The following is a 115,343-nucleotide window of genomic DNA, read 5'->3' as shown; positions in this document are numbered from 1 at the left end:
GCATATTTCCAAATTCAAAGTTTATACACATCGTTCGTGATGGAAGAGATACGGTGCGATCGCTTGTGACAATGAATTGGACTGATCTCGATGGAAATCCGATCGAGTATGTTCAAAATGTTGAAAATGCAGCTAAGTACTGGGTAAATGTTGTTTCTCAGGGACTAGACGACGCTAATTTACTGATACTTAGAAATCGGGTTAAGTTGGTGAAGTATGAAGACCTCATATATAGCCCTAGAGAAACGATGGCGGATATCCTTACTTTCCTCGGTGAAGAATGGTCAGAATCTGTCTTACAGCATGCCAAAGCTCCAAGAAGATTTGAGCCTTTGGAATCCAGCACAATGCAAGTCGAAAAGCCACTTTATAGCAGTTCAATAAATCGATGGGCAACAGAATTCACCCAAGAAGAGAAGACGCTTTTTAAGGAGATCGCGGGCGAACTGCTTATTCATTTGGGCTACGAGGAGTCCATGGATTGGTGATTATAAGGTAAGCCCAAGCGCCTCTGGTTGTCCGACAAATTTCGCCCGGAGTTTTTGCAAAAAGTCGTGGTAGTAGATATTGTCGCTTGACACTCATGTGAGATATTTCATGTCTGCATCTTGCATGAGTAAGGGCCAAGGAACACTTGAAATGGACGTCGTGAAAAAGAACATCTTCACCAAGCGCGTTGCTTCTGCCAACCAGCGAATCGTATCCACCGGAATAAATTTTCAGATTTTTGCAGAACCTTTTATAACAAATTCCGATGAGACGAGGAGATTTCTGTGCACAGACATTTGCGTTGGTATATTGCTGTCCTGATTGGGATCGGAACGATTATCAATTATTTTGATCGGGCAAATATGTCTGTTGCGACGGATCCGATGTCTAAGCAATTTGGGCTCTCGCTTTCCCAGATGGGTATTGTGCTTTCTGCGTTTTCTTGGTCCTATACGCTTATCCAAATTCCCATCGGCGCTTTGCTCGATAGAATTGGTGTCAAGTGGCTGACTCGCGTGGGCACGATACTCTGGACAATTGCCACGGTCATCACAGCCGTGGCAGGCGGACTTGGATTGGTGATTCTTTCGCGCATTCTGTTGGGTGTAGCTGAAGCGCCGGTGTTTCCAGGGAATTCGAAGGCGACTGGATATTGGTTTCCCGTCAGGGAACGCGGACTGGCCACAGCCTCGTTCGATGCGGCCGCGAAGTTCTCGAATGTGATTGGGGTGCCGCTGATTGCCTGGGCCATCACTGTTTGGGGCTGGCGCGGCGGTTTTTGGCTGACAGCTGTGTTGAGCGTGCTCTTTGCGATTGCGTATTGGATTTGGTATCGGGATCCAAAGGAAAAGAAGAGCCTCTCACGTGAGGAATACGATTATATTGTCGCGGGTGGGGCGCAGACGGGTGAAGCGGAAGGACAAATCTGGGCCAATCTGGGGTTCGCGCTCAAGCAGCGGAAAATTTGGGGACTGGGTATTGGCTTTGCGGCGTACAATTACTCATTTTATCTGTTTCTCACCTGGTTGCCAGGTTACCTTGAAAAGCAAATGCACATGACGGTGCTCAAGAGTGGCTGGTACACGGTGATGCCGTGGCTGATTGCCACCATCACGGACGTTTTTGTCGGTGGCTGGTTGGTCGATACGCTCATTAAACAAGGAAGGGATCCCACGCGCGTTCGGAAAACGGTGCTCGTCATTGGCATGTTGCTGGGGTTGGCGGTCATCGGTGCGGCGTTCACCCAAAATCCAAATTGGGCCGTTGTGTGGATTTCCATCTCCTTGGGCGGCTTGGCGTTTGCTGCAACCATCTGCTGGAGTATCCCGTCGCTCATTGCGCCACGGGGGACTGTCGGCAGCGTGGGCAGTGTCATGAATTTTTTAGGGAATATCAGCGGCATCATTGCGCCAATCGTCACGGGTTTTATCGCCGATGCGACTGGTCAATTCTCCGTCGCGTTTGCCGTGGCCGCTGCTGTGCTCGTTGTCGGCATCATCAGCTTCGTATTTCTGTTGGGCACCATTGAGCCGATTCGAACCAGTCAGCGCCAACCGTTGCCCTGAATGTGAGCGCGGCAGAAGGGCGCAGCGCTAGCAAACGCAACAAAGCTGCATGTTACGAAGGGAGATCACCATACTCGTGTTTCGAGAAGGTGATCTTTTTTCGATCGCAACAATGCCTCCGTGTCAAAGCGCTGACTCGCTCTGTTCCATCTGTTCGACCATATGTGTCTCAAATTGCGTTTCATAGAGCTGGCGGTACAACGGGTTTGTCTCCACCAATGTCTGGTGGGGGCCGATGGCGGCAATGCGGCCCTTTTCCAGTACGACAATTTTGTCGGCTGACAAAACGGTCGACAAACGGTGCGCGATGACGATGGCGGTTCGACCTTGTAGCAAAACGGCAAGCGCGTCTTGAATTTTTCGCTCAACCACCGTATCCAATGCGCTGGTGGCCTCATCCAAGAGGACGATGCGCGGACTTTGCAGCAATACGCGCGCGATGGCCAAGCGCTGACGTTCTCCACCGGAGAGGCGATATCCGCGCTCGCCCACAGTGGTTTGATACCCTTGCGGCAAAGCGGCGATGGTGTCATGAATCTGTGCGGCCTGACAAGCAGCTTCCATGTCTTCCTGTGTCGCGGATGGATTGGCTAAAAGCAGGTTGTTGTATATCGTATCGTGAAAAAAGAACGGATCTTGTGGGACAAGGCCCATTTGCGATCTCAATGACCTTAAAGACAGCGCTTTCGTATCCGTGCCATCTAGCAACAAACGGCCAGATAACGGATCGGAAAAGCGGGGGATCAAGTTGAGCAATGTCGTTTTGCCTGCGCCGCTGGGGCCGACGAGGGCAACGGTTTCGCCAGGTTCCACCATGAGGTTGATTTCCCGCAAGGCCATGTCTTTTTCCTCTGTATCCGCGTTTTCATCCGCATTGGCGCGGTAGGAAAAGGATACGTCTTCCAACGCGATTTGGCCTTGCACTTCCCCTTTTGGAATGGTAAGCGCGCCGTCTTTACCTCCGGTTCAATATCCATGATGGCGTAGATGCGCCGAAACAAGGCGATGGAGGACAGGATGCTGACATGCAATTGCGCCAATTGGCTAAGCGGGCCATAGAGGCGGGAAAGCAACGTGGTAAATGCGACAATGACCCCGAGTTCCATGCGGTGGTGAATGACCAGCCATCCGCCGTACCCCCACAACAAAGCGGGACCGATGGAAGAAAACATCCCCAACCACATGAACAACCAGCGTCCAATCAACGATTGGCGGACTTGCAAGTCGCGCAGTTTGTGGTTTGCCTCGGAGAATTTTTTCTCTTCCTCGGGCTCGCGATTGAAGATGCGAATCAACAATGCGCCGCTGACGCCAAGCGTCTCGCTCAATTGAACGGTCATGTTGGAAAGCCATTGTTGAATTTCGCCTTGCACGCGCTGGCGCACTCTGCCGACGCGTTGGGTCGGAATGACAAAGCCTGGCACCACGACCATGGCGAGGATGGACATCTGCCAGTTCATTTCGAACATCAGCACCAATGTAACGACGATGGTGAGCAAATTGCTGATAAATCCGACCAAAGTTGTGGTGATGACGCTCTGAATGGCGGTGACATCATTCATGACGCGCGATACGAGATCTCCCGACTGGCGCGAGGCAAAGAAATTGACGGTCTGCCGCTGCAAATGCCGGAACAGCGACATGCGGTAATCGGCCATAACGTTTTGGGCGATGACATTGCTGAGCCAGTTTTGCAACACGCCGAGCAGCCCAGTGACAATGGCTGTGAAAATTAAGGTGAGCGTCAGCCAAAGGACAGTGGTAAAGTGCCCTTTTTCAATGCCGTTGTCGATGATTCTCTGCGTCAACCAAGCGGGAATAACGCCGCCGATGGCAGTCGCGAAGATGATGAACGTCACGAAAATCGCTTGCGGCCAATAAGTGGTAAAGGCGCTCAGCGCACGTTTGATGATGGCCCAATCGAAATGTTCCTGTTTGGCCAATTCGCGCATGCGCCAGCGATTCCCGCCTCCGCCTCCACCTGGCCCGCCTCCAGCGCCCATTCCTAAGCCTCGGAATCCTGCATCCACATTCAAACACCCTCTCATCAATTCAAATTGAGCACAGCGAAATCACAGGTGCAACTCATCACTTGTCTTCTGCAACGTTTTCGTCTGCAGGGTGCGACAATGCAGAGGACAGTCGTTCCAGGCTGGCAATCAAATGCCGCTGTTCATCTGGCGAGAGGCAATTCAACCCGTCCGTCAGCCGTTTGGTCGAGGCAGAATGCACACTTTCAATCAGTGACCGACCACTATCCGTCAACCGAACGACCTTGACGCGGGCATCCTCGTCACTAGAAACCCGATAGACCAAGCCAGCTTTTTCGAGACGATCCGCCATTTGGGACACAGTGCTGGGGCTGACGCCGAATTTTTTTGCCAAATCGCCCATTGTGCAATTTTTTGTTTTATGGACATTGCGCAATAGCGTCCACTGCAAGCGAGTGATTTTTTGCGCCCCCACCTGGAGCGTGCCTTTGCGCAAGTGCCGGTTGATGGATTGCCAGTGAACGAAAAACTGGTCGATCAGTCCATTGTCAATCATGTCGTTGCTCCTCTCAGTATATTATTTAGTTAACTAAAACAATTCGTAATCGTCAAGCGTGGTGAAATTTTCGACAAAATAAGGATGATGCATTGACAACTAGATTCACTCTATTACTATATCAAGTATACCGTATGGATTTAATCGGTTTTATGGTGTACGCTTACTGTGTCAATTTTCAGGCAAATGCCTAGAATGTGAATGATGGAGGGGTACCTGTGAAAAATGTCGATAACATTCTCGATTTAATCGGCCAAACACCAGTGGTCAAATTGAACCATCTGACTGGTCCGAGCGATGCGGATGTGTATGTCAAGCTCGAATGGTTCAATCCAGGCGGGAGTGTCAAAGACCGGATCGCCAAATCCATGGTGGAAGCCGCAGAACGGGAAGGCCATTTGAAGCCGGGCGATACCATCGTGGAACCGACCAGTGGGAACACAGGCATCGGGTTGGCGTTGGTCGCTGCCGCGAAAGGCTATCGGGCCGTCTTTGTCATGCCGGACACCATGAGTTCAGAACGACGCAGCCTGCTGCGCGCATACGGCGCTGAGCTGGTGTTGACACCAGGCAGTGAAGGGATGCAAGGCGCAGTCGACAAAGCCGCTGAACTCGCGAAGGAACACGGCTACTTTATGCCGCAACAGTTTGACAATGCAGCAAATCCATTGGTGCACGAACTGACCACCGGCCCGGAAATTGTGGAACAGTTTGGCGGCAAATTGGATGCGTTTGTCGCAGGTATCGGCACAGGCGGAACCATTTCCGGCGTTGGGCGCGTATTGCGCAAGGAAATCCCCTCCTGCAAAGTCATCGCTGTCGAACCGGCTGGTTCTCCTATCCTCTCAGGCGGTAAGCCAGGTCCGCACAAGATCCAAGGAATTGGCGCCAATTTTGTACCGTCTATTCTAGATCGCGATGTTTATAACGAAGTGCGCACTGTCGAGAATGAGGCTGCATTTGAAACGGCGCGCCGCTTGGCGAAAGAGGAAGGCTTGTTGGTTGGTATTTCCTCTGGCGCAAACGTATTTGTCGCTTTGCAAGTGGCAAAGGAATTGGGCAAAGGCAAACGCGTTGTGACCGTGTCTCCATCCAACGGCGAACGCTACCTGTCCACAGCGTTGTATCAATTCGATTGATTTCGCCTGTCTATCGTTGTTTTCCATGTCATCGCAGTTCTGTGTTGGTTGCCTGCAGCCGACTTAGGACTGCGATTTCAACTTACACGGTGGTTTGCAGATGCCATTTGTTTGATGGTACTGTTAGTGTCAGTGTTTTGCGTTGCGTGCCATGTCTTTGCGAAGGTTAGATTGTAGGGAGGATATTATGAGTAAAGTACTGATTTTTGGCCACAAAAATCCGGATACGGATACGATTTGTTCAGCTATTGCGTACGCTGAATTAAAAAGCAAATTAGGCGCTTCCGTCGAAGCCGTGCGCTTGGGCAACGTGAATGCGGAAACGCAATTTGCCTTGGATTATTTTAAAGTGGCAGCGCCACGTTTGGTGGAGACTGTCGCCAATGAAGCACAAGAAGTGATTCTGGTCGATCACAATGAGCGCCAACAAAGCGCGAATGATGTGGATCAGGTGCAGGTTGTCGAAGTGATCGACCATCATCGGATCGCAAATTTCGAGACCAGCAATCCTCTGTATTACCGCGCTGAGCCGGTTGGCTGTACAGCGACCATTTTGAATAAGCTGTACAAGGAAAATGGGGTTGAGATTTCCAAAGAAGTGGCTGGTCTGATGGTATCCGCCATCATTTCGGACACGCTGCTCCTCAAATCGCCGACTTGTACGGACCAAGACGTGGCCGCCATTCGGGAATTGGCTGCGATTGCTGGCGTGAACATCGAGGAATATGGCTTGCAAATGCTCAAAGCAGGCGCGGATTTGAGCGACAAATCCATCGACGAGTTGATCTCGCTGGACGCGAAAGAATTCCAAATGGGCGACTACAAGGTGGAAATCGCGCAAGTGAACGCTGTGGACACGAATGATGTGCTGGCTCGTCAGGCGGAAGTGGAAGCCAAGCTGTCCCAAGTGATTGCAGACAAAGAGCTGGATTTGTTTGTTTTTGTGGTCACCGACATCTTGAACAACGACTCCGTCGCCTTGGCGCTCGGACGTGTCGCAGATGCGGTTGAAAAAGCTTACAATGTCACATTAGTGGACAACAAAGCGACCCTCAAAGGGGTTGTATCGCGTAAAAAGCAGATTGTGCCTATTTTGACCGAAACGCTGGCGAAGTAAGCGGAAACGCACGACGCTACATATGACAATCGCATCTGAATACCTGACATTTGCTGATGTATGTCATCGTCGAATGATGCGAAGCGAACGGCCCCGTTGCCACTTATCGAATTGAGTGGCGAGGGGCCGTTCCTGTGTGGCTCGGCAGCAGATTTGGTCATCAGCTTCGCGCGAGGTCAATCGTCAGGTGTCACAGATGCTTGTCCTAAGCGAGTGCGCTGTGCCGCGTTGTCCGCAGCACTATGAGCCTGCCGCGATACGCATTTCTGCTGGCAGCGGGCAGACAAACCGCATTGGCTGCGCCCCTTTGGCCAGGCCAGGCGGGTAGAAAAAGAGTGCCAGTCCCGGCATGGGTTCGGGCAGTTGCGCAGGATTGTTCGGATGAATCAGGTGTGGCAGGGTTTCCAACACTGTGTGTTTTTCCAGTTCTGCTTTCGTCAATCCAAGTTTCATAAACGCCGGTCCAAACAGGTCAGGATGCTCCCCAATGAACTGCGCCACATGGGTTCGATCCGCCCGGTTCAAGCTGCGATTCCACCAAACCTTGTGCGGGCGTATGCGATGTTGCAGCAGGAAGTCATAGATCATATAAGATCTGGCTGACGCCTGTTGCGATGACGAACACGTTTTTTGCAGAAACTGCTCCAGACGCAAGAACAAATCTTCCAACTGATGGCCAATGCGGTTCCACCCCTGTGTCTCCCACTCATCCCCAAACGACTGGAAGAAATCGAATGGACTTGCGAACACATGACGGGTCAGATACTGCACAGTGTGCCGCAGTTTCCCCTCGTTCCAATACTTCTCCAGCACATCTTCCACCTGCTTGATGCGCAGGACGTCGTCATACGGCAATACGTGATTGGAAAATATCTCATAGGGCGCGTGATCCATATAGGTGTAACCAAATTCTTGCGCGCGCAGGCGCATGCCGGTTCCGCGGAGCATCTTTAAAAAGCCCAGTTGCAATTCATCCGGCTCGAACGAAAACACGTCGTTGAACGTCTTTTTGAACGACGAATAGTTTTCTTCCGGCAAACCGGCAATCAGATCTAAATGTTGGACGATATTCCCGCTCTCTTTGATGGCCAGGATGGTTTGGCTCAAGCGTTCGAAATTTTGGCGCCGCTGCACCAATGAATTGGTGAGTTCATTGGTAGATTGCACGCCAAGTTCAAAGCGAAACAGCCCTTTTGGCGCATTGGCTTTGAGAAAATCGACAATTTCCTTATGCAGGATGTCGCCGGTGATTTCAAATTGGAAGACCGTATCGCCCCGGTTTTCAATCAGAAATTGGAACAGCTCCAATGCGTAACGTCGATGTAAATTGAATGTCCTGTCCACGAACTTGATGGTGCGGATGCCTGCGTCTATCAATGTCTTCAGTTCCCTCTTGACGCGTTCTATCGGAAAATAGCGCACGCCGGTTTCAATCGAGGAGAGGCAGAATTGGCAGGAAAACGGACAGCCGCGACTCGTTTCAAAGTAGACCACGCGGTTGCGCAGTGCTTGCATGTCTGCTTCGTTTTGATAGGGGCTGGGGATTTGCTCAAGCGGGATTTTCGCCGCTGGCGGATTGATATGAACCCGATTCTCTTGCCGATAGGCGAGCCCGTTGATTTCATTTGCGGCGCCACCGGATGCCAAAGACTGCAAGAGGTGGTGGAATGTCGCTTCCCCTTCTCCTTGTACGATGAAATCCACTTCTGGAATGCGATTCATCCATTGGCGGGTATCATAGGACACCTCTGGGCCGCCCATTATCAGAACGACGTTTGGCAACACCTTCTTGAGCATCGCCAACAGCGGGATGGTTTCCTCCACATTCCATATATAGACGGAAAACGCCACGATGTCCGGTTTGCGACGATATAAATCCGCGACAATCTGCGTCAAAGGTTCTTTTATCGTATATTCACAGATTTCCGTTTGCGGGAAGTCGTGTTGGACGTACGCGTGAAGATAGCGCAACGCCAAGGAGCTGTGGATATACTTCGCATTCAGTGTGGCCAGTACAACCTTCATTGTGATCTCCCATTCTGAAAATAAAGTGGATACGTCGATTCACGCCATTCATGGTACCCCTCACATTTCTATTGTGCCCGAGAAAGCGAGTTTCGCATACTTTTACTTTTGGTTTCACAAGATTTACCGTAAAATTTGGTATAGATGGTACTTTGATGACGGTATTCATTGCAGGGAGGTATTATGGAAAACAGAATTGAGCAAATCGTAAATTTTCTAACTGTTCTGGATGGATTCAAAACGATAGCGCGAAGAACCATTGTCGGTAATACCACACGACATGAAAATGATGCGGAACATACTTGGCACATGTGTATGTTTGCACTTTTGTTGCATCGCGAAATGGAGCATGAAGTCAATTTGGAGCGCGCTTTGCAGCTCATCTTGATTCACGATCTCGTCGAGATTTATGCGGGAGATACGTTTGCCTACGATACACAGGCGCGAATTGGCAAAAAGGAACGCGAAGAACTGGCGGCAAAACGATTATTTGGGCAACTTCCACCGGATCTCACAGCACAATTCCACGCGCTTTGGGACGAATTTGAAGCCGGTTTAAGCGCCGAAGCGCAGTTCGCCAACGCCATCGACAGCATACAGGCGTTTGCCCAAAACGTAAATACCAAAGGGCATGTATGGAAGACACATCGCATACCAGCGAGTCGTGTGATGGAGAAGAACAAGTCCTGGATTCAGCAGTCGAAAGCATTTTCCACCCTGTATGACTACCTGTGGCAAAAGGCAGAGCAAGAAAGTTCATTCTATCGGGAAGAATGAAGATTATGATATTGCAGCATGACAGATGAAATTTTAGTAGGAAGGGGATGTTGTTTGGTGTCTCACAGTTGGTCGCAGGGTTCGATGTTCAAAGTTGGGTATATGGATGAATTGCAACCAATCGATAGAGCCATTGCTGAGTTGCTCGCAAAGCGCGAGCAGTGCGCGCAAGGCAAGATGTTTGTCCCTCCGCGCAGCCTCGTTGAGGGGTGGGCAAAGGAGTTCGGCATGGATCCGGCGTTGCTGTTTTGGACTTTCCGCCACTTTACACCTCGGCGGCGGGTGAACGGACCAGTAGATCTTGGCGAACTGCAGGGCATTGTTCCCTTGATGCAGCGAAAAACGGTAAATGGATGCACGTACACTTTGACGCATGTCGAGCAATTTTTGAATGGAAGCATCGTCAATCTCATCGCGAGCTTAGAGACACCTGAAGCGGCACAAGTGTCGCGTTTGGAGCTTCACTTGACGTTGGCCATCAAAACGGAAGGGTATCAAGTGATGCCGCATGGAACACAGGGAGGCGGTGCACAATTGACCGCTCGTTTTTTGGTCACGCCACCTCTGCCAACGGATATGGGGAAAGTGGAATTTGCGTTAGTACCAGATGCAGGTGCAGGGGGCAGACCGCCGATGATTGTGCGCGAATTGGATGATCCCGTCGTGTTTTGAGGATGGAGATCAATATACCAACCAGCTACACAACGATAACTCAATCATACATGTCAGAATATTTGACATATATGATTGAGTTTTTTGTTTGAAATACGTAACATAAGTTTACTTAGTCAATGGAGGATTGCCTGTGAGTCAAACTACCCTGATTGGGCTGGCGATGTTGGCGGTCGTACTTGGATTTCGGCACGGGATAGATTGGGATCACATTGCAGCCATTACAGATTTAGTCGGCGGAGAGACCGACAAGCGACGGGGATTCATGCTCGCGCTTTGGTATGCGATTGGACACGAGGTGGTCATCGTCGTGTTCGGCGCTTTGGCTGTCTTGCTGGGCTGGACGTTGCCACATTGGGTGGATGGTATGATGGAGCGCTTCGTCGGCGTGACCTTGCTGATTTTGGCCGTCTTTTTCATCATTTCGCTCATTCGGAATCGCCAGGAATTCGTGTTTGTCAGCCGTTGGCGGCTGCTACTCATCAGCTTTTACAGCATTTTTGCATGGGTCGACGCTCGCTTCGGCAACAGATACCGCAAGCAGACAGCGGCAAAACCCCAGATCCGCGTGACGTTCGCCGGTGCTTTTTCCATTGGGATTGTGCATGGAGTCGGTGCGGAGACCCCGACGCAGCTGCTCTTGTTCGCGACGGCGTCTGGTTTGGCGTCGCCTGTGAAGGGATTCTCGGTCGTCATGCTGTTTGTACTGGGGCTTCTGTGTTCGCACTTGATGATCACGTGCGTCAGCCTGGCTGGCTTCATGAGCGCGCTGCGCCATCGGTTGTTGGTGAGAACGGTCGGGATCGCAACGGCGACGTACAGTCTCTTGATGGGTGTCATTTTCACGATGGGCTATGCTGGATGGCTGCCGACTTTGTTGTAGGAGGGGACAAATTGTGCATTTGACCATGCAAGAACGAGACAAGCTGCTGATTTTTGTGGCAGCTGAGCTGGCCAGAAAGCGCCTTGAGCGTGGGTTGAAGCTGAATTATCCCGAGGCGGTCGCTTTGTTGTCTTCCTACATCGCCGAAGAGGCGAGGGCTGGCAAGACGGTCGCTGAACTGATGGAAGCGGCAAGGCATGTGTTGTCCGCAGATGATGTCATGCCGGGGGTTGCGGCGATGATTCACGAAGTGCAGGTGGAAGCGACGTTTCCAGATGGCACCAAACTCGTGACGGTGCACACGCCCATCCGCAGCGGCGTATCTGAATGGACACCAGGTGAGACGCTGCTTGATGAAAGCGATACCCAGGGCATTGCTTTGGTGCCAAAGCGGGATCGAACCGTGCGGCTTGTCCGGAATACTGGCGACAGGCCGATTCAGGTCGGGTCCCACTACCATTTCTATGAGGTGAATCACGCGTTGGCGTTTAAGCGAGAGGGGACAAAAGGATATCGGTTGGATGTGCCGTCCGGCACGGCGATTCGCTTCGAACCGGGCGTCGAATTGGAAGTCAGTCTTGTGAAATTTGGCGGTGAGCAGCAGATTTACGGGTTCCGCGGCGAAGTCAACGGGGGGATGGGCGATGCAGAGGATTGATCGGGCTGCCTACGCGGGGATGTACGGGCCGACGACGGGCGACAGGGTCCGATTGGCGGATACGGAGCTCTTGATTGAAATTGAGCGAGATTACACGGTTTATGGTGATGAAGCCAAGTTTGGCGGCGGCAAAACCATTCGCGATGGCATGGGGCAGCATCCGTATGCGACGAGAGCCGAAGATGTGCTGGATTTGGTCATCACGAACGCCATCATTCTCGACAGTTGGGGCATTGTCAAAGCGGACATCGGCATCAAGGATGGGTATATCGTCGGCATCGGCAAGTCTGGCAATCCATTGACGATGGACGGTGTCACGCCGGGGATGGTCATTGGCGCGAGCACAGAAGTGGTTGCGGCGGAAAATCGGATTGTCACGGCGGGTGGCATCGACAGCCACATTCACTTTATCAGTCCGCAACAGGTGGAGGTGGCCTTGCAAAGCGGCGTCACGACGATGTTGGGCGGCGGTACGGGGCCGGCGACGGGCACGCTGGCGACTACGTGTACACCGGGGGCGTGGCATTTGCGGCGGATGTTGGAGGCGGCGGAGGCGTTGCCGGTGAATGTCGGCTTTCTCGGCAAAGGCAATGCATCTGGCTATCGGGCCATCGCGGAACAGATTGAAGCAGGGGCCATCGGCTTGAAATTGCATGAGGACTGGGGCAGCACACCACATGCGATTGACACCTGCCTGGGCGTGGCGGATGACTACGATGTCCAAGTCGCCATCCACACGGACACACTCAATGAAGGTGGGTTTGTGCAGGACACCATTGCGGCCATCGGTGGCCGGACCATTCACACCTACCATACGGAGGGCGCCGGCGGCGGGCATGCGCCGGACATCATCCGCATCGCGTCCATGGAAAACGTGCTGCCGTCGTCGACGAATCCGACGCGACCGTACACGAAAAATACAGTGGATGAACATTTGGACATGTTGATGGTTTGTCACCACCTCGACCCGAATATTCCGGAAGACATCGCTTTTGCCGATTCCCGCATCCGGCCAGAAACCATTGGCGCAGAAGACATCCTGCATGATCTCGGCGTCTTCAGCATGATGAGCTCCGATTCCCAGGCGATGGGGCGGGTCGGCGAAGTCATCATTCGCACGTGGCAGACCGCAGATAAAATGAAACGGCAGCGCGGCGCGCTCGTTGGCGATGGTCCAGCAGACAATGCCCGTGTCAAGCGATATGTCGCCAAGTACACCATCAATCCAGCCATCACGCACGGCATTGCCCAGCACGTCGGCTCTGTGGAAGTGGGCAAATTTGCCGATCTCGTCTTGTGGTCGCCAGCCTTTTTTGGTGTGAAGCCCGAGTTGGTGTTGAAAGGCGGGACCATCGCGCTGGCGAACATGGGTGATCCCAACGCTTCCATTCCCACACCACAACCGATGTTTTATCGGCCGATGTTCGGGCAAATGGGGAAAGCGCGCTTTGCCACGTCGTTGACCTTTGTCTCGCAGGCGTCGTTGCAATTGGGCATTGTCCAGGAGTATGGGCTCTCTAAGCCGTTGATCCCGGTTGCGCATTGCCGTGACATCGGCAAGCAGTCGATGGTACACAACGCCGCGCGACCTGTGATTGAGGTGGATCCTCTTTCGTATCGCGTCACTGCAGACGGAGAGTGGTTGACCTGTGAACCAGCGGAAGTTCTGCCGATGGCCCAGCGGTACTTTTTGTTTTAAGCCAGTGATGCGCTCGACGGCTCACAGCTGTACAAGAGCAGAGCGCAGATGTGTGGATATGCGTCTGGGAGGTTGGTTGCAATGAAAATCACAGCTGTGTTAGGCTGCGAGGCGCATTTTCAGGGGTACACATTTGATGAACTGATGTTGACAAGCGACGAACTCGCCAAAAGAGTCTTTCGCAAGAAAACTGTATCTGGACGTGAAATCAAGGCATCCTTGCCGCGGAATACGCTGTTGAAGCCCGGCGATGTGCTGTTGGCTGAAGCGCGCTGTGCCGTGGTTGTGCGCGTCATCCCAGAATGGGTGCTGGTCATTCGACCGACAAGTTTTGCGCAGATTGCCGAGGTTGGTCATCAATTGGGGAATCGGCATATGCCCATTCAGATTGAGGAAAACGAGATAGTAGTGGCCTATCACCCGCTTTTGGAAACGCTGTTTCAGGGGATGGATATCGCTTGCGAACGCGTGTTGCGGACGCTGGAGCGCCCCTTTTTACACATTTTTGCGCCGCACATGCACTAAGAGACTTGTGAACAGCGCCCGAGCCATCAATCCGATTGATTTTCACCAGTCCTTAGAGGAGGCGCTCATGAATCCTGCACAGTTTTCGTTTATGCTCCAGATGGGTGACGGCAATTTTCCGAATGGCGCATTCTCGCACTCCTTTGGCTTGGAGACGCTGATTGAAGCGGGGCTGGTCGTGGACGCGGCGACGTTCGAACAGGCGCTTGCGGATTGGTTTCACCTGCAACTCGTTCCCTTTGATGGCCTTGCTGCTCATATTGCTTGGGCGTTGACCAAAGCTGGGGATATGGAAGGGCTCCTCGCCCTCGCCGAGCTTGTCTCAGCTTCGCTGCTTGCCGAACAATCGAAGCGCGGCGCGCTGTTGATTGGCAAACGGTCATTGCAAGTATTGCATGATCTCGTCCCCCATGGTGGCGCAACACAGTGGTACTGGGAGAAGGTCGCAGCAGGCGAAGCGTGCGCGACACACGCGTTGGCGTTGGCGGTCGCAAGTGCGGAGATGGGTATTGGTCAGGATTTTACGCGCACGGCGGTATTGTACAGCGCGTTGTCGAGCCTCATTGCCGCCGCAGTGCGCGCTGTGCCGATTGGCCAGTCGGCAGGACAACAATTGCTGGCGACTGGTCGCTCGTGGATTGAAAGTGCGCCGAGCATGGCTGGGTATCAGATGGCAGACATCTCGTCGACCGCCGCGATGTGGGAAATTGCGCAGATGAACCACAAAGCGTTGAACGGTCGGCTGTTCATGTCCTAATGCGCCATGTGTGCTGGGGGCTAGGCCCTGCCATGTTTCGATATGATTGGATTTTATAATTTTGCCGAGCGGGGCGCATCTCGCATGACGTCTTCAGTAGTGAACGGAGGAGTACAAATGAGCGCGATTCGGATTGGCATTGGCGGCCCGGTTGGGGCTGGCAAGACGGCGCTTGTGGAGCGACTGACAAGAACATTATACGGTCGCTACCAAATGGCGGTGGTGACGAATGATATTTTCACGCGTGAGGACGCAGAGTTTCTCGTGAAACATGGGATATTGGAAGCAGCGCGAATTGTCGGTGTCGAGACAGGCGGCTGCCCACACACCGCCATCCGCGAGGATGCCACGATGAATCTGCAAGCCATTGAGGCGTTGGAAACCCGCTTTGCAGATTTGGAGATCATCTTCGTCGAAAGCGGGGGAGACAATCTGGCGGCCACATTCAGCCCGGAACTGGCCGACTTCACCATTTATATCATCGATGTGGCGCAAGGAGAAAAAATTCCTCGCAAGGGCGGCCCGGGGATTTGCAAATCCGATTTGCTCATCATCAACAAAAAGGACTTGGCGCCGCACGTGGGGGCGAGTTTGGACGTGATGGCGCGCGACGCCAAAAGCATGCGCGGCGAGCGACCATTTCTCTTCACCAACTTGTTGGTGAACGAAGGGTTGGACGAGGTGGTGGCGTGGCTTGAGTACAATGCGCTCCTTGTCGATGCCTGATGTCGTCACGGGCACAGTCGCCCTGACATTTCGCCAGGAAGCGGGCGTCACGCTTGTGGCGGGTCAACAGAGCACGGGGTTGCTGCGCGCGAGTCGCCCTGTTTACAGAGGGACAGGACGACGCCCTGAAATACAGTTGATTCACCTGGGGCCAGGCAGTATGAACGGAGATGGCTATGCGCAGCGCATCACGCTTCACGAGCAAGCCGAGGCCGTCGTCGGTTTTCAGTCGTATACAAAGGTGCTGCCCGGCATGGCAGGTTCCAGCCAGCAAACGGACATCACACTTGGCGCGTCCAGTCGATTGACGATGAAGCCAAACGTGGTGCTGCCCTATCCAGATGCTGTGTATACTGCTCATACAGATGTCCAATTGGGGCTAGGGGCTATCGCGTCTATCTCTGAGATCCTCGTCGGCGGACAAACGCCAGATGTCGAATCGCTCGCCTTTGAAAAGTTGTCTTCGACACTCCAAGTGTTTCGCGGCGACAAACTTATCTTGCGGGATGCGATACAGGCTGGTCGGCGGTCACTTGGGCGAGGCCGCATCTGGGCAGATGGGTTTCCGGTGCTCGGCAGTGTGTATCTCATCGGGGATTTTCCGGAGCAACTCGAACAAAATTTACGCGAGCATGGCGCTGCGCTCCAGTCGGCAGAGGTTCGTGTGGGGGTATCGTATCTCGCAGATGCCGGGTTCGTGCTGCGAATTTTAGGGACAAGGATTCAACTGGTCGAGCGCGTGATTGAGCGGGCGTACGGCGTGATCGACCCATATAAAGGATGAGGTGCGTCCCTCATGCCTGTTGTCTGGCACAAGGGACTGATTGACTCACTTTGGTAACACACCTTATGTGTTCAATGGCCCACTTGCCAAGGGCGCGCTGGCCCGTGGTGGTGATGCAGGCTGCGCAAAGGGGTTCCCTTTAACGCTTCTTTTGCCATGACCTTGGGTTGGCCGCTGTTGTCCAGACGCCGATGAATGGTTCGATCCGTCGTGACAAACCCGATACGCGCATAGACGCGGGAAGCGAGTGCCTGACATTGGGGACAGGCGGTTGTTGAACGGGCATCTGCCATGTTCATCTCCAGGCTGAACGGTCCGCAGCGATGACAAGCAAATTCGTATTGAGGCATGAGCTTTCTCCTCCATCCAGTTTATCTGGGGACGATATCCTGTTCGAAGATGCTGGTGGGAATGGCTAGCGTGCAACACGCGTTGGGAACATCCACAATGCCGCTGATCCGCCCTTCAACAGGCGCTGTGCCAAGAATCATGTAGGCCTGTTCACCAGTGAAGCCAAAACCCTTTAGATATTCGATGGCGTTTAAGCATGCGCGGCGATAGGCGACGTGAGCATCCAGATATCGCTGTTCGCCAGTGAATTCATCCACAGAAATCCCCTCGAAGACGATATATTCCGAGAATTTTGGTTCGACAGGGCCAGGCTTAAACACGGGGTTTTCGCCGATACTGTATTTCGCCATGCCGCCTTTGATGAGGTCGACGTGGAGATCGATCCAGCCGTTCATTTCAATGGCGCCACAAAATGTGATCTCGCCATCCCCTTGCGAAAAATGAATGTCCCCCATGGATAATTTTGCGCCATCGACAAAGACCGGGAAGTAGATTTTGCTTCCTTTTGACAGGTTTTTGATGTCGCAGTTGCCGCCGTTTTCACGCGGTGGAACTGTGCGGGCCGCTGCTTTTGCCACACTGTCAAAAGCAGCGCCGGTCAACGTCCCCAGCACAGCGCCATCTGGTTCCGGCAGATTGGCCAAAGCGGGGATGCGGTTGGGGTTCGTGTCCACCAGTTTCTTTTCACGGCTGTTCCAAGTATCCAGAAGTTTGTGCGATGGCGCAACGCCGATAAGTCCAGGGTGAATGATACCGGGAAATCTGACACCAGGCACATGACGTGAAGTCGTGTAGATGCCATGGAAGTCCCAAATCGATTTGCATGCTTCTGGATAGTGATCGACCAAAAAACTACCGCCGTTTTCCTTGGCAAAAATGCCGTTGTATCCCCACTCGGAATTTGGCAGCGCGCCGATATCCAAGATCTCCACGACGAGGAGATCTCCCGGCTCGGCGCCGTTGATGTAGATGGGGCCGCTGAGGACATGCACGCGGTTTAAATCGACGTCGCGAATGTCTGCTGCATCGTCATTGTTGCCAATCTGGCCATCGGTCCAATCCTTGCATTCAATACGAAATTGTTCACCTGGATTGACAGAGACGACAGCAGGAATATCCGGATGCCAGCGATTGTGGCCTGGGAGTTCCTGTTCACCGATGGGTTTTGTCAAATCGACACGGAATAGAACGTCAGGCATGATACCATCCTTCCAACGAACGGAATATACGTCATCCAGCGGATCGACGGATTGATCAGCAAACCCTCAAATTAACTTTCGAATCGAATCTTGCTCCTCTCCTTGTGGTATGAATCTTAACTTAATATTTTCGATTTTCGCGTGATTTGTCAATTGATATTGTTAGATATATTTACACAAAACGCTGATTTCCGCTTGTTTCGAGATGAAAAACAATTTATATGTTAAATAAGTTTACAAATAACGTTGCGTATGAGCTTGCATAGATGCTACCTTAAGTGAAAATTCAGTCTAATCATTGGGAGGAGATGAAAAGAAATGTCGGTTATCAAAGAACAGGAACGTCCGCTAAAGCCCAAGCGATCCTTCAATAAACTGGTGAACAATCCAGTGTTGGAGGACTACGCGCTGCGCTATGCGCCAAAGTCCTTTCGAAAATGGACAGAATTCACGGTCATGAACTCTGCGCTCGGCGGGATCGCCTATATGGCTGACTTTGCCATCGGGGGTTCTGTCGCTTTGAGTTACGGTTTCATGAACGCATTGGTCGCCATTCTGGTGGTCGCCGCAATCATTTTTCTCACAGGCATTCCCATTGCCTACTATTCAGCCAAATACAATATTGACATGGATTTGCTGACGCGAGGCGCGGGCTTCGGCTACTACGGCTCGACTCTGACCTCGCTTGTTTACGCATCCTTCACCTTTATCTACTTCTCCCTAGAAGGCTCCGTAATGGCGCAGGCGCTGCAGATGTATTTTCACATTCCGCTTGCCGTCGGATATCTGATTTGTTCACTCGTCGTCATCCCGTTGGTGATGTTCGGCATGACGGCGCTCTCCAAAATGCAAGTCGCCACACAGCCAGTGTGGCTGATCATGATGCTCGGTCCGTTTGTCGCGATTGCGTTCAAGGATCCGATGGCGTTTGTGCACTGGTTCCATTTTGCCGGATCGTCAAAATCGGGCGCGCACTTCAATGCGCTTGAATTTGGCTTGGCAGCAGGTGTGACGCTGTCGCTCATCGCCCAGATTGGCGAACAGGTCGATTACCTGCGCTTTATGCCCAACAAGACGAAGGCCAATCGCTCCAAGTGGATGTGGGCAGTGATTTTGGCTGGACCTGGTTGGGTCATCCTGGGGGCCATCAAGCAGCTTGGCGGATCTCTGTTGGCGTCGTACATTGAACCTGCGCTGGGCGCGGTGCAGGCGGATGAGCCAATCAACATGTACACGCAAGCTTTTCACACGGTGGTGCCTGGTGCTTTTGCGGCCTTGTCCGTCGCGACGTTTTTCGTGCTCCTCTCCCAAATCAAAATCAACACGACAAACGCGTACTCAGGCTCATTGTCTTGGTCCAATTTCTTCTCGCGGATTTTTCACTTCCATCCTGGCCGAGTCGTCTGGCTGTTTTTGAACGTGGGTATCGCGCTGGCCTTGATGGAAGGCGGCGTGTTCGGATTCCTCAATACGGTGCTGGGCTTCTATGCCAATGTGGCCGTCGCTTGGATTGGGGCGTTGGTCAGTGACTTGGTGATTAACAAGTCACTCTTGAAAATCAGTCCGTCGTATATCGAATACAAGCGCGGGCACCTGTACAATTTCAATCCGGTTGGCTTTGGTTCCATGATCATTGCGTCGGGCATCTCCATCGCAGCCTTTTTTAACGCGTTTGGCCCGACGATGCAGGCATTCTCGCCGTTTGTCTCCATTGTCTTGGCGTTCGTCTTGGCGCCCATCATCGCCTTGGTGACGCGGGGGAAATATTACATCGCGCGTGAAAACACAACTCGCCAGGCAACTTTGCTGGAATTGCCGCTGCACAGTGTGGAACATGAAGCTGATGTTGAACCAAGTACGACACTTTGTGCCAACTGTGGCTATGAATACGAGCAGGAAGATATGCTCGATTGTCCGTTTCACAAAGGCTCCATCTGTTCACTCTGTTGCAGCTTGGAGAAAAACTGCCATGATATGTGCAAGAAGAACTCCGCGACTGCAGGGCATCAACATAGCCATTCGTTAAAGGCGTAAGGGAAATAGGTAGCCTCGCTTGCGGATGGTGGATTGGCAAAAAGGAAGGTTGTTGCAAACCGTCTCGCTGTTGTTGTCTTGCGCTTCTGTCAAAAACGTCGTCTGGCCAAACAAGGCCACACGGCGTTTTTGACGTTATGCGTTTGTCCATGTGTGCATCGATGGGAGGATGGAAACGAGGGATGGAGAAATGAGGATAAGACATATTGCGAGGGAGTGATTTGATGAGCCTGACATTGCCCAAGGGACTGTTGTTGGACTTAGATGATACGATTTTGGCGTTCGACGCTGTCGCGGATAGCAGTTGGATAGAGACATTAAACACGTACACAAAGTCGCTCCATCCCGTAGATGCCCAAGCGTTGCATCAATCCATCAAAGCAACTGCCGCGCATTTTTGGGGCGATCTCGACCGTCATCGGATCGGGCGATTGAATTTAAAAGATACACGAAAGCAGATCGTTTTCGATGCGATGAAGGCGCTAAACCTGGATGATGCTGGTCTTGCCTCGCACATCGCCGATACATATAACATCATTCGAACACAGCAGATTCACCCCGTAAAAGGAGCCATCGAGACACTTCAGTATCTTCGGGAACGTGAAATTCCTTTAGTTTTGGTGACCAACGGTGATGCCAAAGGGCAGCGGGAGAAGATTGAACGCTTCCATTTGCAGCAGTTTTTCACAGCCATTTTGATTGAAGGAGAGTGTGGTTTTGGCAAACCGGACGAGCGTGTTTACCTACGGGCACTCGATGAACTTGGCCTACCGCCAGAAGATGTCTGGATGATTGGGGACAATCTGGAATGGGAAATCGTCGTTCCGCAGCAATTGGGTATCCGGGGTATTTGGGTCGATTATCGAGGAAGAGGATTGCCAGTGGATTGTGCGACCACGCCTTACAGGACCATTTCAACCCTATCAGATATTCTTGAACCAAGCTGGTGCTGATTGCGAGGAGGGGCTCATATGCAGTTTGATGATGTGATCCATGGCGTCATTCAGATTGAGCACGCTGATTTGCAGGATTTGATTCACACTGCCGCGTTTCAACGGCTGCAAAAATTAAAGCAGCAGGGAAACACATACAGACGATGCGCCACAGCTACACATCATCGCTTCGCCCATTCCATCGGGGTCTACAACAACATGCGTAAACTGCTGACACACATGCAAGCATCAGGCCAGTACATATTCACAGACTACGAACGGACGCTCGCGCTTACAGCCGCGCTGCTGCACGATATTGGGCACGGGCCATTCTCTCACTGTTTTGAACAGATCACAGACATCCATCACGAAGTGTGGACGACCAGAATCATCAACGAAGATACAGACATTCGCCTCATCCTGGACAGGACACCGGGATTGCGGCAAGACGTGATCGACATCATGCGCCGGCAAGGAAAGTTCCCTGTGGTGGAAACCTTGTTGTTTTCACCAGTGGGCGCCGATAAACTCGATTACCTGAATCGGGATTTGTATCATTCCAATCTTGACAACCCTTTGCTTGACTTGGATACACTCATCGCAGGATTGCAGTTGATGGATGGGCAGTTGCTCGTGAAGGCGGATAGGCTCTCGGCAATCGAGAAGCTCGTGCAAATAAAGCGGGACCTCTTCGAAACCGTGTTCGGCCATCCAGCTGTGGTCAGCTATGATTTGCTGCTAAAAATGATTTTTAAGCGGGCGATGTCTTTAAGTCAACATGGTCAGTTGACTTACATGCCCGCCGTCCTCTCTGCTTTCTTGCAAGGGGACAAAACGTGGCCAGTCGAGGATTATGAGGCGCTGACCGATGACGTCGTGATGGATTTGCTGCTTCACTGGCAGCAAGAGAAAGATTCACTGCTCGCAGAGTTGGCAACACGGTTTACGACCTCATCGGATCATCCGCCGCTGCGCTGGATCGACATACAAGACGAGACTTTGTTCAACACCGTCGACCATGATGCGGATGGGTATCAAGTGATGTTGTATGCGTCTGACGTGAAATATGGTCTTTATCAGGGCGGGATACTCATCGAAATAGAAACTGGCGCGAAAGATGTCATCGATATATCTACGACCATCCAATCATTGTCGATCTCGTCATATCCCACGCATTTTTTGTTCTATCGGGAAAAAGCGCCTGGTATATAGTAAGGTTGAGGATTGGTTTGTCTCGGGAAACAGGCGTAAAATTGAATGAGGTTCGTGAAATCTCGCAAATGAATTCTAAACGTTGAAATGGAGGTTTACAGTTGAAGAAACGGACATTAGGTAAAAACGGTTTAGAAGTTTCGGCGCTCGGATTGGGTTGTATGGGTATGTCCGACTTTTACAGCGGTCGGGATGAAGACGAGGCCATACGCACAATTCATCGCGCTTTGGAGCTTGGCGTGATCCATTTGGACACAGCAGATATGTACGGTGTCGGGAAGAATGAGGAACTGGTAGGCAAGGCTTTGAAAGGCCGTCGCAATGAGGTGATATTGGCGACGAAATTTGGCAATGTCCGCAGTGAAGATGGAAAATTTCTCGGTGTCAACGGTCGTCCAGCGTATGTCAAAGCCGCTTGTGACGCCAGTCTGCGTCGTCTCGGCGTCGATCACATCGACCTTTACTACCAGCACAGAGTAGATCCGAACACGCCCATTGAAGAAACGGTTGGCGCAATGGCCGATTTGGTGCAGGCGGGCAAGGTGCGTTTTCTCGGGCTGTCGGAGGCCGCAGCCCCGACCATTCGCCGCGCTTACAGCGTCCATCCGATAACCGCGCTGCAGACAGAGTACTCACTTTGGAGCCGCGATGTGGAGGACGAGATTCTGCCGGTCTGTCGCGAGCTGGGGATTGGCTTTGTGGCTTACAGTCCGCTCGGACGTGGGTTTCTCACAGGGCAAATCCAGAAGTTCGAGGATCTGGCGGAAGATGATTTTCGTCGTTCCTCTCCTCGATTGCAAGGCGACAATTTCAACAAGAATCTCGATCTCGTCCAACGAATTCAGGAAATTTCCAGCGAGAAACAATGTAAACCATCGCAGTTGGCGTTGGCCTGGCTCCTGGCCCAAGGGGACGACATCGCGCCGATTCCGGGCACAAAACGCAGAACCTATTTAGAGGAGAACGTGGGCGCTTTGGATGTTGAACTGACGCAGGAGGACTTGGCGCGAATTGACGAGGCGGCACCAAAGGGCGCAGCATTTGGCGCGCGCTATCCGGAAGCTTCAATGCGGAGCATCAATTTGTAAGGTTTCAGTGTATATGGGGTTCCTAGCTTCAAGATGAAGGGTGACAAACGGGAGTAGAGGGTACAGATTGCACGTGTTGAACCTGTACTCCTGTTTGCTCAGTCCAAGTATATAAACTGTCCAAAAACGTGTTCACAGAACCTCAAGTGTACGGCAACGATGAATCCGTTATTTAGAAATGAACTTGCGTGATATATTCGGTTAGATGTTCAATCATCCATTGGAGTGTGTGAAAGATATGGACAAGCTTCGGTATCCGATTGGCAAGGTATACGAAATTCAGGACAAAGTCACGCCCGAACAAAAAGAACGCTGGATAGGAGATATCGCCGCATCACCGTCTAAGCTCCGCCAGGCGATAAACGGATTGTCACCGGAGCAACTTGATACGCCCTATCGCCCGGATGGTTGGACGGTTCGACAAGTGGTCCACCATTTAGCGGAGGGCCAGATGGTGGCATATACCCGATTCAAATTTGCCCTCACAGAAAATAACCCGGTGGTCGCCATACAGCAAGAGGATTTATGGGCTGGTCTGCCAGATTATCAGGATGTTCCAATCGAGGATGCGCTTGCGTTATTCCAACTCATCCAAGGGCGTTTGGTGACGTTGCTGCAGGGTTTAAAGCCAGAGGATTTCCAGCGTGCGTATGTACATCCAGTCAGTGGCACATGGACGTTGGAGAATGCTGTCGGTCTGATTGCTTGGCACGGTAGGCATCATACAGCGCAGATCACCTCATTGCGAGAACGCATGGGATGGTGAAAATGGATAGATAAAATCTGCAAAGATGAGCTGAATATATTTGCTTTTGTTCCACACAATATCCTCCAATAGAATTTTGGAGGTTTATCTATGAATCACTTCGTCAGTAGAGCAATCAGAGGATTTGTGGCGTGTTCACTCGTGTTTATCATCTGTATACAAGAGAGTCTGGCATCAACGACAGTGACATGCCGAACGGAACAACATGTTTTAAATGAAATTCAGCTAGCGAAACGATACCAAGTGCTACACGTCGTTGTTCACAGTCCATATGCCTACATCTTGTCGATCTCACCGGATAAGGAGTTGTGCCTTCACTTGGCATTTATGAATAAAGAGGGCAAGTGGCGTTGGATGGGCAGTGATGCAATGCCGATGACTGACAACAGACCGTGGAGGCTGTTTCGCAGTAAGTATTATCTAAAATATTCTTCATCTCGTGCGAGCGGTTACCGTTACGATATGGATTATCAGTTTGATTGGTGTTTAAGCGGTTACACAACAGATGCAAAGGTGACTCGTTTTCGCATCAAAACGAAAACGGGATACATTCCCTTGGAATCAATACATGGTCGATATTTTATGCGCGTTTTGACAGAGGAAGAGCATGCAAGTTTTGTTGAAGTGCAGGGTTTGAACGCCAAAGGAGATGTGATTCAACGAGATAACGGAGAACTGGAAGGAAAACCGCGGCAATGGTCTCCACAGCACAGTGAGTTGTATTAAAGAGGATTTTCATTTCCTTGATAAATGGGCATACATATACCTGGTCAGGCATGTATCACAGTCGAATGTGCCTACATACAGTCGCGGTTTGCCTTGGGGCACATCTATCGTCGAGGGCGCTGATTTGCATGTCACTCAACGGAGCGTACAAAATTTCAACTGTCGGTTGACGAGCTAAAGCACATCTCCATACCCACACCCTCCCGAATCCTCTATCCTGTAAATAATCCCGTACCTTTGCGTGCGCCATCCGCGATGCCTTGATTGACTGACATTTTCATGATTCTGCTGGTGCGGGACGCATCACGCATGTCGCCGAAGAGGAAGTGCACTCAAACGGAGGTGGCTAAGATATGACTGACGCCCAGGCTCTTGGAGAAAGAATCAGCCGACTTCGTCATCACAAGCACATGACGCAAGAACAGCTGGGGCAGTTGCTTCACGTATCTGCTCAAGCTGTTTCGAAATGGGAAAACGGCGAATCTTCACCGGACATCTCTCTTGTCGTAAGGATAGCAAATATTCTAGGATGCACCACAGATTTCATGCTTGGTAATGTGTGCACTTTGGCGGCAATGTTGCCCCAAATCAAAGTAGAGTTGAGAAAAATGACGCCTGAACATCAAAGCGATTTCTTGGGCGAGATCATCGATACGATCGGGCAACCCATATCCGCTGACGATCACGCTCTAGCTCTGGAGAATTCGGCGCTGCCTGCAATCCACCTTGGACCAACTGGATTAGGTGTATGGATGGGCCAGAGGGAAGTTTGCTTGCTTTGCGACAACAGCGTTTTTAACGGCAGCGAATGATGCAGCACGAGATCACCCGGAATTCCCTATGAATATTCTCCCACAAGACATGTTGAAAATTTTACTCGAATTGCTGCCTGACAACACAAGTCTACAACCTGAATTTACGGTAGCAGAAACCGTGTTGCGTGCCCGCCTGCCGGGTATCAATTTTGACGAGGTGATCATTTCGTGTATTGAAATGGGGTTTGTCGACAGGGTTCGCGGAGGATATCGGCTGAATGTGAAAGCAGATTTAGCGCTGCGCCTGTTTGCAGTCGTGCATCGCGTAGTCAGCAAGCCTGGATGCACATCGTCTTTATATGCCGGAAGTGACGGTTAGCGCCGTGAACGCCGCTTCTATGCAATGATAGAACGGTTCTTTCGACACGACCACGGCAAGTGAACTTGCATCCCCTAGCGGTTGCTTTAATATGGTGAAGAGAAGTAGAAAGCGATTTCTGCAATAGACTGGCGAACAATTGTGTGCAATAGGCCAAGAGTAGATTATGATTTCTGTCGATTTCAAAATGAAGCCGCAATTTGCTATGTATTTCTACACATAAGGAGAGAAGATTAGCATGGTCACTTTATCCGCGTTTGCAGATGAAATTTCCTCCGATTTGACAGAACAGATGGACGTACTCGAATCCGTAGGGATCAAGCACATTGAATTTCGGGGCGTTTGGCATAAAAACGTGCTTGATTTGACCGATGCTGAGTTGACGCAAGTAAGGGATGCGCTCAAAGCGAGAGGGTTCAAGCTATCGGCTATCGGTTCACCGATTGGGAAGATTTCCATCACGGATGATTTTGAGCAACATCTGGCCAGATTTGAGCGGGCCATTCACGCAGCTCATTTTTTTGATACGAAATATATCCGGATTTTTTCGTTTTTTATCCCTAAAGGAGAGAATCCCGCAGATTATCGCGATGAAGTGATTTCCCGCATGCAGGAATTGGTTCGCAGGGCCAGCGCTGCTGGTGTCACTTTACTGCATGAGAACGAAAAAGATATTTATGGCGACATCACAGAACGTTGTCTTGATATTTTAGAAACATGCGCTTCTTCGAACTTGCGCTGCGCGTTTGATCCCGCCAATTTCGTCCAATGTGGCGTAAAACCGTTCACGCAAGCATTTGCGCCGCTTGAACCGTATTGCGAGTATATCCATATCAAAGACGCTTTGTTTGCGGGAAATAAAGTTGTTCCTGTAGGCAAAGGTGACGGGGAAGTCAAAGCAGTTTTAAGCGCGATGTTTGCGAAGGGATACGATGGATTTTTATCTATCGAGCCGCATTTGGCAAGTGCAGGCACTTATGCGGGATTTAGTGGTCCGGATTTATTTCGAGTCGCCGCCAACGCACTGAAAGATATGCTTAATGAACTTGGTCAGTCATGGGAATGAGTAGGGTCTTTAGGCAGTCGATTACAGTGTAAAGCGGTAGTTTGATATATCGGTACATGGTTTTGGCTGACATCAGCAATACATACGTGATGCCACACTGTGTTTCTGCGACACACCGTGGGGCATCACGTATGGCGTTCTAAACGTTTAATTGCGCGATGTTGCCACGCGGTTACGTGAATTTCCTAGGGAAGACTTTGCGCGTTTCTTGGCATCGCCGCTGCGGATAAACAACGCTTTTGCTACGTTTGCCACGAGTAATCCGACGAGCAAATACGTCAGTCCGCCAAAGGCAATGTATATCGCGGTGCTGACGACGGCTGTCAAAGCGCCAAAGACCACCTGATGGCCATACTTCGCAGGTGAAGTGGGCGGATCCGTGAGCATGAAGAACGCCATGAACAATGCAGAATTAACAATCGGATCACGCAGGGCATCACCTGGCGAATAGGCCGCGTTGCCGATGTGCAAAAGTGCCGCTGTCAGCAACAACCCGAAGTACACGGCCAAAAATGAAAACACAAGCGGGAATTTGTTGATGCGTGAGACGATGATGTACCCACAGGCCAATAGCAACAAGGCGAACCATCCGGATAGATCAGCCAGGTCTCCCCACCAGCTCTCACCGATGTGGAAAATATAAACGGCGACGAGCAATCCGAAGGCGGCTGGATTCAAAATCGGTTTTCGTCCGACTTTGAGAAAGTGTTTTGACAAGACGGCAATGCCCGTTACAAGAGTAATCATTGGCCACGCGGCCGCCGAATCCAAAATCAATCCGACAATCAACCCTGTCACCAAGCCGCCGTCCGAAAAATAGCGCTTGTATCCTTGAATAAGGGCGACGAGCAGGTCGATGAGAAGCGCCGTGACGACAGCGATGCCTACATTTACAATCCCGTGTGCATCAGTTTTGTGAATTGACGCGACGAACATCAACAGCAAGAGCGCACAAAACACATAACCTTTTGGCGTCGTTAGAAAACGCATTACAGGTCCACGCTTGTTTGGCAGCTTTCGTCCTGAATTCTGCGATGATGTGGCGTTTTGCAATGGGTCATGTGATGCGCCATTCGCCTTTTGACGAGGATTTGTCATCTAAGAATTCCTCCATTTGTCCCGTTAAGTGTATCTCTTTATCATTCGTGATGATGAGACTAGAAAGATGTTCGCTGTCGAACAAATCGATACTGGCTGGTATATCGAGCAGCATGCCGACGGTGGAAAAGGCGTCTGCCAACATTGCAAATGGCGCCAGCACTGTACAACTTGCCACATCGACCGGCGAGCGGTTGGTGTGTGGGTAAATAATGTGATGTGCCTGCTTATCCACTGTGCTTCTGCGTTCGTACCCACCAGATGTGCATACGGCCATATCGTGCACTTCGAGCGTACAAATGGTTTGGGTGTTCACGAAGGGATCTCGTATACCGACCAGCCAGGGCGCGCCTTCATCGTTTGTTCCCGAAACATATAAATCGCCACCGGCATCAATGATAAATCCTTCGTATCGCCTTAATTCCTGTGCGGCCAAATCCACCGCGAATCCCTTTGCCACTGCGCCCAAATCCAGTGTGAGTGGATTGTGTAGGCAAATCGCCTGTTTTTCGGTTGATATTTCTACGTCTTGATAACTTGCTTCCTGGTGCGCATTTGGCCCATCAACCGTTTGGACGGACTGGCGCGTCAGATAGTGTTGATGAAATCCCAATTTGGCCAGTCGTCTGCCGACCGTAGGATCAAATAATCCATTTGTGCGATGTGCAACAGCAAGGGCGAACTGTACGGTTTGAAACAGAATTTCACTGACAGGAACGAACGCGCCAACCGTTCGGGTCAAGCGCATCAATTCACTAGTGGGATCGAATCGGCTACAAACGGCCTCAACTGCGCGAAATGCCGCAAAAGCTCGTTCCAGTGATTGCAGCACGGCCTGCTCGTCCTCGGATGAACTGACTTGTATTGTGACGATGGTACCCATCAATAGTCTCGCTTGCGTCCAACGCTTTCGACGACGACTTGCCACTTTTTACTCTCCTTTGGGGGAGTATTTTGGATTCTGCGCTTGGGACAACGCTTCATAGACAGCCGTTTCGAAATCCTCGGTGCTCTTCGTCGCCCCAGAAACGACGTTGACATTCGGGCTTTGGGTCGCAACCACTTCCTGTGGCAATTGCGGATCGATAAATGATTCAGGGTAATGGGTATCACACGAAGTAATTTGAACATCGGCGATTTTTCCATTCTTGATCACGACAGCAACCTCAACCGAGCCGATATCGTTGGAACCAGATCCTGTGTATGTGCCATCCAAATACTGATTGGTCGATGTGGCACTATTGGACGAGTTGCTGGATGTCTGTTTGGTTAATCCGGATTTCTTGCTGTTCGAAGTGCTGTCAGGTTCATTTGTCGAATGGTTGGCAATGGTCGAAGTTTTGGCTGGAACATTGCTTATCCGATGTGAATCGACAGTGTGTAGATTTTGCGTTGACTGCGTGGACTGATGGCTCGTCATCAAGTATCCAGCCCCATAGACTGCGCCGACAGCCAATGTGCACAGTGCAACCAGTCCATTCCCAAATTTTTTCGGTGCCATGGTGTGAAAGCCTCCACTCATATGCGAAAAAACCATTCGCACGTTCATTCTCGCGACCATACCGACAGGGCTGATGCGTGTGTGCGGTATGGTATCAGCTTAGCGCCCGAACTTCGAAATTGAATTTGAGTGGATGTCAGCGTGTGGAATGCTTGATGGGTAAAGCAATATGGATGGATGTTCCCTGACCTGGTTGGCTTTCGGCCTGGATGCGGCCGTGGTGTTGCTGGACAATCCAAGCAGCAATCGACAACCCAAGGCCTGTCCCCTGCTGTTCCCGAGATCTCGCTTTGTCCGCTCTGAAGAATCGTTCAAAAATATGCGGCAAATCTGCTTTGTCTATCCCAATGCCAGTGTCCGTGACGATGATGTGAACCTGATTGCCAGTTGCACTCCAAGTCACTTCAACCCGTCCGTTATCGCCCGTATATTTGATGGCGTTGTCCATGATAATGGTGATTAACTGTCTGATGCGTTCTTCGTCCGCTTCGATTTCAACCGTCTCATCGCTGTTGAGCGTGAGTGTCACGTTTTGGGCTTCGGCGATATAGCTAAATTGCGAAGCGACATCCCCGATGACCTCGTCTATGGATACATGTGTCACCACGATTTGTTGTTGGTTGGAGTCTGCCCGCGCCAGCGTCAACAAATCGCCCACCAATCTCCGCATTCGGCCGGCTTCTCTGAGCGCGATGGAGATGTTCTCGCTCTCTTCCTCAATGGTTTGATCTGGATGATGCAACAACCGTTCCAAATGAAGCTGCATCACCGACAAAGGGGTCCGCAACTCGTGGGACGCATCAGCGACAAACTGTTGTTGTCTGCGCCATGACTTTTGAATGGGAACCAACGCGCGCCCAGCCAGAAACAATCCCGCAAACGAAACAATCACAATACTCAAGACGACGCATATTTCCATGATGGAACGCAGGCTGTCGAGCAAATGTTGCTGATCTTGCAAATTGTAAAGCGCTTCTATTCGCCGCACATCGTGGCCATCTTTCTGAAACGAGCCGGCAGGAATAGAGACTTCCTCAACCCGATATGGAACATTTTCGATTCTCAACGTATATGGCCGACTGGAATTTGGATTGAAATGTGGCAGCGTACGAGCGGGGGGAAGCGCTCTATTTGTCGGCGCACATCCGATCACGTCGCCGTCGCCATCATATAAGATATAGACGATATCGTTGTTCATGCCGTGATCATGGTCAGCATCGTTGTCGTGGTCATGATCTGGGTCATCCTGCATCATCTCAAAATGCCCATGTTGCATACTGTGCTGCACGGATGAGAGAGACTCGTCCACCTCTTGATTCAACCGATACTGTGTGAAGCCATAGACGGTAATGCCGAAGCAGATGAGGATGGACAAAAAAATGATTGAATTCCATAGCACCAAACGTAAACGAACCTGACGAAACATCTTCAATCTCCTCTAAGTGAATAGCCGACACCTCGGACAGTGCGGATATGTTTATCGATGCCACTTGCCAGCAGCTTTTTACGCAGATAATGGATGTAAAGATCAACCACGGCGGCATTTGCCTCGGCGTCGATGCCCCACACCCGGTTTAAAATTTGCTCTCGCGTCAGTATGCGGCCTTTGTTCAACACTAAATACTCCAGAAGGCGATATTCGTTTTCCGTCAAATCGAGTGGACAATCGTCGATAAACGAATCGTGACTGGCCGTCTGAAGCCGAATCGGGCCATATGTCAATACCATCTCCTGGCTCACTTGACGTTTTCTGCGCAGGAGTGCGCGCACACGCGCCAACAGTTCTTCAATGGCAAACGGCTTGACCAAATAGTCATCTCCGCCTGCATTTAGCCCGATCACGCGAGATTCCACGCTGTCCTTTGCCGTCAGGAAAAGGATGGGGACATCCATGTGTTGTCCGCGCAGGCTTTTTGCGATTTGAATGCCATCCAATCCCGGCAGCATGATGTCGACGATCAAAACGTCATACACGCCAGTTTCCGCTGCGATCAACGCCTCTTCTCCATTGCCTACCTCATCGACGACATAAGAAGCCTCGGCAAGGATTTTGACAATGGCATCACGAAGCGGCACATCGTCTTCTATGAGCAACACGCGCACAAGACACACCCCCTATACAATATTTCCATTTTCAAACGCAATCACATCGTGATCGAAGAATGTATGCTGACAGGTCAGTAGCTTGATTAGTGAACGCCAAACCCGTATTGATAGACCATTGTCCCACCGAGGTGACCGGCCATCGATACACATACCGTCGAAGCGATGCTGAGCAAAAATGCCCAAAAAGAGACACGCATGGAACGAGTGCGCCACCAGGAGAAAGATTGAACGGCGATGGCGATGACTTGAAATAACCCAGTCAGCATAGCGTATGTTTTATGATCATGGAAGACAGGTTCGATCCCGCTGGGCCGCGTGGAAATATACGACTCACTGATGACGCCAGCTGCACCTGCGGCGATTGTCGACAGGATGCCCAGTGCGAGCAGAAGGAAAAACAGCTTGCCCCAAAAGTGATCCTTTCGCCAAATCAGACCTACGAGTCCGCCCAAAGTGCACAAATAGTTCACAGCGATGGTGAAATGAACCACCATCGGGTGGATGGTACTAGGAAAAAGATGATATAAGCTCGTCACTGTGGTTCCTCCAGTCAAGATAGTAAAGCAAAAAGAACAAAATTGCCCATTCTGCACGATGTACAGTCTAAACTGTCAATTCTCAAAAGATCATTTGGTTGATGTCCAGACGTTTTTTGCCAACCTTCCTCGACGGGGGGATGCAGGGGCACACCCGGCATTCAGCGTGCTTTTCCGCGCTGTTTTCATTGTTGGGTGTCTAGCATTTGTGGCATTTTTGGCAGGGGGATTGCCCGTATTCTTTCTCTCTGTGAAACAAGTCGTGAAGGAAAGACAAAGAAAATTGATGGTCCCACTTTGCGGGGCAGTCTCCTGTCTGTTTTTGTTCGTGGTTTCGACCACCATCCTCGCGAACTGGCAGCGTATGGTGCATACCAAAGCGCACCTGATTGTGATGGTCATCTGCTATTTCATCGTGATCGCCATGCTTTTGGTGGCAGGCACCATCTTCATATCCATGCTCATCGTTCGAACTGAATTTCAATGGTCGAAGTTGAGGTTCGTATTCATTCCTGAAATGATCATTTTATTTGGTATGATTGTGTCAGTTGTACTATCCATCATGCTCGTTGTGTTCGTTACCGTTGATGCGCCGCAGTTGTTTGTGACACAGGATGTGAATCGCACAATGTTTATCGTCGGCATTACCTGCATGTCTGTTGGCACCATATTTACGGCCATCGGGGTTCGTGTTGGTGCGGTTCGGCAGATTCAAGTCAACGAAGTATGAGGCGCCATGCGCCTCTTCCTTCATACATAAACCCATCGGAAAGTGCGCGGATACCGGACGATGGCCCTTTCAGTGAATGGAGTGGTATTGATGGCGAAAACGGATTCAATCAATCCAGTCTCTCCTGCCCGCCCAAATGTCCTATGGATTTTTGGTGATCAACACAGGGCACAGGCTACTGGATATGCGCTCGATCCCAACGCAAACACGCCCAACATCGATAACTTGGCAGCTTCAGGCATGAATTTTGCCCGCGCAATCTCCGGATTCCCTTTGTGTTGTCCAGCCAGAGGTTCACTTTTGACTGGCCGCTATCCACATCACGTCGTGCCAGGTCACGAGCATAGATTGCCGCCTGAACAATCGACCATCGCAAATGTCTTTAACGACGAGGGCTACCATACAGCATACTTTGGCAAGTGGCATTTGGATGGATTTCATGAGCGTAATGGTCGTGCAGCCATGCATATTGTTCCTCCTGGGAGAAGAGGCGGCTTTCAGGAATGGATTGGATACGAGAACAACAACAGCCAATGGGATTGTTGGGTGCACGGTGGGCAAGACGATACTGCGTTTCAATATCGGCTTCCCGGATTTGAGACGGATGAGCTGACAAATCTACTGATACAATACATCAGAAACCGCGCCGATCAGCCGAATGGGGAGCAGCAACAGCCGTTCTTCTCGGTGCTATCGGTTCAACCGCCGCATGATCCTTATATCGCCCCTAGCACACAGCGGGGCCGCTATAAGCCCGCGGACATCATCTTGCGGGAGAATGTGCCGCACATTCCACGCATCGTGAATCAAGCGCGAGTGGATTTAGCGGGCTACTATACCATGATTGAAAATCTTGATTACAATGTAGGGCGCATTATGGATACTTTGAGACAAACCGGCTTGCTTGAGAATACACATGTCATTTTCTTTAGTGATCACGGCGACATGCATGGTTCGCACGGACAATTCCGAAAGATGAACCCGTATGAGGAAGCCATCAGAGTTCCGTTTATTGTGAGCGGTGAAAAGTCGTTTTATGATGGACGCAAAACTGGCAGGACGGATGCGCTCCTAAATCACGTCGATGTGGCGCCAACTACACTTGGATTGTGCGGAATCACGAAACCTTCGTGGATGGAGGGCACAGACTATTCTGCGCATCGGCTAGCATCGCATCCCACGCATCCAGAACCGGATTCCGCTTATCTTCAAAGCGTGATCCCGACCAAACACGGGAACAGCGTTGACCGACCTTGGCGGGGGATTGTCACACGAGATGGATGGAAGTATGTCGTCTTCGAAGGCGTTCCTTGGTTGATGTTCAATCTGAACGAGGATCCCTATGAACAAGTCAATCTGGCGCATAACACGATATATTTGGACATGAAAAAGAAGTTGAATGACAGATTGCGTCAATGGATTCACGATACGAATGACGTGTTTCAAGTGCCAGAGGTGTAAACTGTGGTATGGTGAACTGGGAGATATTTTATCTGGAGGGATTCTCATGAAGATCCTGGTTACGGGCGGGGCAGGTTTTATTGGTTCAAATGTGGTGGACGCTTACATTGCAGCGGGACACGAAGTCGTCGTTGTCGATCACGCTGGATGCAAGACAGAAAACGTCCATCCGAAAGCAAAACTTTACCTGGTGGACATCCGTTCTGCAGAATTGGAACATGTTTTTGCCATTGAACGCCCTGACATTGTCAATCATCACGCAGCGCAGAAATCTGTGCCAAGATCAGTCGAGGATCCCAAATTGGACGCGGACATCAACATCTTGGGCTTGCTCAATTTGTTGGAAAACAGTGTTCGTCACGACGTGCAAAAGGTCATTTTCGTCTCGTCGGGGGGCGCATTGGCCGGAGATGCAGCAGTCATTCCAACGCCGGAGAATATCGAGCCAGTCATGATATCGCCTTATGCCATCAGCAAGTATGTGAGTGAAAAATACTTATATTTTTACTTTGTCACCCATGGCATCCGCTATACTTCCCTCCGGTATGCCAATGTCTATGGTCCAAGGCAAGTGCCCGAGGGAGAGTCTGGTGTCATCCCTATCTTTATGAACAATCTCTTGCAAAGGCGAGAATCCACACTGTTCGCATACCCAGATATGCCGAAAGGCACCACGCGCGATTACGTCTATGTCGAAGATGTCGCACATGCGAATGTTTTGGCGCTTACGGGCGGTGACAATCAGATCTTGAACATTGGCTCGGGGATCGAGCTCTATATCGAGGATATCTATCACCAGATGGAAGACGTGGTCGACATCCATATTCCGTTAAAACATGCAAGTGAGCGGGTAGGGGACGTGCGGCGCAGCGTGCTCGACTGCCGGCTTGCGCGTGAAGTGCTCGGTTGGGAACCGCGGGTTGATTTAAAAGAAGGATTGCGGCGAACTTACGAATATTATCAAGTTCATGCGTTTTGAACGGCTTATCAAAGTGCCACGCGCGCACAAAACGTGCGGCGTGGCACGAATGGTCAATGTTTGTGTTCTTTCGTATTCTTCATCATGAATTTCAGGCCGTCTTCGGTGTCTTTGGACTGGTTGTCGTCATACCGTTTGTCTTTTTGCACTTCGTCGGATAATTCCCCCAATGGAATGGTCATATCCAGGCCTTGGTTGCGGCTGTGGTTCTTTTTTTCCGTCATGATTTCACACTCCTTCACAAAATTTATCTTTCCCTCGAATCCAACCGTGATGCGTATGCAGCAATTGCATCATCGGGATCGACTGCATCGAGTTCATGTTTGGAGTTCCCCTGCGTCATTGACTGGATGCCATTGGCCGTTAATCGTAAAACCGCCGGACGCAATGATGTCTTGCATGAAGGCGTGGTGGTCTGTTTTGATTTTATTCAGCACGTCGTAGTCGATGGTGTATGAATCAGATGTGCCAAAACTGCCATAACCGAAGTCTTTGCGTTTGTCGTTATAGACGATGTATCCCCGCAGCGTCGGCGTGTCCTCTGATTGTTTTCCCTGATAATCCGATTGGATGAAGGCCTCAAATTCAAATTGCACGGTGTGGCCATTGTCGATCCCGCTTGCATTCACAGAAATTCCCCCTTTGTCGGTCAGTGTCAAAATCCGGGTTGATCTCCCGTTACGCCAGTCGCATGTGTGTCCAAATATGTCGTCAGTTGATTGCGAATGGCCCGGACTGTGTTATCGTCATCTGCGGTAATTTTATAATGTAGCTCATCCTGAAACCCGTTTAGCTCTGTTGTAAATCCATCGATATTCGCCCGCTCCAGAAACGCTTTGATGTCGTCGGCCGATTCGGCTTGTTTTAAGAGTGTTTTGTGTCCGACATATTGTTGATTGACATAGACGTCGTATCGCTCGTGCGCCCTTTGGAGCTGGAGTTGATCCCCGCCGGATCGCGCAAATGGAAGGGAGAATGAGCTTCCATCGCGTAGTTCATCCATTATTTTGCCTCCTTCATCATATGGCTTTTAAATTCTCCGAACGGACGTGAAACATGTATACGATGTAGGCAAGGCTTGGCCTGTTCATGCGCGCGAAATATCTTGTGAAAGGGCTTGGCCTGGGCGCGAACAAGGAGGAAGCCGAACTGCGTGATGCGTCCAAATTTCATTTCATACGTTTTTCGTTGTCACATTGTTGGCTGTCACTCCGTCTCAGCACTTGAAAGCGCGGTTACCTGCCTCAAAATGATGATCGACCGCCATCAAGTATTGAAAGGATGACTGTCATGAAGAGAAAGGCGACCTTGATTGGAATCATCTCCGCCGGCATCGTTTCTGCGCAGTTGGCGATGCCCGTGATGGCGCACGCGGCAACAGCAAATGCTGCGAAGATTGAAATACGCACCTACGACCATTTCGGCCTCGGGCGCATATCTGGCCTATCCGGAACATGTGGTGGCGCATGACCCTTGGTCAGGGGATGCAACTAGTTGGGTGCCCTTGTACTATTTGCAAAAGTCACTGACGAGTTTGGGTGTCAAAACGTCGTGGAATGGAAGCACGCTCAATGTGACGTCAGCGCCGAGCGCCTGGAAATTAAAAACGGGGAACCCGCCGTATACCAGCAATCCGCCATCCGGGGAAATGCAATTTGCCATAGACGGCGCCAAGGACGGTTATGTGCGCGCGCCGAAACTGGTGGCCAAGGACCCAGCAAGTGGTGAATACACCGCATATGTGCCCGTGTATTATGCAGACTTGTTTTTACACAGTTATCTCTCCATGGGCGCGTCGTGGAATGGCGATACATGGGTGCTGTCGCCCCAAGCCACCGGGTCCATCACGCAAACAACCTACGCCAGTTGGGCGGCAGCCAGCAAACAGGTTGAATCGGTTCGCGGCTATCTCGATTTCCCACAGGGCGATCCCACTGTAAATCTCGGCTATGGCATCACCGCGAGAACGGATGCGGCGATGATGCACGCAGGTTATGCATGGAACGAAGGTCGATGGAAAGTCGAGGTACTGTACTATACGAAAAACCAAGGGGCAAAACAGTTGGCGGAGAATGTCGTCGCCTATCTTCATGATCACATGCTGCCTGCGCCGAACAATCAGGGCGTCATCTTGATTCAAAGCACGACATCGCCAAGCTCAACGGCCATCAATCCCAAAACAACAGTTGCTTGGCAGGAAGGGAATACGGTTTATCGCTATGCATCAACCGCTTCGCCCACACAGGCACTGCAGACGGTGGTCGACAGCAATCACGGGTGATTGGATGTTTATATATGTGGAAGATTGATTGAAGTGTATGAACAAACGAATGCCACGCAGAGGAGAACGTCGCTGTGTGGTATTCGTTTACTGGTCTCGTCGCAGACTTGCGTCTGCATACAAACTATCCGTCTACGGGAGGGAAGATAACTTTCTTCCCCTATCCCTCAAATTTTGGCGGAAACCGATGTTCTAAAGTTGTTTGTTTTCTCGTCTCTCCTCAACTGCCTTCTGATATTAAGATTTCTCCGGTTTTACCTCGCGGTCTAGTACATAAAAAAAATCCATGATGTTGGTGTGACTGGTTCCGAGATCGCCAGGTAAACTACGCAATGACGATGATACATCAATGGCGGAGCGTATTGGAGAGATCTCATATATTGAGATGACAATGTCACTCTTGCCAACCAACTGACGTTTTTCAACAATGATTTCTCCACGCGTGGAATCAACATAAGTGATTTTCCAACTCGAAAGCTTCGATTTAATTATCTGCTGGGCGTTCTCCATCATTTTCTCCCTGCGCTCTCGATAATAGCGAGTGCGAAACTTAGGGTTTCTGTGCTTTTCACTTGTCTCTTCACCATTTCTCAATAAACGAGTAATGACTTGAACCAACGACATGTATGAAACTCCTTTCATCTGCAATGCCTTTCTTATAGTGTACACAGTCCAAGTCCAATCGTTCTACCAATTGTGCAAGTATACATTCGATTTGAATTGATTTTTACAATACTTACCCAGCGTTTTCTATGCTATGTTTGGCTCTGAAATGGGGAAGGACATCTTATCACCATCACACTGAAAGAATTAGACAATGCAACAACAATCGTCGAAGTGACCGAAGAAGGTTTCAATGAAAATGATCCTCAATTCATCAGTCAAGTGTTGGACAACAAAGAAAGTTTGGGTCTATATGTTGACCTGTCTCAAGGGATATTTAGAGTTTGGCGTCAATCAATTAAGAGCCTCATTATCAAAATAGAATACATTTTTTTTAAGAACAGCATGGACTTTTTTCTGAAATTCATCCTCAACTAGCCGCTGCTCATAAATCATGCAGTTATAGAATTTAGCACGCTTGCTCACATGGGCAGCTTAGTACAGAAATGATAGTAAACCCTATATCGCTTTTGTTCGTAGCTTTACACAAGTTTAACATACTGTCACTTTTTCCTTCACAACTTGCAGTTATACTCGTGAAGGAGGTGGTGTTCGTGGATGAAGGCAAACTATACAAAAGGGTGTTCACCCCTGTACTTATTTTTCTGCTAGCCTATGAGTGGCTTGTCTCAGGTTTCGACAAATTGCTGAGCGGTAACTTTGTACCGCAACTGATGAGACAATTGTCGTCGTCACTGTCAGGTATGCAATACCATTTTTATGAGAACATCCTCAAAAATGACATTATTCCTCATGCTGTGGTATTTGGCGTTCTTGTTGAGGTTGGTGAGATTTGTGTCGGTGTTGCATTTGTTCTTTTAGGAGTCGCACTCATTAGAGATCGAATTAATACAGCTATTATCCAACTAGGTATTTGGACAAGTATTATTGCGGCGTTCATGGCATTGAATTTTTTCTTATGGCAAGGTGGCTCGATGTTCCTGAATCTTGGAGACCCTTTTGATGAGGGAATTACGATTGATTTCATGCTTGTACTCATTCAGTTATGGATGGCTGTATTCTTTTTCTCGATTCGACGCAGATATTCACTCCTCGCAAACAGACACATGCGACAGAGCGAAAGGTTAAATCCATTTACCTAATTTATACACGAGTGACAGTCCTTTGGGGCTGTCACTTTTCTTTTTTTACGGACCACTCAAACCAATAAGGGTCCGTTGCCATCCTTCTTGAACGATTGGGCAATTATACCCCATAAGGCCTCTCCCAAAATACTTGATGCACTTATTGTGTCTTGGATGAGGAACCAAATCAAACATGAATGCCGCCCTGCTATGATGGGACTCATTCCTGCGAGTATGGACGGACTCACGGTCCTAGATGCAGGATGTGCAGCTGGTTGGTACACACAACAGTTGTTCAAACTGAACGGCAGGGGAACGGCTGTTGATTGGTCGTGATAAAAACCCCGAATCCATAAATTCTGAGTCTGTCTTGACTAAGGGTATCTGTTTAGGATTATCATCATATTAACAATGTTTCTAAAAGCGTTTAAATCAGTTTTCAGAAGGAGATACGATAATGAAATCATTAACCGATTGTTATCAGTTGTCCAATGGTGTGGAAATCCCCTGCATAGGCTTTGGTACATGGCAAACGCCAAATGGTGATGTAGCTGTTTCTTCTGTACTCAGTGCTCTTCAGGCGGGCTATCGCCATATTGATACGGCGCAGGGATATGGCAATGAGGAAAGCGTTGGAACCGCTGTGAAGAAAAGTGGGATTGATCGCAAAGAGATTTTTATTACCTCAAAGCTGAACAATAGTGAGCACGGTTATCAAAAGACGCTCGATGCCTTTGAAGAAACGATGAAAAAGCTAGGAATGGATTACATAGATCTTTTCCTAATTCACTGGCCAAATCCCATTGCGTTCCGCGATCATTGGCAAGAAGCGAACGCCGGAACCTGGAAGGCTTTTGAGGAATTGTACAACGCAGGTCGCATCCGCAGCATCGGCATAAGCAATTTCCACCCGCATCATATCGAAGAATTGATGAAAACCGCTACAATTGCCCCAATGGTGAATCAAATCCGATTGTGCCCTGGGGACACGCAGGACGAGGTAGTCGATTACTGCCGCTCCCGGAATATTCTACTGGAAGCGTATAGTCCGCTTGGTGTCGGTAAAATATTTGATGTGCCGGAAATGCAGGCGTTGGCGGAGAAATACGGGAAATCCATCGCGCAGATTTGCATACGTTGGAGTTTACAACGTGGGTACTTGCCTTTGCCCAAGTCGGTCACGCCTGCCCGCATTAAGGAGAACGCAGAGGTGTTTGATTTTGAACTGTCAGCGGATGATGTTCAGCGCATCGCCGACCTGAAAGGCGTCGTCGGTTATTCAGCCGACCCTGATACAACGACATTCTAATCATCTGAACACGGGTCTCACGAATCGTCGATTTAGAATTTATTTTAAATTAGAAGTGAAATTGGTGCAGGAGCGAAAAGAGCGACCGCTTATGGTCGCTCTTTTCGCTCCTGCGCCAAGCATGGCGAATTAACTAGGTGGTGACAGTCCACTGTGGGGGGAGTTACCAACCACTAGCCAAGGGCAAGGATGCCCATCGCGAGGTGTCCTATTCCAACAGGAGGGATGGCTTATCGCTTCGGTGCAATCCGTGGGTGGCACTCTGCTGCAAGTTAATTCGCATCATGCTCGCTAAAATGATAAATGTTTTTTAAAATGCTATAACAACATAATAAAAAACAACATTAATTTATTGTAAAACGATAAATGATGAGTTAAAGTCGTTTTATCATTAAATTAGTGAGGTGATTTTTATGAAACAAGTTTCGACGCTCTATTTAAAGTTAGCTGTTATTTTTATCGGAATTCCAGTTCTTTCCTTGTGCATATTTTGGTACCTAAGATCGGAAATTTTGCAGGGGAACTGTATCCAAATATTGCTTATATGAAATCGCTTGTTTTAATCGATATGTTCGCGGCAGCGATACCTTTTTACTTTGCTCTGTATCAAGCTTTTAAACTTTTAAGCTATATTGATAAGAACCAAGCGTTCTCGGAATTATCGGTGAAGGCTTTAAAGCATATAAAATACTGTGCCATCACGATCAGCACCTTGTACCTGCTAGGCATGCCACTCTACTATCTCATGGGGGAAAGAATTGACCCTCCAAGTTTCATGCCAATGGGATCGTTCATTATTTTCGCCTCTATGGTGATCGCCGTTTTTTCTGCTGTTCTCCAACGGCTTCTACAAGAAGCGATGAATATAAAATCAGAAAATGATTTGACGGTCTGAGGTGGAGGATATGGCCATTATTATTAATATTGATGTGATGTTAGCAAAGCGAAAAATGAGCGTAACGGAGCTTTCGGAGAGGGTTGGAATAACGATGGCGAACCTTTCTATTCTGAAAAATGGGAAAGCAAAATCGGTTCGTTTTGCAACATTAGAGGCGATATGTAAGGCTTTGGATTGTCAGCCAGGTGATATTTTGGAGTACAAAAGTGACGAAGACACTCAATAAGCACAGTCAACAATTTTCTGCAAACGGTTGCATACCAGAAAAAACAGCCAACCTAATTACTGATCAGCTGGCTGCATCATATGAATTTGAGATTGGTCGTTTAATCGGATCATTATCCTCAAATTTCTTACTGATTTTGAATAGTTTCATAAACTTGTTTGCAATCTAGGCAGCATCTGGATCGTAAAACCTTAGAGATACGCTTCGACGACGGCTTGCATTCTGTCTAATCCTTTCCACATGTCTCCTGGTCCTCCATAAACTAGTGCTATAGCCCCATTAAACCCGCTGGCGGGTAAGAGATCTAGGCACTTACGGAATTCATCTGCATTCGGGTGGCCGTTGTCATCATACAGGGCATGGGCGTGTACAGACTCGCTAAAGGGTAAAATTGCAGCTAGTTCATCATATTTGCGCTCTCCATGGTGTTTAAAGTTCCCAAAGTCCGTGATGAGACCAATATCCGACTCTCCGGATTGAATGAGACGAAGACAATTCGCTGCGGTTAACGCTAATGGTCGAAAATTCTCAGTAATTACTTGAACGCCCTTTGGTTTTGCGTAATCATACAGATTTTTCAGTTGTTCGATTGACCTATCAAGGGCTTCTTGATCTTCCGCCGGCGATTCCCCTGCTACAATTCGGATCCTTTCGGCACCCGCCTCAGCAGCTATGTCAATCCACGAACGAATGAACGCAACATCAGCTTTTACGCGTACCTCATCAGCTGATGAGATATCACCGTAGTCAACAAGCAGGGTATGGAAGCGAATATCATGACGAGTGCAGGCTTCTTTCAATTGTTGCAAATACTGTCTATCGGTTGTGGGGAAGTGAAAGTGACAGATGTCAACCGCTTGATAGCCTCTGGCTGCAAGCTCTCTAGGAAGGTCAAGTAAATGAGTGGTCTCTGGTTGAGGATCTTCTCGAACGACAATTTGTTGGGTTTTGGCATCCCAGACAGACCAGCGAAGCGGACCTAAATGTCGACGCAGCGCCCATGAGTTTACGGATAGATATGGCATAGTGAACCCTCCTTATATCATCTATCTCTGTATTCTCTATTATGTAAGCGCATTCCTGTTTGAGATACCCCGTTAAGCAATGATTTACGTCCCTTTCACTAACGTCCGAACCGACGTTTATGTTTCATGCGAATCCAAAACATCAATCGCACAAAAACGGTGAAATCCTCTGTGATACAAGGAGGGTGATCCGGTTTCACCGTTTTCACGGTGCAACACAATTCATTTTATTGCTTTAACACATCACTTCAGCGTATCACAGAATAGGCTTTCTACAGCAATGCTCCATCTGCTTCAACAGCAAATCTTTCTTGGAATTGCCTATGGAACAAGGCCTTCTTATCGAACAGTTCTCTCGACACATCAAAGTTAAGCGACTGTCTTGAATCCTTGTTGTAGGACAGAAATTCATCACTATTCCAAAGCGCCAGAGCATCAAATGCAGTTTCGTTTTCATAAGCGCTGTACATGAATTTTAGCCATATTTCCATACTTCCAAAATGGTCAAGCACATCAGCATCTTGCACAATCTTTATGTGCGTAGGAATGTTCGATATCATTCTTTCATTGTGTTTCTGTACAACTTCAGAAATTGCGCTTATGTCATCTTCAGTACAAGCATCTTTGAGTATTTCCCTAACCAAAACTGCTCCACGTTCGTTGTGCGGTTCGATACCCTTGGCAACATCATGGAATAACGCTCCAACATAAATTACGTCATCCAAAGTTGAATCATCGGGAATGATAATCTTTCTTCAATTCAAGTACATCTTTGCCACTCTCTGGCAGTGGTAAAACACATATCCTTTTTCACGATGTGAATGGGCCTTCCGTTTGGCCATGTTCTTATGGGCTAATTCAGTTATTAAATTCAGATCCATATCAATCACTTCCTTCATAAATAGACACCAAATAGACATTGGACCTCTTGTTTTTTATATTTACCTATGTATGGTAAATGGGAATCTATAAACAATCCTTTACCGTTTTTGATAAATTACATATACAAGCAGAACGACGAACGCAATTGCGGAAAAAACTGCGCTGATGGCGTGCGCGTCATCCCAGTGATTGCGATATGTCGCCCAATCTGGAGGTAATGTCGCAGGAGTCCACGATGCGACTTTTGCGTTAATTGGTCGGTTCCCAAACCAATAGGACAGCAGTGTGCCGAGAAAGCACAACGAAGCCGTAAGATATACAATGAGCGCTCTGCGATGCTTAATAATGAGTAGCACAGAAACGACGCAAATAATCAATCCTAAAATTTCGCAGATGGCGCCTACGATAGCAAATCCTCCGTAGAAAGTGCGCTGAACAGTAAGCCACTCTGCACCATTAAGTTGCCGCTTTCCTGGTATTTCAAGTACGTGAGTGAGGGTGAGTCCTAGCGTAAGCGATGCGCATAGGATCCCTATGAAAGTGAGTGTCTTGGGGAATCCCGATGATTGGCGCGAAAGATCGCTATTTTGTACAGCCACTGTGCTAACCTCCTGTCTTCCCGCTTACTTTGAACACGCTTTTTATATCGTCTGCCATCGGGTTTTACGTCGACTGATTGAGTTAACACTGTCAATCGTTTTCAAGAACGACAACACGGCCGATTATACATCGAGCTTTTTGGATCGCTATTTTCGTGGTTCCTCCGCGAAAAACGCTGATATCTTATCTCTGATTGCGTCCCTCACTTTTCCAAACTTCGCTTGAATCTCTTCTTCAGTTCCAGTTGCCTTGGCAGGGTCTTCGAATCCCCAATGCAGGCGTGTAACGTGGGGTGGTGTCATTGGACACTTATCATTCGCATCGCCACAAAGTGTGATTACAAAGTCCGCTCTGTTTAGCAAGCTCATGTCGATGAGCTTGGATTCATGGCGTGATATATCTACACCCACCTCACGCATCGTTGCAACGGCACGGAGATGGAGACCATGCGTTTCAACACCTGCGCTATGCACCTCGAACCGATCTCCACCTAAATGCCGTGCCCACCCTTCGGCGATTTGACTACGACAAGAATTGCCTGTGCACAGAAAATAAATTAGCTTTTTAGTCATGTTTATGCCTCCTGATTATTTTATCACTACGCTCCACACATAAAGCCCAAATAAAGTCACGAACAGCGTCGGCGTGGTCAATACGATCCCTGTTCGTAAATAGCGCCCCCATGAAATCGAAATGCCTCTCTTCCCGAGAACGTGAAGCCAAAGCAGCGTTGCTAACGATCCAATAGGTGTAATTTTCGGTCCCAAATCACAGCCGATAACGTTCGCATAAGCAAGCATATGTTGCATCACGCCTGTCGCAGTTGTTGAGTGGATTGCAAGTGCGTCAATCATGACCGTTGGCATGTTGTTCATGGTGCTCGACAAGATTGCCGCAATAAAGCCCATCGCCATTGTTCCAGCAAATAATCCACCATGCGTTGCTCCTTGAATCGCGTGACCAAGCAGCGTTGTTAATCCTGCGTTCCGAAGTCCGTAGACAACCACGTACATGCCAATGGAGAACACCACTATGGCCCACGGAGCTTCTTTGATCACTTTCCAAGGTTGAATCACTTTAGTACTGCCTCCAGCTACGAGGAACACAATCGCGATGACACCTGCCACTGATGACACAGGAATGTGCAGTAGCTCGGTCAAAATGTAACCAATCAGAAGTATCGAGAGTATCACCCACGAAGCCTTAAACATACCTTGATGTGCAATCGCACTGGATGGATCGGATAGATCACTCGGATTGTATCCCTTTGGAATGTCCTTACGAAAAAACAGATACAAGGCGAGGATACTAGCGCCGAGTGAAAAGAGATCAGGAACAACCATGTGTGCCAAGTAAGTGAGGAAACCAATGTGGAAGTAGTCCGCCGACACGATGTTTACGAGGTTGCTCACGATAAGCGGCAACGACGTTGTATCGGCGATGAACCCAGATGCCATGATGAATGGAATCATTTTCTTCATATCAAACTTCAATAGTTTGACCTTTTCCAGAACAATCGGTGTCAAAATTAAAGCCGCACCGTCATTCGCGAAGAAGGCAGAAACCATTGCCCCCAACAAAATGACGTACAGAAATACCTTTCGTCCGTCTCCGTTCGCCGCTCGCGCCATCTTCAAAGCTGCCCACTCGAAGAACCCTATCTTGTCGAGAATCGTTGAAGTAATGATGATCGCTACGAATGCGAATGTCGCGTCCCAGACAATCTTTGTGACGGAAATGACATCTTGAAACGAGACAACGTGGAAAATCAGAGCCAATATCGCGCCACCCAGCGCGCTCCAACCAATCGATAAGCCCTTAGGTTGCCAAATGACAAATATGAATGTCACGATGAACAACGCTACAGCCAAGTAAACCATTCAGTCGCTCCTTCAACAAGGCAAGGGCGTCAGGAAGCCCAACGCCCGCCGTTCTAACTAGCACAACAACCTTTCACAGGTTCGGTATATTTACCCTTGGAAGTTGGATCACTATCTGTCTCTTGATCAAGCACGACGAACACTTCCCAGCGATTGCCGTCCGGGTCAGTGGCCCAGATTTTGTCCTGGCGGGCATAGCAGCAGTTTGTATTCATTTCGTCGAAGGTGGCCAAACCGGCAGACATCAGTCGTCCCTTTGCCGCCAGAACGTCATCCGTCGTGCTGACTTGCAGGCCAAGGTGGTTCAGCGCACCAAGACCACCGTACTCGCGTTGATTGAGCGTGAAGTTTAGCGGTGGTTGTTCTACATCGAATTTGGCGTAACCTTCGCGTACACGAACAGGCTCTAATCCAAAGAAATTGCGATAGAACAGCAATGACTTCTCGAAGTCATTTACATTGATAGCAACATGCGGTTTTAGCGCAGTCATGGACAACATCCTCCTTGAATATTGGCGTTACAGTCTGCCGCAGGGTACAACTCTGCTTTAAACCATGTGACCACTTCTTCAATGGCTCCTGGGTTCGGGAAGTAGCAGGCCCACGGTCCTCGCATTTCTTTGCGAACCAGTCCCACCTTTTCTAGTGTCTTTAGATGATGAGAGACAGTCGGTTGCGACAAACCAGTCATGGTTACAACATCGGCGACACAACACCCATTCTCATAAGCTTCGATGCGGTCACAGCAGGTTCCAATCGCCCCTTTCGCCATAATCTGCAGGATATTAAAGCGACTCTTATCGGCCAGTGCACTTAGCCTGGTGAATAGGATTTCGGCGTTCATATTGACCTCCATCGATATCGATGAACACATCATATTGATGACCATGAATATTGTCAATGATTTTTTGAAAGACGGGCAACATGACTGGCAGCCAATCCGATGAAGCAGTAACAGTCCTGAACTGTATGCTTATGTATTCGACGAGCCCAAGTTCTCAAACATTTGACCCGCGACAATGCTCAGGCTAACTCACGGACTTTTGCTAACCACCAATCATTGTTATGTACCGATAAATTTGGGCGATGCACACTCATAATGGCGTGACATCCACAATATTTCCAAGCCCTGTATAAACGTAATCAACCATTAACCGAAAGGGCTTGACTGCCCATCATCCCGCGTTGATTAATTTGAACCTTGGTTGGAACATCAAGCCTGTTGACCAGGTGGTCAATTGTCGAAGAGACGTTTTCCTGTCATAGACCAAAATTCCATGAGTCATTACCTTGAGTTGAGAAATGGGCTCCTCCGAACAAGATGGCAGCCAAAATGATAATGCGAAACGCCTGCCAATACGTGATTTTTGGTAGACGAAACACATCAGGACAAGTAATATTCCACAACCACTGGAAAATTGCTGGAACTACGAAAATAACAACAATAATCAACAGTAAGAAAACAGACAAATGATCACCTCTTTTTGATCTCTATTGGATACATACCCCTCGCTTCCATGGTATTCCATTATATCTTCCGTATTCCTGCTGCTACTTTTATTTGTGGAAAAAGAAAATTGAAGTCATGAAATTGATTCTTCGCGGAAGCAATTTGCGTGATTTACTGTCTAATTGTCAGCCTATGATGATGTAAATAAGATACTGAATTATTTCTTGATGAACATTCAAAGCATTGCAGAAGAACATTCTCTATCGTCTGACGTAATCAGGCATACCCTGCCGTGTTTACTGCGCAATCAGGCATTTGTAAACCGCGGCAGAGAGAACATTCGCAAAATTTCCCTTGATCCCATTCCACATTTTTCTGTATGATGATTTCAAACACAAGTCAAAGGAGGTGAAGGATTTGCTTCGTGCATCGATCGGTTTTGTTGCGTGGTATCTGGTGAAACGCCACGCTATGTTTGGCGCTGAAATGGGGAACGGGATTCGTCTGTCCATTTTTAGTCAAACAAAAATCGGGATCGAGACGTGAGCAAATCCTTCAGATTACCTCTTTCGAGCGGTAGAGGCTGTTGGCAGATTGCTTGCCAGCAGCCTCTTTGTTTGCGTCCCGATGCACAAGGAGAGGGACACATGTTGTACTGTTCCGCAAATCAGATCGGGATTGCAGTCCATGATGATTGGCTGTTTCGGAATATATCGCTAGAGGTGCACGAGCGGGATCGTCTGGCCATCATTGGCCCAAACGGCGCAGGCAAGACGACACTGTTGCGGCTCATCAGTCGAACCATACAACCAGATGAAGGGCAGGTAGCCGTCAAGCGGCATCTGCGCCTTGGCTTTCTTGAGCAACTTCCGGTGTATAGCGAGGATACGACGTGTCGCGAGATCCTGTTCGGCGCCTTTGAGCAGGTGATTGAGCTTGAGGCGCGGCTCCGCCAATTGGAGAATGATATGGCGTCCGCAGCCAATGCGCATGAACTTGATCGCATTCTCAAGCAGTATGCAGAGGCGCAGGAGCAATTTGAGCGCCTTGGTGGCTATGCCATTGAATCGAATATCCGCACGGTCATGAACGGCCTGAAGATTCCTGAAGTGTTTCTCCATCAGACCCTTGCGTCGTTGAGCGGCGGCGAGCAGACGAAGGTGTTTTTCGCGCGCATGTTGCTGCAGCCGTCGGATTTGTTGCTGCTTGACGAGCCGACCAACCACTTGGATCTGGAGGCCATTGAGTGGCTTGAAGGGTTCCTGAAAAATTACGAGGGCGCAGTCGTGATGGTGTCCCACGACCGTACTTTTCTCGATCACGCCGCAACCTGTGTCCTTGAACTGGATAGCGGTGAGGCTGTGCTCTATCATGGCGGGTACACGGCTGCCATGCAACAGCGGGAAGCGCGGTTGTTGCTGGAATTTCAGGCCTACCAGGAGCAGCAAAGGAAGATTGAACAGATGCAGGCGGCCATCAAGCGGCTGCGCGATTGGGCGAACCGGGCCAGTCCGCCAAATGCGGGCTTGCACCGTCGGGCCAGAAACATGGAACGGATCCTTGAGCGAATGGAGAAACGCAAACGCCCGGTGTTGGAGCGACGGCGTATGGCGCTCTCCTTTGATGTGGAAGGGCGCAGTGGCACCGACGTCGTCGTGGTGAAGGAATTGGTAAAGCAGTTTGAGGCGCGGACCATTCTCAACGGCTGCTCACTGCATATTCGCTATGGTGAACGCGTCGCCATCGTCGGCGCCAACGGGTGCGGAAAATCCACCCTCTTGAACATCATTCTTGGGGATATGCAGCCGGATAAAGGGAGCGCGAGCCTCGGTAAGTCGGTTCAGGTGGGCTACCTGCAGCAACAGGGGCTGATCGGCTACGCGGATCAAACCGTGCTCCAGGCGTTTCGCGACTGTGTGCCTGTCACAGAAGGGGAGGCGCGCAAATTGCTTGCCAGGTTTCTGTTTTATGGGGAAGCCGTCTTCAAGCAAGTGCAGTCGTTGAGCGGTGGTGAGCAGATGCGCTTGCGAATGGCGCAATTGATGTACCAAGGTGTGAATTTGTTGGTGCTCGACGAACCAACTAACCATCTGGACATCGAGTCCAGAGAGGTTCTGGAAGAAGCGCTTGAGGAGTTTGCGGGTACCATTGTCGCCGTGTCCCACGATCGCCACTTCATGAACCGTTTGTTTCAGCGCATCGTCTGGTTGGAAAACGGAACATTGACGGAGTACCTAGGAACCTATGAAGCGGCTCGCAGCCGACGCCTGGCAGATGTGTAGTTTTGAAGCAGCGCAAATCGCAAACACGCACGATGTGCTAAAGAATCCCGCTACCTACTAAATTATCGGATAACCACTTCCGTCAGGAGTAAGCACTCTTGACAGAAGTGGTTATCTTGATATTTGGTCAATGGGGTCAATTTAGATATTTAGGATTTTGAACCAGAGAGCCAATAACCTGTTTGGCCAGCGAAATGGGACTTTCAATTCTATAACACATTCCATTACTTGTAAATTGGTATCCCGTATAGGACTTAGTCTTGCCAGCGGGTATTTCCATTGTGACTGAAGTCTCGTCAACATTAATCGTCTTCAAAAATTGTGGTGCATCCATCGACGGCATTGACCACGTTGGATTAGGACGAGGATACTCTTGTACTTTAATATCTTTTTCTTCATTCCCATTTGAGAGCGTGAACCAAACTTGCTGTGGAACATCCCCAGTTGTCTGTAGCAATTTCATTTGCATGCTGTAGCCTTGGGGGATTTCAGGAACTACTACATGAAACTTCGCGAATTTTTTCACACTACTTGCTCCATTTGTGAAGGTGACCTTTGGTGGTGAATAAGGTTTATTGGAAACTTTACTAACAGTATTGGATGTTGCAGTAGCTACATGACTAGTATGAGATGGTGTGACACTTTGCTGATGTATTCCATAACCAATACATCCAACTACTGCTATTCCTGCAACTGCTGCCGCTATATTCGTTAACATAGTCGGCATTCTCCTTTTTGACCTTATCGGTATCATTGTTTGCATTTCTCGTTCAATGTTGTTCCATATTTCTTTCTGTCTCACAGTTGGCATCTTAATTTCACGGGCGGTTGAAATTTCCTCAAACATCTTATCGTCTAAACGCATTCTTGGTGTCCACCTCCTCGGAATTGGGACTTAAAAATTCCCGAAGTTTTGCAATTGCTCGACGGGCTGTTGTGCGAACTTTAGCTTCAGTCCAATTTAAAATTTGGGCGGTTTCTTGCGTAGAGTAATTTTCAATATGCCGTAATATCACAACTTGCCGATACGTGTCTTTTAATCGAGAAAGTGCAATCTCAATTTCTAAACTCATTTCACTCGACTCTGGAATTGCGACCTCAATGATTTCAGATAAAAAAATATGACTTTTTTCTGTTCGTTTTTTCCTAAAGACATCAAACATATAATTTCTCGCTATGGACATCAGCCATGTTTTGGAATTTGAAGTTTGTCGATAACTATCCCAGGAACGGAAGGCTCTTAAAAACACTTCTTGAACCACATCGCATGCGTCATTTGAATCTCTAAGAGTGAGCCTTGCGTATCGATATATATCGTCTGAATACAACTCATAAAGTGAACGAATTGACTCCTGAGCTGCCAATTGATTGTCCACGTGGTCTTAATCACCTCACTCTTTACATTTCATTAGACGTAAGACATGACGTATTTGTAACAGTTAACTCCCAAATTTAATATTCCATCTTTGATCTTTGGCATGGATTCTTCGATGATTTCAAATACAAGTCATAGGAGATGAAGGATTTGCTTCGCGCATCGACCAGTCATGTTGCGTGTTATCTGGTGAAACGCCATGCTATGTTTGGCGCTGAAATGGGGAACGGGATTCGTCTGTCCATTTTTAGTCAAACAAAAATCGGGATCGATACATCAATCATTCGTATATTGAATTTTCAGGTATTATGTTGATGGGACATATGTGTTACGGTGAAATAGACCATGAGAAAGAAGTACATCACTTTGTACAGATACATGATACATAAAATCCAAGGAGCGAATTTATGGAGATACTGAAACATGACGATCCGCTGGTCATATCGTTCGTACGAGCAGTTCAAACGGGTAACTTGGATGCATTGCGACGTCTGCTAAACGAGATTCCGGGCTTGGCCTCAAAAAGAGCCATAGACCGCAAAGGGGGGACTCGCACTACTTTACATGTGGTTACAGATTGGCCTGGATATTTCCCCAATGGCCCCATGATTGCAAAGATGCTGATGGACGCAGGCGCAGATCCGAATGCGAAAGCGACAGGAGGAACCTTTTCGGAGACCCCATTACACTGGGCCGCCAGCAGTGACGATGCGGAGGTTGCAGCTGTGTTAATCGATTGTGGGGCCGACATTGAAGTGCTTGGCGGCTCCATCGCAGGTGGTACTCCTTTGGATAATGCCGTAGGTTATGGATGTTGGAACGTTGCGCGGTTATTGGTGCAACGGGGCGCGCGAGTGGACAAGCTTTGGCACGCAGCCGCTCTGGGGATGATGTCTCTCGTAGAGGAACTGATGACCACCAATCCGGCGCCTACTGTGCGTGACATGACCGAGGCCTTCTGGCAAGCGTGCCATGGGGGACAACGTCGTGTGGCCGAGTACCTTCTTTCCTATGGAGCTGATATCAACGGTATGCCGGATTACACAGATCAGACGCCACTTGACGCAGCACGTAGCTTAGATACGCGGAGGGATACCTTATCTTCTTGGTTGGAAAGCAAGGGGGGAAAATCGTCAAGGCAGAGTTGAACGTACGGGAAAAGGGATACGAATAACCTGTGGGGAGTGAACCGGCCCACAGGTTATTTTTGTGACGCGTTTATTGTACTGACTAAATGTCTTAGCGTGTGTTTCTGTGAACATGTCGGCACTATCCCATTCACTACATACCTGAGCCGCTCATAGACATAGACTTCGGCATAGACTTCGAATGGGTGGTTTTACTCACAATAAAGTTTGTCATCAAACCTTGCATAGGGTCTACATTATCATCTGGATTGATGGTATGGTCGAGAATATGGCAGTGGAACATCCAAGTGCCTGGGTTGTTCGCGATGAATTCAAAGTCGGCTGTCTCTTCCGGTGCCAGCGTTAACACGTTCATTGCAATCGGTTTAGCCAGATGGTGACCATCCTCCGCTACCAGCTTAAACGTATAACCGTGTAAATGCATTGCGTGATACGATTCAGCACTGCTGTTGACGAGACGGATGATGACATGCTGCCCAAGTTTGACTGGAAGTTGGGGCGCGTTTGGATATGGTTTTCCATTTAGCGCAAAGGCGTTTTCAGTCGGACTCGCATCAACTTTGAATGCGCCAATGTCAAATAGTGCGTCGACATTTGCATCTGGGTATTCTTTCCCTTTAGAAGGGTCCACGATGAAGGCGCCGTGTAGTCCGTAGTCAATCTGGTTGTCCATATCTGTCCCGCTAAAGTAAGCGTGTGTCCCAACCATATCTGGCGTTACCGTGAACTGATAGACTCGGGACTGGCCTGGCGCAACAGATTTTTGCGAAACACCTGTGATGTCGGAGATATTGCCCTCCATCGGAGCTATTGGGATACCTTGCAAATGCAAACTTGTGGGAACTTGTAAGTGATTTTTAAGGATAATCCGGACGTGATCGCCAACTTTAAAGCGCATAAGTGGTCCGGAAATTTGTCCGTTGTAACCCCAGGCCTTTACGTTTTTCTTTAGGTAGAGATTCCACACAATCGGTTCAGCGGTCAGTGTGTATACTTTGGTCCCATCTGATGAGATCTTCGGTTTCATCGCTTGCTCGTTCATGATGTTGGCTGCTCGTTTGTTCTGTTGCTGAATCTGCGCAGCCGTTAGCGCATTTGTACCCGCATCTAAAACGCCAGGCAGGCCTCCATTCGTAGCAAGTTGGGTCAATGGTTGTGTTGTTGTCACTGATTTTGCAGGAGCAGTTGACGCAAGCACATGATGATGTGCCACTTTGATAGACACAATGATTCCGGCTAAAAGAAATACCCCAAGTCCATAGAAGCGTCTTAATCTGAGTTTCACAAGCCGTCCTCCTTATTTGACATGGATAACGGTCATCATACCGCCAACCGCATCTTTTGCATCATCTGGATTGGACAACTCGTCTGCAATGGTGCTATAAAAAACCCAGTTCCCGGGTTTATCTGCTGTAAATTCGACATCCATCGTCGAACTCGGAGCGATCGAGACAACACTGACTTTTTGTGGAGATGGCAATGCCTGTCCGTCTTGCGCGACAATGGTCAACGTGTAGCCAGTGAGGGTCACTGCATGATAATCTTCTGCACTGGCATTTACCAAGCGCAGCAAAACGCGTTGCCCACTTTGAACCGTCAACTGGGGTGTGTATGGATAGGACTCGCCGTTTATTGTGAAAACATTCTCATTATCTTCCCCATCTACTTTGAAAGTTCCCAGTGTAAATAACTTATCCACGTTGTAATCTTTTTGCACCGATGACTTTGGGTCCACAATGATTACTCCATACATTCCAGCATCTACTTGAAAATCATCGTCATAGTGGCTGTGGTACCAGTGTGTGCCTATCATCTGTTTTGTCACTGTAAACGTATAGTCAAACGTCCCATTAGGTTGGATCGCTGGTTCTGGCATATTCGGTACACCGTCCATCGCGTTGGGAACAGCTAGACCATGCCAGTGAATGGTCGTGGGCTCAGACAATAAATTGTGTGTAACGATCTCAATTTTGTCTCCTACTTGCACACGAATCAGTGGGCCTGGAATGGTGTTGTTAAAACCCCAACCTTGGATCACTTTCCCGGTATATGGCGACCAAGCGAATTCGGATGCAGTCAAGTTAAACTGTTTTGTCCCGTCCGGTAAGATCGTCGGGGTTAAAGCCTGCTCGTTCATCATATTGACCGCATCTTGTCGTTGTTGTGCAATCTGCGATGAGGTCAAATTCAAACTAGGCGCGATTCCCGCTTGTGATGGTTCATTTTGGGAAACTTGAGAGGCAGCTGTATTTGCACTTACGGTAGGGACATTCCGCCCGATGTATAGCCCTGATATCGCACCTAAGCCAGCTAGACACGCGGTGTAACAAATCCATTTGGAATAGGAAGCTCTTTTTTGTTTCGCCATTTTTCACCTCTAGCGTTTGTATTCAGTTTCTAAGGTTAGGGAGGCGTAGGATGATTCGCTAAGTTCATGACCCACCTAAAAAGTGATTAGGCAAGTATCGGACGAGGCCGAATGCCTGCCTATCAGTTTTTCAACGAAAATCAAATAGATGTTACTTTACAGAACTCGGAACCGCTTTACCTGCATCTTTGTATAGTGATGTCAGGTATTGAACGCTCTGTTTCTGCGCGGTATTCTCGGATTCAGACTCACCAGTGCTTGGGTTGAGGAACAGCGGCGCATTTTTAGCCTTGTTTGCGAAATCAAACATATTGTCCAGTGACCCAGCTTTTGCATCCATGGATTGATCACCGATCTGACCAAGATTCCAGTTGTCTTCGATGAACTTCAATATCGAAGTTTGATCTGTCAATGTGTTATCGACGAAGTTTTGTCTTGCGTAAGGAGACACAACCAACAGTGGCAAACGCGGACCGTAACCAGCTCTATCTAAGTATGAACCTGAACTGGTTTGACCGGCATCGCCCGAACCGTCGAGTACGTCGTATTGTGGGTCGTCCGATCCGTTAACAATGGGTGACATGACATGGTCATACCAACCGTCAGAGTCGTCGTAGCTAATGATGACTGCTGTGTCCTTCCAGGATGGAAGTTGTTCAAGTCGGTTAATGGTGTTCGTCAAAAAAGTCTGCTCGTCGAGCGGGTCAGAATAACTAGCATGACCATCTTGATAAGCGGGAGCTTTTAAGAAACTTACCGCAGGCAAGTTGTTTGCATCTGCGGCGGACCAGAAATCGGTTAAGTCGTATTGGTGGTTTGCTTGGTCCTGTTTGCCAATCATACTTGTCGATGTTGGCGGCAAATGGTTTGGATTCGCGGTTGATTTATAATATTGGAACGGTTCGTGATGTGGTATGTAGTCGGTTGAAGCACCACCCGCTACGTTTGTGTGTTGTTCGCTCGCATTGTCAAAACCGCCTTCAAACCAGCCCCAGGTCACCTTTTTAGCATTCAAAAGGTCACCGACATTTTTCCCAGTCATCGCAACAGTTTCGCCTTGAGACGTTTTATCATAGTAAGGGTCAATATCGTTGTGCAATGTACCATTGTCAACCGTCCCAGAAATGGAGCCACCGCTAATTGCCGTACCATTCTGCGTCACATTTGCTGTATATGGCACTGCACCATGTGTCTGACCAGAAACCAGATTAATCGCGCCAGGTGAAGATGGACCAAACGTCGTACCAAACGAGTTATCGTTCAGTGCGTAATGTTGCGCGTAGTTCCATAATCCCGTCACAGTGTTTCCATCGTAGTAGTCCATGACCACTGAAGAACCCTTACCAGTTCCCTTGACGAAGTTGTCCATGAGACCCCCGTCAAACGCCTTTTGCTCATCCGTGTAATTGTGATCCATGTCTGCCGTTACAGCTTGGCTGCGATCAAGCCGTTGAGGATTCACGCCATTGGGATTATTAGTTAACAGGGAACTGCTCAATCCATTCACGGTTGGTGTATTGGAGGCAGCGTGGAATGCCGGTTCACCTTTCGGATTGGTCGCATTTGGATAAGTGCCAAAATAGTGATCAAACGATACGTTCTCGTCGAAAATCACGACGACATGCTTGATGGGAGTGGTCGTTTTCTCTGACGCTGCCGGGGTCGTATCTTGACCTTGTGCAACATGTTTACCCTGACCATTGCTAGCCCACGCCTTAGTTAAACCACCGGCGACTAGCGTACCAACTGCTGCAATACTCGCTAGGACCGCGAAAGGTTTTTGGATTCGCTTGTTCATTCACATGCCTCCCATATTTCTTGGATAGATTGATAACTCCGAGCCTGAGTTTATCAGTATAGTTTGAATATTTGACGAAAATGCTGTGCTTTTTCCGTAAACTGTTATTTCGAGTTTCGTTATTGGGTGAGCTGACAGAGCGGGCGGGGGGCTAGGAATTGGTAGGTATGTTAACAGTCATGAACGTGGGGATTCCGTAGTGAACAGCCAGCCGAATCGAAATTCATCTTTCGTTAATTGAAGTATCCGCGATATTGCATACTATTTAGTGGGGTCGAAGGCTTTCTTTGTTCGGCCCACTTCAAAGAAGAGGTATTCTGTGAAGTGATTGTTTACAGGGGAGATTCGACCGATTATTCTCACTCCCTGCGTGTAAAAATGAAGGAGCGCATTGTGAGCCTGCCTAGACCTGTCCCAAATGAGTTTTCTTGGAATTGTCCTGATATTTCAATCCAAATCCCAACGAGCGATCAATCGCTATGTGCGCAGTCCATATCAGTCCAAGCATACAATGTTCTCATCTTATCATCACGATCATTCCAGTTCACCTGAGCACTGTACAGCTTGCATTTTCATATGAAGTCCCAGGAGAAATGTGTCGATGAGAAAACGATAGCTATCATCCACATTGATGGGCATCTTGAACCCCTCATTCTGTTCTAATGAGATGAATCCGTGCACCAAGCTGCGAAAACTGCGTACGGCATGAATGGAGGTATAGTCATCCAATCCGTAATGCTGAAACACTTGAACGACAGTCTCGACTAACCTTCCTGCTGCTTGCTGCCATTGCTCTTCCTGTGGGTCGGAGACGCGCTGAACCGCATCATATAGCCCAGGATGGATTCGAGCGAACGCCAGATACTCTTCTGCTAGAGCATAGACTGCATTGTCTCCGGATTTTCCAATCGCTGCCCGCGTTATTACGGAATTCAGCAGATTACATCCGTGTATGGCGAGTTCAATGCGCAGCCCAGCAAGTCCTTCGATATGATTGTACAGAGAAGGCGGACGGATCCCCAGCTTCTGAGCGAGAGTCACCAAGCCGAGGGATTCGAGACCTTGAGAATCGACAATTTCGGTAGCAGCTTTCAGGATAGTGGGCAAATCAATTCTTGTTCGTTGCGACATGTCGATTCCTCCATATTAAAGTGCAAGAGCCTTATCAATGAGCTCCACTGGATGAGCTATCATATTTCCATGCCCAACGGCGAGCAATTCGGGTTGATATTCACGTATTTTTCGGGCACTTTTCATACCTAACTCTTTGTTCCAAGTAGCCATAGCAGGAAAAGGAAACAAGGGCCTCAGTTGTCCTGTCACAGCAAAACCTCCTCTCGTTTGAAATGCATCCCCAGCAACCAGAAACTGCGTTCGCGTATCGAGGAACGACATAGAACCCGGGGTATGTCCAGGTGTCCAAATGGCAAGCAGCGATCCAATCCTGCTTCCATCATCCAAAAGTACGTCTGGCGCGGTTTTGATGGTATTCGGCTTGGGGACGCCTCCTTTAATCGGGTTACTTGGTTCGCTTGCATCAAGCGTACGATCACCGGTCAATAAACGAGCGTCACGACGGGAGATATAGACGGGAACGTTCGGGAACATTTGTTTTAAATGATCTAGTGCCCCGATGTGATCGGAGTGAGCATGGGTGAGAACGATGCGGCGAATTGCTTTTCCCACCTTCTTCGCGGCAGTGGCAATTCCATCTGCACTGTTCGGCAGCGCGGCATCGATCAGTGTCAATCCATCCTCTTCCTCCACAAAATAACAATTCACGGGGAAAACACCAGGAAGAAACGTCATTTGATACAAATGACCCTGCTTAATCATTCGCATTACACATACACCTCTGTCTTTTTAAAAGGTTTAACCAAAACTAAATGTGTTCATAATTTAACTAATGAAATTAGTTTTGTCAAGCGTGTTTGTAGTCTGAATGTCAATACTTTTGACTACTAAAAATTCCCCGATTCGTTTCCTTCGGTATCTACAGGTGACAAACTACGTTCGGATATATCCTCTAGGGCTTTTCCCTTAGATTCTACATTTATGACGACGATGACTATAAAGATGATGATAAGCCCTGCACCAATCCCTGATATATATAGTAACTTTAAAGATTGCGATAAAATAAGCGCGATGATATATGAAGACACGAAACCGCTCAGTCGATTTGCAGAGCTATTCACTCCCATAGCGAAGCCTCTAATGGTAGTGGGGAACAATTCTGAGGCCCAGGTCCACGTAACACTAGCACCGAATGCCCCCAGAAACTCCATACAGATCCACAAAACAAAAAACAGGCCTGGTGGCACTGCAAAAACAAGGAGAGTCACCAAAATCAACGTCATGACGCCAAAAGCGATCACTCCTATGGGCCTTCTGCCTATTTTGTCGATTAATAGACCTCCCACAATGAAACCAATAATATTAAATACCCAAACAAATGCTGAACCTAGAAGTGATATATTGAGGCTACCGGTCAGTCCTACAGTTGTAAGCACCTCTGGTGTATATAAATTAATCGGTGCGGTCAAGAAGAAGGCCAAAAATGTGGAGATAAAGACACCGACCACTAAACGCATCAATTTTCCGCTAAACAAAGCGGACCACTTGTACTGGTTTGTACTTGAATGAACTGCGGTCAACATCTCAGTAGATATGCCGCTGTCGGAATTTTTGATGATTTTTTCTGCTTCTTCGATATTGCCTTTCGAAGCTAACCACCTTGGTGACTCCGGTATAGACCTCCTGATCACTAAGACGACGATTGCGGGGATAAGTCCGACCAGGAATGCGGCTCGCCATGCCTCTGATCCTAGAAACAAGAACGCATCGACTACTAGGAATGATACCAAGGCACCGATGCCCCAAAGAATAAACTGTAAGGATAACAAAAAACCACGCCGTTCTTTTGGCGCGAACTCTGCGACAAGGGTCCAACTGACCGCCAAATCTACTCCGATCGCTAAACCAGTCAAGAATCTACCCACAAAAAGCATTGGCACGTTTACAGCCAGAGAGGCGATCAAAGTCCCTCCTACAAACAGAAACAGGTCCAAGACGAACATCATCTTCCGCCCATATGTGTCAACAAGCCTGCTGAGCAAGATAGAGCCAAAAAAACCACCTAGGAAAGCCATGCCAATCATTAATCCCGTCACTTGAGAAGAAGTGGTCGAAAACGTTTTTCCAACTAAAGATATAGCGCCCGAAATGACAATTAGATCATATCCGTCAAGAAACCCTCCCATCCCTGCTAGAATCGCTACCTTTGACGATAATCGCATGTATGATTCCTCCTTTTGGTTGTCGCCAGGCGATATTAAAGCATATCTTGAACATATGCCCGTGTCTCTTCCCCACATTCATCATCGAAGGATCAAGGTCAAATATCTAAGTCCAGTTCTACATAGGGTCTCTTTCTCGTTATCCGTTCTTTTCGACCTTGCATGAAATCTTTTGCCCATCCAGAAATGGAATCAATGTTGCCGTTACACGAGCGCCAGATTTTAATGTATCGACCAATTTCACGATGTCTAATGAAAGCAGGAATGTGTTTGAACCATTCGCTCCCTAAGGTGTTTTCCCCTCTGTATCCCTGCATAAAGTGCTTCAAAAACTGATTTCCACGCGACGCTCCGGCCTCAGCATTGAGATAAAGCGGAATCGCATAAAATACTGCAACGGCGATATCGTTGATAAACCACGAATATCTACATGCATCGAAGTCAAACATTGTGATTTTCATTCCATCAAAAAATAGATTGTTCTGGTGGAAATCCATATGCACTAAACCGTACACTTCGCCGGACACCGGCAGTTGCGACAAATACTGATTCAATTGAACGTACTCTTGGATAACTTCATTCTCAGACTCTGGCAGGTCAATGGAAGCGATACTGTTTGCGTCTTCATACCAATGGGGCCTCTGGGCATCATGGCTCCGGGGGGCATAGCCTTTCGTAGCAACATGCATTTGCCCCATGAGTCTTCCCATTTCACGAATGTGATCGCCAGACTTCAATAAATCATCATCAGTCGGCGGCCTTCCTTCTGCCTTTACAAAAGACACTACTGTTACATAGTCGTCGATCTCGATTTTCTCCACCAGTTGCCCTCTTACAGATGGAACTGGAATGGATACCGAGATACTTTTTTCAGAAAGGTAATTAATCCAATCAACCTCGCCCATCACTGCTCGAAAGGGTCGATGGGATTCTTTCGTGATTCGCAAAATGAACTCATTACCTCCGCGACCGTATGATCCTACAAAGTTATGCTGGGTCTGGGATAGTGTTGTTAGTTCGTCTACTGTAATGCCATATCTCGAGCAAGCTTCAGTAAGCGTTCTTTCCACGTCAATACGTCCTTTTGCCGATTACATCATAATGGATTTGTGATGGGTGTGAATTATATCAACATATAGAGAAGAATGATAGACCCACTATTGCGACGATTTTTTACGGGGCATTGCTAAGCAGGCGTAAAGTGCTATGAAGTCGATATGGACGCCAGAAGGATGACCTACACGAGCGGACGCGATTCCTTTAATTAAAAACAAGTGGCGAGGAGTAACCTCCCTCAGTATTGTGTCAATCTCTCTTACGGTAACGGCGACATCCGCAACTTCTGTAATGCCCAGCTCGCAAAGCCGTTCCTGATACGTATGTAGTTTGACCACAGGTGCAAAGGCATTCCCAGAGATATGTACCCCAAGGATTTCTTTTTTCACTCAATTTGATGACAGTCAACTCTCCAAAATTCTGACCAGTGATATCGATCCGCTTTGGCAAAGTTTTCACCTCATGCACTAACTTTTTCGATCAATTCTCATCAAAAACAGCCATCTGTGCTTCTCATAATCATGATTCTTTCTGGCCACAGACTCGTATACCTGGTGTTTTGAAATATTCTTTCAATTATGCTGAATATGGTTATATAATAATAACGATTCCACGTTAAATCCATGCTTAATACGACTATATATATGTTCTATTCTGCTATTTATAGAGTTGTAGCCAGTTTGGTAACGTTTGTTTTTTTATTACAATCTTCAAATCAATCCTGGAGTGGATGGTGAGGATATGGACGTCGAACTTTGGTCATGTGGGTACGCTTACCATACAAAGCCATTTAGACAGCGCATAGAACAACTGCCGTATTTTCTTTTTCGCCTACAGACAGAAGGATTCTCACGTGCTCTTGTCAATGGTAAGATGCAAAGTCTTGAGCCTGGTGATTTATTGCTTTTTCAGCCCGGAGAGCAATATGACCTTAGGGTAAACCTTGAGGAAAGTGAAGGAGAAGGGAGCGGGGATTACTTTCTGTTTTGTCAAGGATCTTGGGTGAAGCAGTGGTGGGGCCGCTCGGAGAAACCCCAGTGCGTCAGGATTGACCTCGATGAGCGGATCTTATTTCTCTGGCGACAGCTCCACTTGGAAAAACACAGAGTACAGGAAGTTGAACCCGAACTACTCACGTATTTAGTTGGAGCGTTGTGCGTTTCTTTGGAGCGCGCTGTTGTAGGAACTGCATCTCTGCATCGTCAGTCCGACTTACATGCAAAGTTTACAAGCGACAGAATGAAGCGATACATCGAGACACACGCAATGGAGGATTTGAGGGTCGAAGATGTAGCGAACCATGTACAGCGAAGCGTCTCGCGTGCGGCTCATCTATTTAAGGAGACTTTTGGGTTAACCATCGTACAATATGCTCTGGAAATCAAGCTATCACACGCGGTGGACCGAATACGATACACAAACATGAACCTCGAACAAGTTGCTGAGAGCTGCGGTTTTGGGAGCTATTCATATTTTCATAAAGTTTTCAAAAAGAAATATGGTATGTCCCCAAACGACTTCCGTCAATCGCCAATGGACTACCTGGGAGTCTATGAAGAGGCTGGCAACCGACACCTAGCAGATGTGTAGAGGCAGCTTGAAGCAGCAACGCCCCGTGGAAACCAGTATCGCCAGTGCTTCCTGGCTCTCTTTACCGCTCCCTCCCGCCTTCATCCGCGTTTGATCCCGCTCCAAGAGTCGATGCATTGCAAAAATCGCGTCGGCTCATCCGTCGCGAACCAGCGTATGTCCAGCGCCAAAAGCGCATGAATAACCGCTTCATCAAACGTAAACGGAAAGACTTCCAAATCAATGTCGACCGCGCGGGTCGCTGCCAACGCATGTTGTAAAAAGGAGTTGTCGATTTCGTAAGGCCATGCAGACTGGGCTTCTTGGCTTTGATTGAGGTGAATTTGCACTTGGTCCAATCCGCTAAACCCCGACTGAAGCGCTGCTGAAAATGTCTGTTTGATCTCATCTGTCCGTCCGCCTATCCACAGCATGGTCCTGACATCGGGGCAAACACGTTTCATCTCTTTGCATCGCGCTTGGCTGGAGTGGGCAAAAATGACCTGCTGATTGACCTGATACTGATCTATCACCGCCCCTAACTGCGCCAAATCAACGGACTTTAAGTCGAGATAGATGTGCCGCGCTGGGTTACCCTGCATCGCGGTGAATACTTCGTACAGAGAGGGGACCTTTTCTCCGGCAAAGCGTTTGTCAAACTTGATGCCAGCGTCCCATGCGCGTATTTCGGAAAAGGAGAAGTGCGAGATGGGCAAATTCTGCACAGCCGCTGGCGCGGTGGTCGTTCGCGCAGGAGTTTCATCGTGCAAGCAAATCAGCACACCATCTTTGGTTGTGCGGATGTCCGCTTCGGGAATGCCGCCCAATGCCCACGTATAGATGTTGGCAGCCATCGTGTTATCTGGCGCTTCATGCGCACCGCCGCCCCTATGCGCCTGCCAGTGTATATGACATGCGTGATTGTTCACTCTGGACACCTCACCTTGGGATGAGACTCTATTGTGGTGCTTGGCTGCAAACAGGACATTGGTCAAAATTTATGCACAGTAACAGCCAGCGAACTTGGCTACAATGAATGTAAGGTGTATCTACATATACGACAGCGTATAAGTCGGTGCCGGGGTACGTGAAAATTCATCAGATTGAATGACTCCATTGAAGACTTTTCACATGTCCCCTTGGTGCCGCCTCTTTCGCCATGCCCTCCTCGCTGACAGGCATTTTTATGCAGCGAGTGGGGGATGGAGCGCGTGTCGTGGTCATTCTCTGACCATTTTATGAGGATGATATACTATTTATATCATGTGAGTGGGGTGAATCTTTTGGCAACACCGTTGTATGAACAGTTGTATACATACATTATAGAACAGATCCGGGATGGAAAACTTCAAAAAGGCGACAGAGTGCCTTCAGAAAAAGAATTTGCCGAGCAATTTAGCGTAAGTCGCATCACATCAAAAAAAGCGCTGGAGATGCTCGCACAGGCGAACGTGATCGAACGGGTGAGAGGCAAGGGATCGTTTGTGTCACTGGACACAGATCGCTCTGCGCCAATTAACCTACCCAACGCTGTTGAGGATAACAGTTCAGAAAACAAGCATTCGTGGGTGCTAGGTGTCATTTTTCCCGATTGCTCTGATTCATTTGGCACTAGAATGCTGCGGGCGATCGAAGAGCAATGCGCAAAATCAAATTGCCATATGATACTCAAATTTACCTATGACAGTCAAACGATTGAGGAACAAGCCGTCCAATCCCTGGTGAGGTATGGGGTGGACGGATTGATCATCTTGCCGGTGCACGGGGAGATGTACAATGCGGAACTGTTGCGGCTTTCGCTGGATAACTTTCCAATGATTCTTGTGGATAGGCATCTCAAAGGGATTCCGGTGCAATCAGTTCACACGGATAACGCGAAAGCGGCAGAGGAACTCACTGATTTTTTGCTGGATAGAGGCCACCAGCATATTGGCTTTTTGTCACCGCCGCCCGAGCATACCACGGTTATCGAAGAGCGCGTACAAGGCTTTATAACAGCGTTTTCGAAACGTGGGTTAAACATCAATTTGGGGTATTTAGAGAGAAGGCTGATGAGCACTTTGCCCAGCCGCCAAACCATGCCTGAAGAAGTGAACGCGGACAAGCGGTTGCTCACGCAATTCATTCAGGAGCATGAAAATATCACGGCATTCGTCGCGTGTGAGTACAATATCGCGCTGTTGTTGTCGAAAGTCCTTGCTTCCATGCAAAAAAAAATTCCTCGCGATGTCGAAGTCGTCTGCTTTGACTCATTGGACCGTCCTTTTGATAGTCCATTTTTTACGCATATTCGCCAGAATGAAGAGGCCATCGGCAAAACAGCGGTCAACAAGCTGCTGAAACAACTGGAGGGAAAGCAGACGTCCATCAACTGTACGATTGGCTACGAACTTATTATGGGCGAATCAACACATATCAACCTTGGTTGAGTACGGTCTTTTTTTGAAAAAATATATTGACATATCATGTTCGGGTAAATAGTATATTTATCTATAGAGGGGGATGTATTGAACTGTAAAAAAAGCGCCAATGGAGGTGAAACGCGCATAAATGAAATTCTGATAAAAGACTGCTGATCATGCCACATGAAATGTGGTATGTCTCCCTCTCGATTGAAAGCGCAATCAATTGCGTTAGAAAGATTATATTCCAAAATATATAATTTCTGACGATCTCAAATGGTGCGTACGCTTTGACCTGATTTTATTTTCATTCCCCATTTCGGGCGGCACATGTTCGCAATGACTTTACTAAAATTCGAGCCAACCTAAATTACTTTTTATTCATTTTATTCATGTGTTCGAGAACGATAGCAAACAGGATTACATACACGGGATTTTGTCCGGAAGTGAAATCTAAATATTCTAATTTGTGTTCGTGCTTACCACCTTAAAGACAGGTGACCTTATCAGGGAATTTGCTTGTGTTCACATTGCAATAAATCACATATCGGTATTGTCCTTTCATTAAGAAATTCAGAAAGAGAATGGTTGGAGGTGGAGATGATTGAAAGTTGCAAAACATTCGGGTTTCAGTATGAAGCGGCGTGATGGAATCGCCGGATATTTATTTATTGCGCCTGGGATCATCGGTTTTTTGGTCTTTGTCTTATATCCACTCATCTCGTCTGTGTATTTTGCGCTGACGGATTGGAGCGGTTGGAACTCGCCGACGTTTGTCGGTCTGCACAATTTTATCTACATGTTCACGGTCGATCCGTCGTTTTGGCCATCTCTGCGCGCAACTGCAATCTATGTGTTTCTAAGCGTCCCGACAGGCTTGGCGCTGGGATTGTTCCTTGCCGTTTTGCTCAATCGCAAACTACCAGGTATACGAATTTTTCGAACGATGTATTACTTGCCAGTTGTGCTGCCCTCTGTGGCGACGTTGACGCTGTGGAAATTCATTTTGGATCCACAGTACGGCCTGGCCAATCAGTTGTTGAGAACGCTGCATTTGCCCACAAGTTCCTGGCTGCAAAGCAATGTGATGGCGATGCCCTCCATTGTGATCATCGGATTATGGGGTGTAGGTGGGTCCATGATCATTTTTCTGGCCGGGCTGCAAACCGTTTCCTCGGAGTTGTACGAAGCAGCGCAGGTGGACGGCGCATCTGTCTGGCGCAGTTTCTGGAGTGTGACGCTGCCGATGATCACGCCGATTGTCTTCCTTCAGTTGATCACGGGCATCATCGGCGCTTTTCAAGCGTTTAATCAGGCGCAGATCCTCACGCAAGGTGGTCCGAATTATAGTACAAATCTTTTGAACTATAGCATCTATGACAACGCCTTCAACGGACATGAGTTTGGCTATGCTTCCGCACAAATGTGGGTGCTGTTCGTGATTATTATGATTTTCACCTTTATCACCTTCAAATTCTCGAATCAGTGGGTGTATTACGAGGCGGATGAAAGCAGATAGGGGGGAGAGAGATAGATGGAAAGAGCAACGAGCAATGAACAGCTTTTGCCTACAAATGCAACGATGAAGGCGAAAAGAAAGAAATCACCAGGGCGTTTGCGCAATTTTATTCTCTTGGACACCGTTCGTTTTGTTGTGCTGTGTCTCGGGGCTGTGTCCATGGTGCTGCCATTGTTGTGGATGATCACGGTTGCCTTAAAGAGCAACAGCGAGGTCTTTACGATCCCGCCGACGTGGATTCCGCATCAATTCCATTGGTCGAATTTCGTGACAGGCACCACGCAGATCAATTTTTGGGCAGTATTTCTCAACTCGGTCATTATTGCTGTGATCAGCACGATAGGCCAAGTCTTAAGTTCCATCGCAATCGGCTATGGCATCGCCCGCATCCATTTTCCGGGACGTCGCATGTGGTTCTACTTGTTTATCGGCAGCATGATGCTGCCTAGTGTTGTCGGGATGATTCCGATGTTTCATCTGTACAGCAGCTTAGGTTGGTACAACACTTGGCTGCCGTTGATTGTCCCCGCATTTTTTGGGAACCCGTTTTTCGTCTTCTTGGCGCGACAATACTTCAATGGCATCTCGCAGTCGTTCGATGAGGCGGCAAAAATGGATGGCGCGAGCCATTTGCAGGTTTTGTGGCATGTGCTGATGCCCATGTCGCGGCCGATTATTGTCACCATGATTATCTTTGCGTTCCAAGGCGCTTGGAATGACTACCAACAGCCTTTGATTTATTTAGTCAATCCAAAACTGTGGACATTGTCCCTGGCCATGGCGACGTACACCAGCCAGTACGCAACTTCTTGGAACCTGTTTATGGCGGCCAATCTCATCTATATCTTGCCGATGGTCATCCTGTTCTTCGTAGCCCAAAAGTATTTTATGCAAGGTCTGGGCTCATTGAATTCCTCTGGTCTGAAGTAACCGTGCTTGCGAAGAAGGGGGGGATTTTTGGCGAAGGTGCATGGGCAGAATTGTTTTGCAAAATATGATCAATGGGGGACTTATTTGTGAAAAAGAGAGGTAAAATATTGAGCTCCGTTTCTGTACTGGCCGTGATGGGCGGAACCTTGACAGGATGTGCAAGCAATTCAGGCAACACCTCGAACAGCGGGGGTGGCACCGATTCCTCTAAACCAGTGACGGTGACCATCATGTCCTGGGAAACAGCGGCGATGAATAAGCTCATTACGCAGTCATTTAAGAGCTTTGAGGCGCAAAATCCGACCATCAAAGTGAAGATTGTGCCAGCGCCGCTCACGAACTATGGCACCAAATTGAACGGTATGATTGCAGCCCACCAAGCGCCAGATATTTTTGAACTTGGCAACGATATGGAACAACAGATGGGCGAGCAAGGGCAGCTATATGATTGGTACTCGACGGCAAAAGGTCAGTCCAATTTCTTGAACAACTTCTTTCCAGGCGTCTTGACCAACTGGGAGGAAGACGGGAAATTATACGGCTTGCCTGGTTTGTTGAATGTCTATGGATATTTTTATAACAAGACTTTATTTGATGAAGCAAAAATACCATATCCAAAGACCGGCTGGACGTATCAGGAAATGTTCCAGGATGCACAGAAGTTGCAAAAAACAGTCGACGGTGTGCATGAGTATGGATTGTACGCGCCATATGACGATCCGTTCGAAATGGGTCTCTACTCCGTCTCGGCCGGAGGCGCGCCATTCGCGAACTCCATTACGAATGCAACCAAAATTCAAGCGAGCCCGCAGTTTATACAGGGCCTGCAGTTGTATCAACAAAATATTAAAAATGGCGCAGTTACACCGCCTACATTTGACGCTACAAACATTGTGAGCATGTTTGAGCAAGGCAAAGTGCCCATCATGGCGTATGGACAATGGGCAGCGGACCAATTGATTCGCGAAGCGCCCAAATCATTGAAGTGGGGCTATGTGGCGAATCCGATTGTCAAATCACAAGACAGCATTTACGACTGCGTCGGTTGGGCAAGCCCTGCAAATGTGCCGGATCCATCTGCGACGTTTAAAGTGTTGAAATATCTGGACACCGTCACGTACGAGAAGGTTCTGCCAAAGACGCCCGTCGCGCCGCCTGCATACACACCGGCTGCAAAGCCTTACTACAATGTCTTGAAAAAAGACGGATATGCTGACATGGTCACAAATCTTGACTATATGCTCAATTCACCGAACAAGCAGCCTATTCGTTTCTTGGAGACCTGGAGTACCAAAGCGAATCAGTTCATCACTGCAGATTGGAACAACTTGCTGGAAGACAAAACGCCAATTTCGACCGTGAACAGCATGGTCGACAAAATCAACCAATCCACTTCTAGTCCGTGACGGCTACGTATGTAGATGGAAGATGAGCACCCTTATCGATGAGAGATGTCCCAAAGCGATGTTTGCAAAAGGGGCGTCTCTTTATTTTGTCCACAGGTCTGTGGATATCCTTGTGGAAAACACCACATGACTGTGCATAACTTTGTGGATTATCTGGATAACAACCAAATGTGCGGATTTGTAGTGTGGATAAGTGCAATGTGAATTGGTGGACCGCTGTGGCTGTGCAGTCGAATGTGTATCGCGATTGCGTCTGTGAGAGCTGGATGCGAGGCGGCGTGATCGAAATAAAAAAAGGAACCATCACAAGGTCTGTGAAGGTTCCTTCGCAAAGCGTCAAAATACGCTTAAGCCAAATTTCTGCACCAGATCTTGCTTGGGGCGAAGGCCGACGAGTTGATCCACCACTTGGCCATTTTGCAAAACAAGTATGGTCGGAATGCTCATAATGCCGTATTGGCTCGTGATTTCTGGATTCAAGTCGGTGTCCAGCTTGCCAACGGCAATCTGGTCGCGATATTCGTCCGCGATCTCTTCAAGCAGTGGGGATAACCGCTTGCAGGGCTGGCACCAGGTTGCGTAAAAGTCGACAATCACTGGTTTCTCGCTTTGTAGAAAAGCGTTGAATGATGTATCTGTAAGTTCATGCACCATGTGGATAACCTCCTGTGGACTTGTCAGTTGGCAAAAGCGCGCCTCAAATTGGCTGAGCGTGGTGTGAGGGCGTTTTGTGTGACGTCTTGTATACATAAAACATACGCTTGAATTGAACATTAATCAAATTAATGTTTTTGATGTAGTATATAAGTTATTACTAATTCAAAGCGGGTGGATGAAGTGACACTGTTGCAATTGGAGGTATTTCTGGCCGTCTGTCAGGCGCGCAGTTTTACACAAGCTGGCGAGCGATTAAATATGACGCAATCGGCGGTTTCACAGGCGGTTGCGAATCTGGAACGCGAACTTGGCGTCTCATTGCTTCACCGTAGTCGGCAGGGCATCACCATCACACACATTGGTGAACGGATGTTGGCGCACGTGCGGGAGATTGCGCGCCACACGAACTGTATGCAACAGGAGGCTGCTGCGGCCGCAGGGGCGGAAACAGGCACATTGCGTATCGCGTCCATTCCCAGCGTGTCGGCAAAATTGCTGCCTGGGATGCTGGCTTCATTTAAATCCAGTTTTCCGCTTGTGCAAACGGTGATGTTTGAGGGGGGATATGAGGAAGTCCACAGTTGGTTGACCAATCATGTCGTCGACGTCGGCATTGTGACACTGCCAGTCAGCGGACTGGATGTGGTTGAACTGGTACAGGATCAACTGCTGCTTTTTCTGCCTGAAACACATGCACTGATCCGCGAGACGGCTGTTTCTCTGGCGCAAATTGCGCAAGCGCCGTTTATCCAACCAACAGCGGATAGTGAGCATGTGATTCGCGAAGCGTTTAAAAATGCAGGATTGACACCAAACATACAGTTCGAAGTACGGGATACGGCGACCATTTTGGCGATGGTTCAGGAGGGCATCGGTGTGACCATCTTGCCGGAGATGGCCATTTCAACCAGCCTGCCACATGTCAGAAGTGTGCCGCTTCATCCGCCTGTCACGCGGCGTGTCGGTTTGGCGGTGCGCCATCTGGAGGAGGTTTCGCCCATTTGTGCGGACTTTCTTTTACATGCCAGAGCGTATGTTCAGCACACTTGCCCAGGCTGTATCGGTGTGGCTGATGTTTGCAAAGCTTGTGTTGATGGTGGATGATCAAGCGAATTGGATTGGATCAGAGGTGTGTGATATGCAACCGCGCGTGGCCATTCTTGGGGCGGGGATTGCTGGCCTGGCAGCCGCCGCCGCTTGCGAAATTCGACATATATCGTACCAATTGTTTGATCCAAGTGAGGCGCCTTTGGTGGGGGGCGCAGCGCTGACCCTGTGGCCCAATGCGCTCATTGCCTTGGCGCAATTGGGAGTGCTTTCGCAACCGCCTGACTGGATGCATTTCATACAGCAGGGGGATGTGCGGACAGATGAGGATGCTTCATTATACGCGCTGCCACTTGCCTGGTTGGAGCGGCGATATGGCTACAAGCCCACATGCGTCCGGCGCGTGGACCTGGCGCATTGGCTGTGGAAATCCATTGGCAAGCCGTCCATCTGTCGGGATGGCTGTACGGCCATTACTTCTCGTCCAGACGGTGTCATTGTTCAGTTTGCGTCTGGGGAGCGTGAGCGGTTTGACGGCGTCATTGCCGCAGATGGCATTCATTCCGTGGCGCGGCGCCAGTTGTCCGGAAGAACAGAGCGCGGCGCGCATTACACGGCCTGGCGGGGGATCGCAACGACAACAGAAATAGAGGCAGCGACGATGCGGGAGTATTGGGGGCCTGGTGTTCGTTTCGGCTATGCTTCCATCCATCCCGTTGCTGTATATTGGTTTGCCACGTTGAACAACCACATGTTGCCGATGGACGAACAGCAGTGGTGGCCTAAGGTTGTCGAACGGTTGGGCGCCTTCCCGCGCGAGGTTCAAACTTGCCTTGGCGCGACACCAGCAGCAGAAATCTTGCGGCATGCAGTGCGTGATGTTACGCCCGGCGGGCCGCTCATGCGCGACAATCTGGTTTTGGTGGGCGATGCGGCGCACGCCATTACGCCCAATTTGGGGCTGGGGGCATGCCTCGCATTGGAGGACGCAGCAGCATTGGCCGTTTGTATCGATGGAGAGAAGCCACTCAAAGTCGCTTTTCAGCAATATGCAGTCAGGCGGCGACGACGGGTTGCACGCATTGCCCATCTGACACGCGGTTTGGGTACAGTGACACAGTGGGAGAACGCACAGCTCTCTGCCGCGCGGAATCGCGCCATCCGCACCGTGCCATCGGGGATGACACATTTGGCCTGGCGGATTCTGTTGGACAATGAATCTACTTTTTAGCAAGAGCAGCGCGTGAAATGGATAGCGAGTTGCCACCTAGATCCAGAGGGAACCCGCCAAGCCAACAGACAATTATTTTTCGAAGAGGTCAACCAACCTATCAGCAAATTCTCTGGGGAAAGTGGTGTAGCCAGTATGATCTCCTGGAAACTCCACCATCGTCGTTCCCAACTGCTCTGCGAGTGCAACCGTAGAGCGGTAAGGGAGAAACGGGCGTGACATGCGACCGCCAGCGGGAAGTACTCGCGTAGACGCGCTCTGCAAGCGATTGCTCAATGAAGCGCCATCCACCAACGTGTAGCTGCTGATACCCAATGCTTCGTGTGCCGCAAAATATTCCATGTTTCTGTGAATCAGCTCCATTTGTGCTGCAGCAATTTGGTGATGGGCTGATCCAGCGCCATCCAACGCCACGCCTCCGCCAAGCGAAGTTGACGAGAATTTCATGACCGCCGGAATGGCGCCTTCTTTTCGATGATTCTCTTGTAGCTCCACCATGATTTGCTGTACCTCAACCTGTTCTTCACCTGAAAGTAGTTGCACAAGCGGCGGCTCATGAGGGATGAACATGCGCACCTGTTCGGGATGGCGAAGCGCAAAATCAAGTCCGATGACAGCTCCGGCACTGCTGCCGAACACATATGCCGGCTTGTCGGTCAATTCGGCAAGTAGACGGTGAACATCATCGCTGTGTGTTTCCACGCGATAATCTTCATCTGGCCCAAAGAGTTGGCTGCGCGAGTAACCGCGGCGGTCATAGGTGACCACCGTGAACCGGTCAACAAGATGATCTACCACTTCAAAAAAGAGATTGCCGCCCGCTCCGTGGATCATCAAAAGCATAGGACCAGAGCCGCGCACCTCATAGTAAAGATTTGCTCCAGGTACAGATAGCGTATCGTTGCGCACGATGGCCATAGCACTTCCTCCTTTGTGTTCCAATCACAGCAACCAGGATAAGCGGCGTATATGAACTGAGTATGAACGGACAAGTGATGTGCCTAAGCCAGTCTTCTTTGTAATACAATTGACTCAAATGCTGCTTTGGTTCAGACAAACTGTATGGATGACGACATCAACTGGATAAACGACGGAAATCAGGGATGGGAGACAGTTTGACATGCATATTGATTTGAATGGAAAAGTCGCAATTGTGACTGGTGGCGCTCGTGGAATCGGGCAGTGCATCGCGATGGCCTTGGCGAGTGAAGGGGTCAAGACGGTCGTGATCGACATCAACGAAGCGGATTTGCAGGAATCAAAACAGAAATTTGACGAACTTGGTTATCGCGGGCTGCATTTGTGTTGTGATATACGGGATGCTGCGCAGATTGATGAGGTGGTCAAGCAAGCGGTGGACGAGTACGGCCGGATTGATATTCTAGTCAACAATGCGGGCGTCGCACGGGGAAAGCCTGTGGATGAGTTGACAGATGAAGTGTGGCAACAAAATATCGATATCAATCTCACCGGAACGTTTCGCATGTGCAGGGCAGTGATTCCACAGATGAAGCTGCAGCAAGCAGGTCGGATTATCAATGCGGCGTCCTTTGCCGCGGTGATACCTAGCTACGGCGGCGCCGCATATGCCTCGTCCAAGGCGGGCGTACATTATCTGACCCGGACACTTGCGGGGGAATTGGGCCCTTGGAATATTACCGTCAACAGCTACGCGCCCGGCATGATCCCGACGGATATGAATCATTTCGCGGACAGAACGCCAGAGGAACAAGCGCAGATGTTGGATATGCTGTCACTCCGGCGCTGGGGAAAGAAGGAGGATATCGCGAACTTGATTGTCTTCCTCTCCTCCGACCAGGCTGATTACATCACGGGCGCGCTGATTGAGATCAGCGGCGGCAAGTACGCCATTCAGCGGCCCGGCGTAGCCTACCAACACTATGTCGCGCAGACGACCGGGAGCGAATGAAGCGCGATGTAAGTGATGATTTATGCTGTGTGATGACGATGTCATATGCAACCATCACAATCATTTTGGAGGGGGTCCTATGCCAGCCGATCTAACGCGAAAAGTCGCGATTGTCACGGGCGGCGGTCAGGGAATTGGCGCGTCCATTGTGCGCATGATGGCCAAAGCGGGCGCTGCAGTCGTCATTGCCGACGTATCAGCGGAGAGTGAGCGCCTGGCTGCCCTTTTGCAACAGGAAGGGCTGTCCACTTGTTTTGAACAGACGGATGTCCGAATCCCGGCAGATGCGCAGAAGATGGTCAAGCGGGCGCAAACGGAATATGGCGGCTTGGACATTCTCGTGAATTGCGCGGGTATCTACCCGATTGGGTCTCTGTTGGATACGACGCCAGAACTGTGGGATCGCGTTTTGGCCGTGAATCTGAAGGGCGCGTTTCTATGCGCGCAAGCAGCCGTGCCGCTACTGGTGCAAAGAGGCGGCGGATCGATCATCAACATTGGCTCTCTGCATGCGAATGTAGGGTCGCCAGATAGAGTCGCATACGCCGTGTCGAAAGGGGGCGTTGTCACCTTGACCAAAAACTTGGCAAATGCGTTGGCGGGGGATCAGATTCGCGTCAATTGTGTGAATCCCGGCTGGGTGGCGACTGAAGGAGAAATCGCGTTGCGGCAGTCACAGGGTCATTCAGAGGCATGGTTGGAGAGTGCAGGCAAGAATCTGCCGATGGGTCGCTTGCAAACAGGGGATGACATCGCAGCCATGGTGTTGTTTTTTGCATCCGACGCGGCAAATCAAGTGACAGGTCAGGTCATTTCGGTCGCGGGTAGACCATAGTACAGCACTGTCGATCCCGCCGGTTCTTAAACGAGCGGCAGGCGAGATCACGGGCGGCAGGCGAGATCACGGGCGGCAGGCGAGATCACGGGCGGCAAGCGGCGCGTCCGTGATCTCGCCAATGGTCGCCTTCAGTTTAAATCTCTATCCATTGCTGGTGTTTTTCAAACAATACATGCGGGCCGCCTAAATGCATCAGGTATTTCGCCTTTGTGCCATTTTTGAGAATGAGCGCGGTCAATCCCTTGGCTGTATGATGACCGACCTCTGCAACACCGTATTTCGGGCCGAGTGACGCGACCATGCCGCGGTTGTGGAAGACAAACGGCTCTGGTTCCTCATTGCGCAGCTGACGCAGCAAATTGTTGCTCAAGTGATGGCCCATCTGTTCTGCAACCTGTCCGGTAGGCGGCAGTGATTCTCCCGATGATTCCGTAAACAGCGAGTTGTCACCGACAATGTAGACGTCTGGGTCATCCACCGATTGAAGAAATTCATTCACTTTTGCGCGGCCTCGGTTGTCCACCGTAAAGCCTGCTTGCGTGAGCACCGGATTTGCTTCGACACCGCCAGTCCAAATGAGTGTCTGGGCGCGGAGCGTGGCGCCGCTCTGCAAGACAATTTCCTGTGGCCCGGCGCTGACAATCCGTTCGTTGAGAACGAGTCGGACACCGCGCTCCTGCAATTTATCCGCTGCTAAATGGCGTAAGCGTTCGTCGACGCCAGGCAGAATCTCAGATCTGGAGTGCACCAGCATCAGTTCGAAATCATCAGCGGGAATGTCGTGTGAAGCCAAAAAGTGCGGCAGATAGTCTGCCAATTCACCGATGAGTTCGACGCCAGTCAGACCTGCTCCGCCAATCACAACGCGAAGCGCTTCAGGGTTTGGCGTTGTCTTGTAGGATAGGAAGGTCTCTTCAATGTGTGTGCGGATTTGTTTCGCATTTTCCAAAGAGTTCAAAACGAAACTGTTCTCTTTGAGCCCTGGTACGTGAAAATAGGCAGTTTGGCTACCAAGCGCGATGATGAGTGTGTCATATGTGTAGGTTCCATGTTCTGTATCGACCTGTTTTCCTGCGATATCAATCGATTTCACCGCGTCCTTGACGGCGTGAGAGGTATCTTTGGTCAGGATATCGTCGAGCGCGATGGCATACGTTTGCAGAGATCTGCGTCCGCCTGCTGCCTCGTGTAACAAGGTTTTAAAATAGTGGTAATTATGCTTATTAATCAGCGTAAATGGCACGTGATGCTTCTGCAATTGGACCGCTGCAGCCATACCTGCGTATCCCGCGCCAAGGATGAGAATTTTCCTGTGCTCCATCGAATCATCTCCTGAACCATTCAGTTGCTTCCCGGCATTTGTCGCGATAGTGAGTTCCCTTCATGGAAACGGTTGTCCATCTGCGACGGATCATCAGCGAGGATTTGATGCAAATCTGTCGCTGTCTCTCTTTTTATCATTATAATCATTTTTTGAGGAACCGACAGAAACGCGCCGCCTTGCGCTCCAGTTGCGCGCAGGCTGTTAGCGAGCTACCAAATCACGGAAGAATCTTAAACGTCACTTTGGTCCCAGTATCCGGCGAGCTTTCGATATGCAGTTCTGTATTGTATAGATACTTGAGCCGTCTGTTGATATTTTGTAATCCGACGCCGTGACGTGACGTTTCGGAAAACGCGCTGATCAGCACTTCATCTAGTCGTTTTTTCGTCATCCCGACCCCATTGTCCTCAATTTCAAAGAGGATGTACTCCGCTTGCTGGTATCCTCTGATATACACAGTTCCGCCTTCCATCCGGTTTGTGATGCCATGTCGTATCGCATTCTCGACCAGTGGTTGAATCAGAAGTGGAGGGATCATCACGTCAAACGCATCAGGTGAAATCTCATATTCCACGTGAATGCGGTCTTTGAAACGTATTTTTTCAATTTCCACATAGGATTGAATCAATGAGAATTCGTGGTTGAAGCGCACTTTGCTTTGCACATTGCCAAATGAGAAGCTGCCGCGCAAATATTGGGATAGATCCGCCGTCAACTTTCGCGACTGCTCCGTATTGGTGTAGCTCAGCGCCATGATGGTATTGAGCACATTGAACAAAAAGTGTGGCTTGATCTGCGATTGCAGGAATGCGACCTCCATATTCGTCGCTTTTTTTGCCGATTCTTTCATCACGAGCAGACTGTTGATACGGGCACGCAACTCGGCCATATCGAATGGCTTGGGCAAATAATCGTTTGCACCCGAGGCAAATGCGGCGATTTTGTCCTCGGGTTGAATCGATGCTGTAACCATCACCACAGGCAATTCCAGCAGGCTGTACTTTGTTCGAATCGCCTGGCATACATCGAATCCAGAGATGCCCGGCATCATCAAATCCAAGATCACCAAGTCTATTTCGCCTTGATTTTCCAAATACCACAGCGCCTCTTCGCCGCTCTTGACAGCAACGACGGTATAATCCAGTTTCTCCAGCGCGTCGATGAGGATTTTTAGGTTGGAAAAGCGGTCGTCCACAGCCAGAATGGTATCGCTGCCTTTGTGTGGACTCACATATGGCGTGACGAACGAATAATCAGGAAAAGCGGTCGTATTCACCCAATTTTTTTCACGTTTGGCGGCACGATATTCACTGTTTCGCTCTGGATCCGCAATCGGCAAACTGAACGTGAATTGGCTTCCCTGCCCTTTTGTCGAGGCGACCCACACGCGACCTTGTTGGAGTTCTACCAACTGTTTGACGATGGAGAGCCCAAGACCAAAGCTTTCATCTGTATTTTTATTGAGCGAAGTGAATGGCTCGAAGATGATGGCAAGATCTTTTTCGTCGATCCCTGCTCCAGAATCGACCACGGAAATTTCGACCATGTCTTGCTTTTCTATCGCTGTAATCTGAATCACACCGGAATCGGTGTGTTTTAAAGCATTGTCCAACAAGTTGCCGAGAATTTGCCGGAACCTATCTTCGTCCGCCAGCGCAGTTGGTAGGTTTTTGGGCACTAGGTTAACCAATTGGACGTGCTCTCTAGCAATGAACGAGTAGATTTTGAGGATGGCATCGACAGATGCACACACGTCGACCGGAGCAAGCGCCACTTTCAATTCTCCTTGTTGGAGATTTGTGAAATCTAAAATATCGTAGACCAGATGAGAGAGACGCTTGGCCATCGTCGACAAAAGACCGACGTTTCCCTGTTGCACATCGGTCAGGGGCGCAGCATTGTCGTCGAGCATCGATTCTGCAATGGAAATCATACCGTGCAGCGGCGTCTTGAACTCGTGCGCGGTTTTGGAGAGAAACTCATCCTTGATCCTGTCCGTCTGTATGAGTTGCGCCGACATCAGCTCATTTTGTTTAAACGCATTGGTAAAGCGCAGAGATATCAGCAAAGCAAACATGAGGACCAGTAAAAAAGAGCCAATGGGCGGGATTGTATATACAGGAATACCGAAATATATGCTCATGTTGCTGCTCATCGTGTAAAAACAGAGACCCACCGCAGCCAGCAACGTATAAAGACCCCCCTCTTCCTTTGCGAGCGCGGCTAAGACCAGTACGCTCGTTGAATAACACAGGGTGATCAACACGTATAACGAAATGATGCCCGCTCCGATGGTCGTCCATGTATTATGAAACAGTGTGAGTTCCCCAATAGCCAGCAACGCTTCGCAAATAAGGAGTAAGCGTATCAGTCTCTTTGAACAATATTGGCGAAAGGCAAAGTAGACATAGAGCAATGTGACGAGTGAGCCGCCAATTGCGCTTAGTACTTGCACATGTAAGATAATCCAGTCCGGGATGGTCCACGGAATCATATCGTAGATGATTTTTTCGCCGCTGAAAGCAGAGTAACCCCCCATAATTAGACACAGCAATCCAAAGAACAAAACTGAATAATCTTTTCGTCTTTGACGATACAGTCCCACAAAATATAATCCCATCACCACACAGAGTGTGATGGTGATAAAGTCATACGCCATGGCTTTATCTTGAAGTGAGGTGATTTGGTCGGCGTATCCCAGATACAGAGGTTGATTCATGCCGCCGCTCGACGGCAAATCATAGTTTGCAACTTGAACGACGATATCGTTAAAACCAGGGCGCATCTTGAAAAAGGTGACGAACGGTTTATTTTTCCCAACATACGCAGCGCCTTTCGCGGGGGTGCCGCTGGAGCCGATTTCTACGCCATTTAAGTAGATCCGGGATGCCATCTGAAGGGATTGCATCTTGAGTCCGTAGATGGCGTGTGTATTGCTGACTTTGAGTTCCAATCTATAGGTTGCGACGCCAAACGCAGGCATTTTGTGCGTCCAAGAATCCGGAACCGCAATTGTAGCTGCTGTTTTCAGCTTCGTGTTTGTAGCGGGAATTTTGGGATTGAGCAATTGATTCGGGTAAAATGCCCAGTCTCCGCTCAGCCGTACGGTGCCTCTTTTGGCAAAGTTCCAATGCGTCAAATCGAGTTGGCCATGCTTTGCGGTGGGCGCACCAGCATCCACGTGATTTATCACCGTGACCATCACGCCATAAGTTCCCACCATGATGGCCAGTGTAATCAATAAAGCAAGTAATTTTCTTATCATGTGAAGCTCCTCAAGATTCTGACTCTAGTTGCTGGATGATACGATATGGTCGTGCAGCAGGATCGTTTCGGGCTCCATATCTGCACCTAAGTGGATATTGACCGCTTGCTCCAGTTGGCGATACACGCCGATGGCTTCATTGCGATCCCCATTGGCCATGTATAGTTTCATCAATTCGCGTCCATCTCTCTCGGAGTCAGGGCAGAGCTTCAATAAACGTTCCAGGCATTCGATAGAAGAGGGCAGATTGTCATTTTGCTTATAGAATTCTGCGGTGCGGCGCAGGACGAGGACATATCTGCGGGATAATTCCGCCTGTCTCTGCAGCGCCCACGGGTAAGCACAATCCTTCATATAATCGTCTTTATATAACTTCGACATGTCATTCAACAGCGACTTATCGATATCACTTGGCTTTTCTAAACAGCGCTCCAATTCCAACCAATCGCACGAGACCCCGTCGAATTTGAGCGCATATCCGTTTCCGATTTTATGTACATCGATTGGCACATCGTATTCACGAAAGTGTTTGCGCAACAGTGATACACATGTATAAAGGTACGATCTCGCTTTCTCAAATGCGGCATCTGGCCATAGCGTATCCATAATGACGCCTTGTTCCACTTCAACTCCCCCATGGTGAGCCAAAAACGCGCATAGTTCTTTTTCTTTGCTCGTTCGCCACGCAAGGCGACCATCCTTTGCCGATGGGATTTGAATGGAGAATCCGCCCATACAGACAATTTTGGTAGATGGTTGATTATCCGGAGTGTCGACAGGGCTTATCATGGTTTCTTCGATGCGTTGAACGGAATGTCGCAATCTGTCGAGCGTGATAGGTTTCAATAGATAATCCAAGGATCTGATGGAAAATGCCTCAACTGCATATTCTGAATAAGCTGTCGAAAAAATGATTTGCGTATGTGGACTGGACTGACGGATGAGTTTGGCTGCGTCCATGCCGTTCATGCCAGGCATGTGAATGTCAAAAAACACGGCATCAGGGCTTTTTTCATTGATTTCTTGAATGGCGATATATGGATTCATGTGTTTTCCGATAATGGAGATATTGCCGATTTGAGTGAGCAGTATATCCAGCATATCAAGCGCGTTTTCCTCATCGTCCACGAGCATCACGCGAATCATAACCATTCCCCCCAATCATTGCACTTGCCGCTCATCGAGACATGTTATATGTTCGATACCAAATTGTTCAGATCCTGTTAAGCCGTTCAGGATATAATTGTGATGCGATTTATCAGATGCGTCGTAAAACCCCCTTGCTTTAGCTATGGGGATATAAAAGGCGCTCGCCGTTAGGCGAAATGTCTTTTAACGATCAACTAAACGTTAGATATACTGCTTATCATTTAATTGAAGGGATAAGGACGCACGTGGCTGTTACAATTTCACTTTGTTTCATCTGCAAAAATGAAGAAAAGACCTTGGGAAAATGTCTTGACACAGTTGGACATCTGGTTGACGAGGTGATCGTAGTTGACACCGGATCGACAGATGATACGAAACGAATTGCGGCGACATATGGCTGTAAAATATACGATTTTGAGTGGATAGACGATTTTGCAGCGGCGCGCAACTACGCATTTAGCAAAGCGACGAGCGATTATATCTTTTGGTTGGATGCGGATGATGTGTTGTTGGAAGCAGACAGGGAGAAATTCAGCAAACTGAAAGAAACGTTAGATACATCGGTGGACGCTGTATCGATGGCGTATGCTTTGACATCCGATGTGTCTGGGCGGCGGAATCGCTTAGTCAATCGGAAAAGGGGATTCCGCTGGATTGGCGCGGTGCATGAGTATTTGGAAGTATGGGGGAATATTATCGCGAGTGATGTCGTGGTGACACACAACCGGGTTCACAAAATTTCGGACAGGAATTTAAACATTTTCGAACAACGTTGGTCTGTCGGTCTTCCATTTTCGCCGAGAGATTTGTATTACTTTGCCAATGAATTGTCAGACAACAAACAATATGCCAGGGCAAGGGAATTTTATCAACGCTTTCTGGATACTTCCGCAGGATGGGTTGAAGATGTGATTGCAGCTTGTGGGCGCATGTCGGAGTGTTACGCCGCGGAAGGTGATATGGGTCAAGCGGTTGAATGGGCGTTGCGTTCGTTTCGCTACGATACGCCACGCGCAGAACAATGTTGTCGTTTAGGATATTATTTTTTAGAACAAAATCGCTTGAAAGATGCTGTGTACTGGTACACGGTGGCATCGCAATTGAAAATACCGAAGGATCATATGGCCATCTTATTGCAGCAGTGCTGGACTTGGCTGCCACATCTCCAACTCGCTGTCTGTTTTGACAGGATGGGAGATTATCAATCAGCGTATCATCACAATGAAATTGCCCTCTCATTTTGTCCAAATGACGAGCGGATGCTGGCCAATCGAACATATTTCTTACAACAGCGACAGGTAAAGCAAAGTTGATAATTGAAGTGTTGGCGCAACCAAGCTGTCTTAGCGTGCATGTCTGGGACAGCTTTCTTTATATCGGCAATACACCTCTGTTCGTTTTGAGTATAACCCCAAAAAACCTATTATTCATCTGATATTCCACTTCCTACTGTTCAGATTTTGTTAAGACCTAAGGAATATAATTCTATTTAAGGCTGGTAAGGAGAGTCTGGATGATTCTGGACGCATGCAAAATCCTGACTCAAATTTCGATTTTCGTTGACAGGTTATTCAACGAAGACCAAAGTTTCTCAACCTTTCATGTCTTTACAACTTCCTACTAGCTTTAAAATCATGCGTACATCGCTTCTATGTGCTGAAGTCCACTTGAAATTTCAACCATGGGGGAATGCCATGTCAAGCCATGTGTAAATTTGGTCGAATCGTGTCGCTTTGAGTCGGTTCATAGTTTTTCTGAGAGAGGGTTATAGCAGCGTGAAAAGAAAAAAATGGGCAAATGTAATCAACTTGACAACCATGGTGTCGAGTCTTGTTGCAAGTGCCGTGATGGACGTAAATACCACATTTGCTGCGACGAGTTCCAATACGAGCAATTACCAGGTCTCGTCTTCAGTCAATGGTCACTCATTGGGGAAGACCCAAGCATTTACGCTACATAAAACGACTTATTACTCCACAGATGAAGTTATGACATTGCTGGGATCCGTCGGCTTGAAGCCACAATGGACTGAGAAAAACGGAAAATTTTCGCTGAAGCTGACCAGTTCGACGAAACTTGCTGGGAAAGTGAAAATGCTCAATGGCAAAACGGGAAACGTGAACGTGTATGTGAACGGGAAACTCGTGGCCAAACATATTGACAGTGTTGTCCGGCAGAGTGGCGGAGAACAAGTGAGATATCTGCCGCTGTGGGACATTCAACAAGTGCTCAAAGATATCAAGATGAAATCGACGTGGAACGGAAACACGAAGGTGCTAAAAGTAAAGGCGCCACATTTCTATGGAATTCCGGGACCGATGGGTGCGACAGGCACGACAGGTGCAACGGGCGCGACAGGCGCGACAGGACCGCAAGGGCCAACAGGCACGACCGGATCACAAGGATCAACGGGAGCGCGTGGTAGCGTAGGGCCGACAGGCGCCACCGGATCGCAAGGAGCGACTGGGCCGACAGGCGCCACCGGATCGCAAGGAGCGACTGGGCCGACAGGCGCTACCGGATCACAAGGATCAACGGGAGCGACCGGAGCAACCGGAGCCACGGGAGCCACGGGATCAACGGGAGCCACGGGAGCCACGGGATCAACGGGAGCCACGGGATCAACGGGAGCCACGGGAGCCACGGGAGCCACGGGAGCAACCGGAGCAACCGGAGCCACGGGAGCGACGGGAGCAACCGGAGCCACGGGAGCGACGGGAGCGACGGGAGCAACCGGAGCAACCGGAGCAACCGGAGCCACGGGAGCAACAGGAGCAACGGGAGCAACGGGATCAACGGGAGCAACGGGATCAACGGGAGCGACGGGAGCAACCGGAGCAACAGGAGCCACGGGAGCAACAGGAGCAACGGGAGCAACGGGATCAACGGGATCAACGGGATCAACGGGATCAACGGGAGCCACGGGAGCCACGGGAGCCACGGGAGCAACCGGAGCCACGGGAGCGACGGGAGCAACCGGAGCAACCGGAGCCACGGGAGCGACGGGAGCAACCGGAGCCACGGGAGCGACGGGAGCAACAGGAGCAACCGGAGCAACCGGAGCCACGGGAGCAACAGGAGCAACGGGAGCAACGGGATCAACGGGAGCAACGGGATCAACGGGAGCGACGGGAGCAACCGGAGCAACCGGAGCAACCGGAGCAACAGGAGCAACGGGAGCAACGGGATCAACGGGAGCCACGGGATCAACGGGAGCCACGGGAGCCACGGGAGCAACCGGAGCAACCGGAGCAACCGGAGCAACCGGAGCAACCGGAGCAACCGGAGCAACCGGAATAAACGGGCAGACGGTTTTCACTGGGAATGTGACAGTACCTTCGGGCAGTTGGGACTACTATACGTCGATTAATGGTACAGTCAGTGGTTCAAATTTAAGTCAAACGGAAATGACGATTCCAGTATCGGGTGTGGCGAATAATTTCACGGCACAGGTGCTTAGTGGGTCGTCCATCATAGATGTGTACGCAGTCGTGAATGGAAAACAGTCATCTACTCCGGTACTGACCATCACGCCGAGTTCAGGTGTCAAGAAGACTTCCTTGCAGCTTCCACTGCGTGCGGGAACAATGCTCTCACTCGAATTCGTGCCAGAAGGCGGAGCGACTGCAAGTGATGAGAACATTGCCTTTAGCTTTGCGTTTGCGCCCCAAGCGGAAACGGACTCCGATACAGACATTGAGGACGCGGCGGCAGACGGTGGCACATACGTGACAAATGTGGACAACACCAACCACACGGTCACGGTTGCATACGGGACGAAGGCGTCGGAATTGATGGACGCGATTGACGCAGCAGATGGATCGTTGCAGGCCTACGAGGTGGATGATGCCGACGGGCATAGCACAAGCGGTACGCTATCGAGTGATGACGTGCTAGTGGTTACAGCGGCCGATGGCTCGACCAAGGCGACCTATTCCATTACTGTGGCGCCAGACACCACCACGACGATTGAGGATACTGCAACAGACAATGGCACATACGTGACAAATGTAGACAATACGAACAACAAGGTTACGGTGGCTTACGCGACGACGGCGTCGGAGTTGACCAGTGCCATTGAGTCGAGTGACGGATCGACACAGAATTATAACGTCGTTGAGTCGGATGGGACCACACCCGTGACGGGTGAACTTGCGACAGGGGACGAGGTGGTTGTCACTGCAGCCGACGGGACGACCAAGGCGACGTATGCGATCACGGTGTCATCGCCGCAATGGACCGTTATTCAGGGAGCATCGACTGTGTTGAATGGTCCAGAGGGAATCGGTGTGGACAATGCCGGGAATGTGTACGTGTCCAACGAGGGCAACGACACCATCAGTGAATTCTCGAATGGGCAATGGACCGACATTACAGGATCAGGCGCGTTTAGCAAGCCTCGTGGATTGGCGGTTGACGGCGAAGGCGATGTGTATGTGACAAACTACGAATCAAATACCGTAGAGGAATACACGGATGGACAGTGGACGGACATCACTGGCGACGGACAATTTGACGAACCTCGCGGGGTTGCCGTGGACGGTTCGGGCAACGTTTATGTCGCCAACTACGCAAACAATACTGTCGAGGAATACACGGATGGACAGTGGACGGACATCACGGGTTCGGCGTCGTTGGATAAGCCAAGTGGCATTGCGGTTGACAGCGCCGGGAATATCTACGTGACGAACTACGGGGACAACTCAGTGATGGAGTACAGCAACGGGGAATGGCGCAATATCACGGGAGATGCGACGTTCGACCATCCGTACGACATTGCGGTTGACAGCGCGCACGATGTATACGTCACGAACTTCGACAGCAACAAGGTGCTTGAGCTAAGCAATGGCAGCAGCACATGGCAAGACGTCACGGGCACGGCGGATTTCGATGGCGCGTATGGCATCGCGGTGGATAGTGATCGCGATATCTATGTGACGAATTACTCGAACAATACGGTAGAGAAAATAGAGGGGACGCAGAAAACAGCGACGCCGACGGTTGGCGCCATTAAGGCGGGAGGCAGCACCATCACGGGCACAGCTGCAGCTGGTGCGACAGTGACAGTAGCGGATGATTCGGCGGGATGGAGCGAGACGACGACAGCGGACGGATCAGGGGACTACACGTTGACGCTGAGCGGGACGGAGACGCTGAGTGGTGGCGACACGATATTCGTGACGGCCCAGACAGCGGGTGAAGCCAGCAGTGACGCGGTCGAGACGACGGTGAGTCATTGGGCGAATATCACCGACGGTGCGTCGTTTAAGGGACCGGAAAATATCGCAACAGACGCAGAGGGCGACGTGTTTATGATAGACTCATCCCCCACCGGAAATCATGTTTATGAATTGCCTGTTGGAGGCACCTCGTGGATGGACATCACCAATGGTGGAACATTTAATGCGCCTTGGGGTGTAGCCGTGGATAGCCAGGGTGACGTGTTTGTCGTGAGTGAAGCCAGCAAGACCAGCAATGTTGTAGAAGAATTACAAAATGGGAGCACCACGTGGACGGACATCACGGATGGAGGCACGTTCGATGCTGCCATGGGTGTAGCCGTGGATAGCCAAGGTGACGTGTTCGTAACGAACTACTCCAGCAATACTGTTGAAGAATTGTCAAGTGGAACGACTTCGTGGCAGGACATCACGAGCAACGGCGACTTTGACGAGCCAGAGGGTATCGCTGTGGATAGCGAAGGCGACTTGTTTGTGATGAATGCAGCCAACAATACCGTTGAAGAACTGCCAAGTGGAACGACTTCGTGGCAGGATATTGCGGGCGATGCTGCGTTCGAATATCCAACAGGTATCGCCGTGGATAGCGAAGGCGATCTGTTTGTCGCGAACTATGACGGTAACACCGTTGAGGAACTGCCGAGTGGAAGCACAACTTGGGAAACGATCGGCACTCCCACCGATGATGGAGGGCTTTATAGTCCAGAGGGTATCGCTGTGGATAGCGAAGGCAATCTGTACGTGACGAGTCGCTCATCAGGCACTGTGGGCGAATACGTAGGAGTGACCGCAGCGACACCAGACATTACGACAGAGCCACAGGATCAATCGGTGAACGCTGGAGACACGGCGACCCTGAGCGTATCGGCGACGGTCAGCGATGGCGGCACACTGAGCTACCAGTGGTACAGCAACACGACGGATAGCAAGACAGGCGGAACGGCCATTGATGGGGCAACGGGCGATAGTTATACAGCGTCGACGAGCGGCTCAGGTACCACGTACTACTACTGCGTGGTGACGAACACGTCGGGGAGTAAGAAAGCGATCGCGACGAGTGATGTGGCGTCTGTGACTGTGGCAGGTTGGGCGGATATCACGGACGGCGCAACGTTTGATACGCCAAACGGCATGACAACTGACAGCGAAGGCGACCTGTATGTGACGAACTGGGCAAATTCAACCATAGAGGAGTTGCCCAATGGCAGCACTTCGTGGACGGATATCCCGAACGGTGGGGCGCTTGATTATCCAATAGGTATCGCAGTGGACAGCCAGGGTGACGTTTTTGTGGCGAATGAAATCGGTAATACTGTTGTGGAGCAACTTAGCGGGAGCACGACTTGGCAAACGATTGGCACCGCATCGGATGGCCTCGGTCAGCCGACGGGTATCGCCGTGGACGACAAAGGTGACCTGTTTGTAGCGAACAACCAAAGTAATACGGTTGAAGAACTTCCGAGCGGAACCGCGACCTGGCAAACCATTGGCGTCGCATCCGATGGCTTCAGTAATCCAAATGGTGTTGTCGTGGATAACCAAGGTGATGTATATGTGTCAAACGCAGGTAGTAATACCATTCTAGAAAGGTTGAACGGAACCACGACTTGGGAATCAATTGGCACTGATTCGGATGGCATGGATGTACCTGAGGGTATGGCAATAGATAGCGAAGGCGATCTGTTTGTCGCGAATGAACACGGCAGTAGTCCCGTATTAGAACGACCGAGCGGGAGCACGAGTTGGGAGACGGTTGGCACATTATCGGATGGTATTGATATACCTAATGCTGTTGCTATAGATAACCAAGGTGACTTATTTGTGGCGAATGGCTCCAACACAGTGGAGCAATACGCAGGATTCACCGCAGCGACGCCGGACATCACGACGCAGCCACAGGAGCAATCGGTGAATGTTGGAGACACGGCGACCCTGAGCGTATCGGCGACGGCCAGCGATGGCGGCGCATTGAGCTACCAGTGGTACAGCAACACGACGGATAGCGCCACAGGCGGAACGGCCATTGACGGAGCGACGAGCGATAGCTATTCAGCGTCGACGAGCGATGTAGGCACGACGTACTACTACTGTGTGGTGACGAATACGTCAGGGAGCAAGACGGCGATAGCGACCAGTGATGTGGTGAGCGTGACGGTGGCAGACTGGACGGATATCACGGACGGTGCGTCGTTTGCGGAGCCCGAGGGCATCGCAGCGGACAGTCAAGGTGATTTGTTCCTGACGAACTTCGGAAATTCCACCATCGAAGAGTTGGCGAATGGGAGTACTACGTGGACGAGTATTTCTAACGAGGATGCGGTTAATGAGCCTACAGGAATTGCGATAGATAGCCAAGGTGATCTGTTTGTGGCGAATCAAGGAAACTCTACCATCGAAGAGTTGCCAAGTGGAAGCACGACGTGGACAAATATCACCGACGATGGTACATTCGATAATCCAGAGGCCATGACAGTAGATAGCCAAGGTGACCTGTTTGTGACGAATGGAGGCACCGACACCGTTGAAGAACTGCCAAGTGGGAGTTCCACGTGGGAGGATATCACAGATGGTGCCACGTTTGCTCTCCCAGAGGGAATCGCAGTAGATAGCCAAGGTGACGTGTTCGTGGCAAGCGTCAACGGCCATAGCGTGCAGGAACTGAAGAGTGGGGACAACACGTGGACCGATATCTCGGACGATGGTGCGCTTGATGGACCGACGGGAATCACGACGGATAGCCAAGGTGACATGTTCGTAACGAATTCATACAACAGCACCGTGGTAGAATTGCCGAACGGAAGTACGACTTGGAAAACAATTGCCACTAATTCTGATGGGCTTAATGGACCGGGCGCGATTACGTTGGATAGCGATGGCGACCTGGTTGTGGTGAATATGTACGGGGCGGGCTCGGTCGAGGAAGACAAGGGGATCACCGCTGCTACACCAAACATCACGACACAGCCACAAGGTGGCACAGTAACTTATGACGGAGCCAAGTCACTGACTGTATCAGCGAGTGTCAGTGATGGTGGAACACTGAGCTATCAGTGGTACAGCAACACGACGGATAGCACCACTGGCGGGACGGCCATCAGCGGGGCAACGAGTGCCAGCTATTCGGCGCCGACGAACGAGATAGGCGCGACAACGTACTACTACTGCGTAGTGACGAATATGTCAGGGAGCAAGACGGCGATCGCGACGAGTCATGTGGTGTCTGTGACGGTAAATCCTCCTGCATAATTGGGAGAGTTCAGTGATTCGGATGGATTTGGCGAACGTTAGTCCATGGTAGACCGAAGGTCAGGCGCCACTTTGGCCGCCTGACCTTCGGTATGATAACTGTTCTGTAGCGAGCTATGCCTATCCCTCCCCTTTATAAATTTGTTGTATTTACAGTCGTGGGATTCCAGGAAATGATGATTTGAATTTGAAAAGCGTTCGGGATGTTTTTCCGAGCGCTTTTCTGTTTGCTTCAGAATCACCTATATGTTTAAATACACGCCCCACCATACCTCCTGTCTACATCCGCCATGCGGATGGCGAGATCCACCATGAATTATCACGCCAACCTGATAAACTATCAGTAAGCGCTTCCATATAGGCGAGGTGCGCTCTGGAAGCTAGGCGAGTGTTTTGCAAAATTGCGCGACGTTGTTTGATTTGATGATAGATGTCAAATTGCAAACACTGTCCGGCAAATATTTTGCAGAAACGCTGATATGAATGGAGGTCAAACAAATGACACTCAAAGTGGGCGTTGTCGGCGTCGGAAACATTGGCAGTATTCATGCGAGGGTATATAAAGAGCGGCCGGATGCAGAACTGGTTGCAGTGTGTGATATCAACAAGGAAAAAGCGGATCAAGCTGCCGAGAAGTTTGGCGCGAAGGCGTTTTACAGCATCGCTGAGATGCTGGCCTCCGGCATTCAATTGGATGGCTGTAGCGTGGCGACAAAAGGGGAGGAAAACGGCAGCGAGCACTTTGCGCCGACGATGGAGTTGCTGAATGCAGGCATCCCGGTGCTTGGCGAAAAACCGATTTCCAACCGCATTGATGAAGCCAAACAGATGGTTCAATTGGCCAAAGAAAAAAAGGTTCCTTACGGCGTCAATCTGAACCACCGTTTTACGCCAGCAGCCAAACGGGCAAAAGAGTGGGTTGAGGCAGATAGGCTGGGGAAATTGCACATGATCAACATGCGGATGTGGATCAACAATCCTGTCGAGTCGTCCCCTTGGTTCCATCTGCGCGCGCTGCATCCCCATTCCTTCGATGTCATGCGCTATTTCTGCGGCGACGTCAAAAAAGTGGCGGCGTTCATGATGAAAGGCGAGGGGCGCGCCATCTGGTCGAACACACAGATCATCTTGCAGTTTGAAAATGGCGTGATCGGCAATCTCACGGGCAGTTATGATGCAGGCGCGAGTTATGGGCTGGAACGGTGTGAAGTGGTGGGATCCAAAGGGCGCTTTGTCATTGAGGACGCGTGCGAGCAGTTGGCGTTCTATCCTCGCCATAGCATTGAAGTCGAGCAGTACAGCTATCTAGGGGGCATGCGGGAGTTCGGCGAAACATTTGCCAGCCGCATTGGCGCTTGGGTCGAGCAGTTGTCCGCCAAAACGCCGTACGACCAAATCGATGGTTCCGGCAAGGATGCGCTGCAGGCGCAGTTGATCATCGAAGGCGCCATCGAATCGTGGAACACCAGCAGCGTTGTTGAATTGTAATGTTCCCTTCGCGCTTCTTGGCGCAGGTTGTGGTGATGTCATTACAGAGTGGAAACGAACTTATCAGCAAAATTAGGAGGGATTTCGCTTGATTCAATTGGGTGTCAATTCCGTGTTGTTTAAGGAATTTGATTTAAAAACCGCCGCTGAGCATATCGCGCTGTGTGGTTATGACGGTATCGAGCTGGCGGCCATCAAGGGTATGTGCGAGCACCTGGAACTGGACAGGTGGAAGGAACAGGCGGGTGAGTTGAAAGAGATTTCCGACCAGACTGGTTTGTCGTTTTTGTCCATGGAAGTAGCGGCGTTGGACGAAGATAGATTGCGCCTTGCTTTTGAGGCGGGGGCGGAACTTGGCATTCCGGTTATCAATGTCGGGCCAGGCGGTCAATCAGACAATGAGGATGATTTGCAAAACGCCATCGAAAAGCTCGCAAAAATGTCCGAAGAAGCGGTAGGTTATGGCGTCAGCTTGTGTGTAAAGGCGCATGTCGGCGCGTCGATTTACAATACGCCGACGACCTTGCGGGCGATGGAGGCGGTCACATCCACTGGTTTTGGCGTGGATATGGACCCGAGTCATATCTTTCGGGCAGGGGAAGCGCCGGAGGAAGCGCTCAAGCAGGTGGTCAGCCGGGTGAAACACGTCCACATTCGCGATTGTAAGGCTGGCAATCAGGGGCCAGGGCCGATTGAAGAACAGACTTGTGGATGCGGCGACATTAACTTGGCGGGGTATTGCAAAACATTGGTCGATGGCGGTTATTCCGGTCCGATGTGTCTGGAGGTCATCGGCGCGCAAGGGCATTCGCTCGCGCAGGTATCCATCATCGCAGCGGCAAGTTATGGTTATTTGAACGCCTGCTTAAAGGCGTTGGGCGCGCGTTAAACCGCGAGAGCAAAGGGAGGTTTAAGCGATATGGGAAAACGACCGAATATCCTGTTTTTAGGCATCGACAGTCTGCGGCGGGATCATATGAGCTGTTACGGCTATCATCGTTTGACGACGCCGCATATCGATAAATTTGCGCAGACGGGCACTTTGTTTGAACAGCACTTCAGCCCGAACATTCCCACTACCCCAGGCTACGCGTCAATGCTGACGGGGATGGATTGCTTTGGCACCGACGTTGTCGCGCTGCGTCACGAGGGGCCGTTGGGCAGTCACGTCCAAACGTTGGCGGAAGTGCTTGGCGATAACGGCTACAACACGACGTGTGTCGGATTTAGCGGCAATCCATCGTCGCGCGGGTTCCAGAAGTACCTGGATTTCGATGGCTGGGCGCCGGGCGCGGATGGGCGCAGTCCGAAGGCAGCCCGTTTGAACGACGTGTCCATTCCGGAGTTGAAGCGGCTGGCAGAGGAGGACAAACCGTTCTTCCTGTTTGTGCGGCACATGGATCCGCATTCCCCTTATTTGCCGCCAGGTCCCTTTGAACGCATGTTTTACGAGGGGGATGAATGCGACCCAGACAATCACAGCCTTGATGATGTCTACGCCTTCAAACCGTTCGCCGATTTCCTCGGTTCTTGGTTCCCGAAGGGCTGTACGGACAAAGATTACGTCGACGCTCAATACGACGGCGCGGTCGCTTATATGGACGCGTGCATTCAAAACATCTTCCAGGCAGTTGAGGAGTTGGGCATCACTGAGGAGACCATCGTCGTTGTGACGTCTGATCACGGGGAAACCTTGCACGAGCACGACTGTTTTTACGATCACCACGGTCTCTACGAATGCACATTGACCGTGCCGCTCATTTTGCGCTATCCAGGTCACGTGCCTGCTGGCAAGCGGCATTCAGGCAATACGCTGATTCGGGACATCATGCCGACCGTGTTGGACTTGGCGGGCATTCAGACGGATATCGCCTTTGACGGCAACAGTCTGGCGCCGGTGTTTTCTGGCGGTGAGGGGCCGAAAGAACCCGAGTTTTACATCACGGAATGCACCTGGATGCGCAAGCACGGCTGGCGTACGCCGGAGTGGAAATTGATTCACGCGCTGGAACCCGATTTTCACTTCAAACCCGAAGTGGAGTTGTATAATCTCATCAAAGATCCAGGCGAACTGCACAATGTGGCAGACGAGGAGCCGGAAGTGGTCGCGCTCCTGGAGGCGCGCATGAACGCGTTTATCGCGCGGCGGGAAAAAGAAACCGGGCGGCAAAACCCGATATTCACCAATTTAAATTGGCATGGGTTGGGCTGCGGTCCGTTTAAGACGTCACAGCAAGCCTATGATTCCATGTACATCGGCTCGATTGCGACCGCTGTGTCGCTACAGGCGAAAGACTGATATATGACACGTAAACTGCCTAACATCCTGATGATTGTTGTCGATCAACAGCGGTATGACTGCATTGGCTACAGTCGCGATTATCCTGTGCAGACGCCGCATATCGACCAACTGGCTGCGGCGGGGACGTGGTTTGCCAACGCGTATACGCATATCCCACTGTGCAGCCCGGCGCGCCAGTCTTTTATCAATGGCCGCCGACCGGAATCGTTTGGCGGCTTGTGGAACTACAATATCAGTTTGAAGGTCTCCGCGCTGTCCCCGCAAGAGCATGCTTGGCCAAGGGTGCTGGGGCGCGCAGGTTACCAGTCGGGCTATGTCGGCAAATGGAATGTGAATCCGGATTTTGATCCGACCGCTTATGGATATGATCACTATGTCAGCGAAGGGCAATATGCGCAATTTCGGGCGGAGCACTACGGAGCCGTGCGCTATACGGCATCATTTTTGGGGGAACCGGACCCGATTCCGCTCCCTGATACAGAGACACATTGGCTGGCAGGCAAGGCCTGCCAGCTTATCGAGCAATTTGCAGGCGGGGAGCAGCCTTGGCACGTTCGTCTGGATTTTTCGGCGCCGCATCTGCCTTGTCGACCAGCGGCGCCGTTTGACCAGATGTATCGACCGGAGCAAATCCCGCAGTGGCGGAATTTTGGCGAGACATTTGCCAATAAGCCGTACATTCAAAAACAGCAGTTGCACAGCTGGGACATTCAGGATTTCACTTGGGAAGATTGGGCGCCCATCGTGGCGCGGTATTACGGGATGATAAGCCAAGTGGATGACGCCATCGGCATGGTCATCCGCACGTTGGAAAAGTTGCAGGTCGACGATTCGACCTTGGTGGTCTTTACGGCGGATCACGGAGATATGTGCGGTGGGCACCGGATGATAGACAAACATTATGTACTCTATGATGATATCGTCAAGGTGCCGTTTTTGCTCAAGTGGCCGCAAGTGATTCCATCTGGCCATATATGTGATGAATTTGTTTACAATCTCTTGGATTTGCCCCCAACGATTCTGGAGATGCTGGATCTCGATTACGAGGGGCAGTTTCACGGCAATTCGCTTGTCCCGCTGCTGACGGATACGAGCGTTGCGCCGCCATGGCGCGAGAATGTGGTGTCCACTTACAATGGCCAGCAATTTGGCCTGTACACGCAGCGGATGATTCGCAATCGGCATTGGAAGTACATCTGGAACCCGACGGATACAGATGAACTGTACAATCTGGACACGGACCCGGCAGAATTGACGAATGTCATCCACGACGGTCATGCTATGGTTGTACAATCGTTGCGTGAGCAATTGTATGCCGAATTGATGCGCTGTGGAGATGGGCTGGTCAACAACGAATGGATGAAGCGGCAGTTGCTCGACGGACGAAAATTGTAAGACGATGCTCGAATCATCCGCGGGTTGGAGGCGTCAGAATTGCAAAGCCAACTGAGCAGCAAACGCTTCATGAAAGAGGAATTCCCTTTTTGGATCATGCGCACGGTGCACGACTCGGAAAACACGCCGGGAGTGCATGGCCATGATTTTATTGAATTGGTCTATGTGGTCAGCGGCGCGTCACAGCACATTTTCGAGCAGGAGCGATATGAACTGCGAGCAGGCGACGTGTTCATCATCAATCCTGGCGAAGTGCACAACTACAGTGTCGAGCCAGGGCAGGAGATCGAAATTATCAATTGTCTATTTCTTCCGCACTTGATTAAAGATTCATTGTTGCGGGAATTGGAAATTTCGCAATCGATGGACTACTTCTACGTCCATCCGTTTCTTGATCAGACGGAACGCTTTCACCACCGACTGAATCTGACTGGCGCCGATGCGGTGCGCGTCTTGAACATTTTACAGAACATGATGCACGAAATGGAGTTCCAGCAAGTCGGCTATCCGACGCTGATTCGCTTGCAGATGGTGGAGTTGCTCGTCACGCTTTCGCGCTATTATCGTTTGTCCAGCCAGCAGGCATTGCCGTGCAATGAAAGCAACCATGCCATGACCGTCGTCCGCATTTGCGGATATCTGGAGCGGAATTACGATCAGAAGATCACGCTCAACCAACTGTCGGAGTTGTTCCATATCAGCACACGCCAGTTAAACCGCATGTTCAAACAGGAAACTGGTTTGAGCGTGATCGAAAAAGTGCATCAAATCCGTTTGGAGAAGGCGAAGGCGTTACTGGTGGAGACCAACGAGAAAGTGATTTCTGTGGCCTCGCTGGTCGGCTATGACGACCCCGCGTTTTTCAGTCGGCTTTTCAGCCGCCAGATTGGTTGCTCCCCTAGTCACTACAGGGCCCAAACGCGCAGCAGTTGATAAAAGGAGAGGGTCGAGATGATACGTGTCGCGGTTGTCGGCGTCAATCACATTGGTAGCAAACACTGTGAGGTCTACCGGCAAAACCCAGATACAGAATTGGTCGCCGTGTGCGATTTGATGCCCGAGCGGGCGAAACAGGCGGCAGAACAGTTTGACACCGCTGGTTTCACGAGCTTGACGGCATTGCTGCAAGAAAAAGATGTCGATTTGGTCAGCATTGCGACATCCGGACCGGAAGGCGGCGGCCATCACTACGAGCCAGCCATGATTGCCATTGAGGCGGGGAAGGATGTCTTGGTTGAAAAACCGATATCGAACGATATCGAACAGGCAAGGGAGTTGGTGGCGCGCGCCAAACAAAAGGGGGTGCGGCTCGCTTGCGACTTGAACCACCGTTTTGTGCCCACTGCCGACAAGGCGAAGGAACTCGTCGAGTCTGGTCAGCTTGGGCAGATTCTGTTTGTGCATATGAAACTGACCATCCAGAACCCAAACGAGACGAGTCCGTGGTTCCACATGCGGGCCTTGCATTCGCATTCCATTGATGTCGTCCGCCATTTTGCCGGGGATATTCGCCGGGTGCAGGCGTTTATGACCAAAGGGCCTGGCCGGAACACCTGGTCGACCGTATCGCTCAATCTTGAATTTGTCTCTGGCGCGGTTGGCAGTCTCACTGGTAGTTATGACATGTCCATGCGCCATCCCATCGAGTTCTGCGAAGTGGCTGGACACAAGGGGCGGTTTGTGATTGACAACGTCTATGACAGTCTCACCTTTTATCCGCACGACAGCGATGAACTGCTGGTGATGCGCAACTCGATTATGGGTGGTGTGGGGCACTTTGATGAAACCATCCGCAATCGTATCCATCACTTGATCCGCCAAATCAGCGACGGGGTGGCGCCAGACAAGATCGCTGGGTCGGGTGCGGATGCGCTGGCAGCGCAAGAGGTGATTGAGGCGGCCATCCGCTCGCACACAGAAAACGGCGCGCCCATTGAAGTCAGGCCAGTTGACTGAGATGATGCGCAGATGATGCGCAGATGCTAGAGAAGGGGTGTTCATCCATGAATATCGGCGTCGTGACGCGCAGTTTTCCCGAATTGACCAACGAAGAGGCTGCCGAACTGATTGCCAGTGAAGGATTCCAGTCTATCGAGTTGTGTCTGTCGCAAAAAGACTCCAACTATTGGGTTTACAATGGACGGTCTGATTTATCCACGTTCACCGACGAACAGAGTAAGCGCATTGTCGACTTATATCGCGCGCGGGGGTTGGAAGTGCCTGCTCTTGGTGTGTTTACGAACCTGTTGGAACTAGATGACGATGGGTGGCAGGCCAATCTCGACTATTTTGAACGGATGATGCAGATTGCAGCCGTCAATGAAATTCCCTTTGTCTCCACCGAGTGCGGATTTATCCCCGGACAGCGCGGTATCCACGTGGATGCCTATGAAAGCCGCTTCGACCGGTTGAAACAGGCGCTCATCTGGTTGACCGAGCGGGCCGAAAAGTACGATGTGACCGTGGCGCTGGAATCCTGTGTCCTCGACGTCGTGCCAAGCGCCAAACGGACCGTGGATCTGATTGCGCAGGTTGGATCCAATCGCTTGCGGGTGCTGTTGGATCCCGCCAACTTGATTGCCAACAACACGGAAGAGGAGATGTTCCACCACCTGAGTGCGCATGTCGCCTATTTTCACGGAAAGGATCGCCACGTCAATGACACGATGGGTTCGGCTGTGGGCGATGGCGATATCGACTGGGTCAAATTCTTGCAGCTTTATCAGGAGAACACGCCTGATGTGCCTTTTATACTGGAGTATGTCACGAAAGCAAATTTTTGTGAGATTCGCGACAGGGTTCTGGCGGCGCTGGCAGGGAATGGGCGCAAATCACCTGTGGGGGACATTTCATGAAAATTATTTTTATTTCACTAGATACATTGCGAGCGGACAGGTTGGGGTGTTACGGTTACACTAAGCCGACCAGTCCTTATTTAGATGCCATTGCCGCGCAAGGTGTGTTAATGGAGCGGGCGTTTGCCGCAGATATTCCCACTGAGGTGGCGCACACCGACATCTTTACTGGCAAAGTTGGGCTGACGACAGGCATCGTCGTGCACGGCGCGGATTTTGGCTATCTGCCAAAACCGGTCGCATGGATGCCCAGATTGTTGCGCGATGCCGGATTCAGCACAGCCGCAGTCGACAATCTCTATCAATTGCGAGAGTGGTTCGCGCGCGGTTACCGCTACTACATCAATTCAGTGGGCCAGCAGCGCTCCATTGACGGGCGGACCGTGACTGATTTGGCCAAAGCTTGGATCCAAGAGCATCAGCACGAGGACTTTTTTCTCTTTTTACACTATTGGGATCCACATACGCCGTATTTGCCGCCAGCATCCTACGTTCCAGATTTCTACGACGCTTCGCGGGATCCATATGATCCAGCGAATCAGAGTATGCGGGGCGCATATGAACATCGGGCCTATCCGTTTTTTAAATATTTTCACTACGATCTCCTCGGTCCAGTGACGGATACCGCCTACGTGAATGCGCTTTACGACGCGGAAATCCGCTATCTCGATGATTTGTTGCAAGAGTTGGACCAATATTTGCAGCGACTGGGCATATGGGAAGATACGCTGCTCGTTTTATTTGGCGATCACGGTGAGAGTCTGACCGAGCATGAGATCTATTGGGATCACTGCGGCTTGTATGACACGACTGTGCGCGTGCCGGTCATCATGCGCTGGCCGGGGCACATCCCTGCTGGACAACGCGTGCCAGGGCTTGTGCAGCAGGTGGATTTGCTGCCGACCATCCTGGAAGCTGTCGGCTTGGAACCACCGTCTGACTTGGATGGGAAGAGCTTGTGGCCTGCGATTCGCGGCGAGGCGCAAGGAACGCATTCGACCATCTTCTTGAGCGAGTGCGCTTGGCAGGCCAGTCGCGGTGTGCGAACGGATAGGTACAAACTGATTCGCACGGTGGATTCAGGCCCGTTTGTCCGCCCGAAGCGGGAACTCTATGACTTGTTGCAAGATCCTGCTGAAACCAAGAATTTGGCGGAGGATGCGCCGGAGTTGGCTGACGAGATGGAGCGCGCGTTGGATGACTGGGTGGAAGCGACTTTGGCTGGACGAGTGGATCCGATGGCAGAGTTGCTGCGCACGCAAGGGTTGCCTTTCTCACGGCGGATTGAAGCCATCTTGTCGAAGGTTGGACTGACTTGGGCGGAATGGGTGAAAAATCCGGACACGGCAAAGTTTAATGAACTGATGCAACAACAATCCGGCGCACAAAATGTGCGCTGAGATGTGAGACGCGCGGGTTTGCTGCCGAATGCCGACGATACCCTGTTTTGTGATGTGGCGGCTTCATATCGGCATTCGGCAGCGCATATGAAATAATGTTGTACATGAAAATGGCCGAGCTTACGCGATTTGATTTGAATTGATTTGAATTGATTTGAAGGAGAGATTCATCCAGATGGGTTTAGACGTGTTTAAACTGGATGGCCGCGTCGCACTTGTCACCGGCAGCTGTCAGGGGCTGGGTTGGGTCATGGCGCAAGCCTTGGCTGAAGCAGGCGCAGATGTGGTGCTCACGAGTCGGGATAAGGACAAGGCACAAGCTTGCGCAGCGGATTTGGCCAAGGCCACTGGCTGTCGGAGCCTGGGTGTGGGCGTCGACGTGACCGTGAGTGAGCAAGTGCAGGCGATGGTCGAGACGGTCGTAAGCGAATTCGGGCGGATCGACATTTTGGTCAACAACGCAGGTGTGAATATACGCAAACCGATCGAAGCGTTTGATGAAGCGAGCTGGGATATTGTCCAAGATACGAATTTGAAAGCGCCTTACCTGTGCGCGCGCGCAGTGGCACCCTATATGAAGGCGCAGAAGAGCGGGCGTGTGGTGAATCTCGCTTCGATGCTTGGACTCGTCGCTCTGCCGGAGCGCAGCGCGTACTGTTCGAGCAAGGGCGGGCTTATCCAACTGACAAAAGTGTTGGCGCTGGAATGGGCTTCATATGGCATCACCGTGAACGCACTTTGTCCAGGGCCGATTGCGACTGAGTTGAATCTGGCCGTGATCGAAAATCCTGAGGCGAACCAATACTTCTTGGATCACATCGCGCTGGGACGTTGGGGCAAGCCGGAAGAACTCGCGGGGGCCATCACTTTTCTTTGTTCAGATGCCTCCAGTTTCATGACCGGCGCCGAATTGGTGGTTGACGGCGGCTGGACTGCGGGGTAAATCGCCGCAGGTGATTTGTCCCGTGTTGGCACACCAAGCACATATCCATCCATCGAGACATCCAGATGAGCATACGACTACCGACTTTACGTAGGGTGAAAAGCAGCATCTCGACCTATGATCACTGCAATAGGAAGGATGAGCGCGATGCGACTCGGATTGAATGTCTATGGCACCACTTATAGCATGGGGTTGAACCCGGCGTCTGGGCGACCGACCATCAAGGTCAGTGAACTGCTGGCGCAAGCTGTTGATGATGGGCTGGAGGGCGTGGAGATCCCTTACAATTTACTCGAAGGGGAAAACCTGGACGACGTGGCGCATGCTGCGCGCGAACAAGGCCTGTACCTCAACGTGGCGACCGGTGGCTACGACGCTGCGCATTTGAAAGATGCGCTGGAGGCTGCGCACCACCTCGGCGCCATCACCGTCCGCACAGTCGTGGGCGGCGCAAAATTTGGCGGGGACAGGCGACCGCTCGCTGGGCGTTGGCAGGCCTTTCTTCAGGAAGTCCTCTCTGGGCTGCAAGAAGCGACTCGCGCGGCGGAGCGATACGACGTCAATCTCGCCGTTGAAAACCACCAGGACCTCGCGTCTGAGGAACTGTTGTGGCTCTGTGAAACCATCAATTCTCCTCGTTTTGGCATCAACCTAGACACTGCAAACCCGCTGGCGACCGCTGAAGAGCCGATTGACTTCTTTCAACGGGTAGCGCCTTATCTGAAGAACGTCCACCTCAAAGACTATTGGATTTACTTGAGCGAAGAAGGGTATCGACTTGTCCGCAGCCCGATTGGGCAAGGCGTCATTGACTTTCCAGCGCTGTTTCAAATTTTGGCAGACAACTGCCCAGACATGACGATGTCTATCGAACTCGGCGCTTTGGAGGCGCGGCACACGCGCATCCTGGCGGATGACTTTTGGCCGGATTATCCACCGAGACCCGCAGCCCAACTCGCCAAGGTTGTGCGTTTTGTGCAAACGAACGCAAAACCGGTCGGCGACTGGCAAACGCCGTTCGAGCGCGGCGAGTCTGTCGAGGCCATCGTCGCTTATGAAGAACGCCAATACGCTCAAAGTCTTGCTTATCTGCAACGATTGCATAAGCAATTCCGCCGTGACGCAGCCATCTCACAAAACAGGTGAAACCTAGGGGACCAATGCAAAAGTCCGCTAGTCATTCAAGCTGATGGATTTTCACATGTTCCCTAAAGGCGAGGTGTTGGAAATGAGTACAGGAGATTTACAGGGCAAAGTGGCATTGGTGACCGGATCAAGCAGAGGGCTGGGACGCCATTACGCGCTGCAGTTGGCGCAGGCTGGAGCGGACGTGATCATTCACGATGTCAGTGAAAGCGCTGCTGCGGAATTCGGCGAAGCTGCTTCCGGTCCAGCTGTGGCTGGCGAGATTGAGTCATTTGGGCGCAAGTCGGCCTTTTTTGCAGGGGATCTATCTGATGCGAAGCAAGCGGAAAAGCTTGTGAACGACGCGTTGGACAAGTTTGGACGACTGGATATTCTCGTCAACAACGCGGGTGGGGACATCGGCGCAAATACACCGCGCCCCAACCCGAACGATGCGATAGACATCTCCAGTGAAGACATTCGCGCTGTGGTGGATCGCAACCTGATCACGACCATGTACACCTGCAAATACGCAGGCGCGCACATGCGTGAACGTGGGACGGGCAAAATTGTGAACGTGGGTTCAGTGGCAGGACATGTGCCTGTACAGACTGGGATTATTTACGCCGCCGCGAAGATGGCCGTCTCTCATTACACCAGATGTCTAGCGGATGAACTCCGCCCGTATAATGTCAACGTCAACTGTATCGCGCCCGCAGCAACTTACACCGGCAGATTCTCGGCGACGCGGACCGTCGGCTCCGAGGATCATCTCTCGCGGTTGCAGCAAACGGCCCAGCCCAAGGACATGGCAGACATCGTCATGTTTCTCGTCGGATCGCAATCAGATTACTTGTCTGGTGAGACCATCGTCTGTTGGACGTCGCGTTAAACCGATAACCAGATAGCTGCCATACGTGATGCATCCTGTACCAGCAGTCGCATGAAAATGCCGGTCAATCGAAGCAGCGCGGATGGCGTGCACCAAGGCATTGTATGATTTCGGGTAGAACAGCCAAAATGCCCGTTCCAAAAAGGGAGATATCCCTTGCTGGAGCGGCATTTTGGCTGTTTTTGTTCTTCGATCACGCCAGATGAAAAACGCAATGCACAAAATGTTCACCTAACTGATCGAATTAGGTGATCCAAACATGAGCGATGCTGTGGTACAATGTTGACCAAATAGGTCAGTATTCTTCGCGGGAGACTTGGATGCATCAGGGAGTGTGAGTGAATGAATCGCTTGGTTACGGAACATTTGTCGATTGGCTATGGCGATAGGTTGATTGTCGATGATTTGAATTTGCGCATTCCGGATGGCAAGATCACAGCGCTGGTGGGCGCAAATGGGTCTGGTAAATCAACCATCTTGAAAACCATGGCGCGATTGTTGCGACCGCAAAGCGGCAATGTCTTGCTCGATGGCAAAGCGATTGCTCGGATGCACACAAAAGAAGTGGCGAAAGAGTTGGCGATGCTTCCTCAGAATCCAGTGGCACCGGAAGGTCTGACGGTCAGTGAACTTGTATCTTACGGGCGTTTTCCGCATCAGCGGGGATTTGGCTCGTTCACGAAGGAAGATAAACGCATGATCAATTGGGCGCTGCAGGTGACGGGCATGATGGAGTTGGCGGACAGGTCCATTGAGCAGATGTCAGGCGGACAGCGGCAGCGGGCGTGGATAGCCATGGCGCTGGCGCAAGGGACGGACATCTTGTTTTTGGATGAACCGACCACCTTTCTGGATATGGCGCATCAATTGGAAGTGTTGAAGCTGTTGGAGCGGTTGAATCAAGTGGAAGGCCGAACCATTGTCATCGTGGTGCACGACTTAAATCATGCGGCGCAATATGCGCAACACGTTGTGGCCATCAAACAAGGGGTGGCGACTTATCAAGGGACTCCGAATGAAGTCATTACCGCTGATATGCTTCGCGACGTGTTTGGCATTGAGGCGGACATTATCCGAGATCCCCGCACGGATGCACCGCTATGCATCCCTTTTGGGTTGGTCAGTGAGACAGAAGAACAACAGCGCGAATTGATTTTTTCTTAATCGGTGGTGAAACGCCATGTCACAAATCGACTTCAATCAATTGGAAAAGAACTTTAGAATCAGCTTGGATAGTCAGGAAGGTGCCATCTTCTCCCTGTCAGTGGCGGATTTGACAGTTGAGGGTGGCGCGCTGCAATTGATCGAAACCTATGGACGGATCATCAAAGCACCTGACACCGCCACACCTGCAGCCGCTTTTTGTGGGTGGTTTGCATTTCTGGTGGCCGGTTTTCAATACGCCCTTTCTACTTGGGACGCCGTTCCAGATATGGCGCCAGGCAATGTCACCGTTCAATTGCATCCGGTCGGCGACTATGATTGGTTTTCTTTTCAGATCCATCCGTCGACAAAAGCGGCGCCTGGTGGAGCAGGAGAGAGAGCGGCGTGGCAGCAGCAAGTATTGCGTGAATTTTATGCTGACACTGTGCGTCCTTTTTTTGCATGTTTGGCAAAGGTCGCAAAAATCAATGTAAACCAACTATGGGGGCAATTAACGCCTAAACTTTTATGGTCTATGGACGCGTTTTATCAAGATGTGGATGAAGCGACCAAACAGCGGGCGGCAGATGATTATCAGTACTTGAAGGATGAACTCAGCCCGGACGTGTTTGGGATGAAACGCAATCCTTTTCGCGTGAAAACGCGCAAGATTGAGAGTTTGGTCGATCCCGACCAACAAGTTTGCCTCAACACGGCCTGCTGTCTCCTTTACCGCACAGCTGACGGAGATTACTGCTATGCATGTCCGCGTTTGAAGGAGGAAGAAAGGGAGATTCGACGGAAAAACTATCGCGCTGCAGTTGGGCAGGCGACGTAAGCGGCTGCGTTTTGTGCAAGGCGCTGACTGTTGCCGGGGCTGCATCATGGAAGACGGTCTCATGAATTGGCTGTGAAGGATGAGTGGAGTGACTGTACATACAGAAGTTGCACAGATGGCTGAAGAGAAACGAAAGAGCCACCCTGTGGTGGCATCTGGGATCATTTTCTGCGGGTTGATTGCCCTTTTGCTTGGACTTGCTTTATCGGTGTCTGTGGGGGCAGCGGATATTCATCTGTCCACCGTGTGGGCGTCGGTGTTTCATTTTAATCCGAAATTGTCGCAAGATCAGGTCATCCATTATCTGCGTCTGCCGCGTGCCGTCGCGGGTGCGCTCGTCGGCGCGGCCTTTGCTGTCGCTGGCGCTTTGATGCAGGGCATGACGCGCAATCCGCTGGCGGATCCCGGCATACTTGGTGTGAATGCGGGTTCGGAATTCCTCTTGGCGGTTTGCTTTGCTTTTATTCCAGGATTGCCTTTTCTTGATTTGATGTTGTTTTCCTTTTTGGGCGCTGGCATCGGTATGGGGCTGGTTTACGGCATTGGTTCACTCTCCAAAGGCGGCCTGACACCCGTTCGTCTCGCGTTGGCCGGCGCTGCTGTGGCTGCGTTATTGGTGGCGTTGAGCCAAGGGATAGCGCTTTATTTCGGTCTGAGTCAGGATTTGGCCTTTTGGTATGCTGGCGGAATGTCTGGGACGACGTGGCTGCAGGTCGAATTGCTGTTGCCCTGGGTCATTGGCGGCTTGATTGGCGCTTTGCTCATTTCCCGCTCCATCACCCTGTTGAGCCTCGGTGAAGATGTGGCCACAAGCCTTGGTCAACGCACTGGCTTGGTGAAGTTGGCGGGCACATTGCTGGTCTTGATTTTGGCTGGCGCAGCTGTGTCTGTGGTCGGGCCGGTTGGGTTTGTCGGTCTGGTGATTCCGCACATCGCCCGTTATTTGGTCGGTGTAGATTACCGTTGGATCATCCCTTGTTCCGCAGTCCTTGGCAGTTTGTTGATGGTGTTTGCGGACATCGGCGCGCGTATGATTCACCCGCCATATGAAACCCCCATCGGGGCGCTGATTGCCCTCATTGGGGTGCCGTTTTTTCTCTACTTATCTCGCAAGAAAATGAGGGAATTGTAATGGAAGGGCTGCAAACCGAACGCGTGCAACATTGGCGGCGGACCCGAGCGTTCACCGTGTTGATCGTACTGGCGATGCTGATTGCCATCACGTTTCTCATCAGCATGGATACCGGGATCATTCGTCTGCCGCCGATGGATGTGATAAGAACCTTGTTTGGCCAGGGGGATGCAAAACAAGGGTTGATTTTGTTTGATTTTCGTTTGCCGCGCATCGTCATTTCTGTGTTGGTAGGCGCTGGTCTCGCGATATCTGGTTGTATCTTGCAGGGGATATCACGCAATGGCTTGGCGGACCCGGGGATTCTTGGCATCAATTCCGGCGCTGGCCTGATGGTGGTGTTGTTCATCTCGTTCTACCCGGTGAATGCCACGGCGCCAGCGGTTTTGATGCCTTTTCTCGCCTTTGTCGGAGCGGCGCTGACGGCGGCGTTGATTTATGTGTTGGCATTCAAGCGACATGAGGGGTTGTCGCCCAGCCGCCTCGTGCTGGTCGGTATCGCGGTGGCAGCGGGGATCAGCGCGGTGATGATGGTGTTGGAACTGATGTTGGATCCCGAGAACTTCCAATTTGTCGCGATGTGGTTGGCGGGCAGCATCACGGGAACGGACTGGTCCTATGTGATGGCGCTTTTGCCGTGGCTGGTTGTCCTGGTGCCGTATGTCATTTACAAAGCGCGCGTGCTGGACGTATTGAATCTAGGCGATCAGGTGGCAACTGGCCTAGGGGCGCCAGTTGAGAAAGAACGTATTCTGTTGCTTGGCGCTGCAGTCGCTTTGGCGGCCGCATGTGTCGCCGTCGGGGGCGGTATCGGTTTTGTTGGTCTGATTGGTCCTCACTTGGCGCGGCGACTGGTCGGAGGGAAACATCAGTTTCTGGTGCCAGCTTCCGCGTTGGCTGGCGGCTTGCTGTTGATTGTCGCGGATACGTTGGCGCGTTGTGTGGTGCCGTCGACGGAGCTGCCCACGGGGATTGTGGTCGCCGTCATCGGTGCGCCGTATTTCCTGTATTTGCTGGCGAGATCGCAAGCTTGATGTTGGTTTGACGGCGGGTTGACCTATTGTGGTGGCAGTTGCGGTATGATATCAACATCGGCGTTTGTATGAACTGCGTGGCAGGAGACCGTTATATATGAGCATCGACGCATGTACATACGAGTCAATCCAGTGGGAGCGGCCTGCGCAAACGGAATGCCTCATTGGAACGAGAACGGGAGGGGATTCCGATGACGAAAAACATGGCAGCTGTGATGTACGAAGTGGGAGATGTGCGTCTGGAAGAACGGCCTATGCCAAAACCTGGGCCGCATGAGGTCCTGGTGCAGGTGACTGCGGTCGGGGTGTGCGGTTCTGATGTCCACTATTATCGTCACGGTCGCATCGGGTCATTTGTCGTGGAACGGCCCATCATTTTAGGGCACGAGTCGGCCGGTGTCATTGTCGAATTGGGCAGTGAAGCGCGCAAACATCGCATAGGTGCGCGTGTGGCGCTGGAACCCGGGGTGCCGTGTGGTCGCTGCGAAGTGTGTCGAAGCGGGCACTACAACCTTTGTCCACATGTGCAGTTTTTTGCGACACCGCCCATTGATGGCGCTTTCACAAATTTTGTAACAATCCATGAGGATTTTGCCTTCGCTTTGCCCAACGGGATGAGCGATGAAGCCGGCGGTTTGTTAGAGCCGATGTCCGTTGGCATTTGGGCGGCAAAAAAGGCAGATATTCAGTGCGGTCAGCATGTGCTCATCACGGGTGCAGGGCCAATTGGCATGGTGTCGATGATGGCGGCTTTTGCCTTTGGCGCGACCGAGGTGACCATGACGGACATCTCTGAGGAGCGGCTTGCCTTTGCCCGGAAACTGGGCGCTACACACACGATAAATGTCGCAAGCACTCCACTGTTGGATGAAGCAATTGAAGTGGACGCGTTCATCGAGTGTTCTGGCAATCCAAGCGCCCTCCAAGATGGCATCCGGTGCATCCGGCCAGCTGGGCGGGCAGCTGTGGTCGGCATGGGTGGAGGCGATGAAGCAAGTGTGCCGCTGTCGCTGATTCAGACGCGGGAAATCACGCTGGCGGGCGTTTTTCGCTATGCAAACACGTATCCTACGGCCATTGAATTGGTTTCCAGCGGCAAGGTCAACCTGGATGCCTTGGTGACAGGGCGGTATTCCCTCGCCGAGACAGATGCGGTCTTGCGCCAATTTGGCAAAGAACCGGCCAATGTCAAACCGGTGATTCTCCCCCAGGAATGATGTTGTCCATCACGATTGTGAATCAGGACAGGATAGGCCGAACTTGGTCATTCTGTCCTTTTCCGTGCTGTCCTTTTGTAATATGGTGTACATGTGATATGAGTGACGATACAGCTAGAGAATGGAGAAATCAGTATGGCGAAGCGGATTGATTTGCGCAGCGATACAGTGACGACGCCAACCGATGAAATGCGGCAGGCAATGGCGAATGCTGAAGTGGGGGACGATGTTTACGGCGAGGATCCGACGGTCAACCATTTAGAAGCTTTGGCGGCGGAGATGTTGGGGAAAGAAAGCGCGCTGTTTGTCACGAGTGGCACACAGGGCAACCAAGTGGCCATCGCGACCTTGGCAGGTCGAGGCGAGGAAGTGATTGCCGAGGCCGAATCGCACATTTTCTTTTATGAGGCGGCCGCGGTCGCAGCCATTGCAGGAGCCCAGATTCGACAGGTCAAAGGCGCGCGTGGCGTCTTGCAGCCAGCAGATGTGCAAGCGGCCATCCGCAAACTGGATGTCCACCAACCGCGCACAGCAGCCATTTCGTTGGAAAATACGCACAATCGCGCAGGGGGTACAGTTACCCCGCTTGCCGTTCTTCAAGAAATTGCGCAGGTGGCGCATGCGCATCAGGTCGCTGTGCATATGGACGGCGCTCGACTGTTTAATGCGGCTGTCGCTTCCGGGCATAGTGTCAAGGAAATCTGCGCACATGTGGACACCGTGCAATTTTGCCTATCAAAAGGACTAGCAGCGCCAGTAGGTTCTTTGCTCGCCGGATCGAACGCGTTTATCGCGCAGGCGCGCCAGTGGCGCAAGCGTCTTGGCGGCGGCTTGCGTCAAGTGGGTGTGCTGGCGGCGCCGGGGATCTTGGCGTTGACCAAGATGGTGGACCGCTTGGCGGACGATCACGCCAACGCGCGTCTCCTGGCAGAACACTTGGTGGAGATGCGTGGCGTGGCGGTGGATATGGAGACGGTGGAGACCAATATCATCATCGCCGACATCGCGGACAGCGGTGTGGACGTGGAAGCGTTTCTTGCCGACTTGGGACAAGCGGGTGTGTTGGCCACGGCGTTTGGGCCGACGCAGGTGCGCTTCGTGACACACAAGGATGTGTCGCGCGAGGATATCCTTGCAGCGGTGGATATTATCGCACAAGTGATGCAAAGCGCGCAGCCGATAGAAGAGGCAGGGTTGTCAGGAGGATGAAATTTCCATGCGCATATGGAGAAAAAGTGGCGGCGGGAGGAATGGCGTTATAGATGACGAGAAGGCCGCATGTCGTTGACGAGTATTTCTATACAGCTAAAATATCTATCAAGGCATCACGCATGGCGCACATGCGGGTGTCGTTTTCATTCACAGAATAGTATTGGAATAGTGATGTTCATATCCGTAAATCAATCTGGAGGGCTTTGGCAGTGGACAAGGTATCATTAGAGAAAGAGGAGCATGCTTCTATCTTAAATACTGAAGTCGTGACGAGACTGGCTTCAGTTGGACAGATTGCAGCGGGTGTGGCGCATGAGATCCGCAATCCACTCACTTCTGTGCAAGGACTTCTGCAACTCTTGCAAGAAGAACATGATTTTCAATATTGGGATCTGATTTTTGCCGAGTTAAATCAAGCCATATCCACGATAGAGAGCTTGCTGAGCGTTTCGAAGCCATCGCTGCAAACCGAGTCCATCACGGACTTTTCACTGTGTGTCGAGTTGGAGAACATTTTATCCCTGTTTCAACAGGATACATATCGCATTCAGTTTAAAAAGAAATGGCTCGATAAAGCGATAAAAATTCGCGGAAAGCGCAGCCAAATCAAACAAGCGCTGTTTAATTTGATCAAAAACGCTTGTGAATCGATTGAACATACTGGCGTGGTCACTATCGAACATGTTCGAGTTGGCGAATGCGTGCATGTGGTGATTTCTGACACTGGGGTCGGCATCTCCACTACGGATATGCGCCGTTTGGGTGTTCCTTTTTTCACCACGAAACCAGAGGGTACGGGGATGGGATTGACACAGGTGTATTCGGCGCTTTATGAGCACGGCGCAACCATAGATGTGAAAAGCACACCAGGGGAAGGGACCACGTTCACGCTTGCTTTACCTGTATCACCACGGCATAAGCCTGATGTTTCAGGAGGTGCTGAAATGCAACCTATCCACTTAAAAAAGGCGGAAGATATCCGAGAATTTTTTCAGCTAAATCGAAAGACGTTTAATGAAATGTTGGAAAATGAGGCTGCAACGACCTTTGAGATCGTATCGAAATCGAAGTTCGTCACAGAAAAGGATCTTTTGGATCACGCAAACCAAATCACCGAATTGGTGCATGACGGATTGACGCAGGAGATCATCGAGTTGGCACAAGAGCGGGGGATGGCGTGGGCGAAATCCGATATCCCCATCATATCGAAAATGGAATGGTTTTACGCGCTGCGGAAAGTGATATGGAGATTTATGGACGAATTTTACAGCAATAAGGGAATAGACGCGCACACCGCTTTTGCCATTGCCGATAGGACCAGCGATGCCTTGGACAACTTTATCGTGCATTTCAACGTCAGTTTTGCCAAATATCGCGAAGATGTGTTGCAGTCGCAAAAAAGCGTGATCAAAGAGTTGAGCGTTCCGGTGATTCCGATATTTGAGGGCATCGCCGTGTTTCCCATCATTGGCAGGTTAGACAACCAACGGTTGCAGATCATTGAAGATCGATTGCTTGAACAGTTGGAAAATCGGAATTTGCATAAATTGTTTATCGATGTGTCAGGGGCCATCACGACGGAAGAGGTATCATTCGCAGCGCTGGAACGCATTTTGGATGGTGTGATGCTGTTGGGGTGCGAGGCTGTGCTCACGGGTATCAGCGCCAAAATGGCAAAATTCTTATTGGGCGCGAACAGGGATCTCATTCGGAAGATATCTATCCAATCCACATTGCAGCAAGCCTTGCTGGATTACAGTGCAGGCAGAGCAGCGCTGGAGAAATGAGCGCATCCAAGCGGAAACAGTGGTGCGGCAGCCGCAAATCATGTAAGTGGGTGTGATTTGCGGCTGCGGTGACTTTATGCGTTGACCACTGGCACTGCGAGATCGGCAATCGGTTTCCCGGGTTGGCTGATGATGGCTTTGGGCATGTGCCGCGAAAGCAGTTCTTGCCCAATGCGAGCCCGCCGTACTCGTTCGCGCCCCAAGGCGATGGCTGTTTGCTGAATATGCGCGCCGCTTGGGTAGATGTTTGGCGCATTGCGAACGCCGTACTTGATGTACACCGGACTGCATTGTTGAATCAAGGCTGGGATTTCGTAATATCGCACAAAACCGCCGACATCGTCTGGCGACTCCACGTAGATGTCGAGCGGCACATGTGTCGTCGAGCGAATGGACGCCAGTTGGGGCAAGGTCAGATCTGTGCTCACGTTTAACGTATCAGCCCCTGACTGTTCCAAAAGCGCCGCTGTGATCGGATTGGCGATGCCCATCATCACTGAGATCTTGTACTTCAGATCCGACGGGAGTTCCCCCTTTTGTCTCAGTTGGCCGAGGAGGTGAAGCAGTCCATCGTCGGCCACCAAGACACTGCGAATTCCAAGATCGTAGGCGCGATATACATCCTCCAGCGCATGCGCCAACATGTCTGCGCCGCGCGTGCGGCTGCGCACAATGCCACCTGATGCGGATTTGGCAAGGGCACCAGTATCCCAATCCGCGCGCGGGCCAACGAAGAGACTCACTTCGATGCCAGCGCCAGCGCCCAGCCGCGCCATTTCGAGAATCTCCGCGTCCGTCATGAGTGTGACACCGCTGCCCTGCGAAACGCGATGTATCGTCACGTCCAATTGAGCCGCTTCTTCGAGGATGGCCTTCAGCACTTCCGGCCCCTCGCAACTCGGGATTTCCACGCGCGCTTGGGCGCCATCTGCAAAACGTTTCTCACTGCCATTTATGAGTGCTTTGTCTTCCGAGGGGAAACCTAGCCCAGCGATTGCTGCACGGGCACGTTCAAACATTTGACACCATCTCCTTGGCCGTTCGTCGACCTGATTGTTCACACAGTATGCGCTGCACCATCTGGCTGGTGGAGCAGATAGGGTTCCATTTTCTTTCTATCGAATACAATGCCATGACCTGGCTGACTCGGAGGTGTGAAACACCCTTTTGATACGCCCACGTCCTCTGCCAAAATACCCAACTCTCGAAATGAGCCGCCTTCTACATCCTCCAGGATAAATGCGTTCGGCACACTGCAGAGGACTTGCCCCGTGATTTCCAACATGAAATGAGGCGCCAACGGAACGTCCCAAGTGTGAGCGAGCGAAGCAATCTCCAGATAGGGGGTGATCCCACCGACCCGAATCACGTCAGCCTGCACGAAGTCACATGCCCCCAAGCGGAGATACTCGTTATATTGATATTTGGTATATACGTTTTCGCCGATCGCGATAGGCGTATTTACGAGTGATTTTAATCTTGCGTGTCCTTCCACGTCGTCGGAGAGCAGGGGTTCTTCCACCCACAACAGATTAAAGTCCTCATAGGCGCGAATCCGGCGCGCGGCGGTCGTCACGTCCCATCCTTGATTGGCGTCCACCATGAGCGGCCGGTTTGGTCCGATAAGGTCTCTCGCTAATTTCAAACGTTCGATATCTTCCGTCAAATCTGGTTTGCCAACTTTGATTTTAAAAGCCTCATAACCAGCTTTCAGCCATCTTCCAATCTGACTTTCCAACTGCGTCAGGTCCAGATTCAAGTTGACGCCGCTGCCATACACCGGGATCGTCTGCCGAAAGCGGCCAAGCGTGTCCACCAACGATTGATTGCGCGATTTTGCAACCAAGTCCCAGAGCGCGATGTCCACGGCCGCCAGCGCCATTGTCAGAATGCCGCCACCGCCAGCATCATGACAGCGATGCCAGAGTCGGTGCCACTGATACCGCGGATCCACCGTCTCCCCAATCAGAAGCGGGGATATATACCAATCGAGCAGCGATTGGATGGACTTCCCGCCCATCCCCACCGTGTAACTGAATCCTGTGCCGCAGCTTCCGTCTTCTGTCATGATATCGGTTACAATGAGCTCCAAATGCGCGATGCGATGGGTCGTATCGCCCCAAGGACGGGCGAGCGGCACTTGATATGTGTTGGTGACGACACGCGCAATCTTCATACTATCATCCACCTCGTGTCAAAGTATCAATCCGTTTCGCGTCCTGGATTGAGTTTGTAAAATTCCATGGCGTTCAAACCAAACAATTTTTCCATCTCCTGCTCTCCCCACGTATCCGGTACGAGACGCTCCACCAGCGCAACCACTTCGTCGTACGATGCGGCTTGTAGACACACCGGCCAATCACTGCCAAACAGTAGCCTGTCTGCGCCAAAACACGCGATGACGTGACTGACGAAGGGCGCAAAATCGGAAACTTTCCAGTGTTCCAAATTCGCTTCTGTCACCAAACCCGACACTTTGCATCGCACAGCGGGAAAATGGCTGATCTTCTGCATCAGCTCGGCCCAAGGTTCGAGGATTCCGCGTCGGATGACGGGTTTTGCGCAATGATCGACAACGGCGCGCAGCCCATCCACTTGTTCCAGCATCTGCAAAATGTGAGGCAAGTGACGAGGGTAAACGAGAATGTCAAACGGGAGGTCCAGGGCTGCCAGATGACGCAGATTCGCAATCACCTGTGGACGCAGAATCCATCTATCATCCTCAAGATCTTGCAGCATCGGTCTGAGGCCGACAAATTTTGGGTGACGGCATAAACTGTCCACCGCGCGAGCGAAGTCATCCGCGGGCACATCAAAGTCCAGCCATCCAACTACACCGATGATAAAATCGACGTCGCTTGTTTGCGCAAGCAACCATTCCGTCTCTTCGATGGTTGGCGCCGCTTGCACTGTCACCGCATAGTCGATCCGCTGTTTACCGAGCAAAGGCTCTAGCTGATTTGGCAGATAATCGTTGTACAGTACACCTGCATCCGGAGTCAGGAATCCATAGTCGTTCCCGCGGGCACGCGACCAAAAATGTTGGTGCGCATCGATTCTCACTGACGGTCACTCCATTTCTCACTGATATGGCAAAAACGGCTGCGCCGCCCGCGTCTGAACGGCTTGTTCCGCCAATTCCAGGGCGTAAGCGACGAGCATCGCGTCGTGCAGCGTTGAACGCAACCGGCCTGCCTCTGGGTGCTCAAGATGCTGCAAAAACTGCGCCTGCTCTTGATAAAAGCTATCTTCGTAGAGATAGTAGCCAAGACCAAGATTGCTGCTCTGTTCGCGGCGAACATAGTCTCTCCATGAAAATGTAGCGCCACCTTCTGTTCCAAGCACCTTAAAGATGACCGACCAAGGTGTTGATGTCTCATCGTCCACCGCCATGCTACTAAACAGATTCGCCAATAACCCGTTCTCATACTCAAGTGTGATGACAGCCTGCTCTTCCTTTTTTGCAGCGCGGATTTTGGACACATTCGCTGAAATCCAGGCGGGCGCGCCAAACAGGTATAGTGCGACAGACAAGTGGTGTGTCATGATTTGGCGCAGTGCGCCAGGGTACAATTCCAACACAGACAGCGGATGCGCCAAATTGTAGATCATCCAGAATGACGCCACGGCACCGGCTTGACCGCTTGCGATGAAATCTTTCATCCGCTGTATTTCATAGTCATACACGTAGTTATGCCCCGGTGCACAAACCTTGCCACATGTCTTTGCCGTTCGGACGAGTTGCGCCACCTCATCCGAGTGAAGCGCTACTGGTTTCTCCACTAAAACGTGCTTTCCAGCGGTCAATGCGGCGGTTGCTTGGTCAAAATGCGCTTCCACTGGTGAAGCGATGATGACGATTTCAACCTCCTCATCGGACAACAGTTCATTCAGGGTGGAATACGTTCTACAGGCCCATTGTTGCGCTTTGTGTGATGCCTGGTTGAGATCCAGGGAAAACACGCCACGCAAAGCGACATTTCCGCCGTGGCGGCGCAAGGCTTTGACGTGCAGATCCGCTACCGTGCCACTGCCGATGATGGCGACACCATGTGTTGCGCTCATTTCTTCCACCTCCCCCAAGCGACATGCGTCAAGCGTTTGTGTCCGGTGAAACGCCGGACCATAGGCGTTCATATGATCCAGTGAGATGCGCTTTCATGGCCCGACGAGCCTCCACAGGGTCATGTTTGGACAGCGCGTCCAAGATGATATCGTGTTCTTTCTGCCCTTCTGTGGAATCCACGTACCCGTTTTTGCGATAAAAACGGGCTAGGTGAAGGTGGATGTGCAGACTGTCCCACAAATCAGTCAGGTATGAGTTCCCAGAGAGCTCCAAAATTCTTCGATGAAACGCTTGATCCACCGCCACAAATGGCTGGTAATGTTCATAGGTCGGATCTGCCTCAACGGTCACATTGAGGATCTTGGACAATTCATCGAGATCGTGCTCATTCACACGCACGGCTGCTTTTTCAATGGCGTACAACTCCAGCAATACGCGAACATCATAGAGATTGCGAAATGATTTTTCATCAAGCAATTCAGTGACGACATATCCGCGATATGGCACGAACTGCAACAGCCCTTCTACGTGCAGACGCGTCAACGCCTCACGGACGGAAACGCTGCTGCAGTTCAATGCGCGCGCGATACGGTCTATGGTGACCTTGTCTCCTGGCATGAGCTGTTGATCCAAAATTTGTCCTTTTACCACCTCATACACCTGACTTGATAAAGGACTCCTTGCAATGTCATCTATCTTATCTATGTTCTCCACATCCTTTGAAGGGCCTGTCTTGCGTTTGTGTCACACAAAGGCTGTCAGCCTTTAGCGAGACCAGAAAATCACGGCAAATCGTCGACTGGCGATAGAGAGCGCGTCGGTGGACGACATGTTCACAGCTGTTGCATATGGTTGTTCCACCTCGACCTGGCTTACCCCTTCAATTTGCAGCTTGATTTCCACATTGTTTTCCGTATGGTTGCTCACCACCAGCGCGTAGTCGGAAGGATTCGCCAGACTTTGATGCACACAACAGGAGACATCGCCTGTCACCTGAACGCCAGCGTTATCCAGGCTGATCAATTGCGAGTCCCACAATACATCCTTGTGGCGTCGGCGTAGTTGGAGCACTTCCTTTACGTAGGGCAATAAAATAGGCATATCGTCTATGTTGCCGTGCAAACAGCGCCCTTCTATGTTTAGGATATAGCCGTATTGAATGGCCAAGTTGACCAATTCGAAATCGGTCGGTCCGGTGATACAGCACGTCTGTCTAAAGTTCGGAAACGCGTAGCGGAACGTAGGCAAATGATCTCCGTCAAAGAAACGCGCATATGAAGCCTCGACAAATGGTGTCAAACGATCCCAATGACTTTCACTGGCAATGGCGAAATCCGGACGCGCCTTCAGTGCAAGATCACGGTACTTTACCACCGTCTCCAGCACGCTTTCTTTTAAAGACCGATCACGGCAATCCGCAAAGTCAGGGTGATAATCGATGTTTGCGTGAAAGCCGCCATCTCCTCCCGTCCCCATTTTATCGAGTTGGATGCCGTCAGCGCCAAGTTTCACAATGTGTTCCAGTTGTCGCAGGATGATGTCCTGAAAAGCTGAATGCGCCGGATTCATCACAACCATCCGTGACTCACAGTTCGCAGTGAGGCCGAGCGTGGTGTGGTATTCCCAGCCCATACTGTTTTTCGCAAAGCCTCGGGGATCCTGCACTGCATAGTTTTTCAATTCATTTTGAAACCATTCCGTCTCAATATTCGCCCATTGCAGGTTGGCAAATAACAGGACGCGAACCCCCATCTCTTGGCATGTACGGATGGCATCCGCTAAATCGTCCCAAGTGCCCAGTCGTGGATCTGGCTCATATTGCGGGTATCCTCTATCAATGCCTCCGACATCCCATCC

107 protein-coding genes and 1 pseudogene (2 of these 108 cut by a window edge) are annotated in these 115,343 nt (G+C 50.3%); 63 read left to right on the top strand and 45 right to left on the bottom strand.

Annotated elements, in window-relative coordinates:
* On the top strand, positions 1–488 hold the 3' portion of the coding sequence (locus ACFSB2_RS11735; protein WP_377943238.1) for a sulfotransferase. The gene continues 1,357 nt to the left of window position 1, outside the view; the window shows 488 of its 1,845 coding nt (coding positions 1,358–1,845); the start codon falls outside the window, past its left edge; the stop codon is at positions 486–488.
* A 285-nt stretch (positions 489–773) separates the two neighbouring features.
* Entirely contained in the window at positions 774–2,054 is a 1,281-nt protein-coding gene (locus ACFSB2_RS11730; protein ID WP_377943237.1) for an MFS transporter, read from the top strand.
* 123 nt (positions 2,055–2,177) lie between these two features.
* Here ACFSB2_RS11730 and ACFSB2_RS11725 read toward each other — a convergent pair whose 3' ends face one another.
* Genes ACFSB2_RS11725 through ACFSB2_RS11715 form a run of 3 tightly spaced genes read right to left on the bottom strand, consistent with a single transcriptional unit; the run spans position 2,178 to position 4,601 of the window.
* Positions 2,178–2,894, bottom strand: coding sequence for an ABC transporter ATP-binding protein (locus ACFSB2_RS11725; protein WP_377943236.1), 717 nt, complete (start codon positions 2,892–2,894; stop codon positions 2,178–2,180).
* Positions 2,798–4,084 (bottom strand): ABC transporter ATP-binding protein, encoded by a 1,287-nt coding sequence (locus ACFSB2_RS11720; RefSeq protein WP_377943235.1) that lies wholly within the window; start codon positions 4,082–4,084, stop codon positions 2,798–2,800. Before ACFSB2_RS11720 ends, ACFSB2_RS11725 begins: the two co-directional genes overlap by 97 nt.
* 58 nt (positions 4,085–4,142) lie before the next feature.
* Positions 4,143–4,601 carry a MarR family winged helix-turn-helix transcriptional regulator gene (locus tag ACFSB2_RS11715; protein WP_377943234.1) on the bottom strand — a complete coding sequence of 153 codons (459 nt, stop codon included), beginning with the start codon at positions 4,599–4,601 and terminating at the stop codon, positions 4,143–4,145.
* A gap of 218 nt (positions 4,602–4,819) precedes the next feature.
* Here ACFSB2_RS11715 and cysK point away from each other — a divergent pair, with 218 nt between their 5' ends.
* Together cysK and ACFSB2_RS11705 are read left to right on the top strand one after the other, a co-directional pair.
* Positions 4,820–5,740 (top strand): cysteine synthase A, encoded by a 921-nt coding sequence (cysK, locus tag ACFSB2_RS11710; RefSeq protein WP_377943233.1) that lies wholly within the window; start codon positions 4,820–4,822, stop codon positions 5,738–5,740.
* 187 nt (positions 5,741–5,927) lie between these two features.
* Positions 5,928–6,857, top strand: coding sequence for a manganese-dependent inorganic pyrophosphatase (locus ACFSB2_RS11705; RefSeq protein ID WP_377943232.1), 930 nt, complete (start codon positions 5,928–5,930; stop codon positions 6,855–6,857).
* A gap of 240 nt (positions 6,858–7,097) precedes the next feature.
* Here the strand turns inward: ACFSB2_RS11705 and ACFSB2_RS11700 are convergent, their stop codons facing one another.
* The gene (locus ACFSB2_RS11700) at positions 7,098–8,882 is read right to left on the bottom strand and encodes a B12-binding domain-containing radical SAM protein (RefSeq protein WP_377943231.1); all 1,785 of its coding nucleotides are present in this window, start codon (positions 8,880–8,882) and stop codon (positions 7,098–7,100) included.
* 183 nt (positions 8,883–9,065) lie between these two features.
* Here ACFSB2_RS11700 and ACFSB2_RS11695 point away from each other — a divergent pair, with 183 nt between their 5' ends.
* From ACFSB2_RS11695 to ACFSB2_RS11655, 9 genes are all read left to right on the top strand, one after another.
* The gene (locus ACFSB2_RS11695; RefSeq protein ID WP_377943230.1) at positions 9,066–9,659 is read left to right on the top strand and encodes an HD domain-containing protein; all 594 of its coding nucleotides are present in this window, start codon (positions 9,066–9,068) and stop codon (positions 9,657–9,659) included.
* A gap of 57 nt (positions 9,660–9,716) precedes the next feature.
* Positions 9,717–10,331: a hypothetical protein gene (locus ACFSB2_RS11690; protein WP_377943229.1), complete on the top strand. Its 615-nt coding sequence runs from the start codon at positions 9,717–9,719 to the stop codon at positions 10,329–10,331.
* Positions 10,332–10,464: 133 nt separating this feature from the next.
* Positions 10,465–11,214, top strand: coding sequence for a hypothetical protein (locus ACFSB2_RS11685; protein ID WP_377943228.1), 750 nt, complete (start codon positions 10,465–10,467; stop codon positions 11,212–11,214).
* A 13-nt stretch (positions 11,215–11,227) separates the two neighbouring features.
* Positions 11,228–11,872 (top strand): urease subunit gamma, encoded by a 645-nt coding sequence (gene ureA, locus ACFSB2_RS11680; protein WP_377943227.1) that lies wholly within the window; start codon positions 11,228–11,230, stop codon positions 11,870–11,872.
* A complete protein-coding gene (gene ureC, locus ACFSB2_RS11675; RefSeq protein ID WP_377943226.1) occupies positions 11,859–13,571 on the top strand; it encodes an urease subunit alpha in 1,713 nt (570 codons plus the stop codon). Before ureA ends, ureC begins: the two co-directional genes overlap by 14 nt.
* 81 nt (positions 13,572–13,652) lie before the next feature.
* Positions 13,653–14,096, top strand: coding sequence for an urease accessory protein UreE (locus ACFSB2_RS11670; RefSeq protein WP_377943225.1), 444 nt, complete (start codon positions 13,653–13,655; stop codon positions 14,094–14,096).
* Positions 14,097–14,163: 67 nt separating this feature from the next.
* Positions 14,164–14,853, top strand: coding sequence for an urease accessory protein UreF (locus ACFSB2_RS11665; RefSeq protein ID WP_377943224.1), 690 nt, complete (start codon positions 14,164–14,166; stop codon positions 14,851–14,853).
* A 117-nt stretch (positions 14,854–14,970) separates the two neighbouring features.
* On the top strand, positions 14,971–15,579 hold the full coding sequence (gene ureG / locus ACFSB2_RS11660) for an urease accessory protein UreG (RefSeq protein ID WP_377943223.1): 609 nt from the start codon (positions 14,971–14,973) through the stop codon (positions 15,577–15,579).
* Positions 15,557–16,363 (top strand): urease accessory protein UreD, encoded by an 807-nt coding sequence (locus ACFSB2_RS11655; RefSeq protein WP_377943377.1) that lies wholly within the window; start codon positions 15,557–15,559, stop codon positions 16,361–16,363. Before ureG ends, ACFSB2_RS11655 begins: the two co-directional genes overlap by 23 nt.
* Before the next feature lie 71 nt (positions 16,364–16,434).
* On the opposite strand, the gene ACFSB2_RS11650 is transcribed toward ACFSB2_RS11655, so the two are convergent.
* Complete coding sequence (locus ACFSB2_RS11650) at positions 16,435–16,713, bottom strand: FmdB family zinc ribbon protein (RefSeq protein WP_377943222.1); 279 nt, start codon at positions 16,711–16,713, stop codon at positions 16,435–16,437.
* A 21-nt stretch (positions 16,714–16,734) separates the two neighbouring features.
* A complete protein-coding gene (fmdA, locus tag ACFSB2_RS11645) occupies positions 16,735–17,913 on the bottom strand; it encodes a formamidase (protein ID WP_377943221.1) in 1,179 nt (392 codons plus the stop codon).
* A 318-nt stretch (positions 17,914–18,231) separates the two neighbouring features.
* Here fmdA and ACFSB2_RS11640 point away from each other — a divergent pair, with 318 nt between their 5' ends.
* The 9 genes from ACFSB2_RS11640 to ACFSB2_RS11600 all read left to right on the top strand — a co-directional run bounded on the left by ACFSB2_RS11640 (position 18,232) and on the right by ACFSB2_RS11600 (position 26,871).
* Positions 18,232–19,947: a purine-cytosine permease family protein gene (locus ACFSB2_RS11640; RefSeq protein WP_377943220.1), complete on the top strand. Its 1,716-nt coding sequence runs from the start codon at positions 18,232–18,234 to the stop codon at positions 19,945–19,947.
* Positions 19,948–20,171: 224 nt separating this feature from the next.
* A complete protein-coding gene (locus ACFSB2_RS11635) occupies positions 20,172–20,900 on the top strand; it encodes an HAD family hydrolase (RefSeq protein ID WP_377943219.1) in 729 nt (242 codons plus the stop codon).
* 18 nt (positions 20,901–20,918) lie between these two features.
* Entirely contained in the window at positions 20,919–22,091 is a 1,173-nt protein-coding gene (locus ACFSB2_RS11630) for an HD domain-containing protein (protein ID WP_377943218.1), read from the top strand.
* A 101-nt stretch (positions 22,092–22,192) separates the two neighbouring features.
* Complete coding sequence (locus ACFSB2_RS11625; RefSeq protein ID WP_377943217.1) at positions 22,193–23,179, top strand: aldo/keto reductase; 987 nt, start codon at positions 22,193–22,195, stop codon at positions 23,177–23,179.
* 238 nt (positions 23,180–23,417) lie between these two features.
* Positions 23,418–23,945 carry a YfiT family bacillithiol transferase gene (locus ACFSB2_RS11620; RefSeq protein WP_377943216.1) on the top strand — a complete coding sequence of 176 codons (528 nt, stop codon included), beginning with the start codon at positions 23,418–23,420 and terminating at the stop codon, positions 23,943–23,945.
* 90 nt (positions 23,946–24,035) lie between these two features.
* On the top strand, positions 24,036–24,671 hold the full coding sequence (locus tag ACFSB2_RS11615) for a hypothetical protein (protein WP_377943215.1): 636 nt from the start codon (positions 24,036–24,038) through the stop codon (positions 24,669–24,671).
* A gap of 353 nt (positions 24,672–25,024) precedes the next feature.
* The gene (locus tag ACFSB2_RS11610) at positions 25,025–25,483 is read left to right on the top strand and encodes a helix-turn-helix domain-containing protein (protein ID WP_377943214.1); all 459 of its coding nucleotides are present in this window, start codon (positions 25,025–25,027) and stop codon (positions 25,481–25,483) included.
* 28 nt (positions 25,484–25,511) lie between these two features.
* Positions 25,512–25,805 carry a hypothetical protein gene (locus tag ACFSB2_RS11605; protein WP_377943213.1) on the top strand — a complete coding sequence of 98 codons (294 nt, stop codon included), beginning with the start codon at positions 25,512–25,514 and terminating at the stop codon, positions 25,803–25,805.
* A gap of 238 nt (positions 25,806–26,043) precedes the next feature.
* Positions 26,044–26,871, top strand: coding sequence for a sugar phosphate isomerase/epimerase family protein (locus ACFSB2_RS11600; RefSeq protein ID WP_377943212.1), 828 nt, complete (start codon positions 26,044–26,046; stop codon positions 26,869–26,871).
* A gap of 147 nt (positions 26,872–27,018) precedes the next feature.
* Here the strand turns inward: ACFSB2_RS11600 and ACFSB2_RS11595 are convergent, their stop codons facing one another.
* The 6 genes from ACFSB2_RS11595 to ACFSB2_RS11570 all read right to left on the bottom strand — a co-directional run bounded on the left by ACFSB2_RS11595 (position 27,019) and on the right by ACFSB2_RS11570 (position 32,112).
* Positions 27,019–27,969, bottom strand: coding sequence for an RnfABCDGE type electron transport complex subunit D (locus tag ACFSB2_RS11595; RefSeq protein WP_377943211.1), 951 nt, complete (start codon positions 27,967–27,969; stop codon positions 27,019–27,021).
* Positions 27,929–28,897 carry an FAD:protein FMN transferase gene (locus tag ACFSB2_RS11590; protein ID WP_377943210.1) on the bottom strand — a complete coding sequence of 323 codons (969 nt, stop codon included), beginning with the start codon at positions 28,895–28,897 and terminating at the stop codon, positions 27,929–27,931. The genes ACFSB2_RS11595 and ACFSB2_RS11590 overlap by 41 nt, the downstream gene beginning before the upstream one ends.
* A 3-nt stretch (positions 28,898–28,900) precedes the next feature.
* On the bottom strand, positions 28,901–29,470 hold the full coding sequence (locus ACFSB2_RS11585; protein ID WP_377943209.1) for an FMN-binding protein: 570 nt from the start codon (positions 29,468–29,470) through the stop codon (positions 28,901–28,903).
* Positions 29,471–29,606: 136 nt separating this feature from the next.
* Positions 29,607–30,896 carry a sensor histidine kinase gene (locus ACFSB2_RS11580; protein ID WP_377943208.1) on the bottom strand — a complete coding sequence of 430 codons (1,290 nt, stop codon included), beginning with the start codon at positions 30,894–30,896 and terminating at the stop codon, positions 29,607–29,609.
* 2 nt (positions 30,897–30,898) lie between these two features.
* A complete protein-coding gene (locus tag ACFSB2_RS11575; RefSeq protein ID WP_377943207.1) occupies positions 30,899–31,573 on the bottom strand; it encodes a response regulator transcription factor in 675 nt (224 codons plus the stop codon).
* 86 nt (positions 31,574–31,659) lie between these two features.
* Entirely contained in the window at positions 31,660–32,112 is a 453-nt protein-coding gene (locus ACFSB2_RS11570) for a DUF2231 domain-containing protein (protein ID WP_377943206.1), read from the bottom strand.
* A gap of 208 nt (positions 32,113–32,320) precedes the next feature.
* Between ACFSB2_RS11570 and ACFSB2_RS11565 the strand changes: the two genes are divergently transcribed.
* The 3 genes from ACFSB2_RS11565 to ACFSB2_RS11555 all read left to right on the top strand — a co-directional run bounded on the left by ACFSB2_RS11565 (position 32,321) and on the right by ACFSB2_RS11555 (position 35,282).
* Positions 32,321–32,842, top strand: coding sequence for a hypothetical protein (locus tag ACFSB2_RS11565; protein WP_377943205.1), 522 nt, complete (start codon positions 32,321–32,323; stop codon positions 32,840–32,842).
* A gap of 90 nt (positions 32,843–32,932) precedes the next feature.
* Positions 32,933–34,303 (top strand): sulfatase family protein, encoded by a 1,371-nt coding sequence (locus ACFSB2_RS11560; RefSeq protein ID WP_377943204.1) that lies wholly within the window; start codon positions 32,933–32,935, stop codon positions 34,301–34,303.
* 46 nt (positions 34,304–34,349) lie between these two features.
* Entirely contained in the window at positions 34,350–35,282 is a 933-nt protein-coding gene (locus ACFSB2_RS11555) for an NAD-dependent epimerase/dehydratase family protein (protein WP_377943203.1), read from the top strand.
* A gap of 53 nt (positions 35,283–35,335) precedes the next feature.
* On the opposite strand, the gene ACFSB2_RS11550 is transcribed toward ACFSB2_RS11555, so the two are convergent.
* The 3 genes from ACFSB2_RS11550 to ACFSB2_RS11540 all read right to left on the bottom strand — a co-directional run bounded on the left by ACFSB2_RS11550 (position 35,336) and on the right by ACFSB2_RS11540 (position 36,285).
* Positions 35,336–35,506 carry a hypothetical protein gene (locus tag ACFSB2_RS11550; protein ID WP_377943202.1) on the bottom strand — a complete coding sequence of 57 codons (171 nt, stop codon included), beginning with the start codon at positions 35,504–35,506 and terminating at the stop codon, positions 35,336–35,338.
* Between the two features lie 93 nt (positions 35,507–35,599).
* On the bottom strand, positions 35,600–35,911 hold the full coding sequence (locus ACFSB2_RS11545) for a hypothetical protein (RefSeq protein WP_377943201.1): 312 nt from the start codon (positions 35,909–35,911) through the stop codon (positions 35,600–35,602).
* A 26-nt stretch (positions 35,912–35,937) separates the two neighbouring features.
* A complete protein-coding gene (locus ACFSB2_RS11540; RefSeq protein ID WP_377943200.1) occupies positions 35,938–36,285 on the bottom strand; it encodes a hypothetical protein in 348 nt (115 codons plus the stop codon).
* 287 nt (positions 36,286–36,572) lie between these two features.
* Here ACFSB2_RS11540 and ACFSB2_RS11535 point away from each other — a divergent pair, with 287 nt between their 5' ends.
* The gene (locus ACFSB2_RS11535) at positions 36,573–36,752 is read left to right on the top strand and encodes a hypothetical protein (protein ID WP_377943199.1); all 180 of its coding nucleotides are present in this window, start codon (positions 36,573–36,575) and stop codon (positions 36,750–36,752) included.
* 28 nt (positions 36,753–36,780) lie between these two features.
* Positions 36,781–37,563 (top strand): hypothetical protein, encoded by a 783-nt coding sequence (locus ACFSB2_RS11530; RefSeq protein WP_377943198.1) that lies wholly within the window; start codon positions 36,781–36,783, stop codon positions 37,561–37,563.
* A 237-nt stretch (positions 37,564–37,800) separates the two neighbouring features.
* On the opposite strand, the gene ACFSB2_RS11525 is transcribed toward ACFSB2_RS11530, so the two are convergent.
* A complete protein-coding gene (locus tag ACFSB2_RS11525) occupies positions 37,801–38,187 on the bottom strand; it encodes a hypothetical protein (protein ID WP_377943197.1) in 387 nt (128 codons plus the stop codon).
* Positions 38,188–38,780: 593 nt separating this feature from the next.
* On the opposite strand from ACFSB2_RS11525, the gene ACFSB2_RS11520 reads away from it, so the two are divergent.
* From ACFSB2_RS11520 to ACFSB2_RS11505, 4 genes and pseudogenes are all read left to right on the top strand, one after another.
* Positions 38,781–39,329 carry a hypothetical protein gene (locus ACFSB2_RS11520; RefSeq protein ID WP_377943196.1) on the top strand — a complete coding sequence of 183 codons (549 nt, stop codon included), beginning with the start codon at positions 38,781–38,783 and terminating at the stop codon, positions 39,327–39,329.
* Positions 39,330–39,768: 439 nt separating this feature from the next.
* On the top strand, positions 39,769–40,620 hold the full coding sequence (locus ACFSB2_RS11515) for an aldo/keto reductase (protein WP_377943195.1): 852 nt from the start codon (positions 39,769–39,771) through the stop codon (positions 40,618–40,620).
* Between the two features lie 413 nt (positions 40,621–41,033).
* Positions 41,034–41,515: pseudogene (locus ACFSB2_RS11510) on the top strand (DUF2975 domain-containing protein).
* A gap of 10 nt (positions 41,516–41,525) precedes the next feature.
* On the top strand, positions 41,526–41,744 hold the full coding sequence (locus ACFSB2_RS11505; RefSeq protein WP_377943194.1) for a helix-turn-helix domain-containing protein: 219 nt from the start codon (positions 41,526–41,528) through the stop codon (positions 41,742–41,744).
* Between the two features lie 191 nt (positions 41,745–41,935).
* On the opposite strand, the gene ACFSB2_RS11500 is transcribed toward ACFSB2_RS11505, so the two are convergent.
* The 7 genes from ACFSB2_RS11500 to ACFSB2_RS11470 all read right to left on the bottom strand — a co-directional run bounded on the left by ACFSB2_RS11500 (position 41,936) and on the right by ACFSB2_RS11470 (position 46,975).
* Positions 41,936–42,769: a sugar phosphate isomerase/epimerase family protein gene (locus ACFSB2_RS11500; protein ID WP_377943193.1), complete on the bottom strand. Its 834-nt coding sequence runs from the start codon at positions 42,767–42,769 to the stop codon at positions 41,936–41,938.
* Positions 42,770–43,041: 272 nt separating this feature from the next.
* Positions 43,042–43,494 (bottom strand): HD domain-containing protein, encoded by a 453-nt coding sequence (locus tag ACFSB2_RS11495; protein WP_377943192.1) that lies wholly within the window; start codon positions 43,492–43,494, stop codon positions 43,042–43,044.
* 255 nt (positions 43,495–43,749) lie between these two features.
* On the bottom strand, positions 43,750–44,250 hold the full coding sequence (locus ACFSB2_RS11490) for an anthrone oxygenase family protein (protein WP_377943191.1): 501 nt from the start codon (positions 44,248–44,250) through the stop codon (positions 43,750–43,752).
* Positions 44,251–44,397: 147 nt separating this feature from the next.
* A complete protein-coding gene (gene arsC, locus ACFSB2_RS11485; RefSeq protein WP_377943190.1) occupies positions 44,398–44,823 on the bottom strand; it encodes an arsenate reductase (thioredoxin) in 426 nt (141 codons plus the stop codon).
* Positions 44,824–44,838: 15 nt separating this feature from the next.
* Positions 44,839–46,131, bottom strand: coding sequence for an arsenic transporter (locus ACFSB2_RS11480; protein ID WP_377943189.1), 1,293 nt, complete (start codon positions 46,129–46,131; stop codon positions 44,839–44,841).
* Positions 46,132–46,184: 53 nt separating this feature from the next.
* On the bottom strand, positions 46,185–46,622 hold the full coding sequence (locus ACFSB2_RS11475; protein ID WP_377943188.1) for an ArsI/CadI family heavy metal resistance metalloenzyme: 438 nt from the start codon (positions 46,620–46,622) through the stop codon (positions 46,185–46,187).
* Positions 46,619–46,975, bottom strand: a complete 357-nt coding sequence (locus ACFSB2_RS11470; RefSeq protein ID WP_377943187.1) for an ArsR/SmtB family transcription factor — start codon at positions 46,973–46,975, stop codon at positions 46,619–46,621. The genes ACFSB2_RS11475 and ACFSB2_RS11470 overlap by 4 nt, the downstream gene beginning before the upstream one ends.
* 1,023 nt (positions 46,976–47,998) lie before the next feature.
* Here ACFSB2_RS11470 and ACFSB2_RS11465 point away from each other — a divergent pair.
* Both ACFSB2_RS11465 and abc-f read left to right on the top strand, forming a co-directional pair.
* Positions 47,999–48,127 carry a hypothetical protein gene (locus tag ACFSB2_RS11465; protein ID WP_377943186.1) on the top strand — a complete coding sequence of 43 codons (129 nt, stop codon included), beginning with the start codon at positions 47,999–48,001 and terminating at the stop codon, positions 48,125–48,127.
* Between the two features lie 101 nt (positions 48,128–48,228).
* A complete protein-coding gene (abc-f, locus tag ACFSB2_RS11460) occupies positions 48,229–49,863 on the top strand; it encodes a ribosomal protection-like ABC-F family protein (RefSeq protein ID WP_377943185.1) in 1,635 nt (544 codons plus the stop codon).
* 136 nt (positions 49,864–49,999) lie between these two features.
* Here abc-f and ACFSB2_RS11455 read toward each other — a convergent pair whose 3' ends face one another.
* Complete coding sequence (locus ACFSB2_RS11455; protein ID WP_377943184.1) at positions 50,000–50,728, bottom strand: hypothetical protein; 729 nt, start codon at positions 50,726–50,728, stop codon at positions 50,000–50,002.
* The gene (locus tag ACFSB2_RS11450) at positions 50,712–51,239 is read right to left on the bottom strand and encodes an RNA polymerase sigma factor (RefSeq protein ID WP_377943183.1); all 528 of its coding nucleotides are present in this window, start codon (positions 51,237–51,239) and stop codon (positions 50,712–50,714) included. Before ACFSB2_RS11450 ends, ACFSB2_RS11455 begins: the two co-directional genes overlap by 17 nt.
* A 406-nt stretch (positions 51,240–51,645) precedes the next feature.
* On the opposite strand from ACFSB2_RS11450, the gene ACFSB2_RS11445 reads away from it, so the two are divergent.
* A complete protein-coding gene (locus tag ACFSB2_RS11445) occupies positions 51,646–52,386 on the top strand; it encodes an ankyrin repeat domain-containing protein (protein ID WP_377943182.1) in 741 nt (246 codons plus the stop codon).
* A gap of 133 nt (positions 52,387–52,519) precedes the next feature.
* Here the strand turns inward: ACFSB2_RS11445 and ACFSB2_RS11440 are convergent, their stop codons facing one another.
* The 8 genes from ACFSB2_RS11440 to ACFSB2_RS11405 form a co-directional block, all read right to left on the bottom strand.
* A complete protein-coding gene (locus ACFSB2_RS11440) occupies positions 52,520–53,671 on the bottom strand; it encodes a multicopper oxidase family protein (protein ID WP_377943181.1) in 1,152 nt (383 codons plus the stop codon).
* Positions 53,672–53,683: 12 nt separating this feature from the next.
* Complete coding sequence (locus ACFSB2_RS11435; protein WP_377943180.1) at positions 53,684–54,754, bottom strand: multicopper oxidase family protein; 1,071 nt, start codon at positions 54,752–54,754, stop codon at positions 53,684–53,686.
* A 151-nt stretch (positions 54,755–54,905) separates the two neighbouring features.
* Positions 54,906–56,552, bottom strand: coding sequence for a phospholipase C (locus ACFSB2_RS11430; RefSeq protein ID WP_377943179.1), 1,647 nt, complete (start codon positions 56,550–56,552; stop codon positions 54,906–54,908).
* 403 nt (positions 56,553–56,955) lie between these two features.
* A complete protein-coding gene (locus tag ACFSB2_RS11425; protein ID WP_377943178.1) occupies positions 56,956–57,060 on the bottom strand; it encodes a DUF4260 family protein in 105 nt (34 codons plus the stop codon).
* 26 nt (positions 57,061–57,086) lie between these two features.
* Positions 57,087–57,683: a TetR/AcrR family transcriptional regulator gene (locus ACFSB2_RS11420; RefSeq protein WP_377943177.1), complete on the bottom strand. Its 597-nt coding sequence runs from the start codon at positions 57,681–57,683 to the stop codon at positions 57,087–57,089.
* 15 nt (positions 57,684–57,698) lie between these two features.
* On the bottom strand, positions 57,699–58,394 hold the full coding sequence (locus tag ACFSB2_RS11415; RefSeq protein WP_377943176.1) for an MBL fold metallo-hydrolase: 696 nt from the start codon (positions 58,392–58,394) through the stop codon (positions 57,699–57,701).
* Positions 58,395–58,513: 119 nt separating this feature from the next.
* Positions 58,514–59,848 (bottom strand): MFS transporter, encoded by a 1,335-nt coding sequence (locus tag ACFSB2_RS11410; protein ID WP_377943175.1) that lies wholly within the window; start codon positions 59,846–59,848, stop codon positions 58,514–58,516.
* Between the two features lie 98 nt (positions 59,849–59,946).
* Complete coding sequence (locus tag ACFSB2_RS11405) at positions 59,947–60,918, bottom strand: phosphotransferase enzyme family protein (RefSeq protein WP_377943174.1); 972 nt, start codon at positions 60,916–60,918, stop codon at positions 59,947–59,949.
* A 727-nt stretch (positions 60,919–61,645) separates the two neighbouring features.
* On the opposite strand from ACFSB2_RS11405, the gene ACFSB2_RS11400 reads away from it, so the two are divergent.
* A complete protein-coding gene (locus ACFSB2_RS11400) occupies positions 61,646–62,494 on the top strand; it encodes a helix-turn-helix domain-containing protein (RefSeq protein ID WP_377943173.1) in 849 nt (282 codons plus the stop codon).
* Positions 62,495–62,574: 80 nt separating this feature from the next.
* Here ACFSB2_RS11400 and ACFSB2_RS11395 read toward each other — a convergent pair whose 3' ends face one another.
* Complete coding sequence (locus ACFSB2_RS11395; RefSeq protein WP_377943172.1) at positions 62,575–63,402, bottom strand: glycerophosphodiester phosphodiesterase; 828 nt, start codon at positions 63,400–63,402, stop codon at positions 62,575–62,577.
* A 354-nt stretch (positions 63,403–63,756) separates the two neighbouring features.
* On the opposite strand from ACFSB2_RS11395, the gene ACFSB2_RS11390 reads away from it, so the two are divergent.
* From ACFSB2_RS11390 to ACFSB2_RS11375, 4 genes are all read left to right on the top strand, one after another.
* Positions 63,757–64,902: a GntR family transcriptional regulator gene (locus tag ACFSB2_RS11390; protein WP_377943171.1), complete on the top strand. Its 1,146-nt coding sequence runs from the start codon at positions 63,757–63,759 to the stop codon at positions 64,900–64,902.
* 577 nt (positions 64,903–65,479) lie between these two features.
* Entirely contained in the window at positions 65,480–66,394 is a 915-nt protein-coding gene (locus ACFSB2_RS11385; protein WP_377943170.1) for a carbohydrate ABC transporter permease, read from the top strand.
* 15 nt (positions 66,395–66,409) lie between these two features.
* Positions 66,410–67,324, top strand: coding sequence for a carbohydrate ABC transporter permease (locus tag ACFSB2_RS11380; RefSeq protein ID WP_377943169.1), 915 nt, complete (start codon positions 66,410–66,412; stop codon positions 67,322–67,324).
* A gap of 86 nt (positions 67,325–67,410) precedes the next feature.
* Positions 67,411–68,730, top strand: a complete 1,320-nt coding sequence (locus ACFSB2_RS11375; RefSeq protein WP_377943168.1) for an ABC transporter substrate-binding protein — start codon at positions 67,411–67,413, stop codon at positions 68,728–68,730.
* Between the two features lie 336 nt (positions 68,731–69,066).
* On the opposite strand, the gene trxA is transcribed toward ACFSB2_RS11375, so the two are convergent.
* Complete coding sequence (gene trxA, locus ACFSB2_RS11370; RefSeq protein ID WP_377943167.1) at positions 69,067–69,384, bottom strand: thioredoxin; 318 nt, start codon at positions 69,382–69,384, stop codon at positions 69,067–69,069.
* 183 nt (positions 69,385–69,567) lie between these two features.
* On the opposite strand from trxA, the gene ACFSB2_RS11365 reads away from it, so the two are divergent.
* The gene (locus tag ACFSB2_RS11365; RefSeq protein ID WP_377943166.1) at positions 69,568–70,491 is read left to right on the top strand and encodes a LysR family transcriptional regulator; all 924 of its coding nucleotides are present in this window, start codon (positions 69,568–69,570) and stop codon (positions 70,489–70,491) included.
* Positions 70,391–71,665, top strand: coding sequence for an FAD-dependent monooxygenase (locus ACFSB2_RS11360; protein ID WP_377943165.1), 1,275 nt, complete (start codon positions 70,391–70,393; stop codon positions 71,663–71,665). Before ACFSB2_RS11365 ends, ACFSB2_RS11360 begins: the two co-directional genes overlap by 101 nt.
* Positions 71,666–71,737: 72 nt before the next feature.
* On the opposite strand, the gene ACFSB2_RS11355 is transcribed toward ACFSB2_RS11360, so the two are convergent.
* Complete coding sequence (locus tag ACFSB2_RS11355) at positions 71,738–72,583, bottom strand: alpha/beta fold hydrolase (RefSeq protein ID WP_377943164.1); 846 nt, start codon at positions 72,581–72,583, stop codon at positions 71,738–71,740.
* 202 nt (positions 72,584–72,785) lie between these two features.
* On the opposite strand from ACFSB2_RS11355, the gene ACFSB2_RS11350 reads away from it, so the two are divergent.
* On the top strand, positions 72,786–73,595 hold the full coding sequence (locus tag ACFSB2_RS11350) for an SDR family NAD(P)-dependent oxidoreductase (protein WP_377943163.1): 810 nt from the start codon (positions 72,786–72,788) through the stop codon (positions 73,593–73,595).
* 79 nt (positions 73,596–73,674) lie between these two features.
* The gene (locus ACFSB2_RS11345) at positions 73,675–74,430 is read left to right on the top strand and encodes an SDR family NAD(P)-dependent oxidoreductase (protein WP_377943162.1); all 756 of its coding nucleotides are present in this window, start codon (positions 73,675–73,677) and stop codon (positions 74,428–74,430) included.
* Between the two features lie 136 nt (positions 74,431–74,566).
* On the opposite strand, the gene ACFSB2_RS11340 is transcribed toward ACFSB2_RS11345, so the two are convergent.
* The 3 genes from ACFSB2_RS11340 to ACFSB2_RS11330 all read right to left on the bottom strand — a co-directional run bounded on the left by ACFSB2_RS11340 (position 74,567) and on the right by ACFSB2_RS11330 (position 80,168).
* On the bottom strand, positions 74,567–75,754 hold the full coding sequence (locus ACFSB2_RS11340; RefSeq protein WP_377943161.1) for an NAD(P)/FAD-dependent oxidoreductase: 1,188 nt from the start codon (positions 75,752–75,754) through the stop codon (positions 74,567–74,569).
* A gap of 220 nt (positions 75,755–75,974) precedes the next feature.
* The gene (locus tag ACFSB2_RS11335) at positions 75,975–79,022 is read right to left on the bottom strand and encodes an ATP-binding protein (protein ID WP_377943160.1); all 3,048 of its coding nucleotides are present in this window, start codon (positions 79,020–79,022) and stop codon (positions 75,975–75,977) included.
* A gap of 24 nt (positions 79,023–79,046) precedes the next feature.
* Positions 79,047–80,168 (bottom strand): response regulator, encoded by a 1,122-nt coding sequence (locus ACFSB2_RS11330; RefSeq protein WP_377943159.1) that lies wholly within the window; start codon positions 80,166–80,168, stop codon positions 79,047–79,049.
* 248 nt (positions 80,169–80,416) lie between these two features.
* On the opposite strand from ACFSB2_RS11330, the gene ACFSB2_RS11325 reads away from it, so the two are divergent.
* From ACFSB2_RS11325 to ACFSB2_RS11230, 20 genes are all read left to right on the top strand, one after another.
* Positions 80,417–81,484 carry a glycosyltransferase gene (locus ACFSB2_RS11325; protein ID WP_377943158.1) on the top strand — a complete coding sequence of 356 codons (1,068 nt, stop codon included), beginning with the start codon at positions 80,417–80,419 and terminating at the stop codon, positions 81,482–81,484.
* Between the two features lie 462 nt (positions 81,485–81,946).
* Positions 81,947–88,657 (top strand): SBBP repeat-containing protein, encoded by a 6,711-nt coding sequence (locus ACFSB2_RS11320; protein ID WP_377943157.1) that lies wholly within the window; start codon positions 81,947–81,949, stop codon positions 88,655–88,657.
* A gap of 498 nt (positions 88,658–89,155) precedes the next feature.
* Positions 89,156–90,145, top strand: a complete 990-nt coding sequence (locus ACFSB2_RS11315; protein ID WP_377943156.1) for a Gfo/Idh/MocA family protein — start codon at positions 89,156–89,158, stop codon at positions 90,143–90,145.
* An 88-nt stretch (positions 90,146–90,233) separates the two neighbouring features.
* Positions 90,234–91,034 carry a sugar phosphate isomerase/epimerase family protein gene (locus ACFSB2_RS11310; protein WP_377943155.1) on the top strand — a complete coding sequence of 267 codons (801 nt, stop codon included), beginning with the start codon at positions 90,234–90,236 and terminating at the stop codon, positions 91,032–91,034.
* A 30-nt stretch (positions 91,035–91,064) separates the two neighbouring features.
* Positions 91,065–92,444, top strand: a complete 1,380-nt coding sequence (locus ACFSB2_RS11305) for a sulfatase family protein (RefSeq protein ID WP_377943154.1) — start codon at positions 91,065–91,067, stop codon at positions 92,442–92,444.
* 3 nt (positions 92,445–92,447) lie between these two features.
* The gene (locus ACFSB2_RS11300; protein WP_377943153.1) at positions 92,448–93,842 is read left to right on the top strand and encodes a sulfatase-like hydrolase/transferase; all 1,395 of its coding nucleotides are present in this window, start codon (positions 92,448–92,450) and stop codon (positions 93,840–93,842) included.
* Between the two features lie 39 nt (positions 93,843–93,881).
* Positions 93,882–94,775: an AraC family transcriptional regulator gene (locus tag ACFSB2_RS11295; protein ID WP_377943152.1), complete on the top strand. Its 894-nt coding sequence runs from the start codon at positions 93,882–93,884 to the stop codon at positions 94,773–94,775.
* 18 nt (positions 94,776–94,793) lie between these two features.
* Positions 94,794–95,798, top strand: a complete 1,005-nt coding sequence (locus ACFSB2_RS11290) for a Gfo/Idh/MocA family protein (RefSeq protein ID WP_377943151.1) — start codon at positions 94,794–94,796, stop codon at positions 95,796–95,798.
* Positions 95,799–95,845: 47 nt separating this feature from the next.
* A complete protein-coding gene (locus ACFSB2_RS11285) occupies positions 95,846–96,697 on the top strand; it encodes a sugar phosphate isomerase/epimerase family protein (RefSeq protein WP_377943150.1) in 852 nt (283 codons plus the stop codon).
* Entirely contained in the window at positions 96,694–98,097 is a 1,404-nt protein-coding gene (locus ACFSB2_RS11280; protein ID WP_377943149.1) for a sulfatase family protein, read from the top strand. Before ACFSB2_RS11285 ends, ACFSB2_RS11280 begins: the two co-directional genes overlap by 4 nt.
* Before the next feature lie 175 nt (positions 98,098–98,272).
* On the top strand, positions 98,273–99,040 hold the full coding sequence (locus tag ACFSB2_RS11275; protein ID WP_377943148.1) for an SDR family NAD(P)-dependent oxidoreductase: 768 nt from the start codon (positions 98,273–98,275) through the stop codon (positions 99,038–99,040).
* 147 nt (positions 99,041–99,187) lie between these two features.
* Complete coding sequence (locus ACFSB2_RS11270; RefSeq protein WP_377943147.1) at positions 99,188–100,186, top strand: sugar phosphate isomerase/epimerase family protein; 999 nt, start codon at positions 99,188–99,190, stop codon at positions 100,184–100,186.
* 82 nt (positions 100,187–100,268) lie between these two features.
* The gene (locus ACFSB2_RS11265) at positions 100,269–101,057 is read left to right on the top strand and encodes an SDR family NAD(P)-dependent oxidoreductase (RefSeq protein ID WP_377943146.1); all 789 of its coding nucleotides are present in this window, start codon (positions 100,269–100,271) and stop codon (positions 101,055–101,057) included.
* Between the two features lie 342 nt (positions 101,058–101,399).
* Positions 101,400–102,221, top strand: coding sequence for an ABC transporter ATP-binding protein (locus ACFSB2_RS11260; protein ID WP_377943145.1), 822 nt, complete (start codon positions 101,400–101,402; stop codon positions 102,219–102,221).
* A 16-nt stretch (positions 102,222–102,237) separates the two neighbouring features.
* The gene (locus ACFSB2_RS11255) at positions 102,238–103,038 is read left to right on the top strand and encodes a (2Fe-2S)-binding protein (protein ID WP_377943144.1); all 801 of its coding nucleotides are present in this window, start codon (positions 102,238–102,240) and stop codon (positions 103,036–103,038) included.
* A 115-nt stretch (positions 103,039–103,153) separates the two neighbouring features.
* Complete coding sequence (locus ACFSB2_RS11250; protein WP_377943376.1) at positions 103,154–104,170, top strand: FecCD family ABC transporter permease; 1,017 nt, start codon at positions 103,154–103,156, stop codon at positions 104,168–104,170.
* The gene (locus ACFSB2_RS11245; protein ID WP_377943143.1) at positions 104,170–105,204 is read left to right on the top strand and encodes a FecCD family ABC transporter permease; all 1,035 of its coding nucleotides are present in this window, start codon (positions 104,170–104,172) and stop codon (positions 105,202–105,204) included. The genes ACFSB2_RS11250 and ACFSB2_RS11245 overlap by 1 nt, the downstream gene beginning before the upstream one ends.
* 191 nt (positions 105,205–105,395) lie before the next feature.
* A complete protein-coding gene (locus ACFSB2_RS11240) occupies positions 105,396–106,421 on the top strand; it encodes an NAD(P)-dependent alcohol dehydrogenase (RefSeq protein WP_377943142.1) in 1,026 nt (341 codons plus the stop codon).
* A 135-nt stretch (positions 106,422–106,556) separates the two neighbouring features.
* Positions 106,557–107,630 (top strand): threonine aldolase family protein, encoded by a 1,074-nt coding sequence (locus tag ACFSB2_RS11235; RefSeq protein ID WP_377943141.1) that lies wholly within the window; start codon positions 106,557–106,559, stop codon positions 107,628–107,630.
* A gap of 212 nt (positions 107,631–107,842) precedes the next feature.
* Positions 107,843–109,420: an ATP-binding protein gene (locus tag ACFSB2_RS11230; protein WP_377943140.1), complete on the top strand. Its 1,578-nt coding sequence runs from the start codon at positions 107,843–107,845 to the stop codon at positions 109,418–109,420.
* Positions 109,421–109,494: 74 nt separating this feature from the next.
* Here the strand turns inward: ACFSB2_RS11230 and ACFSB2_RS11225 are convergent, their stop codons facing one another.
* The 6 genes from ACFSB2_RS11225 to ACFSB2_RS11200 all read right to left on the bottom strand — a co-directional run.
* Positions 109,495–110,439: a U32 family peptidase gene (locus ACFSB2_RS11225; RefSeq protein WP_377943139.1), complete on the bottom strand. Its 945-nt coding sequence runs from the start codon at positions 110,437–110,439 to the stop codon at positions 109,495–109,497.
* 38 nt (positions 110,440–110,477) lie between these two features.
* A complete protein-coding gene (locus ACFSB2_RS11220) occupies positions 110,478–111,596 on the bottom strand; it encodes a mandelate racemase/muconate lactonizing enzyme family protein (protein WP_377943138.1) in 1,119 nt (372 codons plus the stop codon).
* A gap of 26 nt (positions 111,597–111,622) precedes the next feature.
* Positions 111,623–112,483 (bottom strand): amidohydrolase family protein, encoded by an 861-nt coding sequence (locus tag ACFSB2_RS11215; protein WP_377943137.1) that lies wholly within the window; start codon positions 112,481–112,483, stop codon positions 111,623–111,625.
* An 18-nt stretch (positions 112,484–112,501) separates the two neighbouring features.
* The gene (locus ACFSB2_RS11210) at positions 112,502–113,485 is read right to left on the bottom strand and encodes a Gfo/Idh/MocA family protein (protein WP_377943136.1); all 984 of its coding nucleotides are present in this window, start codon (positions 113,483–113,485) and stop codon (positions 112,502–112,504) included.
* A gap of 28 nt (positions 113,486–113,513) precedes the next feature.
* Positions 113,514–114,146, bottom strand: coding sequence for a GntR family transcriptional regulator (locus ACFSB2_RS11205; protein WP_377943375.1), 633 nt, complete (start codon positions 114,144–114,146; stop codon positions 113,514–113,516).
* Between the two features lie 105 nt (positions 114,147–114,251).
* A protein-coding gene (locus tag ACFSB2_RS11200; RefSeq protein WP_377943135.1) for a DUF6259 domain-containing protein crosses the window boundary here: on the bottom strand, positions 114,252–115,343 show its 3' portion. It continues 1,008 nt past the right edge of the window; the window shows 1,092 of its 2,100 coding nt (coding positions 1,009–2,100); its start codon lies beyond the right edge, outside the window — the gene reads right to left on this strand; the stop codon is at positions 114,252–114,254.

This window comes from Alicyclobacillus fodiniaquatilis, from assembly GCF_042678105.1.
Lineage (GTDB): Bacteria > Bacillota > Bacilli > Alicyclobacillales > Alicyclobacillaceae > Alicyclobacillus > Alicyclobacillus fodiniaquatilis.
This window is presented reverse-complemented; position numbering and strand designations above follow the sequence as displayed.

What these genes read in the sequence shown, in the direction of transcription:
- ACFSB2_RS11725 (WP_377943236.1), bottom strand. Translation starts at nt 2,894, where the DNA reads ATGGCCTTGCGGGAAATCAACCTCATGGTGGAACCTGGCGAAACCGTT.
- ACFSB2_RS11715 (WP_377943234.1), bottom strand. Translation starts at nt 4,601, where the DNA reads ATGATTGACAATGGACTGATCGACCAGTTTTTCGTTCACTGGCAATCC.
- ACFSB2_RS11705 (WP_377943232.1), top strand. Translation starts at nt 5,928, where the DNA reads ATGAGTAAAGTACTGATTTTTGGCCACAAAAATCCGGATACGGATACG.
- ACFSB2_RS11700 (WP_377943231.1), bottom strand. Translation starts at nt 8,882, where the DNA reads ATGAAGGTTGTACTGGCCACACTGAATGCGAAGTATATCCACAGCTCC.
- ACFSB2_RS11695 (WP_377943230.1), top strand. Translation starts at nt 9,066, where the DNA reads ATGGAAAACAGAATTGAGCAAATCGTAAATTTTCTAACTGTTCTGGAT.
- ureC (WP_377943226.1), top strand. Translation starts at nt 11,859, where the DNA reads ATGCAGAGGATTGATCGGGCTGCCTACGCGGGGATGTACGGGCCGACG.
- ACFSB2_RS11670 (WP_377943225.1), top strand. Translation starts at nt 13,653, where the DNA reads ATGAAAATCACAGCTGTGTTAGGCTGCGAGGCGCATTTTCAGGGGTAC.
- ACFSB2_RS11665 (WP_377943224.1), top strand. Translation starts at nt 14,164, where the DNA reads ATGAATCCTGCACAGTTTTCGTTTATGCTCCAGATGGGTGACGGCAAT.
- ureG (WP_377943223.1), top strand. Translation starts at nt 14,971, where the DNA reads ATGAGCGCGATTCGGATTGGCATTGGCGGCCCGGTTGGGGCTGGCAAG.
- ACFSB2_RS11655 (WP_377943377.1), top strand. Translation starts at nt 15,557, where the DNA reads ATGCGCTCCTTGTCGATGCCTGATGTCGTCACGGGCACAGTCGCCCTG.
- ACFSB2_RS11650 (WP_377943222.1), bottom strand. Translation starts at nt 16,713, where the DNA reads ATGCCTCAATACGAATTTGCTTGTCATCGCTGCGGACCGTTCAGCCTG.
- fmdA (WP_377943221.1), bottom strand. Translation starts at nt 17,913, where the DNA reads ATGCCTGACGTTCTATTCCGTGTCGATTTGACAAAACCCATCGGTGAA.
- ACFSB2_RS11640 (WP_377943220.1), top strand. Translation starts at nt 18,232, where the DNA reads ATGTCGGTTATCAAAGAACAGGAACGTCCGCTAAAGCCCAAGCGATCC.
- ACFSB2_RS11635 (WP_377943219.1), top strand. Translation starts at nt 20,172, where the DNA reads ATGAGCCTGACATTGCCCAAGGGACTGTTGTTGGACTTAGATGATACG.
- ACFSB2_RS11630 (WP_377943218.1), top strand. Translation starts at nt 20,919, where the DNA reads ATGCAGTTTGATGATGTGATCCATGGCGTCATTCAGATTGAGCACGCT.
- ACFSB2_RS11620 (WP_377943216.1), top strand. Translation starts at nt 23,418, where the DNA reads ATGGACAAGCTTCGGTATCCGATTGGCAAGGTATACGAAATTCAGGAC.
- ACFSB2_RS11615 (WP_377943215.1), top strand. Translation starts at nt 24,036, where the DNA reads ATGAATCACTTCGTCAGTAGAGCAATCAGAGGATTTGTGGCGTGTTCA.
- ACFSB2_RS11610 (WP_377943214.1), top strand. Translation starts at nt 25,025, where the DNA reads ATGACTGACGCCCAGGCTCTTGGAGAAAGAATCAGCCGACTTCGTCAT.
- ACFSB2_RS11605 (WP_377943213.1), top strand. Translation starts at nt 25,512, where the DNA reads ATGAATATTCTCCCACAAGACATGTTGAAAATTTTACTCGAATTGCTG.
- ACFSB2_RS11600 (WP_377943212.1), top strand. Translation starts at nt 26,044, where the DNA reads ATGGTCACTTTATCCGCGTTTGCAGATGAAATTTCCTCCGATTTGACA.
- ACFSB2_RS11595 (WP_377943211.1), bottom strand. Translation starts at nt 27,969, where the DNA reads ATGACAAATCCTCGTCAAAAGGCGAATGGCGCATCACATGACCCATTG.
- ACFSB2_RS11585 (WP_377943209.1), bottom strand. Translation starts at nt 29,470, where the DNA reads ATGGCACCGAAAAAATTTGGGAATGGACTGGTTGCACTGTGCACATTG.
- ACFSB2_RS11580 (WP_377943208.1), bottom strand. Translation starts at nt 30,896, where the DNA reads ATGTTTCGTCAGGTTCGTTTACGTTTGGTGCTATGGAATTCAATCATT.
- ACFSB2_RS11560 (WP_377943204.1), top strand. Translation starts at nt 32,933, where the DNA reads ATGGCGAAAACGGATTCAATCAATCCAGTCTCTCCTGCCCGCCCAAAT.
- ACFSB2_RS11555 (WP_377943203.1), top strand. Translation starts at nt 34,350, where the DNA reads ATGAAGATCCTGGTTACGGGCGGGGCAGGTTTTATTGGTTCAAATGTG.
- ACFSB2_RS11550 (WP_377943202.1), bottom strand. Translation starts at nt 35,506, where the DNA reads ATGACGGAAAAAAAGAACCACAGCCGCAACCAAGGCCTGGATATGACC.
- ACFSB2_RS11540 (WP_377943200.1), bottom strand. Translation starts at nt 36,285, where the DNA reads ATGGATGAACTACGCGATGGAAGCTCATTCTCCCTTCCATTTGCGCGA.
- ACFSB2_RS11535 (WP_377943199.1), top strand. Translation starts at nt 36,573, where the DNA reads ATGAAGAGAAAGGCGACCTTGATTGGAATCATCTCCGCCGGCATCGTT.
- ACFSB2_RS11525 (WP_377943197.1), bottom strand. Translation starts at nt 38,187, where the DNA reads ATGTCGTTGGTTCAAGTCATTACTCGTTTATTGAGAAATGGTGAAGAG.
- ACFSB2_RS11515 (WP_377943195.1), top strand. Translation starts at nt 39,769, where the DNA reads ATGAAATCATTAACCGATTGTTATCAGTTGTCCAATGGTGTGGAAATC.
- ACFSB2_RS11505 (WP_377943194.1), top strand. Translation starts at nt 41,526, where the DNA reads ATGGCCATTATTATTAATATTGATGTGATGTTAGCAAAGCGAAAAATG.
- ACFSB2_RS11500 (WP_377943193.1), bottom strand. Translation starts at nt 42,769, where the DNA reads ATGCCATATCTATCCGTAAACTCATGGGCGCTGCGTCGACATTTAGGT.
- arsC (WP_377943190.1), bottom strand. Translation starts at nt 44,823, where the DNA reads ATGACTAAAAAGCTAATTTATTTTCTGTGCACAGGCAATTCTTGTCGT.
- ACFSB2_RS11480 (WP_377943189.1), bottom strand. Translation starts at nt 46,131, where the DNA reads ATGGTTTACTTGGCTGTAGCGTTGTTCATCGTGACATTCATATTTGTC.
- ACFSB2_RS11475 (WP_377943188.1), bottom strand. Translation starts at nt 46,622, where the DNA reads ATGACTGCGCTAAAACCGCATGTTGCTATCAATGTAAATGACTTCGAG.
- ACFSB2_RS11470 (WP_377943187.1), bottom strand. Translation starts at nt 46,975, where the DNA reads ATGAACGCCGAAATCCTATTCACCAGGCTAAGTGCACTGGCCGATAAG.
- abc-f (WP_377943185.1), top strand. Translation starts at nt 48,229, where the DNA reads ATGTTGTACTGTTCCGCAAATCAGATCGGGATTGCAGTCCATGATGAT.
- ACFSB2_RS11455 (WP_377943184.1), bottom strand. Translation starts at nt 50,728, where the DNA reads ATGCGTTTAGACGATAAGATGTTTGAGGAAATTTCAACCGCCCGTGAA.
- ACFSB2_RS11445 (WP_377943182.1), top strand. Translation starts at nt 51,646, where the DNA reads ATGGAGATACTGAAACATGACGATCCGCTGGTCATATCGTTCGTACGA.
- ACFSB2_RS11435 (WP_377943180.1), bottom strand. Translation starts at nt 54,754, where the DNA reads ATGGCGAAACAAAAAAGAGCTTCCTATTCCAAATGGATTTGTTACACC.
- ACFSB2_RS11430 (WP_377943179.1), bottom strand. Translation starts at nt 56,552, where the DNA reads ATGAACAAGCGAATCCAAAAACCTTTCGCGGTCCTAGCGAGTATTGCA.
- ACFSB2_RS11425 (WP_377943178.1), bottom strand. Translation starts at nt 57,060, where the DNA reads ATGCTTGGACTGATATGGACTGCGCACATAGCGATTGATCGCTCGTTG.
- ACFSB2_RS11420 (WP_377943177.1), bottom strand. Translation starts at nt 57,683, where the DNA reads ATGTCGCAACGAACAAGAATTGATTTGCCCACTATCCTGAAAGCTGCT.
- ACFSB2_RS11415 (WP_377943176.1), bottom strand. Translation starts at nt 58,394, where the DNA reads ATGCGAATGATTAAGCAGGGTCATTTGTATCAAATGACGTTTCTTCCT.
- ACFSB2_RS11410 (WP_377943175.1), bottom strand. Translation starts at nt 59,848, where the DNA reads ATGCGATTATCGTCAAAGGTAGCGATTCTAGCAGGGATGGGAGGGTTT.
- ACFSB2_RS11400 (WP_377943173.1), top strand. Translation starts at nt 61,646, where the DNA reads ATGGACGTCGAACTTTGGTCATGTGGGTACGCTTACCATACAAAGCCA.
- ACFSB2_RS11380 (WP_377943169.1), top strand. Translation starts at nt 66,410, where the DNA reads ATGGAAAGAGCAACGAGCAATGAACAGCTTTTGCCTACAAATGCAACG.
- trxA (WP_377943167.1), bottom strand. Translation starts at nt 69,384, where the DNA reads ATGGTGCATGAACTTACAGATACATCATTCAACGCTTTTCTACAAAGC.
- ACFSB2_RS11355 (WP_377943164.1), bottom strand. Translation starts at nt 72,583, where the DNA reads ATGGCCATCGTGCGCAACGATACGCTATCTGTACCTGGAGCAAATCTT.
- ACFSB2_RS11350 (WP_377943163.1), top strand. Translation starts at nt 72,786, where the DNA reads ATGCATATTGATTTGAATGGAAAAGTCGCAATTGTGACTGGTGGCGCT.
- ACFSB2_RS11345 (WP_377943162.1), top strand. Translation starts at nt 73,675, where the DNA reads ATGCCAGCCGATCTAACGCGAAAAGTCGCGATTGTCACGGGCGGCGGT.
- ACFSB2_RS11340 (WP_377943161.1), bottom strand. Translation starts at nt 75,754, where the DNA reads ATGGAGCACAGGAAAATTCTCATCCTTGGCGCGGGATACGCAGGTATG.
- ACFSB2_RS11335 (WP_377943160.1), bottom strand. Translation starts at nt 79,022, where the DNA reads ATGATAAGAAAATTACTTGCTTTATTGATTACACTGGCCATCATGGTG.
- ACFSB2_RS11330 (WP_377943159.1), bottom strand. Translation starts at nt 80,168, where the DNA reads ATGATTCGCGTGATGCTCGTGGACGATGAGGAAAACGCGCTTGATATG.
- ACFSB2_RS11315 (WP_377943156.1), top strand. Translation starts at nt 89,156, where the DNA reads ATGACACTCAAAGTGGGCGTTGTCGGCGTCGGAAACATTGGCAGTATT.
- ACFSB2_RS11305 (WP_377943154.1), top strand. Translation starts at nt 91,065, where the DNA reads ATGGGAAAACGACCGAATATCCTGTTTTTAGGCATCGACAGTCTGCGG.
- ACFSB2_RS11300 (WP_377943153.1), top strand. Translation starts at nt 92,448, where the DNA reads ATGACACGTAAACTGCCTAACATCCTGATGATTGTTGTCGATCAACAG.
- ACFSB2_RS11290 (WP_377943151.1), top strand. Translation starts at nt 94,794, where the DNA reads ATGATACGTGTCGCGGTTGTCGGCGTCAATCACATTGGTAGCAAACAC.
- ACFSB2_RS11285 (WP_377943150.1), top strand. Translation starts at nt 95,846, where the DNA reads ATGAATATCGGCGTCGTGACGCGCAGTTTTCCCGAATTGACCAACGAA.
- ACFSB2_RS11280 (WP_377943149.1), top strand. Translation starts at nt 96,694, where the DNA reads ATGAAAATTATTTTTATTTCACTAGATACATTGCGAGCGGACAGGTTG.
- ACFSB2_RS11275 (WP_377943148.1), top strand. Translation starts at nt 98,273, where the DNA reads ATGGGTTTAGACGTGTTTAAACTGGATGGCCGCGTCGCACTTGTCACC.
- ACFSB2_RS11270 (WP_377943147.1), top strand. Translation starts at nt 99,188, where the DNA reads ATGCGACTCGGATTGAATGTCTATGGCACCACTTATAGCATGGGGTTG.
- ACFSB2_RS11265 (WP_377943146.1), top strand. Translation starts at nt 100,269, where the DNA reads ATGAGTACAGGAGATTTACAGGGCAAAGTGGCATTGGTGACCGGATCA.
- ACFSB2_RS11260 (WP_377943145.1), top strand. Translation starts at nt 101,400, where the DNA reads ATGAATCGCTTGGTTACGGAACATTTGTCGATTGGCTATGGCGATAGG.
- ACFSB2_RS11255 (WP_377943144.1), top strand. Translation starts at nt 102,238, where the DNA reads ATGTCACAAATCGACTTCAATCAATTGGAAAAGAACTTTAGAATCAGC.
- ACFSB2_RS11250 (WP_377943376.1), top strand. Translation starts at nt 103,154, where the DNA reads ATGGCTGAAGAGAAACGAAAGAGCCACCCTGTGGTGGCATCTGGGATC.
- ACFSB2_RS11245 (WP_377943143.1), top strand. Translation starts at nt 104,170, where the DNA reads ATGGAAGGGCTGCAAACCGAACGCGTGCAACATTGGCGGCGGACCCGA.
- ACFSB2_RS11240 (WP_377943142.1), top strand. Translation starts at nt 105,396, where the DNA reads ATGACGAAAAACATGGCAGCTGTGATGTACGAAGTGGGAGATGTGCGT.
- ACFSB2_RS11235 (WP_377943141.1), top strand. Translation starts at nt 106,557, where the DNA reads ATGGCGAAGCGGATTGATTTGCGCAGCGATACAGTGACGACGCCAACC.
- ACFSB2_RS11225 (WP_377943139.1), bottom strand. Translation starts at nt 110,439, where the DNA reads ATGTTTGAACGTGCCCGTGCAGCAATCGCTGGGCTAGGTTTCCCCTCG.
- ACFSB2_RS11220 (WP_377943138.1), bottom strand. Translation starts at nt 111,596, where the DNA reads ATGAAGATTGCGCGTGTCGTCACCAACACATATCAAGTGCCGCTCGCC.
- ACFSB2_RS11210 (WP_377943136.1), bottom strand. Translation starts at nt 113,485, where the DNA reads ATGAGCGCAACACATGGTGTCGCCATCATCGGCAGTGGCACGGTAGCG.